The sequence below is a fragment of the Nocardia sp. NPDC050630 genome, from assembly GCF_044457245.1.
Taxonomy (GTDB): Bacteria; Actinomycetota; Actinomycetes; order Mycobacteriales; family Mycobacteriaceae; genus Nocardia.
This window is the reverse complement of record NZ_JBITGN010000021.1, coordinates 57,672-147,319: the sequence shown is the minus strand read 5'-3', so window position 1 is coordinate 147,319 and position 89,648 is coordinate 57,672. Positions and strand designations below refer to the sequence as shown.

The window sequence follows — 89,648 nt, the reverse complement described above, 5'->3', positions numbered from 1 at the left end:
GCGGCACTGCGGTTCGACGAGGGCTTCCCGGTGAACAAGAAGCGGGTCCATCGGCTCTGGCGTGAAGAAGGTCTGCAGGTCCGTGCGCATTCGCCACGGAAACGGGCCGGGCAATCCTCGGTGCCGGTGATCGACGCCGATGCTCGGAAGACGGTGTGGGCGTTGGACTTCCAGTTCGATTCGACCCTCGACGGACGGGCGGTGAAGATCGCGTCGATGGTCGACGAACACACCCGCGAGTCGCTACTGCACGTCGTGGAACGGTCGATCACCGCCGAGCGGCTGGTCGCCGAGCTGCAGCGAGTGTTCACTGCCACCGGCGGGCCACCGAAGGTACTACGCATGGACAACGGCCCGGAGATGATTTCGGCTGCGCTGCAACAGTTCTGCGTTGATCGCGTCGGGATCGTCTACATCCCACCCGGAACACCTTGGAACAACGGCTACATCGAGTCGTTCAACCGGCGGCTGCGGCATGAATGCCTCAATCGCAACCATTGGACCAGCCTGCTCGAAGCCCGGGTCGTGATCGGCGACTTCAAAACCGACCACAACCATCGGCACCGACACTCGGCACTGAGCTACCTGACACCGGCCGAGTACGCTGCCACCTGCAGCCACACCCATCACCCCGTGGTCTGCGAGATCAACTGAAACCGATCGACCCCGGACTCAAAGACCGGATGGTCGCATCATCGGGGACCGGCCACAGGCTTCTACAACAGCCGACTCATGATGATCGCGTCCCAGAGTTCACCGTTGCGCCGCCGGTAATGGGCGCGCAATGTGCCTTCGGTTTCGAAGCCGGCGCTGTGGTAGAGCCTGATCGCAGGGAGGTTGTGCGGCCAGACCTTCAGGGTCGCCTTGTGGGCGTGATGGTGTTTGCACCAGTCGAGGAGATGGTCGAGCAAGGTGCCGCCGACGCCGGCGCCTCGGTGGTCGGCCGCGATCATCATGGTGATCTCGGCGACGCCCGGTGTCGTGAAGTCGGCGGTTGCGACCGCTATGACACCGGCGGTGCGGTGGTCGCCGACGATGACACCAGCGTTATCCGCGGCGATCTGCTCGGACAGTCGGGCGGCGGCCTTGTCTTCGTCTACTGGAGGTTGCGCGCCGATCCACTTCCGTTCGGCCGCCACTGCGACGCGCAACCGGACCGATGACGGCACGTCCTCGACGCGGGCGGGCCGGATCACCACCTCCGCATTGGGTTTCTTGGTCTTCGTGCGCGTCGGCAACAAGCCGGTGATGACGTTCTTGCCGATCAGGGTGGCTTCGAGACTGCGCAGGATCAGTTCATTGCCGATGTTGGAGAGATGGATTCCGTCGGCAAGCCACGGGCTGGGGGTACCGTCGCGTTCGCGCAGTAGGGCGGCGGTGGTGACGAACGCGCCCCAGTAGTCCACGAACATCGCGCCGGCCTCGTGGGCTGCCTTCTGTGCGGCGAGGTTGTAGGCGAACAGGTCCTCGTTGATCGACACCGCGTCCAGGCCACATTCACCACCGACTGGAGGTGCGGCAAGGCAGATCACCCGCCGTGTCCGCGGCTGCAGGTGCTCGAGAATCGCTCGATAGTTTCGGGTGAACTCCTCGATATCGACAGCTTCATGATCGCGGCCTTGCGCGCGGCGCAGCACGTCGTTGGTTCCACACTCCAGCAGGGCCAAGTCCTGGTCGAGGTCTACCCCGACGACGTCGGCCAGCAGGTCCCTGCTGGTGGCACCACCGCGGCCGTGATTGTGGATCGTGAACGCCACGTCGGGAAGCTTCATTGCCAGAGCGGTTTCCAGGCGAGCCACGAACCCGGCGTTGTGACGACCGTCGACGGTCACTGTGCCGCCGGTGTCCGGAAGGTCTGCCAGGGCGGTCAACCGGGACGAGGCCGCGACCAAGTGCTCGGTGTGGCTTGTGCCCCAGCAGCGGAGCACCACAGGTTGGCCCGGTGGTGCGGACTGTGGTGGCCGCCGGTCGGCGTCGGGATCGAAGGCCATTGCGATCGCCGGTGAGCCGTTCATCACCGTCTGGTTTGGGGAGTCCGGGGTGATGTCGGCGTAGATCGTGTCGACGATGTCTTCAAGACTGTGGGCCGCGTCGATGCGTACCTCGTCCACGAACCCGAGGGGGTCCCACCCGTGGTACCAATGGCGCATATCGTCGCGGTCGAACTCGGCTGTCTTGGCACGCCGTCCGGAGTGACGCTGCACGGTGTCGGCGAAGGTGAGGTCGAAGGCGTAGAAGCATGCCCGCTCCGCCGTAGCGGCGAGCTGTTGGAGCATGGTGCCGTAGCGGCGTGCAGTGAGGATGCCCTCCACGACCACGGTGAGTCCGCGTTCGAGGCCGAGCGTGGCGATGTCGCGCAAGAGGTCGATGTTGTAGCCGCCGGTGACATCGGACTCGCGCAGGAACTCCCGTCGCACGACATCCTGACCGATCACCAGGCACCGCCCGCGGTCGAACCGTCGCTGCAACTGGCGGGCCGCGGTTGTCTTTCCGGAGCCGGAGTTCCCGCGAATGACCACGAGCCGACCGGTTTTCGTGGAAGTGTCTCTGATGCACGATTGCGGTGGGGTGCCCGCTGAACCGGCTGGTGTCCGCACCGTGAGGGCGGTCCGGATGCGGTCGGCCAGTGCTGCGAGCTCCGGCGGTGAGTACGCCAGAATGCCGTTCTCTGCCGCCACAGCGTGGAACTGCTGTTCCCGGCACGGCACCCCCGGCGGTAACGGCGCGATGTGCCAGTGAATGTGCGCGTTGCCGTCGTTGGACCCCATCGAGAACAGGTACAGGCGTTCAGGATTCATCGCTTCGGCGACACCCCTGGCCACTGTGTGGACAGCTGATTGCAGTCGAAGATATTCCTGCGGCGTCAGATCCCGGGCGACGTCCTCGACGTGTCGGCGGGGCACCACCAACACAGAGCCCGGTAGCGTCGGGTACTTGTTGAGGAAACCCACTTGTTCGCCATCGTCATAGACGGTCTCATGCTCGAAACCAGGTGTCCCGGCAAGGAACTCGCAGATGAAACACCCTCCGGTGCGCACCCGTGCCTCGTAGCCCACGATGTCCATCGGGACGCGTCGCCGCCGCATCTCGGCTGCGGTGTCGGTTGACGCTTCGGGTTTGGTGGCGATCAGGTGGAAGAACCGGGCGCCCTCGAGGTACGGGCGGCGGTCGGCCACAGCGTTCTCCAACCGCAGCAGCTTGTCGAAAAACGCGGGGTCGTGCTTGGCGTCGTCGTCGGCGATCAGGTCGCACACGGCACGGACCCCGTAACGCAGCGGCGGGTTCATCCCCGCGCCGAGGACGTATCCGACGACTTCGTCTGCTGTGCGGGAAGCGTATTCCAGACCGTAGGTGGCGGACTCGCGCTGTGTGGTGTTCAACAGGCGCAGCGCTTCGTCGAGATCGCTTCGGCGGACCGCGGCGGCCATTGGATCCGATGAGGGCTTCGGCGCCAGAATCGATATCAGCCCACCGGTGCGCAGCAGTCCCACCAGCCCCTCGATCACCGACGCAGGTTCGGCGAGGTACTGAACCACGTTGTGCAGCAGGACGATGTCATATTGCCGGTCGCGCAGATCCGATGCCGCCTGGCGTATGTCGCCGGCATGGCATTCGATTCGGTCTTCGACGCCGGCTTGGGCAGCGCGTGCGCGAGTGGCCTGCAACCACCGGCTCGAGGTGTCCACGACCGTAACGTGGTGGCCCGCGCGCGCGAGCCGCACCGCGTCGATGCCGTTGCCGCCGCCTGCGTCCAGGACTCGAACACGACGATCCGGCAAGTGCCGGGCCAGGTTAGCGAACACCTGCTCATACCGTAGTCGGCCCCACGGCGTCTCCTGATACGACGTGAAGTCATCCAAATGACGGTCGAACTCCGACAATGCCCCTGCCTCCCGCCTACAGTTGCCGCCCGTGGACGCGCCCCGGAATCGACACGTCCTGCATCGACTCCCTGCCGCCCCGAATCAGATCCAGTAGCGTCGGATCAGCGTCCCGTCACTCCACGGCTCAACCGATTCCAGTGTGCCGCCGCAAGATTCGATGATCCGGCGGCTTGCATCGTTGCCGTTGTCGCACGTGATGAACACACGCTCGATGCCCATCCGGTGCGCGAGGTCCAGACTCTGCTGCAGGATAGCGCGGCCGTGGCCCCGGCGTCGGTGTTCGGCGAGGACGGCGTAACCGATGTGTCCGCCTCTGAGCGCCAGGTAGTCGTTGAGCGTGTGCCGGATGTCGGCGCGGCCCACGATTTCGTCGTTGACGGTGGCGATCAGAAACGTGGCGGGAACGATGCCCTCCGGCAAGTTGCGGCCCCGACGGTAGTCCTCGAGCACGTCGAGGTACTGCTTCCAGTCCATCGCAGGTTCCAGACCGAGAGCGAAGTCGAAGCCGTCCTCGGCAGCCATCACCTGGTGGGCTGCGCGTACGACCTTCTCGTCGCCCATGCGAGGGGAGCGCAGAATCACGTTGCCGATGCTGAAACCGTTGATGGACATGGCTGAACGGTAAGTCCACACGATTGCGGAGTCGATCGCTTTTCCCTCTGGCACATCGAGGTTCACTGCCATAGTGGGCGGCCGGTCCGCGACGCCCACGCGGCGAGGCCCGCGCCGGCCACGAGACCGATGTTCTACCCAACCCCCGGAGAGGCCGCGAGAACACTTGGAGGATTGATCGGAGTGCTACTTCAGTTCGACGAACTCGCCGAAGCTGTGGAATACCATCAAAGCATCACCGTTGCCCGAAACGCGCGCCCGAGGTAAACGGGCTGCCCAATCCCTACAACCCCGGCCTGGCCGCCCGCTCCGCGTGGCCGCTGCGGAAGGGGTTGGCGGGATTGGGAATTCGGGGGTTGGATGCCGTCTACGACGTTGAACATGTTTCCAGCGGTTCGCATTTCACACTTCCGGCGATACTCGAGCGGGGCTTTCCGGGCGTTTGTCCTCCGCGAGTGCGTGTCCGCGCGGCTCATCCTGGGGCCAGGATTCCGAAACTCGACTATCTGGAACCGTGTGACCAGGCGGGCATGATCTGCGGCCGACCGCTGCAGCGGCCTACTGCTCCTCGTCGACGTGGTCGGGAACGTTTCGTTGGAGGCGTTCTGGTCGGTGATCGTCGGTATGCTGCGAGGACTGACCTGGTGGGTGGCCGATGGATCGCGAGCGGGGGTTGTTGAGCGGTGTCCGACATCGAGGGTAGTGACGTGTTGCGGTCGGAGATCGGGGCGTTCTATGCGGGTTTCGGGCAGCCCGAGGTGCTGCAAGAGGCGTTCAGGGAGGCACTGCTGGTGGTGCCGTTGATCGATGAGGACCGGGTGTATACCTCTCGGTTCGGTGGTGTGGATTGGGTTTGCGCGTTCACCAGCATCGAGGAGTATGCCCGCTACATGAGCGCCCGCGGTGTCGATCCGGACCAGGAGTACCGCTATCACACGCTGCTCGGCAGCCGCCTCGCCGAGTACGCGGCAAGCCGGGCCGAGCCGACCGGAGTTGCTGTCGATATGGCGGGTACAGCGCCGATGACGTTCCCGCCGAACGTTTCCGAGACATCGACTGCTGATGGGAACCGCTGATGGGTGAGCAACTGAATGTCGATCCGGCAGTGTTGCAGCAGGCCGCGGATGGGATCACCGGCGTCATCAGTGGACTGTCCGATCTCGGTGTCGGCGAGACCGGGGCGATGGGGCGAGGGTTTTCGTTGTTGACGTTGTCGCCGATACAGGCGGGTAAGTCCTCGGTGCAGAACGCGTTCGAGACGTTCACCGAGCGGTGGTCGTGGGGTGTGCGCGCGTTGGTGCAGGCAGGCAACGCGATCGCGCAAACGTTGGGGTTGGCGGCGGGCCGCTATCACATCATGGATGAGAAGTTCTCTGACACGTTCAAGGAGATCACCACCCATTTGATCGGGAACCCGCATCTGTCGAACGAGGAGATCGACAAAAGGTCGTGGGGAGAGACTCTGGCCGATAACCAGTACAACCAGATCCGCAACCGTGACTACAGCGCCGAGTCGTTCCAGAACGCGTTCAACCAGATCGGCACCAACATCGAGGTCATCCAGGCGGCGGGCCCGGACGCACTCGCTGGCGCAGTGCCCGGGGTGCACTGGAACACCGGCGCGGCGCAGCGGGCCGCTGAGATTCGTAATGGGCAAGGGGGGCAATAGCTTTGGGTATCGGGGATTTCGTCAACTCGGTTGGTGACGCGATCGAGCACGGTGTCGAATCGGTCACCCAGAACGCGGGCGAGCTCGCCGATTCGGGGTTGGACGCTGCCGCCACGCTGGCCCGCAACCTTGGCGCGGACGGGGTCGCCGAAGGGCTGGACGATCTCGGCGACAAGATCGCCGACCTGGCCGGCGGTGAAATCCACGAGCGTGAACTCGGACAAACCAAGGATCCGAAAGAACTGATCCGCGGTGACCCCTCAGCGATCCATGACGCCGCTGAAGCGTTGCAGAAGATGGGTGATTCGATCGGGCAGACCGGTGATGCCCTGCGCACCGTGAACACCGCGGACTGGACCGGGACCGCGGCCGAGGAGTTCCACACCGAGTTCGCCAAACAGCCCAAGCTGTGGTGGGAAGGCTCGGACGCGATGCACAAGGCGTCGAGCGTGCTGGGCAGTTGGTATTACGAGGTCACCGCCGCCCAAACCAAAGCCGCCGACGCAATCGCGCGATGGGATGCCGCCGATACCGAGGAAACCAGCAAGAAAACCCAGTGGAACGCGCTGTCCGATGAGCAGAAACGCAAAAACCCACTGGTCGACACGTGGACGTCGATACGCAACGAGGCCCGCGAGATCCTGCGCGGCGCCCGCGCCCAACGCGACAACGCCGCGACCTCAGCCGCAGCCGCATTGGCGGCCGCGACGGAGTCCGCGCCGACCGAGCCGCCGTTCACCGAACGCTGGACCGACAACCTCTCAGATCTATCGGGGTCGTTGGATCAGGCGAAACTGAACTTCACCTCCGGGTTGTTGACCAGTTTCTCCGGGATCGTGCAGTTCGTAGGTCAGGTCAGTCCGATGGACGCCTACAACCTCACTCATCCGGCCGAATACTTCTCGGGGATGTCGGATCTGGGCACTGGCCTGGTGGTGGCTGCCGCTGATCCCGGGGCGACGACGTCTGCGATCTTGTCCGGTGCCCGCAAGAACCCGTCGGAATTTTTGGGCTCGCTCACCGGGGATCTGATCACCACCGTCGGGACCGGTGGTGCGGGCGCGGCCAAACCCGCACTGTCGGCGTTGGACAAGGTCGGCGACGTCTCCAAAGTCACCAAAGCCACCCACACCGTGGCCAGCGCGGCAGAACACGCCCCACACCCCACGCCCAGCACGCCCCACACCCCGTCCTCGACTCCGCACGAAACTGGCACACCAACCAGCACGCACCCGACGACCGAAGCACCGTCCTCGGCCCCGACTGGGCACGAGCCAGGAACATCAACCGGAACCCAACCAACCGCGGCCGAGCCCGGCGCGCACCCGAACGCAACCACCGAGTCTCCAACACAGCCGGGAACGACCCCGGCCCAGCCTGAAACTGCCTCGCACACACCCGAACCGGATGCACCCCGGCCCGACAATTCAGCCCCGGGCCATTCCGAACCCGAGTCACCGCAAACGTCGCCGCATTCCGACACGAACCCGGCGCCACACGAGACGGATTCGCCCACAACCGATCATGGCGGCGATGCTCCACAGCAGTCCCACGACCCAAACCCGGGACACGACAACACCGGCCCGGACGGACACGGCGGGGACGACACAACCCCGGGCGGTCACGACGGGCCGAGCACCGATCATCAACAGCCCCGCCACGACCAATCGCACGAGGTTCCCACTCCGCAGGAGCGCGCGGAGGCAGACCATGGTGCAGGCGATACCGCACGCGAGAACGGTCCCGACAACAACCGCACCGAAAACGAGACGACTTGCGACAGAGACCCGGTCGACATCGCGACCGGTGAATTCCTGTTGCCGGAAACCGATCTCGATCTCCCCGGCGTCCTGGGGTTGGTGCTGCGACGAACTCACCGGTCGAAGTTCCGGTTCGGCCGCTGGTTCGGCCCGTCGTGGTCGGCGACTCTGGACCTACGCCTGGTTGTCGAGCACGAAGGCGTGAGTTTCATCGGCGAAGACGGCCTCATGCTGATGTATCCGCATGCCGAGGTCGGTGTGGCGGTCGAACCGGTGACCGGCGGGCAACGGTGGCCACTGACCCGCACCGAGGTCGGCGGCTACCGGCTCTGGGACCAACAACGGGAAATAATCTGGCATTTCGCACCCGAACCGATGTTGGGCGGCCTCGAATCACGGCTGGGGAACTATGCGGTATCGGCGATCACCGACCGCCACCGCAACCGGATCCGCTTTCATTACGGCGCAGACGGCGCTCCTGTCGAGATCTCCCATTCCGGTGGCTATCGGGTCCGCGTCGAGACCGCCGCGGGACGGGTTACCAGGCTCTCAGTGCTCGGCTCCGATCCTGAAGGAGGTGAAACCACCAGTCGGGTAAGAACATTCACCTATGAAGCGGGGGAGTTGGTCGCGGTCACCAACGCGGTGGGCGCCACCACCGTCTACACCTACGATGCCGAGCATCGGATGACATCGTGGACCGATTCGGCCAATAGCCGGATGGTCAACACCTACGACGAGGCAGGCCGGGTGATCGTGCAGCGCGGTACCGCAGGCGTGCTGAACTCCACCTTCGACTATCTCGACTTCCCTGACGGCACCGGTCGCGTCACAAACGTCACCGACTCGCTCGGTGCGGTGACCGGACATGGATTCGACAGAGACCTTCGGCTTCGGGACCTGGTCGATCCTATGGGCGGGCGCACGCACATCGACTACAACGTCGACCGCAAACCATTGAGAGTCGTTGCACCCGATGGTGCCACGACCCACTATCAATTCACCGGTGACGGTGACCTCGCCAAGGTGAGGCGACCCGATGGGCGATCGGTCGAGTTCGAATACACCTGGCGCAACCGGCCCACGGTGATCACCAACGCTGACGGTTCAGTACAACGGCGCGAGTGGGACAAACACGGCAACCTCGCCGCCGTTATCGACCAGGCCGGTGCACGCACCGAATACCGCTACCACCCCAACGGAGCCATCGCTGAGATCATCGAGGCCACCGGTGCGCGCACCGTCGTCGAGGCAGACGCGGCCGGGTTACCAACACAGATCACCAATCCCTACGGTGCGGTCACCCGCATCGAACGCGACAGCGTCGGCCGTCCGATCCGGATCACCGACCCGCTGGGAGCGGTGACCCGATACGGATGGGCCGCCGACGGAAAACCCCTGCGCCGCAATGACCCCGACGGCCACGCCGAAACCTGGACCTACGACGGTGAAGGCAACCTGCTCAACCACACCGACCGCGCCGGCGGGGTCACCCGGTTCACCTACGGCGCGTTCGGCCTGCTCGAATCCCGTACCGAGCCCGATGGTTCGGTCACCCGCTACGCATGGGACACCGAGCAGCGCATCAGCGCGGTCACCAACCCACTGGGACAGAGGTGGTCATACGAATACGACCGGGCAGGGCGTCTGGTCGCGGAAACCGACTACACCGGCGCCACCACCCGATACAGCCACGATCTCGCCGGTCGCGTCAGCTCCGTCACCGCGGCCACCGGCATCACTCGCCACCACACCCGCGACACCCTCGGCCGCGTCACCGAAATCGCCGCCGATAGCGGCGAATGGCTCCGCTACACCCACGACTCCCTCGGGCATGTCCTCACGGCCATCTCCGGTGGCGGTGAAACCCCCACGCACACCCTGCGATTCGACTACAGCCCTAACGGAAACCCCACCTCCCAGCAACTCGACGACCAGCCGGTGATGCGGCACGCCTACGACCTGTGCGGCCGCCGGATCCGCCGCATCACCCCCACCGGCGCGGCCACTACCTGGGACCACGACTTCACTGGCCGCGTGCGCCGGCTCAACACCGACGGCCACGACATCAGCTTCGCCCACGACCCCCTCGGCCGGGTCACCGGGTGGCGCATCGGCGAAATCGCCGTCAACCGCACCCTCACCAGCATCGGCCGTGTCTGCGACCAGGACGTCGTAGCCTTTCCGGGGTCATCACTAGACCTCGATCTCGCCACGGCGGGCCGCCCCAGCTCCCAGCGGGTCCGTCACGATGAATTCACCTACCGCCCCGACGGATACCTCACTAGCCACACCACCACGCGCGCCGACACACAGGTACGCAGCGACTACACCCTTGATGCGATCGGCCGAGTGACGGGTGTCACCAGAGGCGGAATGCTGGCGGAGCAATACAGCTACGACCCCTTGAGCAATATCACCGCATCGCCGATAGCGACCACGACCGCGGACCGAGTCGACATGACGAGATCGAGGGCCGCGCACCAGGATTCCGATTCCGACGGCCGCCGCGAATACCGCAACAACCTACTCATGCGTGACGGCCGCACACGCTATCACTACGACGAATCCGGGCGCCTGATCCGCAAAACCAGGACCCGCCTGTCCCGAAAGCCTGAGATCTGGCATTACCGCTACGACGCCTTCGACCAACTCACCGACGTCTGGACCCCGGACCGTCAATGGTGGCGATATACCTACGACGGCCTCGGTCGCCGCACCACCAAACAGCACGTTGCCACCGACGGCACCGTCCTCGAGCGCACCGACTACACCTGGGACGGCACCAACCTCATCGAACAAACAACCGCCGAAGCGACGACCACCTGGCAGTACCAACCCTATTCGTATACACCCATCACCCAAACCACCCGCCAAGAAACAGTCGATCGCGAGTTCTACGCGATCGTCACAGATCTCGTGGGCACCCCAATTGAACTGACCGACCCACAAACAGCACGCACCATCGCTACCGCGACCATGGATCTGTGGGGCAACACGGTGTGGCGTGGCGAGTCGGTGTCGCTTCTGCGGTTCCCTGGCCAGATCTACGATCCCGAAACCGGGCTGCACTACAACCTGCACCGAACCTACGACCCCACGACAGGCCGATTCCTCACCCGCGACCCACTCGGATTAGCCCCAGCACCGAACCCGAACATCTATCCACACAACCCGACATCGTGGATCGACCCCCTCGGCCTCACATGCAAACCGTACTGGCCCAAAGGGCAAGCATCCGACATCAGCTCAATACCAGGCAGTACCGGATGCGAAGACGTAGCCCTCGACATCCAGGAATCTCTCGGCGGAACGCGAATGCGACTCACCGACCAATACGGAGCCCCATCCCTCGGGCAATACCGAGGACAAGACACATTCTGGGGCCACCACGACGTCGTGGTCAAAGACGGACGCGTCTACGACGCTTGGACAGGCCCCGCAGGCGAGCCGATCGATGTGTACCGCAGCCACTTCCAATACGGCGACGATCTAGCCTTCACCCCACTCGGATAGAAAGGCCCTTGAGTTGGAATTCTCTGACCGCCTCCGCGACGTCCGACGACGCCCCGGCAATTACGGGCTCGACGGCTCCTATCGAGAGTTCGTCGCATTCGTCAACGGCGCCGACGCGGTAACGGACTGGACCCTCCTTGACGGATTCCGAGCATGGTTGGCACAAAAACTCGGTCAAGGATCAAACCTCGTGTGGTGGGAACTCGTACGCCAAATCTGCGCGCACGAGCAACACATCGGTCGCGACGACATCGAAGACGCTCACCTCACCAACCGAGCCCTCGAACTCATCGACGAATTCCTGAAATCCAAGTCAACCCAACCTGTCTGAAGTGCGTGACAGCGGGGCCCATTCGCCTACCCCACAGATCCGCGCTCGGCCTGCTGTTCGGGAGGTGGCGCGGCGTGGTATCGCTTACTAGGTTTCAGAACTCGTGCGAAGCCGTTCGCGCAGTGAGGGTTCGGAGAGTTGGTTGGTCACGGGCGACGGAGTTTGACGGTCAGGAAGAGCGGCACCCTGTGGGTCTTGTCATATCGATGTGAATCAACCAGTCGAGCTTGCTCTGTGGCCCGCGGCTCGACGAGCTCGTCGAGCACGAATCCGGTGCCGAGAAGTTCGCCGAGGAACATTTCCAGCGGCATCCGCCGGTAGCTAATGAAACCATTACCGAGAGGAAGCTCAACACGGTCATCGGCGAAGTACGAACCGCCGAAGTAGTTCCAGTCGGCGGTGGGGTGGGTCGTGGAGACTCGCAGGTAACCGCCCGGCCGCAGCACCCGCCAAATCTCGGCGAGCAGCTGTGCGCGCGCCTCTATGTGGTGATAGACCAGCGCCATCACCGCCAAGTCGAATGACTGGTCCTGCAAGAAAGTAAGCGGCTCCTCCAGGTCGTGCTGGTGCAAGATGGCACCCTCGCCCAAGCGCTCGCGTGCGGCGTGCAACAGGGTTTCGCTCCCGTCGATGCCGATTACTTGTGCGACACCCAGTTTCAACAATTCGGCGGCCAAATGACCTGCCCCACATCCGAGATCCAGAACCCGCAGGCTCTTGACGTCACCAGCCAGCCTCAGCATGGCTGGCCGATCGGTATGAGCGTTGTAGGCGTTGTCCGTTGCCAGAGTGGCGAACTGGTTGCCCATCTCACCGTGGTACGCGGTCTCAGCTCTCATCCGATCATCCTCGCAGCAGCCCTTACCGCGGCCCTGTTGGGTTTGCCGGTGAGCCAGTCGCAGGTGCGGTCGAACATCGCCCACACTTGGGCACCCCAGTGGCCCAACTACCAGTGGCCGCTTCTGCGTTTAGAGGACCTGATCGACATCGATGCCGCCCGGCCCGTGCCGAGTATCGGGGGTTGTTCTTCCGGGTGCACGACGACGAGTTCGGGACCCTGGGCTCGCGCTTTCCGGAAGAGCCGATCCCTTGGCCGCTTCCGCCGCTGGCGCTCGACATTTGGCGGTCAGACCATTCGGTCATAGACCGGCTGGCCACAACGCATCCTCGTAAGCGCCTCGACTCGACGTATCAGTTGGGTTGTGCGGAGCCCGCCTTGGTGGGGTTTGATCCGACTCGTCGTCGCCTTGGGGTGGGGGAGTCTTGTTGGTGGCTGCTTTGTGTCGGTGGGTGAGCTTATGGTGTCGCTATGACCGATGAAGGGGACGGTGGGGTGGACTGCTGGTCTGAGCTGTCAAGGCGGGAGCGGGGTTGGTTGGGGGTGTTGTGGGGGAAGTCTGCTGGTCGTGCGGGTGGCACGATGAATTTGCTGTTGTCGCACATGCTCGATACGGCTGCTGTGGCGGAGCTGATCTGGGACAGGTATCTGGCGGAGTCGATTCGGATACGGGTGGCTGCGCTGGCCGGGAGTTCGGATGCTGGGCGGCGGTTCTTTGTCTGGCTCTGCGGTGTTCACGACTTGGGTAAGGCCACCCCGGCGTTTCAGTGTCTCGATCGAGAGGGAGCCGCTGCTGTCCGTGGAGCTGGGTTGGGGTGGGACGAGTTTGCGGTCAGGGCTCACCGCTGGCGGCACGAGCTTGCTGGCGCGAAGGTGCTGAGGGGCCTTCTGGGCGATGCGGGATGGGCTGCTGAGCAGCGTGACTGGGTGTGGCCGATGGTTGCTGGGCACCATGGCAGGTTTCCCTCCTTGGGGGAGCTTCGGCCCCAATCTCGGAGCGAGTCGAGGCTTCGCGGGACCGGTGACTGGCCGCGTGCGCAGCAGGCTCTGCTCGGGTGTTTCACTCGCGCACTGGGGTTTGCGGATCTCGCGGCAGTTGAATTGAAGGTGGTGCCGTCTCGTGCGTTGCAGTTGCAGTTGAGTGGTTTCATCGTGATGGCCGACTGGATCGCTAGTGACGAGGAGCATTTTCCTGGCCGGGATCAGCTCGTTGCGGTCGGTGTCGAGGAGGCTCGATCACGGGCGGATGCTGCGTGGGAGAAGCTCGGGCTGGTGCGCGGCTGGGGTCGCATTCGTGAGCCGTCATCCGATGAGTTCGAGGCGCGGTTCGGCGCGTCGCCGCGCCCGTCGCAGCGGGTCGCGATCGAATGCGCTGCGCGGATGGCGAGGCCGGGGCTGATGATCGTGGAAGCGCCGATGGGGGAGGGTAAGACGAAGACGGCGTTGCTGTGTGCGGAGGTGCTGGCAGCGCGGTTCGGGTTCGACGGAGTGTTCGTGGGGATGCCGACGCAGGCCACGAGTGACCCGATGTTCACGAACGTGCGGGCGTGGGTGGCAGCGGTGGATAAGGAAGCTGCGGGCGGGGTGGCGTTGCTGCATGGTAAGCGCCGGTTCAACAAGGAGTGGCAGCGGCTCGTCGAGGCTGGCCAGCACGCGTATGCGGGGTTCGGGGGTGTGGGCGAGGACGAGTTCGATCTCGACGACCCTTATGACAGTAGTGATTTCGATCCGTGCACGAGTGAGAGGCCGCAGCGTACTGTGCCAGCGGAATGGTTCCTCGGGGCGAAGCGGGGTTTGCTGGCTCCGTTCGTTGTCGGCACGATCGACCAGCTGTTGCTGGCGGCGACGCGGACCAAGCATGTGATGTTGCGGATGGCGGGGTTGGCGGGCAAGGTCGTCATCCTCGATGAGGTCCACGCGGCCGATGTATACATGTCGGAGTTCCTTGTCGAGGGATTGCGCTGGCTCGGCCAGGCTGGTGTGCCGGTCATCCTTTTGTCGGCGACGTTGCCGCCGCAACAGCGTCGGCAACTGCTCGACGCGTATCTGGCAGGAGCACACGGTAACAACGAATTCGATTGTCCCTCGATCGCCGATGAACCCGGGTATCCCAGGGTGACGACCGCCTGGGCGGATAGTGACACGGCGCCGGTGATCGAGCAGATCGCGGCGCCGCCGTGGCGGACCGAGTCGCTGAGGGTGAAGGTTCGGATTGCCGCCGAAGATGATTCGGTCACCGAGCTGTTGAAGGATCGGCTCACCGGTGGTGGGTGTGTGTTGGTAATCCGCAACACCGTCGCTCGTGCGCAGCAGACCTACGAGGAACTGCACGAGGTGTTCGGTTCCGGTGTACGGCTGCTGCATGCGCAGATGCATATTCGCCAACGTGCCGAAGAAACCGACAGGTGCCTGGAGTTGCTGGGGCCGAAGAAGGGTGGGGCGCAGCGCCCGCTGACGATCGTGGTATCCACGCAGATCGCTGAGCAGTCGTTCGACGTAGACGCTGACCTGCTGATCACCGACCTGGTCTCGATGGATCTGCTACTGCAGCGAATCGGGCGTATGCACCGCCATGACGGCGTGCTCCGGCCGCCGGGTTTACGCGAGCCCGAGGTCGTGATCACCGGATTCACACCCGACGGGGATTGCGTGCCGAGCTTCGTCCAGGCCAGCGAAAAGATATACGGCCGCTACCCGTTGCTGCGTAGCGCCGCAGCGGTCCTGCGGGCCCGCGACGGGCACTGGAAGATCCCCGCACAGGTCCCCGAGCTCGTGGAAGCTGCCTACAACCCCGTATCGCCGGTTCCGCAGTTGTGGGCGGACGCGGTCGCCGAGGCATTTCAGGTGTGGTCCGACGAACAACAACAGCGTGTCGACACAGCTGCGCATTTCGTGCTGACCCGACTCGGCGAGCACGAGAATCCGACGCTGGAAGGCTTGCACCGCGGATCCGGCAGCTACGTCAGTGACGAGGACGTGCGCTTGCGTGACGGGGAGGAAGGTATCGAGGTGGTCCTCGTCCGGGGTGACGATCGCGGCTTCCGATCGGAGAACAAGCACCGGCTGGGGCCGAACGGAGAGGTCACCGACGAGGTCCTCGACGACGTGCTGGGTGGAACGCTGCGGCTACCACCGAAACTGCGCGAGGCCGCTCTGGAATCGCTACGGCCACTGGATGGCTGGCGAGATCATCCGTGGCTTCGCTACGGCAGAGCGCTCGTTCTCGACGGCGACGGCCGGGGCATCGTGGGCGATTGCCGGGTCCGCTATGGCGACTCGCTCGGGCTCGTCGTCGAGTGACCTGGTAGCACACACTAGGCACGCCACCAGGCCATCCCCGCAGGCACGGGGCCAACTCCGGTCCCAAACGACAGCCCGGGCCATACCCGCACGGCGAAACATGCTGGCGGGTCCGCTTCGAAAGTTTTGCATATGCCACAGAGCCTGCTGCGCTAGTCTCGCGCGGTGCTTTTAAACGACAGCCTTTAATCGATGGGATGAGGGTGTGGATGTAGGCGACTTGATACAGGCAGTTCCGTTGCTGCCCTGCAGGTTCGACGACGGTGCGATCCGATCGCTGCCGCTGAGGGAAGCGTTGATGCGCAGCCACCGCATCGTCGGGATCGATGTCGAGGTGCCGACCATGGTGCCGGCGGTGATGCGGCAGCTGCTGCTGCCGATCGTGCTGGACTCGCTGGGTTCACCGGCGTCGCGCAAGGAATGGGGGCAGCGATTCGGTCGCGGAGAATTCAGTCCTGCCGAGAGGGAGCGGCTCGAGCAGTACCTGGCCGATCGCGCCGATAGGTTCGACGTACTGCACCCGGTGCGGCCCTTCGGCCAGGTGGCCGATCTGCGCACGGAGAAGGGGGAGACCAAGGGGGCGGCGTTGCTGGTTGCGACCGCGCCGTCGGGCAACAACGTGCCGCTGTTCGCGACCCGGACCGAAGCCGATCCCTTGCGCCTTCCGCTCGCCGCGGCGGTGCGGTGGATGCTACATGCTCTGTGCTGGGACCCGGCGGCGATCAAGACCGGTGTTGTGGGTGACCCGAAGGCTAAGAATGGCAAGACATCTGGGAATCCTACTGGCGTTCTCGGTCAGCTGGGTGTGGTGATGCCGGTCGGGCGCACGCTCTACGACACACTCCTGTTGAACACGCCGATCGGCGCCCAGAAGCGGCTGGGAACCCCGCACTGGGCACAGGATCGAGATCCGCTTGGGCCGGAGTGGACGATTCGTAAACCGAACGGGCTGTTGGATCTGTGGACCTGGCAGTCACGGCGGATCCGGCTCTTCCCTGAGCGCAGCGAGTCCGGAGTTGTCGTCGAGCGGGTGATCCTGGCTGCGGGTGATCGTCTCAGTGTGGTTGACCCTGTATTGGAGACCCATACCGCGTGGCGAAAGGACAAGCCTGCCAAGGGAACCGCGGCCGCGCCGCTGCGGCCATTGCGGCACGTGGCGGGCAAGGCGGCCTGGCGTGGTTTGGATGCACTGCTGGCGTTGGAGTCCTCGTCGAACGATGCGTTCCAGACCAGTGAGTTGCTCGATCAGCTGGCCGGTCACGAAGACGACGGTGTCATCGAGGACAGCTATCCACTGCGGGTGGAGAGTTTCGGCATCGTCTACGGCAACCAGTCCGCGGTGATCGAGGACCTGATCCACGATGTGATCCCGCTGCCGGTGGCTTCGATGCGGGGTCAGGGTTCGGCCTACGAGATGATCGTCGAGGCGGCTGACCAGGCCGAGCGGCTGGTCAGCGCGATCAACAGGTTGTCCGCGGATCTGCGGCGAGCTGTCGGGGTGGATCCGATTGCGTGGGATAAAGGTATGCGGCCGGGCGAACAACTGCTGGTCGCGCTCGATCCACTCGTGCGGCGTCTGTTGGCCGGGGTGTCAGCTGATTCCAACGACGACGACAAGCTCGAGCGGGGATTGCAGGCGTGGGAACTCATGGCCTACGACGCTGTGCACCGATGTGCCGGACCACTGTTCGCGCTACCGCCGACAGCGTTCATGGGCCGCACCGTGACCTCGACGGGCAAGGAGCGCCACTACAGCCTGGGGCTGGCCGCGAACTCGTTCCACGACGCGGTGAACAAGATCCTGTCCAGGGCCGCGGCACTGCGCACACGCTCAAATGAAGAGGAATGACGGGATGGCGCAACGGTATTGGAACCAGTTCATCGACAAGGAATCCAAGGAGTGGAACGGCGAACTACCGCCGGGGGAGGATCTCGCGGCGTTGCGGGCCGGTCTCGGGCGTGAGGCATTGACGGTGCCGAAGATGTGGCAGTTCTACTCGGTCACCCCCGACACCGACGCCGATCTGGAACGCATCGGGGCCGCCAGCCCCCGCCAGAGCGCCGAGCACGCAGCGCTGACGTTGTTCGGTGTCCATCAACAGTCCCAGCGGAACCTGATGCATCGCCCCGGTGCTGGTTTGGGTACCGCGCTGCGCAAGCTGCGTCGCCACGACAGGTACAGCAGCGAGGCGGTCGACCGCCGAGTCGCGGCCCTTGTCGCTTCGACGTCGGTATCAACGATGGCCTACCGGGCGCGCGGACTGATCACCCAGCTGCGCGATATCGCAGAGCCTCTCGACTACGACCGGCTGATGAACGAGATCGAGCGTTGGTACTGGCCCGACGGGCGCCAACGGGTCCGCAAGGGCTGGGCGCAGGGCTATCAGCGGTGGGAGAAGCCAGCCGAACCCTCGAAAAGCTGATCCGGAAAACACACCTACTGCAATCTATTTCGAAAAGGACTGTCATGACTACGCGTGTTTTCGTCGACCTGCACATTCTGCAGACCGTGCCCCCGGCCAACCTCAACCGCGACGACCAGGGCAACCCGAAGGAAGCCGTCTACGGTGGCGTGCGCCGCTCCCGGGTCTCGTCGCAGGCATGGAAGCGCGCGGCGCGTATGCGATTCGCCGACCGTGTACCCGCTCAGAATCTCGGAACACGAACCCGGCGAGTCGCGGGGGAACTGGCCAAACGTCTGCAGGCACGGACAAGCCTGGATCAGGAGCAGTCCGCGCGGATCGCGACCGCCCTGCTGGCCCCGGTAGGCATCAGCGCGGGCAAGAAGGCCGGCGCGACAGCGTATCTGTTGTTCGTCGGCAACGGTCAGCTCGACGCCGCGATCGATCTCGTCGCCCACCGTGCCGATGAACTCGCCGGCTATGACGACGACGCGCTCGAGGAGGCGATGAAGGGGCTGCCCGTGGCCGAGCAGTTCCGCGAGAACCATCCCCTCGACGTCGCGCTGTTCGGGCGCATGGTCGCCGACATCCCCGCCCTCAACGTCGACGCGGCGGTCCAGGTCGCGCATGCGCTGTCCACCCACGCCGCGGAAGCCGAGTTCGACTACTTCACCGCCGTCGACGACACGAACGAAGACGACACTGGCGCGGGCATGATCGGCTCGATCGGATTCAATTCCGCCACCCTCTACCGGTACGCGACTATCGGGCTCGATCAGCTGCGGCACAATCTGGGCGAAACCGACGCGGTTCTGGAAGCGGTGGATGTGTTCATCGACAGCTTCGCCCGCTCGATGCCCACCGGCTACGGCAACGCCTTCGCCCACCGCACCCTGCCGTCATTGGTCGCGGCGGTGGTCCGTGAGGACCAGCCGGTCAACCTTGTCTCGGCCTTCGAGAAACCGATCTCCGCGCCGAAAGGCGGTATCGCCGAACGCTCCGCGCTCGCGCTGGCTGCAGAACACCGGCGCAGCGTGGCACTGTGGGGTGACAAACCCGCCCACACCGCCATCGCCCACGCCTTCGACACCGACACCGACAGCGAGCTCGCCGAGTCGTTCGGCACCTCGGTCACCGTCGCCGAACTCCGCCACGGACTTCGTGAGCATCTGCACGGGTATCTGACCCGATGACCGCCGCCACACCCATCACCTCGGTGCTGTTGCTGCGCCTGGCAGGACCCCTGCAGTCCTGGGGCGAAAACAGCAGATTCAACCGCCGCGAAACCCGTCCGGAGCCGACGAAATCCGGCGTCGTCGGCCTATTGGCCGCCGCACTAGGTCTCGAACGCGGCGCCGACCTGAACGCCCTGACCCGCCTCACGATGGGAGTTCGCACCGATCACCCGGGCACTCTGCTGCGTGACTTCCACACCGTCGCCGACTACCGAGGGGTCCCACTGAAACAGACCGGGGTCAACGCCAAAGGAACACAAAAACCCACCGGCCCCGCGAAATACACCCATATCACCTACCGCTACTACCTCCAGGACGCAGTGTTCCTGGTCGGCATGGCAGGCGAGCCGGACCTCGTCGCCGAGCTCGCGGCCGCCGTCGCCCGTCCGGCCTCCCCTCTGGCACTGGGGCGGCGCAGCTGCCCACCCACGCAACCGATCCTGGTCGGCAACGAATCAGCAGCACTGCTCGACGTACTCTCATCGCACCCGTGGCAGGCAACCGGCAACGGCCGCGCACACTACTTGCGAGGTGCAAAACCGGCGTTCGTCGATCTGCCGGTCACCGTCGACGACGACACCGGCAGCGACACCCGCAACGACGTGCCCGTCTCCTTCGGGCTGCGCGACAGGCAGTTCCGTGAACGCCGCATCCGCCACACCACCGTGCGGATCCCCACCGGCATCACCGACCCCGACCCCGCCCCCGACCGCAACACAACCGTCATCGGCCACGACCCCTTCTCCCTTCTGGACTGGTGAAACCGACATGACCTACCTCTCGCGCATCCGAATTAACCCACTGCGCGCGGAAAGCCGGAAGCTTCTGGCCAACCCGCGTGCCATGCGCAGCGTCGTCCTGCACGGTGTCCCCGGCGAAGCAGTCGAGCAACGGATTCTGTGGCGACTGGATTCGGACAACCCGCACCGGCCGTGGCTATATGCGCTCACGCGCACCAAACCCGACTGGACCCACCTGATCGAGGCAGCCGGATGGCCTGAAGCCGACGGCGAGCACGCCCATATCGCCGACTACCGCCCTCTGCTGGACAAACTCCGCACCGGGGACACCTACGCATTCAGAGTCAGCACCAGCCCTGTCCAGAACACCAGGACACCCGTGAAACTCACACCGGCCCAAGCCACCCGAAGGAAAGCCGACATCGCCCCGTCATCGACGACCGAATCCCACGGGCGTGGTCCACGATCGCTGCGCCTCGGGCACCGAACTGCCGCCGCGCAGTTGAACTGGTTCCTCAACCGGACTCAGAAATGGGGCTTCCAAATTCCCGCCACCGAGCTCGAACCTCAGGTGCCCGGGATCGAGCTCGGCGAGCCAGCAGCACCCGAGATCCGTATCAGCTCACGACACCGACTGAGCTTCGGGCGAAATACCGACGGCAATAAACACCCGGTCACGATCCACACCGCCACCTTCGAAGGCCACCTCGAGATCACCGATGCCGAACGGTTCACCACCACCCTGCTCGCCGGTATCGGTCCCTCCAAGGCCTACGGCTGCGGTCTCCTGACCCTGGCGCCACTTCCCGCAGCCTGACATGGCCGACATCTGGTGGAAAGCACACCCCCACGACCTGCATCGCCTCCAAGACCGCATCTCCACGGTATATGTGGAACGGTCTCACATCGACCGCGACGAGAACGCGGTTGTCGTGATCAACAAGAAGGAAACCGTCCGGGTCCCAGCATCTTTGGTCGCGGCCATGCTGCTAGGACCCGGGACACGCATCACCCATGCCGCGACAGCACTACTGGCCGATTCCGGCACCGCGATCTGCTGGATCGGTCAACAGGGTGTGCGCATGTACGCGGCAGGAATCGGACCCTCCCGAGGAGCCGGCCTGCTGATGCAGCAGGCACACCTGGTGACCCGCCCCAAAGAACGACTCAAAGTTGCCCGCAGCATGTACGGGATACGGTTTCCCGGCGAGGATGTCAGCGAGCTGACCATGCAACAACTACGCGGCCGAGAAGGCAGCCGAGTCCGCCGAATCTATCGCGAACACGCAGCCAGAACAGGAATCGCCTGGCACGGACGCAAATACGTCGCCGGTGACGCGCACGCCGCCGGTGACGACCTCAACCGTGTCCTCTCCGCTGCCAACGCCGCCCTCTACGGCATCTGCCACGCGGTGATCACCGGTCTGGGCGCAAGCCCCGGGCTAGGATTCGTCCATACAGGATCGGCGACGTCGTTTGTCCTCGACATCGCAGACCTCTACAAAGCCGACTACAGCATCCCGCTTGCGTTCGACCTCGTCGCCGACGGACTCACCGAGGAACGCGACGCCCGACTGGGCTTGCGTGATCTCATAGCCGAACGACGACTGCTGCCGCGGATCGTCGACGATATCCGCGGCCTGCTCAACATCGACCCGGCCGAAACCGAAACCAGCGGACCTCAACTGTGGGACGACAAGCTCGGCACTGTCCAGGGCGGAACCAGCTGGGCCGACCACGAATCCGACCTCATCCAACCCGGGTTTGGCGACCAACAGATCACCGTCATCGGCCCCGAATTCGACACCACGACCGGATGGTGAGCCTAATGACGGTCATCGTGCTGATCGCTGTCGCGCCCGGCTTACGCGGACACCTCACACGGTGGATGGTCGAAGTGAACGCCGGAGTGTTCGTCGGCAAACCAAGCCACCGAATACGGGAACGACTCTGGCAACTACTCGCAGACAGGGTCGGTGACGGCCAAGCCGTCATGATCGAACCCGCCAAGAACGAACAAGGCTGGGCGGTACGCACCGCTGGCCGAAACCGCTGGCGCCCAGTCGACTTCGACGGACTGCTCCTATCCGCTCGACCGAGAAGCACGGACCGGCCGCCGAACTGAACGAAAACGGCGCCACACGCCCCCAAGTCTGCAGGTCAGGAAGTGTCGGCCCCGCGCCTGCGGGGATGGTCCTGTTCGATCATCCGCCCGAGCCACATAACATCAGTCGGCCCCGCGCCTGCGGGGATGGTCCGGGGGTCACGGTGTTCACTGGCCTACCTCCTCGGTCGGCCCCGCGCCTGCGGGGATGGTCCGCTTTCGGCCCACGAGCGGTGCTTGCTGTGCGGGTCGGCCCCGCGCCTGCGGGGATGGTCCGGCGCTCAGCGTGCGGCGCCCGTGGGCCAACCTGTCGGCCCCGCGCCTGCGGGGATGGTCCGATCCGCGGCGGACTGGCCAAAATGCAGGCCGCGTCGGCCCCGCGCCTGCGGGGATGGTCCGTCCGCGAGGATGCCGAACGGGGTGCGGTTGCCGTCGGCCCCGCGCCTGCGGGGATGGTCCTTCACCATGAACCACAGCCGCGCAGTGTGCCCGGTCGGCCCCGCGCCTGCGGGGATGGTCCGCGCAAGCGCCAGTACGGTGAAGGTGCGATCTAGTCGGCCCCGCGCCTGCGGGGATGGTCCAGGTGGTCAGTTGGCGCTGACCGGGAGGGAGAAGTCGGCCCCGCGCCTGCGGGGATGGTCCCTACTTCGGGCACGACGACCCGGACGGCACCCGGTCGGCCCCGCGCCTGCGGGGATGGTCCGGCCATTGAGGTCACCCATGGCCGCAACGGCTGGGTCGGCCCCGCGCCTGCGGGGATGGTCCCAGCAGTCGCGGCAGCGGGCAGAGAACGAGCAAGTCGGCCCCGCGCCTGCGGGGATGGTCCTTCGGATGCGTCGGGATCCAGCAGCAGTCATTCGTCGGCCCCGCGCCTGCGGGGATGGTCCTTGGCGGTGGCCGAACTTCCCCGACACTGCGCTGTCGGCCCCGCGCCTGCGGGGATGGTCCCTCCGGCCAGTTCACGATCTTGGCGGCCTCATCGTCGGCCCCGCGCCTGCGGGGATGGTCCGGGCGTCATCATCAGGGCCATGGAGCGGCTGCTGTCGGCCCCGTGCCTGCGGGGATGGTCTTGGGTATACGCCGACGGGTTTGCCGCGGTCGTAGTCGGCCCCGCGCCTGCGGGGATGGTCCGTCCACTACCTCATCGGGAGCACGCCAAGACCAGTCGGCCCCGCGCCTGCGGGCTGTCCGGGGCGTGCCGCGGGTGCGGGATGGTCCTGCTGCCGGGGCCACTCCGGACCGCGCCAGCATTCATCAGTGTCTGCCACACATGCTGGCAGCAGATCAATATCGATGCGCGATCAGCGTCGCCGCCGCGTTCCGCTACACAGGTTGGCGCACTGCCCACCGGTGAGACTCATCATCACAATCATTTTGATGACGAGTCTCATAGCCACGATGCCCTCTGGTAGGCCATTGGGAACTGAACTCACATACCTCACACCGCCAAAACGCGGCTACCAGCACCACAGGGTTGACGACCCCAGATAAACCGGGTGTAGTCGTCATAGTCACCATCTCGTACGTGCTGTGCGGCAAGGGCGCGCTTGCGCGCACCATAGCGGCAGGCCTCGTCGGGATGCGCCCGCAGCCAATCCCGAACGAGGACAACGAATGCGGCGAACGGAGAATCTTTTCGGCGAATGTGCAGGATCGCCGCCTGCTCAGGCGAGTGGAACAGCCGCTTCTCGTACAGCTCGGTCCGAGCCGCGTCCTCGGGGCGAGAGATATCGCGAAACACCCCTGGAGAATCCGCCCGTGCACCGGCCGCGGGCACGAAACCGGCCTGCTTGAGCACGCCGGCGAGCTCGGCCAATGGCGGCAGTGTGGGGGTACGCACCTGCAAGTCCACGATAGGTTTGGCGGCTAAGCCGGGCACCGCGGTCGAACCGATGTGCTCGTAAACGAATCCATCGGAGTTGTCCAGCTCCGAAAGAGCTAAGCGCACGTCGTGCAATAGCCGCTCCGCACGAACCGGCCAAGATGCGTCGTAGGCCACGATCATCACGCGGCAAAACTACCCGCCCTGGCCACAGCAGACGTCGTCATCGGCATGACCATGACGATCCATGATGAACCTGGGTAAGTAGGGTGCGGGCGGCGGCTGGCGTCGGCACGAAACCTTGGCGGCGGTAGAAGGCGACAGCGGGGGCGTTGGTGTCGAGCATGTCGAGACTGAGCCAATCGACGTGGGCCTCAACCCAGCCACCGCCGCCAGCAGCGAGATCGGCAACCCACATACCCCTGGCTGTCGCGGACGGGAAGCAAGCTCCGGAATGTTCACTGCCACACCGTGTCCGGTCGACTCGACTCTGACCATGACTCGCCTGCCGATCAAATGCAGCGTCCGGGCACGGAAGCACAGGCGATGAACACCCTGATCACCGGAGCTGTCCGACCTGCCGCAGCACAGACACATCGCCTAAAGGTGAGGTGGCCGCCTGCACCGTGTACGTGCAGTCGATGGGGGTTTCCCAATCCAGATGTGTCGCAGCCAATGCCGCATCCATCGCGCGATCGCGGTCGTCAGCGGGAATAGCGCTCAGGTACGGATAACTGCCGTACAGCAGTGGCGCGGCATGACTGCCCAGAGTCTGTTCGCTATCCCAGGTGGCGATGGAGTCGAGACGGGTAACGATTCCGGCGCTGGCGAGCCACTCGGTGATGCGGGAGTCGTTGCCGGAGCTGACGATCCGGCCGCGGCGGTGGCCGAGACGGCGCAGCTGGGCGTGGAATTCTGCGGTGAACGCGGTCACATGGTCGGGCAGCCGGGTGGAGGAAAGGATGCGTACCAATGAACCACCGGGGCGCAGTAACCTGGCGGCTTCTGCGACGGCGAACAACGGTTCGTCGACAAAGCACAGCGCGGCGTGTTCGAACACCACGTCAGCGCACGCATCCGCCAAGTCCACGCTCATGCAGTCTTCGCCGCGAATCTGCACATGGTCGTGGTGGCGCATGTGCTGGCGCAGCTCGGTTCGCATGCCGAGCGCGGGCTCGATCGCTATGAGACTCCGGGTGTGCAGTGCGGCGATGCGGGTGATCGCGCCGGTGCCAGCGCCGAATTCGATAGCGTCACGGTCGGACAACCAGGTGTTGGCGATGGTGGTGATCGCGTCGACGAATTCCGGTGTGGCGAAGGGACGTTCGTGGTCGTAGCGGGCGGCCAGCGAGCCGGTGTAGAGCCAGCTGCCGTCGTCGTCGGAGAGGATCCGCCGCGCCTCGGCCGCGATCTCGTCGAGCCGGTGGTGGCGGCAGCCGCGGCCTGGGAAGGGCCGATCCTGGGTGAAGGCGGCCAGCCGTGCGACACACCATGCGGCGCCGATGCGTCCGAGTTCCCGGATGTCTGGTTCTGGAGTGGTCAGGGGTGCGAAGCGGTCAGGAATCTGCCGGTCAGCGGGCGCGGTGGTGTGCCGGATCGGCTGCCGCATCCACAGCGCCTCCATCACGGCTGTCAGGACTGCGGCAACGTTTCGCGGCGACTCGTGCCGGATCGTCGCGGTGGTGCCGGCGACCAGGTCGCACAGCAAACACCAGGTATCGGTGTCCACGTCGTTGAGCACGCTGCTCATGGTGTCAGTGGTCCACCAGGGGATGTAGTCGAAGTCTTCGTCGACGCGGGGCGTGCCCGCGTCCGCATCGGTGGGCCGGTCAGCGAAATGTATGCTCATGCCCGCACGCTCCGGCCGTAGGTCTCGACCTCCGCGATCGCGAACTTCAGACGAGCCACCATCTTGACGAGCTGTTTTTCTGGCACATTCAGCGCGGGCGTGAGCATGAGCGCGGGGCCTTTGCAGCCGATGATCAGGCCACCGGAGCTCACTCCCCCCTGGCGGGCCCGTGCGGCGATGGCCTGCGCCCGCTCGACGGAGTCGCATTCGGCGACCCCGACCACTCCGTAGGTACGCAGATCGACCACTCCCGCCGCGCGCAGGTAGCGCCACTCGGTGGACAGCCATTCGGCTGTGGCCGCCGCTTGAATGAGGCCATCGGTGCGGAGCAGGTCGATGGTGGCCAGCGCCGCCACGCAGCCCAAGCCGTGGCCGGAGGTGGTGTGCCCGTATCGCAGGGGCTCGTCGCCGAAGTGCTCGCGGATTCCCCGTCTCAGGCAGGTGGCTCCCATCGGGACCACGCCGTTGGTCATGCCCTTGCTGATGGCCAGGATGTCCGGCGGCTCGGGCATCTTATCGATCGCGAACGCTGTACCGCTTCGCCCGAATCCGGTGAACACCTCATCCACGATCATCAGGCAATCGAATACCCGCGTGACCGCCAGCAGTTCGGTCAAGAACCCCTCAGGCAGCACGACGCCGCCACCGACGTTGAGGAACGGCTCGACGATCACCGCCGCTACCCGATGCGGCCCGGCATTAGTGATCGCCGCGTCGAACGCGGCTGCCAATGCGAGCGCGGCATCGGGCTGGTCTGGATGGTGATGCGCGGCCAATTCCACATGTCGCACATGGGGTTTGGCCGCCCAGTCGGTGTGCAGGATAGGCAGCCCGGACAATCCGGCGGTGAGCGCGGTGCAACCGTGGTAGCCGCGTGCGAAGGCGATTATGGTGTCGCGCTGTGGTTGGCCGCGGTGGCGCCAGTAGTCCATGGCGATCCGGATCGAGGCCTCCACTGCTTCGGATCCGGAGTTGACGAACACGAAGTCGTCCATACCTGTGAACTCGGCAAGCGCGTCGATGAGCGCCTCGGCGGGCTGCTGCGTGGCCAAGGTCTCATCGATGTGTGCCAGCTGCCCCAGATGCGCGGTGACCACTTCGGTCACGCGCGGGTGCACGTGACCGAACGGTGTGTTGGCGGCACCGGCGACGCCGTCGAGGTGGCAGCGGCCGTCAGTGTCCCAGACTTCACAGCCGGAGCCACGGACGAGTTCATGCCGGTGAAGGTCCCGACTTGGGTGGGCAGTGCTGGTGGTGGTCCAGCCGTTCCAGCGTGCAGGCATTGTTGGAATCCCTTGTCTGTCTCGTTAGTTCAGTCGATCGTGCAGTTGCGCGACCAGCGGCGCGGCGGTGTGTTCGTAGGCCCATTCCTCCGGATTGATCGGGCGCGGCGGCCGGTCGGAGACGAGCACGGCGAGATAATCTGCGATCGCGTTGGAGTCGGCGGGATCGACCGCGACTGCCAATCCTTCTGCGCCCAGTTCGGTGGCGGTGGCCCCGAACGGATCCACTAGCAGCGTCAGCCTGTGCAGGCGCGAATCGCGCACACGTAGCCGTACACAGGTCTGGTTCTCGATCCCAGGGCGTGCTAGGCAGATCAGGCCTGCCGCGCTCTGCATGTAGCGGTCGCGATCATCGTGGCGCACCGGATCGGTATGCAGCACAACATGTTCGGTGATGCTGAGTTCTCGTGCGACTCGTGCGACTTCGTCGCGCACGACAGCGGTGTCGGGATGGGGCGCTGCATGCAGGAACCGCAATCCGACGTCGACACCAGTTGCGCGTGCCGTCGCGACCCCACGCACGGCGGCGACAGGGTCGGTGTATGTCCACAGCCCGCCCGTCCACAGCACCTCACGTCGTCGGCGACTCGCATCCACCGGCGTGCGTGACGCGGCGCGGACAGCGATGGTGCTGTAGCCGATCGGGATAGTGGTGATTCGGTGGTCCAGCCGCCGTGATCGATCCAAATCCTGCGCTGTCAACACACCGTAGGCGCACAAATTCGCGATCAGTGTCGTCCGCTCGACATGCGAGCGGGCGATGAACAGGTCAGTGTTGGTCAGCTGGAAACGGTAGGTATCGACCAGTTGCCGATAGGTGTTGGCGTCGAAGACACCGTTGCGGCGAAATCGCGGATACTCGAGTTGCTCGATCGGCGGCGCGTTCTCCGACACGATGACCTTGCCCGCAGTGCGGGCTTGCTCGATGTGGGCGGGATCGGGCATATCGAAGAAGAAGACGGCGTCGGAGTCGGTGAGCAGGCCCAGCCAGTCATCGGCGTCGGTGACCAGTTCAGCGTCGCCGACATCGACCGGTTCTTCATCGCCGGTGGCGTGGCTATAGATGTAGATGGGGAAATGCTCGGCCAGCGCGGCGGCGAGTTCGGCTGCTCGCAAACCGATTCCGCTGACAGTGGTCTGGCCGAGCGAGTAGTCCCCGGCATCGAGCAGCAGGGTCATCGCAGCGCCCCCGCCCTCATAGCAACCGCCAGCGCGACATCGGCTGGATCGTTGAGGTTCACGAAGTCCGGGCCCCACACCACCGGTGCGTTGATCAGGCACTCGGTGACGCCGTCGGTCAAGCCTTTGGCAACGGTGGTGAGCGCCGGCTTGGTCATGGCCAGAGCAGACCAGCATGCATTGAATCTGGTTGGATCCGAAGGTTTTTCGACCGCCGCTCTCACAATGTCGTCGGTGACGGTCAGGGCTCCCTCGCCACGCAACCGGTCGAGGTCGCTAGTGGCGGCCGCGACCACGGTGATCGGGTCGTCGCCGGTCTGGACGCGGCCGACGGCGCAGCTGAGCGACTGCACTGGATCGGACAGAAATATTTGATCGCCCAGGCACAGCAGCACTGCGTCGTCGCACCACGGTGCGGCAGCCAGCAGCCCCGTACCCAATCCGCGTTCCACGGTCGAGGGCGGCAGCGTGACGAACGCGGTGTCGTGGAGCGAGCGTTCGAGGTGGCGCATGAGCGCGAGCTTGTCGGCGGAGACCACGACAACGACTTTCAGCTTCGGCGAGGCGATTGCGTTGAGGGCGTCGATCAGCGGGTCGATCACCGCCACCCCCGGGCGGATGGTGTGCAATTCCTTCGGATACGCCGCTCCGAAGCGGGACCCGGTCCCTGCGGCGAGCACGACAACGGTCGTCACAGTCGCGTCCTTTCCAGTTCGTGGGTGCGAGACCACCACGGCCGCTGGCCGATTCGACGCCGCAATTCGCTGGCGCATGCAGTGCCGTGGCTGGTTTGACCGTCACGGGCCAACGCGATCACAGCAGCCAGGTCCCGCATGTCGGTGATGGTGGCGCCGAGCACGGTGGGTTCCGCGACGCCGAGCCGCCACATGCGCCCTGGGCAGCCCGGAAGATCGGATTGGACGTTCACCCGGATTCCCAAACGCGCCAGCCGATCCGACACCCCATCCGGATCCTCCAGTCGCACCCACACCTGGTGGGTGTCGGTGTAGCCGTCCTGCGCGCCAGCCACGTCGAACCCGTGATCGGCCAGTGCCGCACTCAGCGCTCGCGCGTTGTCGATCACTGCAGCCGCGTAGTGAGGTCCGTAGCTTTCGAATTCCAGTGCTGCGACGGAGGCCGCCAGCGCGGCACCGAAATGATGGGAGCTGACCAGCGTGAACTGTGCCTGCTTGAGCAGCGCATCGGTTTCGGCATCGCGAGTGACCAGCAGCCCGTGGTGCGGGCCGGGGAACGTCTTGTGCAGTGAACTGCTCACCGATCCCGCACCACAGTCCAGCGGATTGCGGTGCACGCCGCCGAGCACCAAACCCAGGGTATGGCTGCAATCGACGTGCAGCCGAGTCCTCGGATATCGGCCCATCAGCTCCGCCACCGCCCCCACATCCAGCACATGCCGGGAGTTCTGAAGGTCGCCGTAGACCAACGAAACACCGGTGTCGAGAGCGTGCTCGAGCTGGGCCAGGTCCATGCGCCCCTCGACACAGTCGATCGGTGTCCACTGGTAGCCGAATCGGGCGATCAGCGCACCGGTGGCGTAGTGGCCGCCGCAGGCCGGGGAGATCGACACCACCATCGACCCCGGTGCGCCGCCGAGCCCGGCCAGCGCGATCATCATCGCGCTGAGGCCCGAAATCGGGCGCAAGTTCACATACTCGGCGTGGGCAAGTCGTGAGAATGCTTGGCGACCTTCGTATTCCAGTTCGGCGACCAGCTCGCCGCCACGGAATTCCCACTGCCCTGGGGTACGCGTGTCGTTGAAGTGATAGCGGTTGCTGTAGTCGGTAGCCAGCATGGCGTGCGCGGTCGGGCTCATGCGAATCTCACTGGGCACCAGATTGATTGCCGTCCGGTTCAGCATCTCGATGGCGCGGACCCGAGCGCTGATCTCGGCTAAACAGTTCGCATCGCCGCCCGGCGCGGCGGGTTCGACAGGGCTGGTAATGCGCATCATGAGCCTCAGTCCTGGAAGTGGCAATGGCCGCCGAGCGCCTCGAGGTAGGCGTAACCGGCGACGGGATCGGGGGCGTGGATTTCGAAGACGGGTTCCGCCGCCGCGAGTGATCGGCCAGGCTCGGCCAGGATCCGCACCCCGCAGCTCGGGTCGATCGCTGCCAGCCTCTGGGCGGCTTCGCCGACCGGCCGGGCATCGATTCCGGTGTACATCGCCGCCCGCCGTGCGTGGAAGGTGACGATGGCGGGAGCGGTCGTCGTGTCCAGGTTGTTGTTTAACCAGTTCACATCTCCACGAAGCTGTTCGACGTATTCCTCGAACACCTCGTATGCGCGACCGGAACGCAGTACGACATCGATGCGATGGTGGGATGGCATACCCGAATCCGGCGTCGGAACCGCGCGCACGATCTGCTCGGCCAGCGCACACACGTGCTCGCGCAACACCGGCGACCCGCCGCCTCGCAATACGGCGACGGCTTCGCGCAGTTCCAGCAGCGGACCTGCTGCGGGGGCGAGTGGCTGCGAGGCATCGCAGATCGACATCAGCATCCGCCGGCCCGCCCGTTCACCGATCCCGCGCATCAGCTGGGCCAGCTCGAGCGCCTCGGCTTCGGTGGCAAGCACCGCGCCGGACCCGTACTTCACCTCGAGCGCGATCGTCGCGGCGCCGGTGGCGAGCTTTTTGCTCATGACGCTGGCCGCGATCAACGTCAGTACGTCGACGGTGCCGGTGCGTTTCCGGAGCGCGTAGGTACGGCCGTCGGCGGGCACCAGCTCCGGCGACTGGCCCGCAATGCAGAACCCCACCTTCTCGACACAGCCGACAAACTCGCGCACCGTCAGATCCAGGCACAGCCCAGGGATGCAGCGCAGTTTGTCCAACGTGCCGCCACAGTGCCGCAGCGCCGAGCCGGAGATCTTCGCAACCCGAATTCCAGTGGCGGCCAGAAGCGGTGCGAGCACGATACTTACGTCATCGCCAACACAGCCGGTGCTGTGCTTGTCGACCACGTCCGAAGCGTCATCCCACACCACCTGCTGCCCGGACGCCACATACGCCTGTGTCAGCTCCGAGGCCTCGGCGTCGCTGTGGCTGCTCATCGCCAACGTCGTCAGCATCGAGGCCACCACCGCATCCGGTGTCTCGGGTGCGAGCAATGCTTCGAATTGCTCTCGGGTGAACTCGATACGGCCGCTGCGGCGCTGTTCGAGAAGTATTGCCGCCGAATCCATTACGCCGCCACCTCTCGGGTGTACAGGCCGCGGATCAGTACACGCTCGCCGATCCCGGCGCTGAACGCGGTGCGGCCGTGAGCGACCCGCCCGTTGCACAGCACCAACCCCGTGCGCGATGGAATTGCGATGTTCAGCCGATACCGACTTCCGTACCGCGACATCCGGCGCAGTCGTTCCACCGCGGCCGCACGCGCCGCGCCACGGGAATCGGCCAGTTGCCAGATCTCGGTGCCGTCGTCAGTCCACCGCGTGCGCAACCCGCGCTCACCCAGCTCCGCGAACGCCGGGCCCGACCTTCTCGCCGGCGGCGTGAACGCCGTCGCCACCCGCGTCAGCGCGTCCTCGGACATCAACGCCTCTGCCTCTGCGGGGGCGATGCGCTGCAAGTGCTCGAACGCCTCTACCGCGCGGAAGATCGTGGTGTGCCCACCCAGGGGCGCGGCACGTTCGAACCACAACAGCGACGTTGCGATAACTCCGATCGCATCGAGGGTGCCGTCGGTGTGGAATCCCTGGCTTGAGCACGTGCCGAACGATGGGTGGCTGGGCGTCTCGGGTGTCGGTGAGATGGTGTTGAACCCATTGGCGTCGTAGCCGAATCGGTCCGGATCGGCGGCATAGATCGCGGGCACATAGGCGGTGCCGATATCGAGCAGCCGCGCCGTCTCGGCGAGGATAGACCGCCCAGATATGGTGGGATCCGCGATCGTGAACACCGCGAACCCGTTGCGCTGGCAGTCCTCTCGGATCCGAGCGACCGCCGCATCCGGATCCGCGTCGAGCGGCGGTCCGGCTGCGGCTGTGAGGTTGTCGGTGCTGGTGGCAGCGCGAGTGGTCATGATGGATCTCCGAGGGTGTCTTGTTCGCTCCAGCGCCGGATAGCGTCGGCGATTTCAGCCGCCGCGCGCAGTGGACTGATCGTGGTGGTATCGACAACGAGCTCGGCCGCATCCGCGAGCCAGTCATTGCGGGCGTCGATGTAGGCGGGGACATGCTGCAAGCGCCATCCGGCCGCACGATGTAGCACCTCGTCCTCACTGATCCGGCGCCGCAGTGTTTCGGGGCTTGCATCGATGAGCACGTGATGCAGCGAATGACCGAGTTCACCGATGCGGGTGGCGATCTCGGACCAGTACTTCTGGTTTAGCAGGGTCTGCACGATCACCAGGTCCTGTCCGGTCTCGGATACGATCTCGTCAGCGACGAACGGAACCAACCGTCGCCACGACGGAAAGTCCTGGAAATCAGTGAATTCGGAGTCCGGGTACTGTGCGCGCAGCATGAACCCGACGAACTCCGGATCGAACAAACGCCATCGCTGCGGGTCCGCCGCAACCAATTCCTTTGCGATAGTCGTCTTTCCGGCTCCGAAGCAGCCGTTAAGCCAAACCAGCACGTTTTTCCTCCTGGATCAGATGTTCATGGACAAAGGACGACAACGACGCCCACGCGGGCCAATGCTTGACCCGCATGCCGACGCTGTGGGCGCCGGGCAGGTTCACCGGCAAATCGTCGATGACGAGAACCCGGGCGGCAGGCACGCCCATGACGGTCGCCGCGTGCCGATACAGCGCTGGCGCGGGCTTGGTCATCCCGATATGCGCGGACACGAAAATGTGATCGAACGCGGACTCGACCCGAAACATCTCCAGATCGGCAATCAAGATGTCGGTGTTGTCACTGAGTAGCGCGACCGCAAACCGCTCCCGCAGCCGCGCCAGCAGCTCAGCTGCCCCGTCGACAACGCGGCCGCGGTCGGCAGTCCATACCCGCACCGCCTCGCGGCCGCGACCGTCGAACCGCTGCTCGAGGGCCTGTGCCACACAGTCGCGCCATTCAGCGTCGGTGTAGATGCCGAGCTTGGCGTACTCATAGGCGACGGTGCCATAAGCCGCCTCCGCCACCGCCCCGGCAGGCAGGCCCTCAGCCTGTTCCCCCGCACGTTCGCCTTCACCGTTCCAGTGATGCAAAACGCCGTCCCAGTCCAACAAGACAGCTTCGATGCTCTCGAAATCGGTCACGGACGCCTCGTCTCCACCCGCACCGTCGCATCGAAATCGGCGATCGCCGCTTTCAACCCGTCCAGCGTGTCAGCGTCGAACACCACGAACCCCGGCCGCGAATGCGAATCCCGAGCCTCGGGCAGAATGTCGCCCAACTCCGGGGCCGAGACCTCCGACACGCGATGCGCCGCCTCGAACTCCTCGAGTCCATGCACACCGGTAACCAAGCCAGCCGCAGCCTGTAGGAACCGGATCGCCGCGAATCGGTGTGCGGTCGCCGCGATCACGTGCTGGGTGTGGTCGAGGCAGTGCAGCCACGCGTCGGCGAGGTTGATCCCGTAGGCCAGCTCGATCAGCCACGGAATCCGGTCACCAGGGAACCGCAGCGCACACTCGATGGGGTATGCGCGTTCTCCGGTGAGCCGCCACTCCGAATGCAGCAGCCCATCGCGCACCTCAAGCGCCCGCACCAACCGCCGCGCACTAGCGGTGAGCAGCGCGCGCAGAGGACTCGGGACCACCGCGGGAACCTGATGTGCGGTCTCGGGGAACCATGGCAACTCACCCACTGTCTTAGCGGTGACGTTGACGAACACGATCTCCCCGGCCTGCACCAGCAGTTCCACACTGAACTCCGGACCGGGCAGATACTCCTCGACCAAATACATCCACTCGAGTTTTCGATCCAGCGGCTTATGGGTGCCTTCATCGGTGGCCACAGACTGTTCCCACGCCACCGAGATCTCGTCGGGGTCGCCGATATATCGCACCCCGAGTGAGCCATTGCGGTTGCGAGGCTTCAGCACGACAGCTCGACCTTCACAGGCGTCGACGAATTCCCCTACGTCGGCCGGGGTGTCGACCGCACGGAACGCCGGTGTCGGGAACCCTGCGCCACTGGCCAGTTCCCGGAATCTCAGCTTGTCCGTGCACGCCGCAACTGCTTTCGCGCCCGGGTAGCCCATGTCGAGCTTGTCGGCGATGGCCGCCGCGGCGCGGACCGCATGCTCTTTGCCCGGCAATACCGCATCGAATCCGACCTCAGCATGCCAGGCTACCCCCACGTCGACCGCTTCATCACTGAAAACGTAACGCGCGGTGCGGATCTCGGTGACAATCCGATGTTCGAACTCACCGGGATGTGCCTCCAGCACCGAAGGTTCCACCAGAAGAAACACCTGCGGTACATCGTTGCTGATACGCGCCAGCGCATCGATCAGGCCGGGGCTCTGCCCCAGCACCAGTACCCGCCGTGTCATCGCCGACCACCATCCGCGTCGGTGTATCGCGCACGCGGCGGCAGGATTCGATCACTCATTGGCACACTCCCTGGTTGATATCGCGAGTGAGAAGCCCTCTGCGCCAACGCAATTGGCTGTCGTACGCGGTGGGAGCCGAGCCAGTTCGCGGTTGCTGTTCGACCGACGTCTCGACGGTATGCTGACCAGGCAGGATGCTGAACTGACCGGGAGTACGAGTAGATTTCTTGCTGCCGATCACCGACACAGGACCGCCCATGGGCCCGCCCCGTGATACCCCGCCCTACAGTCAGGGTGTGCGTCTGGACGGGGCCGTATCCGGGTTCTTGCTCAAACTGCTGCGTGAGGCTGTCAGACTCACACAGACCGACTTCGCCGAACTGCTCGGCGTTGACCAAACCACCATCTACGGATGGAAGGTGCCGCTGCTTGCCTACCGTCATCGCCTGCCTAGCCGATGGACTTGTGAGTGCGAGCAATTCCCTGACAGTGCACATGCAACTGGTATCTCCAAGTGGTTCATCCATTGTGCTCAGCCGATCAGTCGGATATTGGCTGCTTTAACGCGATCCTTGTCATGCGCAGCAATGTCGAACCGAACCCGCTCAGAAGGACGTAGATACCGGAACCCGTCCTCATTTTTTCGGCTGGCCGGGATGTCTGAGAAATGAACATAGATATCGGCACCGTCGTCACGGGCGATGAATCCGAATCCTTTCTCCACGTTGAACCACTTTACGGTTCCCTCCCTGTCTAGCGTTTCCATTTTTTTCTGCTCTTCTTTCTTCTTCTACCGGTTCATGGATTTATGACACTGACGGGCAGTCGCGGGGCGGCCGCGCTGCGGTTGCCCGTGCAGCCGGTCGCTGATCCACGTGTCGGCGATCGCTTTGACGCGCGCCATATCAAGGTCCTGGATTGTTGTTCCGGCTGCGGTCAGAAGTCCGGTTTCGTTGCCGTATGCCAATCGGAGCAGACCGTTGGCGTTGATTACCCGGATCACGGCGTTTCCGCCCGGGAAGGTCTTTCGAAGCCAGCGCTCAATTTCAGGGCCTTGGAGGCACCAGCCGTCGGTAGCGTCGGCTTCAGTGATTCTGTCCCACTTCGGTTTCAAGATTTCAAACATTGCTCTCACTGTTGTTGTCGAATCCGAAGGGAATGCTTCTCGACGGCCGTCGAAAGTCGGCATTATGAATGTTTGCCGGATTGCGTGTTCGAGCTGACAGATCTAGATTCTGCACCAATAACTCCGGTAGGCCAATACGATGACTGCCGCCGCGGCGGCCGCGATCATGATCAGCTCGAGACCCGCCATTCCTCGACCTCGGATCCTTCAGTACTGCCGTGTTGTTTCGGAGGGTTCCCATTTCCCGCATTCGTTATCGATCTGGAACGCATCAGCGTCCGCGCGAACATTCCGGCTGTAATGCATCAAACCAGCGGCGGGGCTCTATGCTTCACTTTCGCGCGAAATGGGCCAGATGTAGGCCAAAATGAACCAGTTGTGGACCGCGAGGCATCATGACGTCACGCGAAGCTGAAACAGCACCCGATGCCGGAGCACGATCGGATCCCGTCATATCGGATCGGCGAATCTCGCCGACCTGACCGTAATTTCGCGATTCAGTATGGTATGGATGGCCTGGTACTGCGGTGCGACCGACAACGAGAACACTCGCTACGAAGTCAATCTCGTGTTTGACGCCAAACTGGAGCGCGAACTGTCCTTCCAGGAGGAGATCTCAAGTTCGAGCGGATGTCAACGGCGCAGCTCCCGTGAGACGACCTGCGCTTGAGGGCGCGGGAGGAATTCATCAGCACCACACCCGAATCGGACTAGCAAAGCAGGGTGGGCCGAGTTATATCACCCGGCGGCCCGCTGGAGGTCTTCCCTTTTGGCACCCGATGTGGGGACAACGCCGCGACGTAGGAAGATCAGCAGATGAGGATCGACAGCGCTTTATTGGAAGCGGCCCGGGGCGAGTTTGCGACCATGCTTGACCGGCTTCGGGTGCTTGTGAATTGCGAATCACCGTCCAACGCGCCAAACCAGCTGGAATCGTGCGCCACACTGCTGCATCCATGGCTGTCGACCGCGCTCGATCGGCCCGTTCAGCTGAAGCGCGTGGGCGAGAACGTGCACCTTGTGGCTGAGGCCAAGGAGCCGAAGGTGCTGTTGTTGGGCCATTTCGACACGGTCTGGCCAGTCGGGACAACCGAAGCATGGCCGTTCTCGGTCACTGACGGGATTGCCTCTGGCCCTGGCACCTTTGATATGAAGGCGGGGATCGTTCAGGCGATCTCGGCGATAGAACTCCTTTCCGACTCATCGCATGTCAGTCTTCTGCTGACCAGTGATGAGGAGGTCGGTTCGATCACGTCGCGGCAGTTGATCGAAGATCAGGCACGCAAGGCTGGTGCGGTGCTCGTCTGTGAGCCAAGCGCTGATGGTGGCGCGGTGAAGGTTGGGCGGAAGGGGATCGCCAATTACCGGGTCGAGGTCACCGGCAAGGCGGCCCATGCCGGGCTTGAGCCCGAACTCGGCGTGAACGCGGCCGTCGAACTGGCCCACCAGATCCTCAAAATTGCGGGTCTTGCCACCAGGGAAACCTCGGTGACACCGACCGTCCTCGCCGCAGGCACGACGGTGAATACGGTGCCCGAACACGCACAGTGCGAAGTAGATGCGCGATCCTGGACAACGGCTGACCTGGAACGTATCGACCACGCGATGAATGCCCTCACACCACGCCTGCCGAACGCCGTGGTGACCGTGTCCGGTGGTATCGACAGGCCCCCGTTCGAGGAGCCGATCGCGCGTTGGCTTTACGCCGAAGCGTCCTCTGCGGCGCGCGAACTCGGGTTGGCACCGTTGCAGGCGGTGCGGTCTGGTGGCGGTTCGGATGGCAACCTGACGGCGGCTATCGGTGTTCCCACCTTGGACGGGCTCGGTGCGGTCGGTGGGCACCCGCATGCCCGTAATGAACATGTGAACGTAAATGTGATGCCCGAGCGTGCCGCGCTGCTCGCCGCGCTGCTCGACCGGCTAGGGCAACGGTCGACTGCAGCATGACCGTTGCCCCACAATGGCAGGATGACGCGAGTTCTCATCTTGGGCGGGTCTTGGTTCCTTGGGCATGAGGTCGCCAGCCAGGCGGTCAGGCGCGGATGGGAGGTCACAACGTTCCGGCGTGGACACAGTGGCAGCGACGTCGAGGGAGCGACAGTTGTCCGCGGCGACCGCACCAAGCCTGACGACTTGTTGCGTTTGGCCGAGGCCGGTCCCTGGGATCTTGTCGTCGACACCTCCAGCTTCGTTCCACGCGAGACCTTGCAGATGGCACGCACCTTGGAGCCAGTGACCAATCGTTATGTGCTGGTTTCGACTGTGTCGGTGTATGAGGGTTGGCCCATCGAGCCGCTGAGCGAGGATTCAGTAGTACTCGACTGCCCCTCAGATGCCGGGCCGGACTACGGATACGACGGTGACCCGGGCCCCTCGACCTATGGGTTCGGCAAAGCCGGTTGCGAGCGAGCTGTGATCGAGACATTCGGCCGGGCTCGAACAGCTGTCTTGCGGCCCGGCGTCATCCTGGGCCCCAGAGAATACGTCGGCCGACTCGAGTGGTGGCTACGGCGCATGGACCGGGGCGGGCGTGTGCTGGCCCCCGGTCGGCCCGAGCGCGCGATTCAGCCGGTCGATGTGCGGGATGTGGCAGCCTTCGCGCTCACGCCGTCCCTGACCGGGGTCTTCAACCTCACAGCGTCAGGTCACGAGACGATGGATGACCTGCTGCGCGCTTGCCTGGGTGTCACCGGCGGCAAGGCGACACTTGAGTGGATCACCGACGAGCAATGGCTTGTGGCGCAAGGAATTCGGCAGTGGACCGAGCTCCCGTTGTGGAGAACATATAAGGGCGCTTGGGCGGTTGATTCCCATCGTGCGGTCGAGGCTGGGTTCATCAGCCGCCCTGTAGCAGACACTGTCGCGGATACCTGGACTTGGCTCACCAGTGGTGGAGCGGCTATCGAGCACGAACGTGCTGGAGAACTCGGGATCTCGCCACAGCGCGAGCAAACGCTGCTCGGGCTGTGGGATGCCGTGCAGCTCGATCATTGCGGTAGCGAGTAGAAGCAGCACGCTACGAGGGCGGTGGCAGTGCCCGCATCGCCGTAGTGCGGGACAGGGAGATCGAGGTGAAATCCTCGATGGCCCCACCGAGCTGGAGTGCTTCAGTGGCACCGCGGTATCGCGAGGTGCCCAGTACCCGGGCAAGAAGTTGGAGCCGTTGCGCGATGGCTTCGGTTCGGCGGGTGGGCGCGAGTGCGAACACTGGCTGTAGCGCGGCCGCCGCGCCTGCCAGATCTCCGCGAAGCGTGCGGGCCGCGCCGAGGTCGACATGCGCGCTCAGCTCGCCAGCTCCCCACCGTTGGTCAGCCGGGATACCGGCGAAGAGTTCGACCGCGGCGACGGCTTCGTGCTCGGCCTGGTCGCCATCGCCGAGCGCAACGTAGGCCGCACCCGCGCACAGACCGCGGCGAGCTCGATCGAAAGCCAGCTCGCCGGCGATCTCGTCGAGAAACGGGTCGTCGCCAGCACGGTCGAGTTCGGTTGTGGCAGCGTCCAATTGGTCGCGCACCTCGTCGCGGGCTCCGAGCAGTGCGAGGGCTCGGGCGTTGACACTATGCAATCGTGCGCTTGCTGTCCCGATCGGCGCTGTTTCGAGTGCACCAGCGGCGATCTTGGCAGCTCGTCGTGGGAAGCCGGACCAGAACGCCACGGTGACTTGCAGCGCTCGAGCCCACGCCTGCAAGGAGGGGTGGTCGATGACATTGCCGTAGGTGTGCGCGGCACGTGCCTGCTCCTCGGCCGCACCGAGCAACCCGAGATCCCAAGACACCGAGGACAAAAGCCCACACACCTGGCCCGCGAGCAGATATAGCTCGGCCTGCTGGAGCGGTTTGTGCGTCCGATCGAGCTGCACATAGATGGTGTCTCTCAACGCGACCAAGTCGGTCAGCATCTCCAGCGGCGGAGTGATGTAGTACGCCCGCGCTGCCACGCCTGCTGCTGCATGCAGGTGTTCCAACGCTGAGGGATCCAGCGCTGAAGCGGATTCGATTGCGTGGCTCACCGATTCGTGTGCTGCGTTCACCGCGAGCTCCTGTTCAGTGACTTGTCGAGACTGGGACAGGGGCGGACCGAGCAATTCGGCGATCGGTTCACCGAACCATGATTCGAGGACTCGCCGTGCCGCTGTGCGTGGATTACTGTCACCGCCCTGGAACCAGCGCTTCGCCGCAGAACGAGAGACCGCGACATCCTCGCCGATGGCCTCTGCTTTGCGGGCGAATTCACGGAGAAAGTCGGCCACACCGAGCCGACGTTGCATCGCGAGCTGTTCCAAGCGGGTACGCGGTTGCCTATCCACGATGCTCATGCTCATCTCCACCCACCGCCAACATATGTCCATTTCACCCTGTGCGGGGAGGGGCACGCACGAAATGGCCCATATGTGGGCCGAAAAAAACCAGTTGCGGACCCTTCATGGACCACACCGCCACGCGAAAGTGAAACAGCATCCGGCGCTGGAGCACAACGCGGTTCACAGCGTCGCAGAGCGAAGTAAACGAACCGATTCAGGGGACGTGGTCGCCGCCGCCGGGACTGCAAGCCGACGGGACGAGGAGGGAAGCATGGAATGGGCGTTGAACATGTAGTGCCGTCGCGCACGATGGTATTGCGGCCAGCTGGGCCTGATCGGTGCCAACGTGCCGACGCAATCGCAACGGAGCTGACAACCTGATGGGTTCCGCGCCACAAGTGGCCGTGGCACTGCGGTCAGTCGTGTCGAATTCGCATGTATCCGTTGGAGTCGATCCAGCGGCACCGCTGTCGGCGGATCAGTTTGTCGCTGCCATCGCCGGACATCTCGACCCAACGTCCCCGATGGTTGGGTGGGCTCGTGAACTGGGAGATCTACAGGCGATGTTGGTCCCAGGGCAGCTAGTTTCGCCGCGCCGTCCGACCGATGCCGACGAAGCCGCGGCCCGCGCCGAGATCGCGCGCGTGGTAGCCATGGTCGGCTCGTGGGCGATGTTCCGCTTTGAGCGTGATCCCCTTGCGCGCAAGGGAACTCATTCCTTTGGTGAAGTTGTCAGTCACGTCGCCAGGACGTACGCCCATGCGTGGTGGGCGGTCTTGCACACAGACCAGGACGAGCCGCAGCAGTTGCCGCACGAGGCGTGGTTTCACCTCGGCCAGGTCCGCGAAGGCTATGCCGACCTGGTCGAAGACCTCCGTGCGGCCACGTCCAGCTCTCGCTGGGATGGCGTGGCATCCACTCCAGATGATCCCAGTACACACAGCCCGCGTGAAATACGAAACAGCACTCAGGGATTCACGCCCCTCGACCTCGCCCCACAGTGATATGGAGCCCAACACCGTGATAGCTGTCTCGCAGCGGAAGCCGAAGCCGCTACACCCCAAGACATCTCGACCGACACGGGTGGTGCCCTTGGTCGACCGCCTAGGCCAACGGCCTTGGTGGTGCCGCGCCATCGTCGAGGTCGGGCTGCTGTGGTGGAGCCTGGCGCGAGGATGGCGTGACTGATGGCCAGGGCTCGTCATCGAGTGGCGTTGGTGGCCGCTGCCGCGGTGACATTGCTGGGGCTGACGCCCGGCGCCGCTGAGGCCGCGACCGACCCGGCGGACTGTACGGCGATGTCGTTCACGGTTCCGAACGGGACGATGGGGGCCACCTTATGTGTGCCGCACGCCGGCGCGGATACGGTGATGGTGTTGATTTCGGGTGCGGGGATCAATCAAAAATATTGGGACGCAACCTATCAGCCAGAAACCTATTCGTTCCGTCGGGCGATGAACGCCGGCGGATTGGCGACCCTGGCGGTGGACAGGCTCGGCACCGGCACCAGCAGTCGCCCTCCAAGCGCAGCGGTCACCTCGACCGGACAGGCCGCCGATATGCAGCAGATCATCACCGCACTGCGGACAGGTCTGGCGCCGACCACGCGGTTCACGAAGGTGATCCTGGGTGGAGTTTCCCTCGGCGCCGGAATTGCGGTGCTGGCAGCAATCGACGGCGATGTCGACGGGGTGCTGCTGACCGGCTATTCCCACAACGTCGATCCAATCGGCACGATGTCGGCCGCGATGACCTTCCGGCCCGCCGCCAGCGATCCGCTGCTCGCCGGGCTCGGCTATGACCTGGGATGGCTGACCACCGCGCCAGGAACCCTCGCCGATTCCTTCCTCCCGGCCGACACGGATCCGATCGTCCGCGCAGTCGGCGACACCATGGCCGATGCATTCGCGCTGCCGGAGATGCTCGACGGCATGCCGACCACCATGACCTCGATGACGACCCGGATTGCGGTCCCGGTCCTCGTTGTCAACGGTGCGCTGGATCGGCTGTGCGCTCCTCAGGTGTGCGCCGATTCGAGCACCTTGTTCGCCGCGGAAGCGCCCTTTTTCAAACCAGGGATGATGACGGCTCTCGTGCTACCCGGCGCCGGGCACGCAATCAACTTGGCCCCGAATGCACGCGACTACCAGGACGCGGTCCTGCGCTGGGCCGACGCTGCCTGACCTGTCTCCTTGGTATGTGGTCGACAGTTGGAGAGGTTTGCATTGCGGCAGACAACGATCAGAACAGCACACCCTGCACCGACCTCGGAAGCCGGAGCAATGGTGCCCGGCACGCGACCCCCAGCGGCCGAGGACTATCGTCCGTCCAGCTCCGAACTCCTGGCACCCTACCCAGTGCGACACACCAGTTGGTGGCGCTACAGCGATGGCGCTCGGAGTTCCCACCACCCGTCGACATTCCTGACACGCCTCCCCAGGTTGATGCCGAGCCGCCCAATTTCGCGCCAGCGGCTCAGCTGCAGACCGGCCCGCGAACACGGTCACGACCGACCACCTCGGCTGGATACCAGACGGTTCGACCACGACAAGGCTGACGCGGGCGGGAGGTCGCGGTGTTTGACGGCGTGCTGGTCGACGTCACGACAGATCGAGTGGGTACGCCGCCGCGCGGTGCAGCTCGACAAACCAAACCATGGATGGCAGATGGAGACGGAATCTTGAGTAGCGCAACGAATCTCGCGAACCCGCGGAAGCCATTCGGTGATCCGGGCCGGTCTACCGGCGCTGCGATGCCGACCGTGGTCGCTCTGGCAGTCACTCCGTCGGGTGTCGGGCTGGTGTATGCGACTTTTTCTGTGCAGGAACCTCGAGATCTCGGGGTGGATCAACGAGGGTTCACATTCGGCTACGAAGTCCTCAACGACGCAAGTTCGCAGACGAGCCTCACTGTCGAGCTCGACGGTCGGATTGCCGAGTGCAACCGCTATGCCGAGGTGATCACTGGTCACGATCTGGCAGCTACCCTCAAGCCGCTGTGTTCGACGGTCCAAGGCCAAGTTGAGTTGGTGAGCTTGGACAAATATGCACTGATGTGGGCGCATCGTCGTGAGCAGCGCACGAAGGACGACGTCTCCGCGCAGATGGTGGACACGGCGGTCGATCTGGATATCTCGGCGCCGGATCTGCGCACTACCTGCACGGCAACCAAGCTGTCGAGCTGGTATCTGGAACCGAGTCGCGATAGCTGGCGAGGTCCGATCACTGCAGCCTTGGCGTCGGCGCTGCTCACGGCCAGGTCGAAGGGTTGGTGCTCCTGGCAAAGGCTCGACCTGGATCCCCTGGTTACTGAGTCGCAACGCGAGCAGCGGTAGGCGCAGGATTCACGCCTTTCCTGCCCTGTACTCCCAGTGTTGCACTGCCCTCTCATGACCAGCAAAAGTTATCCGCCACAGATAAGCGGCCCCAGCACAAGCACCATCACATGAGCATTCCATAGCGAGTTGACCTGTCAGCGCCCGCTCGGCGTAGACGCCCCTGCCCTGAAACAGAAAGGCATCCGATGACCTACCGTCCGCGGCGGGAGTTCATATTTGTCAGCGATGCAGGGATGCCGCTGCCTCGAGTCGCCGAGTTGATCGCAGAGCTGACCAGCCAGTACGGCGGCGAGTACGTCCTGGTGCTCTCTCGTGCGGTCGATTCCGCCAGCCGCAACGATCAATCTAGTTACAAGACCGGATTGAACACCGCAATCAGTGTGCTCACCGACGGGGCCCGTGACAAGGAGACAGCCACGGACATTGTTATCGATCACCTGGGGCTATTCCTGGCCGCGTTCCGCGCCGACCTCCAGCGTGTCGAGCGGAACGACGCCTCGCCGGATTTTCCATCACGGGATGGCTCGTGACGACCCGCACATCTGATCTGCGGTGCCTCGTATGGGTGGTCGTATGTGCTTACTCGGCCTGGCGACAGGCTGGGACAGTTTTTGATGATCGTTCAAGGGAACGTCGGTGGGCCTGTAGCAAGGACGGAAGCTATGTAGTTCTCGGTGTCTTGGGCCTCCCATGGCTCGGTCAATGCGGGATTTTCGGCTGGTTCGGTGAGTGAGGGGGTGCTGAATCGGGCGGTGAGCCAGGAGGCCCAGATCTTGCGCTGCTGGTGATGACATGCGATGCGCTCGATGCGCGCGTGGTGGAGTGCGTGGGCGCTTGCGATGTCGTCCAGGCTCGTCGGGCCGGAGCGGAGTGTGCCGCGGGTGTGGGTGATGAGTCCAGCGGTGGCGAGGGTGGCGATGGTGTTGTAGCCGGTGCTGCGGCTCATGTGGGCGGCGGCGAGCGCATCGGAGGGCTTGATGATGCCTTGATGCACGATCACCTCATAGAGGCGTCTATGGTGGTTCCCCAGGATGCTCCATGCCGGGTGCACAGGTTCGACCCGCGCAAGTTTGGTTTGGGTGAGGCTCGGTTGTGGGCGGTGGCCGTCAACCCGCGCCGTGACCAGGGCATACCGGTCGGCGAGCAGACCCGCACCGCGACGGACGCGCAGCAGGGGAGCGCCCGGCACGTCACGGATATCCCGGAGAACCTGCCATACCGTGGTTTCAGGCATGGACCCAGCCATGAGCGACAGCGATCGACCGCCGAGTTCGACCACCGGTACGCCAGCGACGATCTCGCCACCGACAACGGACGCATATGCGAGGGCTTGCAGGACGGCTAGGACGTTTGCTCGCCGAGGGGAACCAGGCCACTGAGCATCGACCCATGCGATCGCAGTTGCGAGCCATCGGGTTTGAGTTTTCGCGCGAACGCGATCCTCCCCCCACCACCCCCCTGTGTGCTCTGACCTCTTGTGCGCAAGTGACAGGAATTTGGGGACGTTCGTCGATGCCCAGCGGCAGGCACTGCCCCAATCACGGCGTAGTGCCGCAGCGGCGCCGCGCCCGTAGCGGAGGTAGGCCCCCGCCAAGCCATTCCACGACCCGCCCGCAGCCGGAAACTGTGCCTGCACATCGGTGAGCGACATCCCTTGCAGTACTGCTGCGGCGAGCACGGATTGGCGCGCGGCAGAGCGGTCGAGACGGCCATTTCGCGCGCGCCACCGCTGATCCGGGGGCGCGACGCCGTGCACGGCGAACGCGGTCACCGTGGCTGGCATCGCGGTGCGTCGCCGGTATTCGGTGCGAAGTCGCGCATTATCGCCGGTGCCTTCCCACAGTGGCGCGGTCTGGCTCGCGCGCGATTGAGACACGCTCGGCGCGCTCGTCTGCACCGCGCGCGATGTGCATGCCGCGCGCGCAGTAGTGAAAGCTCGTGCACTACCGACCGTCGGTCTGATCCGTGCTCCGCCGAGAAGTTCGACCAGACGGCCGACGAAGCCCAGCTCGGAGCGCACAACGAGGGCGTCGGTGGCGGCATCGAGAGTGCCGTCGAGCTGCCGGAAACCGCCCTGTTTGCATCGTGATCCGGGTGGGGTGAGTGATCCGGTGAGGTCATTGCACATCGGGGTGATGTCGAGCGTTACCAGGCGCTCGGCCAACAGATGCACGATCGGCTCTACCTCGGCCTTGGTCAGGACGGTGCCGATCGGCAGCGGGACAATGACGTGGCGGCCGCCGCTGGTGGAGCGGTCGCTGATCGCACGTCCGCCGCATTCGCCGATCCAGACCAGGCATTGCCGCACATCTCCTTCGACCGCCTCGCGGCCGTGGTGTCGAGCGTCGAAATCCAGCCCCAGGAGCCGAGTTCGCCGATGCTGATACAGCGGCAGGGCCACCGGCTGTGCGGGCAGGCGTTTGGTCAGCGCGCGCGACCGGTCGCTGTAGCGACCCCGCGCGGGATCCCACGGTCTCATCGACCGTCTCGCAGCCAGCAGCGGCGCCAACCGCGCGAACGTAGCCCGCGCGACCGCTTCCGACGGCGGGAAAACATCAGCGGGAAAGGATGATTCGGGTAGCGGGGATTGCCGGTCGGTGAGCACGCCACATCCGCTGCGGTTGTCTCCGACCGAGCTTGATGGCATGCGCACGCATGAGCTACCCTTAGACCTGCTTAGCACTAACAGCCTTCGGGTTGTACGGCCCTCAGTTCCAGCTGGGGGCCATTTGTTTTGTTATGTCTTGTGCCTCAACGTGTTCGAAGCACAGGTGGGGGAATGCCGCTTTGTGGTTTTCGGGTTGGTACCTCCTCTCAGTTGATGGCTCGGATTGGACGTTGTTGGCGGCGTTCATGTTCGGTCGACCTTTGGCCGCACTGGTGCGAAATTCTGATGGACTAGCCGTGGTTCAGGCGGTTCATGTGGTGGCAGTGCTCTCCAGGACGGGGATTTCCAGACCCATCGATTTCGCGCAGAGGATGTGGCGGTCGATCGTGGATCGGTAGATCGACGCGGCGGTGATTCGTCTCATCTCGACCGCGATCGCATTGGCGTTCCAGCCTGCCTGTGCGAGCCGGAGTACAGCGACAAGATGATCTTCGGGCACCTTCGCACTCCGCTGCGCGATCATCTGGCGCGCGACGCGCTCACACGCGTCCAATGATCGCTCCCGCGGCGCGAACACCCCAGAGAGTGCGGGTATATCGCGTGCGTTTGAAGTACTAACGTTGGACGGCTGGTCACCAGTGCGACTGGACTTCCGATCCGCGGCTCCGGCCGCAGGGACCGAGAGTCCCTCGATCATCCTGGCGTATCGGGTGGCCAACCAGGTATGCAGCCACAAACCAACAACAACCATGACCGGGGCAGCGCTGTACAGCACCACCCCGAGCGCGTCTCCAGCCTGCAGATGGGGGCCAGCATTGAGTCCGACCGTGACCACAAGCAGGGACACCTCGAACGCGATGATTTTGGCGCGGTCGACTCGTTGACCGATCCGCGCAGCGGTAGTCGCCTGGTCCATGATCTGCAAGATCGGGATCGAGACCATCGCTTCGACGCCGAAGCTGACGATCCAGAAAGCTAGGCGGGGTCCGCCCGGCCCGAAGGTCCGCCCGTAATTGGTGCCTACATTGATCGCTGACCACACCAAGCCGACTGCCATTGCGCCATACATCCACCTTGACATCCACACCGCCTTGCGGTGCAGCATCGCGATCAGAGCGTCCGAACTCGTCGCGCGGCGTTGGGCGGCCACTGCCCGCTCATGCCACCGACGATCGGCAAGCTCTTGTTGCCTGATCCGCGCGGCCTGGACATGCTCGCGATACTCAGAGGTCAAGGCACGCTTCGCAAGTCGCTTGCGCTGACGCCTGCTCTGATCTCGCAACCACTCTTGCAAACGACGCTCTTTGTCGATCTCGCCGAACGAGAGCGCTTGCGCCAGAGCCGGATCGGCCTGCAAAGGCAACATGGCTCGAGCACGCTCGACCCTGCTCCCAAGCTCGGCGACCGGATCCTTGCCCGACAGATCTCTATCGAAGTCATCGGTGAAGGGGCGCCGCCGACGGATGGTTACCTTCACGCCGAACCCCCACACGCAACGGCAACGAACCTTCGAGCGGAAGAAGGCGACGAATCATCATCGGCATGGACCAGCACCATAAACGTTCCTCAGCACATTGGGACAAATTACGAACCCGGGAGGCACGCCATGTCATCCATGTGAAATGGCATGGGCGCGCGACGAACCAACGCATGCGACACACAACGACCGCAGGTGATTCACAGAACCCCGTCCGCGTCCAACGCAAGGCCTCGAAGCTGCCCATTCGCGCTGAGTGCCCAGCCGCAACCGGGCCGAGCTGCCCCTGATTATTGACCAACTGCTTCAGCTTGGCAAAGCCGATCCACCGTTGCGACGCGAAAGCCCCACGAACACAGCCCGATTCGCATCCAATGCCGTTATCACACGCGCCGATGACGAACCCGCCCGTGGCGGCCGCAGCAGGAAGAGACAGCAACACGCGCAATGCACCCACGCTCGGGTTGTCTTGACGCAAAACCGGTCACGGCCCCAACGGCCACGCCATCCCGCGCAGGTTGGTCCGGCACATCACGAGAGCGGGCCCACCATGGGGGACGTGCCAAAGTGTCAAGCCCCCGCGTCCCGGAGATTCACACATGGCGCTTGCGGAAGCTCTGATTCGCCAGGCTGTATAGGGATTGGCACCTCCTCGGCCGCAAGACGACACCGGTGGTGAGGGTTTGGCGCCGGCTATCGCTGGGCAGCCAGCGCCATAGGCTCGTATGCCGGAATAGCGATGATCAGTTCTGCCGATGGGGGAGCCGGCCGGGCGCAGTCAAGCAGCGTCAATCATCGGGTGCGACGCGGATCCGGAAGCGGCGACCCCAACGGGATCAGCCACGGCTGGGCTGTTGCCGATCATCATGGCGAACTCGGCAGCGGCGAACGAGTGCATCCACACGACAGCCGCGATCATCAGCGGTGCGATGCCGAACTCGATCGTCGCCTGACTGTCACCAGCTGCGATATGCGGCATGACATTCAGTGTGATACTCAGCAGCAACAACGTTGCCTCGATCGTGACAATCTTCGACTTGGCAATCACGTGTCCCTCTCGGGACGCCGTGGTTGCAAGGTGCATGATCGCGATGAGTGGCAGCGTGATGAGCGGCTCGACGAGGAATGCAAGCCAATATCGGGGGTCCGTGATGGCGGCCCCTGCCATCAGGTTGTCCTGCACGTTGACCGATCCCCACAGCACGCCCGTCACTACGACGCCATTCATAGCCCATGACACCCACTGTGAACTACGGAATAGTCGTCCTACCCGGGCAGCGGGGCTGGCGACACGCCGATGCGTGGCGATGGCGTCCGCATGCGCCTCAGCATCGGCAATTTCGAGACGCCGCCGTCGTTCCTGGTGGTGATGAGCGTCTTTGGCGGAGTTCAGGCGAGCGGTACGGGTCAGCGTGCGGATGTCTTCCTCGACGGCGCGCTCGGCGAGCAGTTCATCGTCGGATTTGGCGTCGATGAACGCTGCATCAGTCTGCTCAGCCAAGCGTTTCCGTGCCCGGTTCTGCTGCTCGTTGAAATCGAAGTCGACATCGAACAGAGCCGCGGCCTGGGCGCGCCGTTGGCGCGTGGGCATGGTGATAATGGTCATGTCGGGAAGCCCTTCTTCCTGGCATCAGCCCCTCGGCGGACGGTCTAGATCCGCTGAGGGGCGTTTTTGTGGCCACCGTCGAGAGGGTCTAGCTCCCTCGGGTGGGTTGTCGTCGGGATTCGAGCACCTGTCGAAGCGGTACGTCAACACTGTCAGTTTCAGTGGTGGACAAGAAATCCCACGTCGGAGCAGGGTCGGTAGTCGCTTTCTCTGGTTGATTGGCCACCTAGCAAACGACGGGCGGCCCGATCCGTCCGGGAGATTTTGGGGGAAATTCTGGGGAAGTTCGCCCCTCCGGGCGCCCCTCAACGCGATCGAACCCGACCGAATCGGCGACGATCAACAGGTCGATGCGATCGATTCTCGGCCCATGCGGTTTGACGGCCCGCCCCACGTTAGTGGGCGTTTTTGCTGGCTATGACAGACGACGGGGCGGACTGGTATGGGGCGTGAGTCAGCCCACCTCAGCTCATGCAACCACTTCATCATGGAAGAACGCCCCGACGAGGTCACCGAGGCGCTGCGCGCGTGGCTGCTGCGCCCGGCCACTTGATAGTCGAGCGACTAAAATTGTTGTCTACCTTTATCATTCGCGCGCGAATAGAATCGGAGGCCAGTGGTGCTCGCCGAAGCTATGAGGAGCACGTCATACGCTGAGATCGATTTTGGGGGAAAATCGGGAGAATCCGCATACCGCGTCACTGTTGTCAGACCAAGCATTGTTCGACGAACAGCGGCTTCGCGGAGGTGACCGGGTGTGCCGATAATCCGGCGCATCTCGTGCGGTGGCCACAGTCTGTCCAGGTTCGGCGCCGCAGTCCTGAATCCATCGATGTGGCGGTGCGTCATTTGCGTCAAGGTTGGATTCGGACTGTTGCGGTTGCGGATCAGTGCACGGCTGCGACCGCGGCGGCCGGTGTGGTCGCGATGGTCACGGTGCGGATACCGGGCACTGTGCGGGTGAGGGCGATGGTGATTCGCCGTTCGGATTCGTCGGCGAACCGGCCGGAGATGATGGCGTCGCCTTCATCGACGGTGACGTGCCAGCGCCGTGCTCCGGTGTATTGATCGAGGAGGTTTTGGGCATCGGCGGCGAGTGCGTCATCGGGGGTGAGCATGATGCGCAACGCGTCGCCGCGGCTGAACATGCCGATCACGCGGCCGTCGGCATCGACGACTGGCAGACTGCGTAGCCCGTGCGTTACCAGCCTGCCCATGACCTCTGCCAGTGCCGCGTTGTCGGGCACCGACACCGCGGGTGTGGTCATCACCGCACTGACCGGGTCATTGAGTTCGCCGGCTCGCAAGAGGTCACCGCTGGTGATTACTCCGATGAGGCGATCGTCCTGGTCGAGAACGGGCAATGCCGCGTAGCCCAGTTCGGCGAGCATCAGCGCCGCCTCGCGTGCCGTGTTGTTGTGCCGCACGGCGATGATCGGTCGTTGCATGACCTCGCGTACCCGCATGTTCTTCATTCCGTTCAACTCTATTCAGCTAGTTATCGGTTGGGCAGGAGAGGGCAGATCCTTCGCTGGACTGTTCTCGTGTTTTCCGGGGGCTCGGTCTGCCAGCCCGTAGGGGACCGCCTGTTGCAGCGTCACCGCCATGATCGCGCCGCTGGGTGTGTGGTAGATACGGCGTTCGCCCGGTCGCGCGCCGGTGATGGCGCTGCCCAGTGGCGATTGCGTGGAGTAGACCTCCATTTCGTTGTCTTCGGCTTCGCGTACTGCGAGCAGAAACGTCTCGACCTGTTCGGTGTCGTCGTAGCCGACGGTCAAGACCATGCCGGGCTCGGCGATACCGTCGTCGGGTGGGTTCTGACCGATGAGGGCGTTGCTGAGCAGGTGGTGGAGCCTGCGGATACGCTCCTGGCGCGCGGACTGCAGAGCCTGGTTGCGTGCGTAGTCGTCACCGTCCTCAGTGGGCACTTCGATGTGGCGTTGCGCGAGCAGTTCCTGCAATTCGGTCTCGAGCCGATCACGGGCTCGAGATGTCATCCAGACAGCTGCGGTGCTGGTCATGTGTTTGTGTCCCTCCTTATGAGACGGGGTTGGAGACTGTTGTCAGGGGCGGGCCGAGGCGGCGGTGCCGCCCCTGACAACGCGCAGGCCCTGAAGTCGGGCCGGGTCTGAGTCGCAGGGATCCACGGCATCGCGGTGCTCGTGCCGAATCGGATTGTCGCGCGGCACCTGAGGTCCGTGGCCGAGTCTCACGGCAATGCGGGCTATGGTCGGTTCTCGGGCCGATCGATGCTCACCATGTCGCTCCTGCCGCCTGCGGCGTTCTTGTCAACTCCATAGTGGCTGGCTGTCTCGGCAATCGGTTGCGCTGATCCCACAATCGAGGCGCCGAGATTTGTAGCGGTGGCACAGGACGGTCAGTCGTTGTCGGTGACGGCGAGTTCGATCATCATGGCGAGTCGTTTACGGGGGTCGTCCAACCCGAGGTCGGCCACCTCGGCCATCTTGCGCAGCCGGTTACGGACGGTGTTCTCGTGGACGCCCAGTTGCGCGCCCGCCCAGGCTGGGTCGCCCTGGGCCTGCAACCAGGCACGCAGCGTCGCCACATAATGAGTAGAGTTCGCGCGGTCGTGGCGTCGCAACGCCGACACCGGCCCCCGGGCGGGGATGCGTCCAGAAAGCCCGGCGGTGCGCAACCGCTGCAGCAGGATCTCGTCCCACGACTCGTCATAGGCGGGGGGCACCGCATCCGCTGAGCGGGCCTCGTGCAGCGCCAGGCATTCCTCGGCCTCTCGGCGCGCCAATGCCAATTCGGTTGCCCGGGCCACACCGCTGATCCCGGCCAGAACCGTCATCTGCGCGGGCAATGCCGCCTGTAGTTCGGTTATCCAGCGTCGTGCGGTCGCCGCCTGATCGGCGGGCAGCACGGTGTAGATGGTGTCGCCGACCAAGGCGCTGCGGCTCGAACGGGACCAGCCGAATCCGGTTGTCGCTCGCTCGAAAACCTGCAGCAGCGCGGCGTGCCGCTCATCGGCCAACCGCGTGCGCAGCGCGATCGCCCGCAAAGTCTCCGGCGCCAACCCCAGCCTGCTGGCCACCGTCGCCGAGTCTGCGGCGCCCTCCAGCAAACTGATCACCAGTTCGGATTCCACCTGACGTTCCAGGTCCGCGCTCGCCCGCGAACGCAACAGATGCAGGGCCACCGTGTGCGCGCCGTCGGCCAATGCGATCCGTCGAGCCCCGTGCATCGGTGCCGGGCACGACACCCATACCGAGCCAAGCAATTGCCGGCCCACGCGCACGGCCACGACCATCCGCCCCGTCAAACCATGTTCTGCCTGCGCGGGAACGAACAACGGTTCATCCGAGACCGCCAAATGTGCGAAGACACCGCGCGCGTCGAACAAGTCCCGCAACCACTGCGGCATTTCCCGGCTCAGGATCGTCTCGACCCGTGCGGGGTCGAGGTGCTGCTGCGGCTTCGAATACGCCAGCACCCGAGACCGGCGGTCCTCGATCGTCACCGCACCCCCGACCGCGTCGGCCAGACTGTCGGCCAAGGCGAACAAATCGGTCGGGCCGCGACCGGCCTCGGTCTCGCGTCCTTCCAGAACCAACCCGTAGACCGCCGCGGCCACCTCACTCCAGGCCACCGCGGGATCGACCACCATCACCGCCACGCCCTCGATCTCCGGCTCGTCCGCAGTCTGCGCACCCGCACGGATGAGCGCGACAACAGCCCGCGCCGACTCCGCCCAGTCCACCACCTCCGACACCGAGCGTGCCCCGATCCCCAGCAGCACATCACCCACTTCTGCGGTGTCCTGATCGGCCCCGTGGATCACCACACTGCGCAATGGGGTGGATCGGGGAACCGAACACAACCGCAGGCGGATCCCATAGCCACCCAGGACGTTCGCCAACCGGTCCAATGTCACCATGAGCTGCTCCTGTGTCGAGCTGAAGGTGCAGTGCGATCAGCGGCCGACAGAAGTTCGCGGACAACGACGTTCGGATTCGTCGAACGCTCCATCGGGATGAACACCAGCGCGTACCAGCGTCGGCGACCCGCGTCGCATCGACGAGAGGAGATTTCCCGGTGCCGCGCCCCGTGCTCGCTTGCGAGCCTAGTTCTGCACATCCTCACCAGGGGCGATTGCCGCACTCCCCGCCGGATCCGTTCCGGCCACGCACCCTCGAGCAGGTCTGCATAACTCGGGTCTACAGAAACAATTATCAACCTGACAATTATCAGCCTGCAGAAAACCGACTGCGCGCATGCTATTCCGCTACGTACACCAACACTGCGAACGGGATCAGTTTCGTCGACGGCGTCGACCCCGACGGTCGCCGAGTGCTGATCGCCTACCCGAGCCCTGAGCAGCTTCCACGCGAGGTTATCGACCATCGGTTCCGATGAATGGTTGATATCCCTGGCCGGTGTTATTCGAGTCTGCGGCGTAGGTCATCGGGATAGTCGCGATAGGCGGCGGCGACTTCGTCGAGGTAAACCAGGGTAGGGAAGTCGATGACGGGTTGGTGGTCGGCGAGGAATCGGGCGGTGTGTTCGACGATGCGTTGTTCGTCGGCGGGGTCGAAGCCGAGTTCGACCAGGACGTCGGCGTCGACGACGAATTGGGACTCTATGAAGTCGCCGTGGTCGTCGATGCGGACACGGTATTCGTGGTCGATCACGGGTTCCACACTGAGGTGTTCGGGCATGGGATCGCGCTCCATATCGGTGTCGGGTAGCGTGTCGCGGCTGTTGGGTTCGTCATGGGTGTTCCGCGAGGTCGGTCTGGTCAGCCGGGTCCATCACGGCGCGGTCGTGTGGCGCTCGGGCGATGCCGTGGCGGGCGAAGCAGTCGGGCATGGCGGTCACTGCAGCGACGCGGTCAGGGGGGGTCGACAATTCAGTGGTGAGGTGGTCCCAGCTGGCGTCGAACTTGGCGACTCCGTCGTCTTCCAGGCTGGTGACGATCTCGTCGTAGTCGATGCCGAGCACGGCTAGCTCGTCGAGCACCTGCCGGGCCTGCGGGTAGGTGCCGTGGATGCTGTCGCGGGGAATATCGCCATGGTCGGCGACCGCGTGCAGGGTGGTTTCGGGCATGGTGTTGACCACGCCGGGCGCGATGAGCTCGGTGACGTAGCGGGTGTCGTCGTAGCGGGGATCCTTCACCCCGGTCGATGCCCACAAGGGGCGTTGCGGGTGTGCTCCCGCGCGTGCCAGCGCCCGCCAGCGGTCGCTGTCGAGGTACTGCTCGTAGAGCTGATACGCCAGCCGCGCGTTGGCGATCGCGGCGGCGCCACGCAGGGCCGCGGCCTGATCGGTGCCGAGCTTGTCGAGCCGCTGGTCGACGGCGATGTCCACGCGGGATACGAAAAACGATGCCACCGAATGGATTCGCGCGATGTCACGGCCGTTCGCGTGGGCGAGTTCGAGCCCATCCAGGAACGCCTCGATCACTTGTCGGTAGCGGTGCAGCGAGAACATCAAGGTGACATTGATGTCGATGCCCTCGGCCAGGCAGGCGGTGATCGCGGGTAATCCCTGCTTGGCGGCGGGGATCTTGACGAACAGGTTGGGCCGGTCCACCAGCCACCACAGTGCATGGGCTTCGGCGACGGTGCGGTCGGTGTCGTGTGCCAGCCGTGGGTCGACCTCGATCGATACCCGCCCGTCGACCCCCTGGGTGGCGTCGTAGACCGGGCGCAAGACATCACACGCCCAGCGCACGTCGTAGGTGGTCAGCTCCCGTAATGCCGTGTCGAGATCGACACGGCGCAGCGCCAGGCGCCGTATCTGGTCGGGGTAGGTGTCACTGCCGGTGATGGCCTTGGCGAAGATGGCCGGGTTGGTCGTCACCCCGGTCACATGCTGGTCGCGCACCAGGCGAGCCAGGCTGTCGTCGGTCAGCCGCCCGCGGCTGAGGTCGTCGAGCCAGATCGACACTCCAGCTTGGGTCAATGCGGTCAACGGGTCGGACACAAGCTTCTCCTTCCAGGGGTTGTCGACTACGCCGGTGGCCAGATGCTCACCGGGGTGGCGGTCGCGTTCCACCTGGCCGTATGCGGGATACCCGGTTCCGGCGGCGCGACGCCGGTCCGCAATACCGCAGGCCGTGAACAGCCGCGCCTACGCGGTTGGTTCGCCAGGTAGCAAACAGTGGGCGTGCTGCCAGGCGGACTGGGATGGGGCGTGAGTCAGCCCCACTCCGAGCTCATGCAACCACGTCACCATGGAAGAACGCCCCGACGAGGTCACCGAGGCGTTGCGCGCGTGGCTGCTGCGGCCCGCGACTCAGATAGTGGCTAGCGGGTAGGGCGGGGTGCCGATACCGACGATCCGGAGGTTGCCCCAGGGGTCGCGCTCCTGGAGGCGACCCGCGGTCGGCTCGCCGCCGGGCAGTGTGAGGAGCACTTCGGCGCGTCCGGGATCGGGTAACTCGTAGCCATCACTCGGGGCGACGCGTCCGTACCAGTGGTAGCGGCCATCGATCGGCTCAACATGCCCACTGAGGGTGACCTCGACCGGAACCTCCGCGCCAGGGGCGTCGAGTAGCGCCGGACCCGAATAGTCGTGCGTCGGTTCACGATCCGCTGGCACAGTCAGGTCGTAGTGGCTGGGATCCGGTCGGCGCATAGCGCGCCGGTAGGAGATGCCGGATCCCGGCCAGGCGGCGGCCCGATTCACCCGGTGTCCGTCCAGGTACCAACTCCGGCGGCCGCCCGAATTCCACACGGTGCCAGCCTGTTTCGACCGCACGCGCCGATTGAACTCGTGCTGGGTCGCGGCGCGGACTTCGATCCGGCTGTTGGAGGTCGTGCGTAGCAACTCCAGGCATTGGCGGATGTAGCGAACCTGTGCCTTGATCATGGAGACGATGGACTGATCTCCACCGCCGGAATTCGGGCCCATGATGAGAAACAGATTCGGGAAGCCGTGCACGGCGACGCCGAGAAATCCTTCCATCCCAGTGCGCCAGGCCTTGTGGAGACTGAGCCGGTTCACGCCGACGATGTGCTGATCAGCGAACCGGTCGGAAATCTTGAACCCGGTCCCGTACACAATGGCATCGAATTCCCGCTCGATGCCATCGGTGGTGATGATCCCGGTCTCGGTTATCGAGGCGATCGGTGCGGTCACCAGCGCGACATTCTCGCGCTGCAGCATGTTGTTGGACGACTCATAACCCCCATAGCTGGCCCAGCGGTAGAGCCGATGCGCGCCTGGGAGATACCGGAACATCCAATGCTCCACCGGCGACAGCGTGCGATCCGGCTTCGGCGCCGTCCAGTGCGGTGTTCGCTGGAATACTGTCACCTGCTCAGCGTGCTCGGCGATCTGCGGCACGAATTGCACAGCACTGGCAGCGGTTCCGATGACCGCGACCCGCTTGTCGGTTGCCTCGAAGTCGTGATCCCATTGCGCCGAGCGAAAACTGTGTCCCCGGAACATATCTCGGCCCGAAAAGTCCGGGATGCTCGGTTCATGTAGCGGCCCCATTGCCATCACCACCATTCGCGGCTGGAAATGTCGCCCGTCCGAGGTCCGTACGTGCCAGCGGTCCGTTTCGTCATCGAAGTCGAGTGTGACGACTTCGGAGCGCAGCCGAATACGCGTGCGGATATCGAATTTGTCCACGGTGCGGCACAGATACTGCGGTGTCTCCGGCCGCTTGGCGAACATGCGAGTCCACCGGGTGTTCTCCCGCCAGGTTCCGCCGATCTCGTCGGCTTGCTCGAGCACGATGAAGTCGTCGAATCCGGCCTTGCGCAACTCGACGGACATTCCGATCCCACCGAAACCGGCCCCGACTATGACGATTTCGGGTTCGGTCGTGCTCTGCTGGGTGTGGCATGAGCGGTGGTTATGCATGCTGGCTCCTCCGGGCTCGACCGCTCATGCCAGCAGGCCCCGCCAGCGCCAGATTCGCTTGCCCATCGGTCCGATCAAACCGTGCTTATCCAGGAACGCACCGAGATTCGCGGCACCGGTACCGAGTGCCTTCTTGGCGTACGGGTTGTTCGTCGCTATCCGCCGCGCCGCGCGACCGTCCAGGCCTGCCCGGTTGTACATGTGCCGATTGGTCATCAGGTAGACGAACAGCGGTGCGGCCACCGCGACACATAAACGGGTGTAGGCCAATTCGGCCTGCGACATGGTCGGCACCCGCCGCGCCAGTGCGTCGCGAGCGAATCCGATGTGGCGTGCTTCCTCGGTGACATGGATCCGCATCGCGCGAGAAACCAAGGGCTGCAACTCCGGATCGTCGAGGGTGCGCCGCTGCAGCGCGTCGAAGATCTCCTCGCCGACGAGTGCGCCCACCCAGGTCATCGATCCGCGCAGAAATAGCGGGAGGGCTCCGATGGCGAGTCGGCCGGGCAGCCGCGGCCAATACGGACGCGCTTCGATCCGGTCGATGAGCTTGCCGAACATCATCATGTGGCGGCACTCGTCACCCATTTCAGTGAGGGTGTAGTGCGAATGCCGGGTGGTCGGATCATCGCGCATCAGTTCCCGTAGCAGCAGGCGGTTGAGCAGATTCTCGAACCAGATGCCGACGAAGAGCACGTTGGCCAATTCCTGGCGCGACAGTTCCCGGCGCTGCTGCGGGGTCATCGATTCCCACAGTGCGGTGCCGTAAAGCGAAACCACTTCGGGTGGCAGAAACAGTTTGTCCGGGTGGAGCGGAGCGTCCCAGTCGATATCGACCGCAGGTTCGTACGACTTCTTCGCCGAACCAGTCAGCAGTCGCTGTGCGAAAGATTCCTGCGGGATGACTACGGCCTCGTCGCCCATGTCGGCTCCAACTCTAGAATACCTGATACAAGCTGTAACACTCAGATTAGTGAGACAGAGTGTCACGGTCAATAGCCGAGTCCGGGTATCGTGAGCGGGTGAGCAGCACCAGCGGAAAGCGCGATCCCGCCGGGGCGGATGGTCGCAGCACCAGATGGCACGGCCACAAGGCACGCCGTCGCGCGGATGTCATCGATGCGGCGATCGCGGTCATCGAAGAGCAGGGCGTCGAGGTCTCCGTGCAGGTGATAGCGGACCGGCTGCGGCTGCCGCGTCCGGTGGTATATCGGCATTTCGAAGGTCGCGCCGATCTCGATGAGCAGATTCGTCAGGAGATCCTGAATTCACTGTTGACCGCCCTGATGCCGACCCTGCAGCCGGACGGCACCCTGCGCGATGCCGTACGGGGCGCGGTCGGTACCTATGTCGGTTGGGTCGAGCGTCATCCGAATCTGCACAGATTCCTGGGTGATGCCGCGCCGCAGGGGGATTCGTCACAGGCGCTGACCGGTGCGCGCAATCGCATCGGAGGTCGGCTCGCCGATATGTTCGCGATATCGTTGGCGCGCTTCGGCATAGATCCGAATCGTGCCCGCCCGATGGCCTTCGGCATCATCGGCTTCGTCGATGGATTCGTGAACAACTGGCGCTCCGCCGCCGCGACAACGCTGACCTGCGATCAGGTCGAGGGCATCCTGACCGAATCGGTGCTCGCGCTTGTCGAGGGGAATGCGCGCAGTCTCGGTGTTCCGCTGGAACGCGACACCCTCGTCAAAGATCTGCTCAGCCGCACTGAAACCGTACGCTCCCAATTGATCACCGCATCAACCACTCCGCACATCGGCGGGTGAGCAACGGCATGAAGACCCACGCCATCGCCGCGACTGCCTATCGGGGTTCCATACGCTCTCAACTCCAGACTAAATGGAATTCGATTGCGAGGGCGAGCAATTCGGCCATGTGATCGCCATCGGTGCGTGACAGGCGCATTGCTTCCTCGGGTGCGAAGGCGCGGACCTCGAGAATATTCTCCGCATCTTCGGGATTGGTCGGCTCGGATTCGATCACCACATCCGCCGTGCACCACAGCCACGCCTTGTGCGGGTGCGGCTGCCAAGGATAATGCGGCGCAGGGCGATCGGTGGTCGTGTGATGCGCGCCGAATGGCCGCACCGCCCCGACCGGGCGCGCCCCGGCCTCCTCCATGAGTTCGCGGCGCACGCAGGCGTCGATCGTTTCGCCCGCCTCCCTGGTGCCGCCGGGCACGATCCAGATATCGCGATCGTCGCGGCACAGCACGATTTCTGTGCCGACGAAGCAGATGACGTGGATATTGGTGACGAGTTCATCGGGTGGCAGATCGGTGGAGAACCGCACATCCAGACCGCCCCATTCCCAGCGGGTCGGCTTGTGTAGCAATGGATATCGATCGGCGAGCGTCACACCGACGACGCTAGTCCACCTACTCGGTCCCGGACTTGCCGATCTGGAAGTGGACGTGATCGATGTGGGCCGCGCGGCCGGTCGCGGCCGGGAGCGGATGGTCATCGGGATGGTCGGGATGCAGAATGAAACTCGGATCGCCGATACCGGAGATGGCAGTCGCGGGATCGGGACTATCCGAGCAGTCCTGCCATTCGCCCGCCGCGAAATCATAGACGCTGCGGAAGAAGTCGGCGACGAACAGATCGCCATCCGGATCGCCGAGCGGGCTCGCATCGGGTTCGTCGAGTCGGTAACGCACCCGGGGACCGGTGCCGGGCGGCCACGTTCCACCGGGCGTCACCGCGGTCTCGACGGTGCCCCAGTGCCCTGCCACGGTGATCCGGCGCGATACATCGCCGACCGGCATCGTGACCCCGGCGAAATCCACGGCGCGGCCCTGGCCGTGGCAGTCGTCGGAATGCGTTCCGCAGCCGTCGATTCCGAGGGTGTGCAGCTCGGTGACACCGAAATTCGCGGAAAGGAACCGGCAGAACCGCACCAGTGCCAGTGCATTTCGTGGATCGAGGTGTTGCGGTGGCGCCGGAGTGCCGCCGTGGCGGATAACCACCCCGGCGAGGCTGCCCGGTACCGGCTGGCCGGTCCGCGGGTCGAAACCTGCGAATCCGACCAGGGCCGGTGACGCGGGCCCGTCGAAGCGGATCAGGTCATCATTCGCGAGACGTTCGAGTTCGGCGAACGCGTGGTCCTTACTCATTGCTCGAGCCGGTTCCGACACTACGCACCTCCTGTGCATCTGAAATCGATACGTCGACGCAGTTCAGTGACATCGCGTCAGCATCCGGCATCGATGCGAAAAGAACACGAGTAGTTCCCTACTCGTGTTCCCGTCGTCGGCACTTGGCCGATGCTGGTCGCGTTCGCGGCTGTTTCGGGGGTTGAACTGCGCCGATGTACGCCAGCGCGGCGGTGACTCAGCGTTCGCGGGCCAGTGCGCGGTAGCTGCGATTCCACACCCACTCGACCGGGCCGCGTTCGAACCGGCGCAACCACAGGTGCGCGAGGGTCACGATGATCAGCGCGACCAGCAAATAGATACCGACCGTGAACGGCACCCGAGCGTCAGGGGAGACGCGCGACGCGAGTCCGAAACCCCACCCGTAGCACAGCACCGAAGCGACCAGATTCTGCAGGATGTAGCAGCTCAGCGCCATCCGCCCGACCTCGGTGAGTCGCCTGCCGATGAATCCGACCCGCGGACGACGCAGGTAGAACTCCGCGACCAGCGCGAGCAGACCGAAGGCGACGACCGGGGCCGTGCCGTACCTGGTCAACAAAACCAGATCACCGCCCTCGAGCACGCCGACCGCAAGATCGATCGGGGCGGCGACAGCGAATCCGATGATCATGAGCCGACGGCGGATCCGCGCCCCTTCCGGTCGGAACAGCCCGGCCCGGAACAACTGCGCACCCGCGAGGAACAGCGCGATCGACATCGGGAAGACGAAAATCGGTTCCAAGCGGAACATGCCCGCATTCTCGAGTCGGAAGAGCACAAGATCCCAGAACGATCCGTTCGCATAGGGATTCGGATCCAGCGGCTCCCGCGGCGTCGAATCCTGCTGGTTCGCAACGGCCATCGCGATGCCGATGAGCGTCAGCATGGCGAGATGGAATCCGGCCGCTATCGTCAGCCAACGACGTTGTGTTCGTTCACTTGCCGCGAGAATGAAGGCGACGACCAATCCGGTGACCGCATAACCCGTCAGCACATCGAATTCCGCGATGAACAGAAAATTCAGCACACCGTCGAGGAACAGCAGCCCCGCTCGCCACGGATAGCTGCCCGGCCACCGTCGATCCGCCCGCGCCGCCGACCCCTGCTGGATGGCCAGGCCGATGCCGAACATAATGGTGAGCAGCCCGAGGAATTTCCCCTGCGCCAGCTGCTGGAGCACCCGCTCCGACCACATCCAGCCGGTCGCCGGGTTGCCAACCTCGTCGATGTACCCGACCAGACCCTCGGGATGGGTGAGAATCCAGATATTGGTGCCGAGTGTGCCGAGGATCGCGATGCCGCGCAGCACGTCCAGCGCGACCAACCGCGTCGGAGTCTTCGACTGGGTGATGGTGCTTGGCTCATCCGACTTGCGGTACCGCCCCGCGATTTCGGCGATCGAATCGGTCATGGTCCGACTATCCCGGCCGCCATGGCCTGCCCGTATCCTCCGGAAGTACCACCGTCGGTATGACATCGATGTCATCCGAGATCGCCGATGCCGCCGGTCGCGACCGACGCCGGCCACGCGTCGCCTAGGCTCGAGGGTATGCAGCGCATCATCGGTATCGAGGTCGAATACGGTATCTCCACACCCACCGAGCCGTCGGCCAACCCGATTCTCACCTCCACGCAAGCGGTTCTCGCCTATGCCGCAGCGGAGGGGGTGCCGCGCGCGAAGCGCACGCGCTGGGACTACGAGGTGGAATCGCCGCTGCGCGACGCCCGCGGCTTCGACCTGAGCCGGATGAACGGCCCGGCCCCGGTGATCGACGCCGACGAGGTCGGCGCGGCCAATATGATCCTCACCAACGGCGCCCGGCTCTACGTCGACCACGCCCATCCGGAGTATTCCGCGCCCGAGGTCACCGATCCGCTGGATGCGGTCATCTGGGACAAAGCGGGCGAACGGGTCATGGAAGCGGCCGGGCGGCACGCGTCGAGCGTGCCAGGTGCGCCGCGGCTGCAGCTGTACAAGAACAACGTCGACGGCAAGGGCGCCTCCTACGGCACCCACGAGAACTACCTCATGAGCCGCGACACCCCGTTCAACCAGATCATCGTCGGGCTCACCCCCTTCTTCGTCTCGCGCCAGGTCATCTGCGGTTCCGGCCGGGTCGGCATCGGCCAGTCCGGTGATCACGCCGGATTCCAGCTGTCCCAGCGCGCCGACTACATCGAGGTCGAGGTCGGCCTGGAAACCACGCTCAAGCGCGGCATCATCAACACCCGCGACGAACCGCACGCCGATGCGGACAAATACCGCCGACTGCACGTCATCATCGGCGATGCCAACCTCGCCGAAATGTCGACCTACCTCAAGGTCGGCACCACCGCGCTGGTGCTGGACCTGATCGAGGCGGGTGAGGATCTGTCGGATCTGCAGCTGGCCCGCCCGGTCACCGCGGTCCACCAGATCAGCCATGATCCCACCCTGCGCGCCACGGTGGCGCTCACCGACGGTCGCGAACTCACCGGCCTGGCGCTGCAGCGCATCTACCTGGACCGGGTGGAGAAGTTCGTGGCCCGCAGCGGCAACGATGACGCGCGCGTCAAGGACATCCTGGAGAACTGGGCCAACGTGCTGGATCTGCTGGAGCGCGATCCGATGGAATGCGCCAACCTGCTGGACTGGCCCGCCAAGCTGCGCCTGCTCGAGGGAATGCGCAAGCGTGAGGGTCTGAGCTGGGCCGCGCCGAAGCTGCACCTGATGGACCTGCAGTACTCCGATGTCCGCCTGGACAAGGGCCTCTACAACCGCCTGGTCGCCCGCGGTTCGATGAAACGCCTGATCAACGAGCAGCAGGTGCTCGATGCGATGACCAAGCCGCCGACCGACACTCGTGCGTACTTCCGCGGCGAATGTCTGCGTCGATTCGGTGCCGATATCGCGGCGGCCAGCTGGGATTCTGTGATCTTCGACCTGGGCGGTGATTCACTCGTGCGCATCCCGACCCTGGAACCTCGTCGCGGCACCAGGGCCCACGTCGGCAAGCTGCTCGACGGTGTGAATACCGCCGCGGAGTTGGTCGAACAGCTGACCACCTAGCCCAAGTCGCGAATACGCCCAGGTAGCAACAGTTATCGCAACCACGACGGAGCGAGTCTTACGAGCGAGGAGTTCGCGGCCCGTCTCGCGTCCGAGCCGTCGAAGCGCATGCGACGAAGTCGCCAGTCTCGATGGCGCCGCTAGCGACTGCTTGCAGGTCGCTCGAAAGGGTCAGCCGCGAGACACCGGGGGGCCGCGAACCCGCCGCGCCGAAGGCGCGGCAAATCGAACACAGTCGCGAACACGCCGTGCCCGCGCGACCAATAACCGAGCACGTTGTCAGAATGGCTGGGTAGTGTTGATGTACGGGCACGGACATTGCTCATGATCAGGGTCGTGCTCAGAATGGAGCCCTGGTCATGATGAGGACAGAGGAGGTCGGCTGCCATGGCACAAGAGCAGACCAAGCGCGCCGGGGGCGGCGACGAGGACGAGGGTCCGGAGGGCGTTGACGCCTCCGGACAGGAGCGCCGCGAAAAACTGGCGGAGGATACCGACGACCTGCTCGACGAGATCGATGATGTGCTCGAGGAGAACGCGGAAGACTTCGTTCGCGCCTATGTGCAGAAGGGCGGCCAGTGACAGCAGGTGACCCCTTGCGTCTCCACCCGGGGCACGCCCTCTCGTCATTCACCGAGCACCTGCGCATGCACGCACCGGAACTATTGCCTGGCAACAGATTCGGTGTGATCGACGGTGCCACCCCGATCTCGGGTGACACTGCCTCCGGTGGCACCGCCGCGAAACAGCTGGCTCCGCACGGAACCACCATCGTGGCGGTCTCGTTCCGCGGTGGTGTGCTGATCGCCGGTGACCGGCGGGCCACCCAGGGAAACCTATTGGCCAGCAGGGATATCGAGAAGGTGTACATCACCGACACCTATTCGGCGGCCGGTATCGCGGGCACCGCGGGCATGGCCATCGAGATGGTGCGATTGTTCGCCGTCGAGTTGGAGTACTACGAGAAGATCGAGGGTGTCTCGCTGACCTTCGACGGCAAGGCCAACAAGCTGTCGAAGATGGTGCGCGACAACCTCCCTGCCGCACTGCAGGGTCTGGCGGTGGTCCCGGTGCTGGTCGGCTATGACCAGCACGCCACCGATTTGGACAAGGCCGGTCGCATCGTGTCCTACGACGTGGTCGGCGGGCGCAGCGAGGAACGGTTCGGTTACACCGCGGTCGGTTCGGGCTCGATGTTCGCGAAGTCATCGTTGAAGAAGCTGTACGCCAAGGGAATCGATGAGGACCGCGCATTGCGGATCGCCGTCGAATCGCTCTTCGACGCGGCCGACGACGATACCGCCACCGGTGGACCGGATCTGGTGCGCGGTATCTACCCGACGGCGATCGTCATCAACGACGAGGGCGCTGACGAGGTGACCGAATCACGGTTGGAGGAGATCACGCGGGCGATCGTCGCCGATCGCGAGGCCGCGGAAGAGGGGAGTGCCTCAGCATGACACTGCCGTATTACGCATCGGCCGAACAGATCATGCGCGACAAGACCGAGCTCGCGCGCAAGGGCATCGCCCGCGGTCGCAGTGTGATCGTGCTGACCTATGACAAGGGTGTGCTGTTCGTCGCGGAGAATCCGTCCGCGACGCTGCACAAGGTGAGCGAGCTGTACGACCGTGTCGGGTTCGCGGCCGTCGGCAAGTACAACGAATTCGAGGCACTGCGCCGCGGCGGCATCCTGCAGGCCGATCTGAAGGGCTACCAGTACGACCGCCGCGATGTCAGCGGTCGCGGCCTGGCCAATGCCTACGCGCAGACCCTCGGCACGATCTTCACCGATCAGCTCAAGCCCTATGAGGTGGAGATCTGCGTGGCCGAGGTCGGCTATCCGGAACAGTCACCGGAATCGGTGCTGTACCGGATCACCTTCGACGGCTCGATAGTGGATGAGCGCGAATACGTGGTGATGGGCGGCACGACCGAGCCGATCATGACCGCGTTGAAGAGCTCCTACCAGCCCGGACTAGACCTGGCCGGTGCCGTTGATGTAGCCGTCAAGGCACTGAAGGCCGGGGTGCCCGAGGGGGCCGCAGACAAGGACAAGCGGGTGCTCGGGGTGGGTTCGCTCGAGGTCGCCACGCTCGAACAGGCGCGACCGCGGCGGGCGTTCCGCCGGGTGGCGGGCGTGGCCCTGGACCAGCTGCTCAACGGCGGTAAGTCGGCGACCAAGGCCGAGACGACGCCCGCCGAGGCGGAGTCCGAGGATGCTCCCGACGCGGAGTAGTCCACCATGGTAGTTCGGCTGCTAAGGCCCTCCCGTTTTTCGGGAGGGCCTTCGTGTGGGCCGGTAGTTTTCCGCCGAACATTTCGCTCACATGCGAAATCGTTGTGAAGACGTATGCACCGCGGTTGTCCGCAGCCCCACGCGAGTACATGACATGGCTGTAATGTCGATAGTGTGCAGCGACGAATCATGGGGATCGAGACCGAATTCGGTGTGACGTGCACCTTCCACGGACACCGTCGGCTCAGCCCTGACGAGGTGGCCCGGTATTTGTTCCGCCGGGTAGTTTCCTGGGGTCGTAGCTCTAACGTGTTCCTCCGCAACGGTGCTCGGCTCTACCTCGATGTCGGGTCGCATCCGGAGTACGCCACCGCAGAGTGCGACAACTTGGCGCAGCTGGTCACTCATGACCGGGCTGGTGAGCGCGTGCTGGAGGAGTTGCTGATCGACGCCGAACAGCGCCTCGCGGAGGAAGGCATCGGCGGCGATATCTACCTGTTCAAGAACAACACCGACTCCGCGGGCAACTCTTACGGGTGCCACGAGAACTTCCTCGTGGTGCGGGCCGGTGAGTTCTCCCGGATCTCGGATGTGCTGCTGCCGTTCCTGGTCACCCGTCAGCTGATCTGCGGTGCGGGAAAGGTGCTGCAGACGCCGAAGGCGGCCACGTTCTGCCTGTCCCAGCGTGCCGAGCACATCTGGGAGGGCGTCTCCTCGGCGACCACCCGCTCGCGCCCGATCATCAACACCCGCGACGAGCCGCATGCCGATGCCGAGAAGTACCGGCGTCTACACGTGATCGTCGGCGACTCGAATATGTCCGAGACCACCACCATGCTCAAGGTCGGCACGGCGGCGCTGGTGTTGGAGATGATCGAAGCGGGCGTCTCGTTCCGCGATTTCGCCCTGGACAACCCGATCCGCGCCATCCGCGAGGTCAGCCACGACCTGACCGGGCGTCGTCCGGTCCGGCTCGCCGGTGGACGCCAGGCCAGTGCGCTCGACATCCAGCGCGAGTACTACGCCCGCGCCGTCGAGCACCTGCGCAACCGCGACCGCGACCCCAATATCGACCAGGTCGTCGACCTGTGGGGCCGCACCCTGGACGCGGTCGAGGCGCAGGACTTCGCCAAGGTCGACACCGAGGTCGACTGGGTGATCAAGCGCAAGCTCTTCCAGCGCTACCAGGATCGCTACGGCATGGAGCTGTCCGATCCCAAGATCGCTCAACTCGATCTGGCCTACCACGACATCAAGCGCGGCCGCGGCGTCTTCGACCTGCTGCAGCGCAAGGGTCTGGCCAAGCGTGTCACCGAGGACGAGGCCGTCGACACCGCCGTGGACACCCCGCCGCAGACCACCCGCGCCAAACTCCGCGGCGATTTCATCACCGCCGCCCAGGAGGCGGGCCGAGACTTCACTGTCGACTGGGTGCACCTCAAGCTCAACGACCAAGCCCAGCGCACGGTCCTGTGCAAAGACCCGTTCCGCTCCGTCGATGAGCGAGTGGATCGGCTGATCGCCTCGATGTAAGCATTTCGTCCGTCCGAGGGTGAGCAGCAATCGAAGCGAGCGCGTCGCCGTCGCCTGTGTCCTCGCAGATCCAGTGAGCGCGTCGCATAGGTTGCGGCTTCTGCGAGGGATGCCGAAGGTCTGTGTGGACGAAGGCAGAACTGCTTTCCGTGAGCGCTCGGCGGCGAGGCAGTCGATGGGCAGGCCGCGCCTGTGTCCTCGCAGACTTGGCGGGCACCTCGCACAGGTTGTGATTTCTGCGCGGAGGCTGAAAGGTCTGTGAGGACGACGGTGAGTGTGGGCTGACGTTCAGTTCTCGGCGAGATAGCGCTCGACGGTCTCGACCTTCGAGGTCATGGCGTTGGTGACACCAGGGCGGATATCTGCCTTCAGGACCAGGCTGCAGCGGGGTGCGGCCGCGAGTACGGCATCCGTGGCGTCCTTGACCACGGCCATGACCTCGTCCCATTCGCCCTCGATCGTTGTGAACATGGCGTCGGTGCGATTGGGCAGGCCACTGGCTCGCACGATGCGGACGGCTTCGGCGACGGCTCGGCCGACGTCGACACCCTCACCAAGCGGTGTCACGGAGAACGCGATGATCATGACTCCATGATGGCGGTGCACCAACCGGAATGCGGTGAATCGCGCGCCGACGCGCGGGCGCGCCGGGGGGCCGATTACCCTGTGTCGAGTGGCGATATCCAAGGTCGAGCGGCTGATGAATCTGGTCATCGCGCTGTTGTCGACCCGGCAATTCCTGACCGCGGAGCGGATTCGGGACAGCGTCGCGGGGTACGAGGATTCGGCCAGCGACGAGGCGTTCAGTCGAATGTTCGAGCGCGATAAGAACGAGCTGCGTGACCTGGGGATTCCCTTGGAGGTCGGACAGGTCAGCCGGTTTTCGACGGTGGAGGGCTATCGGATCAACCGAGACGCCTACGAACTACCCGATATCGATCTGACCAGCGAGGAAGCGGCGGCGGTCGCGGTCGCGGTGCAGATGTGGGAGTCGCCGGAGCTGGCGGCCGCGGCCGAGGGCGCGCTGTTGAAGTTGCGCGCGGCCGGAATCCACGTCGAAACCGATGCCGCGGTGGCCTCGGTGCCTGCGGTCCCGGCCCGCACCCGCGGCTCCGATGCGGTGCTCGGCAAGCTGCTCGCGGCGATCGACGCGGGTCAGGCGGTGCGGTTCGAACATCGGGGTGCGATCAACGAGCCGTATGTCATGCGTGATGTGGAGCCCTGGGGTGTGGTCACACACAATGGCCGCTGGTATCTGGTCGGACACGACCGGAATCGGGACGCGGTCCGCAGCTTCCGGCTATCGCGCATCGGCGACGATGTGACCGCATACGGCCCACCCAATTCGGTCGGTAAACCCGAGGGTGTGGACCTGCGGGAGATCGTCGGCACTGTCACGGGCAGCGCACCGGTGACCGGCACCGCGACGGTGTGGGTGGCCGAAGGCCACGGCCGCGAGATCCGCCGCCTCGGGCCCGTGCTGGAGGAACGCACGATCGGTGAACGCCGTGGCATGGTTGTCGAATTGCCCATCCGATCCCGAGATTGGTTGGCGCGCTTGATCACCGGACTCGGTCCCGATGCCGTGGTGCTCGCACCGGAGGAACTGCGCGCGGATGTGGTGGCGCGGTTGCGTTCGGTCTTCGACCATACGGAGGTCACGGCATGAGCGAGCGCAGCGAGCGACCAATAGGCACATCCGAGCGCAGTCGGCTTTCGGTTCGGCTCTCTCGGCTGCTCAATATGATTCCGTACTTCATCGCGAACCCAGGAATTAGTGCCGCCGAGGCCGCCGCCGATCTCGGCGTGACTACCAAGCAGCTGATGAGCGATCTCAACCAGTTGTGGATGTGTGGCTTACCCGGTTACGGGCCGGGCGATCTGATCGATCTGTCGTTCTCCGAGGAGAGCATCGAGGTCACCTTCTCGGCGGGCATCGACCGGCCACTGCGGCTGACCTCCACCGAGGCGACGGCCTTGCTGGTGGCGCTGCGCTCGATCGTGGATATGCCGGGCATGGTCGATCCGACCGCGGCACATGCCGCGATCGCCAAACTGGAATCGGCCATCGTCGGCGGCAAGGCTGTCGACGACGCCCGCGAGCATCTGCCCACCGAGGCACCGGCGGTTTCGACGGTGCGTTCCGCGCTGGCCCGCCAGCGCGCGCTGCGGTTGGTCTACTACTCGGCGAGTCGCGATGTCGTATCCGAGCGTGTCGTCGATCCCATTCGCATTGTCCTGGTGGACAACAACAGTTACCTGCAGGCCTGGTGCCGCCAGGCCGAAGGTGTGCGCCTGTTCCGTTTCGATCGGATCGAGGTGGCCACCGAACTCGACGAGCCCGCTCGACCGCCGAGCCACGCGACCGAGGAGGCCGCCGCACTCGACCTGTTCCAAGACGATCCCGCGGTTCCGTTGGCGCGCTTGCGTATTCGTGGCGATTACGGTTGGGTGCTCGATCAATACCCGATGCATCGGATGGCGGTGCACCCGGACGGCAGCATCGAGGCGACCATGCGGTTCGCCACGATGGACTGGATGGCGCGGCTGCTGCTCGGCTTCGGTTCCGGCGTCACGGTGCTCGGCCCACCCGAATTGATCACCGCGGTGCGCGCACGCTCGAACGCCGCACTGGCCGCCTACGAAGCGGCCGGTTTGCTGGAGACCAGATGAATCGCACGGAGGCTGGAACGGCGTGAGTGAGGTGATGGCACCCGCCCGGGTGCTGGTCCTGGGGGCCGGGAGCATCGGCTCCTTTGTCGGCGGAAAGCTGGCGGCCGCCGGCGCCGACGTCACTTTCGTCGGTCGGCAGCGGGTGCTGGACGAGATCAGCGCGTCCGGGCTGCGGCTCACCGACCTCGACGGCGGTGACGTCGAGGTAGCAGGAGATGCGGTGCGGGTGTCGACCACGCCGGAGGATGTCGGATCCGCCGAGCTGGTGCTGGTGACGGTGAAGTCGGCCGCGACCGCGGCGGCCGTGCGCGATCTCGATGGCAAGATACGTCCCGGCACCGTGGTGCTGAGCCTGCAGAACGGGATCGGCAACGACAAGGTGATCCGCGAAATCCTGCCTACCTGCGTGGTGCTGGCGGGCATGGTGATGTTCAACGTCGTGCATCATCGCGATGGGCGCTTTCACCGCGGTACCGAGGGCGGACTCGCGGTGCAGGACGATCCGGCCCTGGCGCAGTTCACCGAGGTCTTCGCGCTGGCCGGTCTGGCACTGCGGCGGTATCCGGACCTGCTGCCGGTGCAATGGGCGAAGCTGCTGCTCAACCTCAATAATCCGATCAATGCGCTATCCGGTCTGCCATTGCGCGAGGAACTGTCCGACCGCGACTTCCGGCGCTGCCTGGCACTCACCCAGCGCGAGGCGCTGGCCGCGATGAACAGAGCGCGAATTCGCCCCGCCCGGCTGACGCCGCTGCCGCCGGAATGGATGGCCCGGCTGCTGACCGTTCCGGACGGAATCTTCCGCCGGGTCGCCGCGACGGTGCTGGCGATCGATCCGCAGGCGCGCTCGTCCATGGCCGATGACCTCGCCCTCGGTCGAAAGACCGAAATCTCCTGGTTGTGCGGGGAGATCGTCGGTCTCGGTGCGATGGTGGGACTGCCGACACCGGTCAATCAGCGACTCATCGAGCTGATCGTGGCCGCCGAAAACGGCGATGGCCGCGACTGGACCGGACCGGAACTGTTGGAGCAACTGCGAACGGCCGCGCGGCGATCTTGAACGCCTCGGGCCGCGAACTTGGTGTCGTATAGGTGCGGTTGAACGCAGACGGACGCGGGCGTTCTCGCATGTCATAGTCCGGTAGCATCGGAGCTACCACATTCTTTGGAGGTTTAATCATGGGCAGTCTGAGCATCTGGCACTGGCTGATCATCGCCGCGGTCTTCGTGATGTTCTTCGGCGCGAAGCGTATGCCCGATGCCGCCCGCAGCCTGGGCCGCTCGCTGCGCATCTTCAAGAGCGAAGTCAGCCAGATGCAGAGCGAGAGCAACGCGCAGGCAAGTACGGCACCGGCCCAGCAACCGGCCGCCGAACTTCCGCAGGCTTCGGCTGTCCAGCCGACGGTCGCGCAGCCGCAGGCCGAGCCCCAGGCCCAGCCGAAGTCGCTCTGAGCTCAGCTTTTGCCGTCGGGGTGAGTAGCGAACTCGCTCCGAGCGCAGTGCTGTTGCCCGCCGACCGCCGCGGGCACCGTCGACCTCAGGGGCCAACACACCACCATGCGAATCCCGTTCGATCCCCGGCGCAGTAAGCGCAGGACGAATCCCGACGGCACCATGTCGTTGGTCGAGCATCTGCAGGAGCTGCGCCGTCGGCTGCTGGTCTCGATCGCCGCGGTCGTCGTCACCACGCTGTTCGGCTTCTTCTGGTACGCGCACACGGTCTTCGGTATCGAAAGCCTGGGTTCACTGCTCACAGGACCGTACTGTTCGCTACCCGCCTCGTCGCGGGCCGTGCTCACCACCGACGGCGCTTGCCGCCTGCTCGCGACCGCGCCCTTCGAACAGTTCATGCTGCGACTGAAGGTCGGCATGACTGCGGGCGTGGTATTGGCCGCCCCGGTGTGGCTGTCTCAGATCTGGGCCTTCATCACGCCCGGTTTGTACGCGAAGGAGCGCAAGTACGCGGTCGGATTCGTCACCTCCGGCAGCGCGCTGTTCGTGACCGGCGCCGTACTCGCGTATTGGGTCGTCGCGCATGCGTTGAGCTTCCTGCTGAACATCGGCAACAACGCGCAGATCACCGCGCTGAGCGGTTCGCAATACTTCAGCTTCATCATCCAGCTGCTCGTCATCTTCGGTGTCAGCTTCGAAATCCCGCTGCTGGTCGTCGGATTGAATCTGGTCGGGGTGCTGCACTACGACAAGCTCGCCAAGTGGCGGCGCGGAATTGTCTTCGGGCTCTTCGTCTTCGCCGCGATCGTGACCCCGCAGGATCCGTTCTCCATGCTGGCATTGGCGCTGGCCCTGACGGTGCTGTTCGAGGTCGCCATCCAGTTCTCCCGGATCAACGACAAGCGGCGCGCGCGTCGAGAGGCCGAGGAATTGGCGGCACTCTCGGATGAGGACGCCTCCACGATCTCCGGCCCCGAGCCGATCAACCCGGCCGATTCGATCATGGAGCCCCCGGAGAAATCGGCGCGACCCGTGTCGGACTACTCCGATACCCTCTGAGCGTGACGTATCACCAGTCGCAGGCGGGCGAGCTGGCAAAGTTCTCCGCCGAGCTGACTTTCGGGTTGGATCCCTTCCAGCGCAATGCTTGCAAAGCCCTCGAGGGCGGGCACAGCGTGCTGGTCTGTGCTCCCACCGGCGCGGGTAAGACCGTCGTCGGCGAATTCGCGGTGCACCTGGCATTGGCGGCGGGCGGAAAGTGTTTCTACACCACGCCGATCAAGGCGCTGTCGAACCAGAAGTTCGCCGATCTGACCGAGCGGCACGGACGCGACCAGGTCGGCCTGCTCACCGGTGACCAGTCGATCAACCCGGACGCGCCGGTGGTCGTGATGACCACCGAGGTGCTGCGCAATATGCTCTACGCCTCCTCGGACGCGCTGCGCGGACTGTCGTATGTGGTGATGGACGAGGTGCACTACCTCGCCGACCGCTTCCGCGGCGCGGTGTGGGAGGAGGTCATCCTGCATCTGTCACCGGATGTGCGGCTGGTCAGCCTGTCCGCGACGGTCAGCAATGCCGAGGAATTCGGCGCGTGGATGGAGACCGTGCGCGGCGATACGGCGGTGGTCGTCGACGAGACGCGCCCGGTGCCACTGTGGCAGCACGTTATGGTCGGGCGGCGGATGTTCGATCTGTTCGATACCAATTCCAGCGATCAGAAGGTGCTCGTCGACGAGGATCTGGTGCGCTATATCCGCCACCGCGAGGCGGCGGACCGGATGAACGGGTGGGGTGGCGGACCGCGCGGTCGCGGTGGCAACCGCAACTTCCGGCCGTTGCCCCGGCCGGAGGTGCTGGCCAAACTCGATGAGGAAGGGCTGCTGCCCGCGATCACCTTCATCTTCAGCCGGGCCGGATGCGATGGCGCACTTGCCCAATGCCTGCGTTCTCGACTGGACCTCAGCCGTGCGGACGAGGCCGAAGAGATCGACGCGATCATCGAGAAGCACACCGGGGATCTGCCCAAAGGTGATCTCGAGGTGCTCGGCTACTGGGAGTGGCGCGAGGCGCTGCGCCGGGGCTTGGCCGCGCATCACGCGGGTATGTTGCCCGCCTTCCGGCATACCGTCGAGGAACTGTTCGTGCGCGGCTTGGTGCGGGCCGTATTCGCCACGGAGACATTGGCATTGGGCATCAATATGCCCGCGCGGACGGTAGTGCTCGAACGGCTGGTCAAATACAACGGTGAGTCGCACGCGGAGCTGACGCCGGGGGAGTACACACAGCTCACTGGTCGGGCCGGACGGCGCGGAATCGATGTCGAGGGCCATGCGGTGGTGCTGTGGCAGCCCGAGGTCGACACCAGTGCGGTCGCCGGTCTGGCATCCACCCGAACCTATCCGCTGCGCAGTTCGTTCCGGCCGGGCTACAACATGTCGATCAATCTGATCGATCGGATGGGCGCGGACGAGTCGCGGGCGCTGCTGGAGCGGTCCTTCGCGCAGTTCCAGGCCGACCGATCGGTAGTGGGATTGGTGCGCGGGATCGAGCGCAACGAGGGGCAGCTGCGCAAGCTGCGCGATCAACTCGGCGGCGAGGACGGCGGCTTCCTGGAATACATTTCCCTGCGCGAGCGGATCAAGCAGCGCGAACGTCAGATCGAACAGCAAGGTCGGGCCGATCGGCGCGGGGCCGCGGTCGACGCGCTGGTGTCCCTGCGGCGCGGTGATGTGGTGGCCATTCCGTCCGGGCGGCGGGCAGGGCTCGCGGTGATTCTGGAGCCTGATGTCACGCCGGGGGATCCGCGTCCGCTGGTGCTGACCGAGGACAAATGGGCGGGGCGGGTGTCGGTCGCTGATTTCCCGGTACCCGCCAAGACCCTCGGCCATATGCGGCTGCCGCGCAAGATCGATCACCGCACGGCACGGACTAGGCGCGATCTGGCCTCGGCATTGCGCAGCACCGGTATCTCCGCGCCGGGTCGGTCGCGGCGTGGCGATCGTTCGAAGGCGGGCGAGGACCGCGAGCTATCGACTTTGCGGCGCAGTCTGCGTTCGCATCCGGCGCACACCCGGCCCGATCGCGAACAGATGAGCCGGGTCGGCGAGCGCTACAACCGGCTGCTGCGCGAGACCGAGACGATGCGCCAGAAGGTTGCCGCAACTACCAATTCGTTGGCACGCACCTTCGATCGGATCCTCGGCCTGCTCCAGGAGCGTGGGTTCGTGGACGCGGGCGAGGTGACTGCCGACGGTCGTCGGCTGGCCAGGATCTACGCCGAAAGCGATCTGCTGGTCGCCGAATGTCTGCGACAGGGGCTGTGGCGCGGGCTGGGGCCGGCCGAATTGGCGGCGGTGGTTTCGATTCTGGTGTACGAATCCCGCCAGGAGGGCGGCTATCTCGGTGCCAGCGGCCCAACCGAACCGGTTCGCCGTGCGGTCGGCGCGACCGTCGGCGTGTGGAGCGAGTTGCGCTCGGATGAGGCACGGCACAAGCTGCCGCCCACCCGTGAACCGGATCTCGGTTTCGTGACAGGTGTTTACAAATGGGCGCGCGGCGATGGGTTGGCCGAGTCGTTGCTGGCCAGCGGTGATCAGAACGCGCCGCTGTCGGCTGGCGATTTCGTGCGGTGGTGCCGACAGGTGATCGATCTGCTCGATCAGATCCAGGGAACCGCCGACGATATCGAGGTCGCGGGGACCGCGGCCAAGGCCGTGCGCGCGATCCGACGGGGTGTCGTAGCCGTGGACGCCGCGTAGCCGATTCGATTGTGATTTGATTTCTTTCGCGTACCGACCGTGGCGGAGGAGTCGGACAGGAACGCACCTCATACCGGGTCGGTCCTGTTGTGCGACGAGTCTCACGCGGGGGGCTACCGTGTGTATAACGATGCGAGTGGAGGCAACCAGATGAGCGGCCCGTACGGACCGAACGACGCCCCTGGTCCCGGGGAGGGACGCAACGATCCCACCCAGCAGTGGGGCGGACAGCAGGCACCCGGTGCAGCCGGACCGACCCAGCAGTGGGGTGGTACCCCGCAGTCGCAGCCGACCCAGCAGTGGGGCGATCCGAACGCGCAGCAGCCGTGGGGTCAGCCGAATCCGCAGAGCCAGCCCAGTCAGCCGCAGTGGGGTCAGCCCAACCCGCAGAGTCAGCCGAGCCAGCCGCAGTGGGGTCAGCCCCAGCCCAGTCAGCCGAGTCAGCCGCAGTGGGGACAGCAGCCGACCCCCCAGCAGGACTGGTCGGCACAGCAGGGACAACAGCCCTGGCAGCAGGGCCAGCAGCAACCGTGGCAGCAGCAGACCCCGCAGCCGAGCAGCGGCGGCAAGAGCAAGGGCCTGTTCATCGGCCTCGGTGTGCTCGCGGTTGCCGTCATCGGCGCCATCGTCGTGCTGGTACTCGTGCTGACCGGCAAGGACGAGCTCGACCAGGCCGCCGTGCAGGACGGCGTCAAGAAGGTGCTCTCGGATTCCTACGGGATCCAGGACGTCGCCGATGTCTCCTGCCCCTCCGGCCAGCAGGTCAAGGTCGACGCGACCTTCACCTGTGACCTGAAGGTCAGCGGTGAGCAGAAGAAGGTCACAGTCAAGATCACCAAGGACGACGGCACCTACGAGGTCGGCCGCCCGAACTGAGGGTTCATCGGTCGAGGTTGGCGAGCGGGTGTCGGTGGGGCGGCCCCGCTGCTCGTCGTAGGTGGCGAGTACATAGATGTGGCCACGATCCCGTCTTCTGCTCTGGGTAGGCCAAGACGCATTCGGGGTACAAGCTGCGCTCGGCAGGCCGAGATGCGCTCGGGTTGGCCAAGTTTGCGTCCGGGGTAGGCCCAGCTTGTGCTCGAGGGTGGGCCCGACTGCCGAGTGGAGCAGACAATGCCGAGTACCTCGTCCCGGCTCTTGCCGATTGCGCGGCCGTAGGGCTCGACATGGACAGGCAGTACTGGCGCACAGGTTGTGAGTACCTCGCCCACACTGCACAACCTCTGCGAGGCCACTACCGGGTATGTGAGGTCCCGTACCTGTGCGTGGCCCGCGGTTATGCCGTATACGCCGCGGCCAGTGCCGTGATGAGGCGGGTGATGGGGCTCTCCGCGTTGTAGGCGGCGGCCAGTTCGCGGAGGCGCTCCGGGTCGACGGGGGTCCTGGGGAGAGTATCGGGGCAGGAGAGTTCCACATCGGCGTCGCAGACCACGCGGGTGACCGGGGCGGCGGCCTTCAGGTATGTCTCGGCGGCGCGGAGTTTGGCGCGAATGCCCTGCGCCAGATCGGCGGCGGGGTCGTCGACGGCCGCGGTGAGCGCGTCGAGGGATCCGAAGCGGGAGATGAGCATCGCAGCGGACTTCTCACCGATACCGGCGACGCCGGGCAGTCCATCGGAAGAGTCGCCGCGCAGGGTCGCCATATCCGCATAAGCCGGGCCCGCGTTCTCCAGCGGCACACCGTATTTGGCGGACACCTCGGCCGGGCCGAACAATTCGGCCTTGGCGAGGCCGCGACCGGCAGAGAGCACGCGCACCGGCGGCGCCGGATCGTCGCGGACGAGTTGGAGCAGGTCACGGTCGCCGCTGACGACCACCACCGGATCGGTGCGCTCGCGGGTGGCCAGCGTGCCGAGCACGTCGTCGGCCTCGAGTCCGACCGCGCCGCCGGTAGCGAGGCCCGCCGCGGCGAGCACATCGAGAATCATCTCGACCTGCGGGGTCAGGGTATCGGGCACGTCCTCGGCGCCGAGTGCGGCATCGGCGGCGGTGTCGAGGCGGTGGGTCTTATAGGTCGGCACCAGCGCCACCCGGAATGCGGGGCGCCATTCCAGGTCCAGGCAGACGACCAACCGGCTCGGCGTGTGCTTGGTGATGAGCGAGGCGACCATATCGGTGAAGCCGCGCAGCGCGTTCACCGGTCGGCCGTCGGACGCGGTGATCTTCTCCGGAATCGCGTGGAACGCGCGGAACCACAGGCTCGCGCCATCGAGCAACAGCAGGGGCCCGCCGGAAGTCGCAGTGTTCACGCCGCTGAGGCTACCTGTCCGCAATGACAACCTCGGGTGATCGGTATTCGTATTCGGGTGAATGTCGGGGACGGGTAACGTCGGGCGGTATGAGCTCGCACACGGAGTCCCGATTCGCGGCGGATGTCTACGGTGATCGACTCGAACGGGCGGTGCAATTGATGCGCGCCGCTCATCTGGACGCATTATTGATCACGCCGGGCCCGGACCTGCGCTATCTCATCGGCTCGGCGGCAGAGTCCTTCGAGCGACTGACCTGTCTGGTGATCACATCGGATGGTGCCACCCCGTCGGTTGTTATTCCGAAGCTCGAGTTGGCTTCGCTGGAAGGTTCGGCGGCGGGTGAACTCGGTCTGCAGGTATTGGACTGGGTCGACGGCGTCGATCCGTATCAGCTCGTGAAGTCGTCTCTGCATGTCGGCTCCCGGGTCGCGGTCACCGATGTCATGCCCGCGTTGCATCTGCTGCCGTTGGCCGAATCCGTCAGTGGACTGCCCACTTCGGCCACGCCGGTGCTGCGGGAACTGCGCATGATCAAGGACCAGGCCGAAATCGAGGCGCTGCGTCGCGCGGGTGCGGCCATCGACCGGGTGCATGCGCGGATGGGGGAATTCCTGCAGGTCGGGCGCACCGAGGCCGAGGTCGGCGCGGATATCGCGGCGGCCATTGTCGAGGAGGGACATACCGAGGCTGCGTTCGTCATCGTCGGTAGCGGAGCACACGGTGCCGACCCGCACCACGGCGTCTCCGATCGTCGCATCGAAGCCGGAGATGTGGTGGTGATCGATATCGGCGGTCCGGTCGACCCCGGCTACTACTCGGACTCGACCCGGACCTACGTCCTCGGAGCACCCAACCCCACAGTGGCCACGCAATTCGGGGAACTGGAGCGCGCCCAAGCTGCCGCGGTCTCCGCCGTCCGTCCAGGTGTCACCGCCGAATCGGTCGACGCCGCGGCCCGAAACTTGTTGGCCGAAGCCGGTTTAGGCCCCGCCTTCGTCCACCGCACCGGCCACGGCATCGGTCTCTCGGTCCATGAGGAGCCCTATATCGTCGAAGGCAACAGTCTGGTGCTGGAACCCGGCATGGCCTTCAGCATCGAACCCGGGATCTATTTCCGCGGCGATTGGGGCGCACGCATCGAGGACATCGTCGTGGTGACCGAGGACGGCTGCGAGTCGATGAACCAGCGGCCGCATGGGTTGACGGTGCTCTGAAGTGGGCGGGGTGCAGCGTGTTACTTGTGGCGAGCATGTAGAAGTTCCGCCGACTCGATAAGTTCGCGCCTGCTCGGCGACGGCGCCGAGAATCGGCGAAGTAGCCTGGGGCGCAATGACTTCGGGTCCCAGATATGGTTGCCGTTGGGTTCAGACCGAAGTGTCCGCGAGGGTGCTGCTGGAGAGTACGCGCTGGACTTGGATGGCGATCACGACGCGGGTCGGGTTCTCTCGGGGGACTCGGTAGCGGCCCGCATAACGGTCGACGGCTTCCGCGACGTCGGCCGGATCGTCGAGCACTGTGGCCGGACCTTCCAAGGTAATCCAACGGATACCGTCCACCTGGCTCACTGCCGCGTAACCGGAGCGCCGCACATTGCGCACCTTCACCGAGCCGTCGTTGGTGATCACTCGTGCGATCCCGGCTTCCGCATCCCAGGTGAAACCCACGGCGACCACATGCGGCGTGCCGTCGGCGCGCAGGGTGGTCAAGGTCGCGAGGTGGCGCTCGGTGACGAATTCGAGTGCGGCAGTGGACAGCTGTGCGGTGCTGGTCGGCATCCCCTGACCGTAGCGGTATGGGGGCCACGCGGCACCGGCACCTACCGAGTGGACACATTTCGGCACGAACTGGTCAGTTCGATGTTCGGTGCGCGCTCGGATATTCTGACGCCGAGATCGACGATCGAGGGGTTCAGGATGCAGAGCACGAATGTCCAGTTGGCCGCTCGATGGTGGCAGTGGGCCATGTCGATTCCGATCGCCAAGAATCCGGTCTGCGACGAGACCGGAGCGTGCGCGGCCGAAAGTCAGCCCGGCGATGTCTGGTTCCTCGCCGGAACTTTCGGCGGCAAGGTCAGCCGAAGCTGCTCTGTGCCATTCGGTCGGCCGATCTTCTTTCCCGTCTTCAATATGTTCCAGAAGGTCGAAAGGTCCTTCTTCCCATTCGGCAGTCGGCCGCCGGTGGCTCCGACGGCGAGCGGTCACGCTGAGCTCAATGGCGTCGAATTGCCGCTGCTGGAAGTGACCAACCGCGCCGCATTCCGGGTCAACGCGGCAGCTGGCGGCCCGTTCCCGGTGACCGGCCGTTTCAAGGCGACGGCCTGGGGACTGTGGTGCAGGCTGGACGACTTGCTCCGTGGTGACTACATCCTCACCTTCGGTGGAGAATACGAGCCGGGCGGCTTCTGGGTCGAGGCCTCCTATCAGCTCGAGATCGTCTGACCTGGCCGATCGGGATATCGGGGCGGGGTGCGAGACTGGCGGCATGGGATCGCGTGGAATTGCCGAGGGGTCGGTGCTGGTACTCGGGGGCCGCAGTGAAATCGGGCTCACGGTGGCGCGGCGGCTGGCTCCAGGGCGAGTGGTGATACTGGCGGCGCGGCGCAGTGCAGAGTTGACGCAGGAGGGCGCGGCGGTGGCGGCGGCCGGGGCGACGGCAGTGCATACCGTCGAGTTCGATGCGGACGATACGGCGAGTCATCCCGCGCTGCTGGAGAAGATCGCGGCCGAATACGGGCGCATCGGGGTAGCGGTGGTCGCATTCGGCGTACTCGGGGATCAGGCGCGGGCCGAACGCGATCCCGCACATGCGATCGCGGTGGTGCATACCGACTATGTCGCACAGATCAGCGTGCTCACCATTCTGGCGAATCTGCTTCGCGCACAGGGCAGCGGACAGCTCGTCGTATTCAGCTCGTTCGCGGGTGCACGTGTGCGTCGGGCCAATTACGTCTACGGTTCGGCGAAGGCGGGTCTGGACGGATTCGCCAGCGGGCTCGCGGATGCGTTGCACGGCAGCGGTGTTCACCTGCTGCTGCTGCGCTGTGGGTTCGTGATCGGCCGGATGACCGACGGCATGGACCCGGCGCCGCTGTCCAGCACCCCCGACCAGGTGGCCGACGCGGTCGTGCGCGGTCTGCGCCGCCGTGCCGGTCGGGTCTGGGTTCCCGGCATCCTGCGTCCGGTCATCTTCGCTATCCGTCTACTGCCCCAACCCATCTGGCGTCGGATGCCGCGGTGACGGCAGAGTGGAGCGGATCGCCGATCACAGTGGTCGGTATCGGCGCCGACGGGTGGAGCGGGCTCGGTGAGGCTGCGCGCAAAGCGGTCTCGGATGCCGAGGTGGTATTCGGTTCGGTGCGGCAACTCGAACTGATTCCGCGGGACGTCATGGTGACGCGGCGGGCGTGGCCTTCACCCTTGGTCCCCGCACTGCGCGGTCTGTTCGCCGATCACACCGATCGGCGGATATGTGTGCTGGCCAGCGGGGACCCGATGTTCTACGGCATCGGGGTGACATTGGCGCGGCTGCTCGGGGCGGACCACCTGCGGGTATATCCGCAGGCATCATCGGCATCGTTGGCATGTGCGCGGCTGGGCTGGGCGTTGGCGGAAACTCCGGTGGTGAGCGCGGTGGGACGGCCGATGGAGACCGTATTGCCCGAGTTGGCGGACGGGCGTCGGGTGTTGGTGCTGAGCGCGGACGAGCGCACACCGGGACAGGTCGCGGAGCTGTTACGGAACAATGGTTTCGGGGGGTCGACGTTGACCGTGCTCGAGCAGTTGGGCGGCCCGCACGAACGGGTCGTGCGCGATCGCGCGGCAGGGTGGGAGCTTGCTTGCGGTGATCCGCTCAATATCGTCGCCATCGACTGCGTCGCCGATCCGAAACACCTGCGTGCGACGCGGGTACCCGGCCTGCCGGACGAGCTCTTCGGCGGTGACGGTCAACTCACCAAATCCGAGGTCAGAGCGTTGACACTGGCCGCGCTGGCGCCCGCGCCCGGGGAATTGCTGTGGGATGTCGGCGGGGGTTCGGGCAGTATCGCGATCGAATGGTGCCGCACCCATCCTGGCTGTCGAGCGGTGAGCTTCGAGCGACTCGAACACCGGCGGCGGCAGATCGCCGACAACGCCGCCGCCCTTGGTGTTCCATACATCGATGTGTTTGGAGATATACGCACCGACATCGGAAAATCTACCGAATCTTGTCCTCCGGACGCAATATTTATCGGTGGCGGGCTCACGCAAGATGGCGTACTCGAGACATGCTGGTCGGGTCTACGCCAGGGTGGTCGATTGGTGGCGAATGCCGTGACGGCGGAATCCGAAGCACTGCTACTGACTTGGGCCGCCGCGCACGGCGGTGAACTGCGGAAGTTTCAGATTTACCGAGCCGAAGCCCTCGGCAAGTTCACCACCTGGCGGCCGCAACTGCCCGTCACCCAATGGGCCGTTGTGAAACGCGGATCGGTCTGAAAATATCGCTTCGCGGGTGAGGCCGGCGGTAGGGTCGGTGCCCGAGATCCGGACGCTATCGCCGGATCCCTGTCCTGTTGGGGAGATTTATGAAGTACAAGAAGTTCGCCGCCACCGCGTTGATGACCGTGGCCGCCACCGGTATCGCGGCGGGTACCTCCGGCGCCGCTCCCGCCGCACCCGCGCCGGCCGTGCAGAACCAGGCCGCGCCAGCAGTGCAGGGCGAGGACCATGGTGTGAACTACGCGGTGCAGCTGGTCGACAAGTCGATTGTCGCGGCCGTCACCGGCGGCGCTTTCAGTCTCGATGCCGATCAGAACTACGTCACTGTGAAGAACACCGAAGGTGCCGTCGTCACCTCGATTCCGCTGAAGGCGCAGGTCGGCGCGCAGTTGATCCCGATCGCGGCCACCATCGACCCCGCAGGGCAGAAGCTGACGCTGACACCGCAGCTCGAGCCGACCGCGGCGATCAGTGCCGAGGCCATCTCCTCGCAGGAGTGGTTCTTCAGCGAACTGCAGCGCGCCTCGCTCGGTGCGGTGATCGGCGCGATCATCGGATTCTTCTTCTTCGGCATCGGTCTGCCGGTGGGTGCGCTGATCGGCCTGCTCATCGCGGGCGGTCCGAACCTGATCAATGCGGGCATCGCCTACTTCAGCGGGCAGCCCTGAAAACTCTGATTCTGGGCGGTACCCGGGAAGCCAGGGTAATCGCCCACATCGCTTCCGGCGAACGAGGATTCGATATCGTCTCCTCGCTCGCCGGTCGTGTTCGCGACCCATTGCTGCCGGAGGGGCCGGTTCGGATCGGCGGCTTCGGTGGTGTCGTCGGAATGCGGAAGTGGTTGGCGAATAATGAGATCGCGGTCGTCATCGATGCCACACATCCGTTCGCGGGCACGATCAGTGCGAACGCGCATAGTGCCGCAACGGATCTCGGCCTGCCGATACTGCATGTGCGGCGGCCGGGGTGGTCCGAACAGCCCGGTGATCGGTGGATCCGGGTGCCCGACCTCGACGCGGCGGTGCGGGAGGTCGCCGAGCTGGGCGAGCGCGTCTTCCTGACGATCGGCCGCCAAGGTGTCGCGGCCTTCGCGGGCCTGACGAAGCAGTGGTTTCTGATCCGTGCCATTGATCCACCCACCGGGGCGCTGCCGCCGCACCACGAATTGCTGCTCGCGCGTGGGCCTTTCGCACCGGCGGATGAGCAGCGTTTGCTGACGCAACACCGGATCGATGTGCTGGTCACCAAGGACAGTGGCGGCGATCAGACCGCCGCCAAGCTCGATGCCGCTCGCTGCGCGGACCTTCCCGTGGTCGTCGTCGACCGTCCCGCGCTGCCGCCCGGTGCGGTGGTCGTGGAATCCGTGGACGCGGCGTGGAAGTGGTTGCGGGATATCGCATCCCGCTGATTCAGCGGCCGAGTATGTCGGGCAGACGGTCGAACCAGGCGAGGACTGTGCGCTCGTAGCCGATGCCGAATTCGAGAGTGGCGCGTTGATAGGGAGACATGTCGGTGTGGTTGTCGTTGAGGTAGCGGTCGAGGCGTTGCTGGTGAATGTCCTTGTTGGTGGCGATGATTCGATCGAGGTGATCGGGATCGACGTGCTTGCCGAAGGACAGGGTCAGTAGCAGTGGCACCCGAATGGTTTCCGCGCCCGGGTCGCGGGCGATCCATTCGAGGAATGCTTCGCGACCGGCGTCGGTGATCTGATAGGGGGTGCGGTCGCGCGCCCCGGTCTCACCCTTATCGACGAGTCCGGCCGCGTCCATGGCGGCCAGTTCCCGGTAGACCTGGCTTTGGGTAATGGTCCAGAAGTCGCCGATCCGGTCCTGGGCCTGCGCCACCAGATCCCAACCCGACATGGGACCGTCGTGCAGAAATCCGAGCAGCGAGGCCGCCGTGGAATTCAGCGTTTTGCGTTGCGTCGAGGTGTTCGCCAACGGACTGCTCCCTTCGATCTCAACGTTCCATAGTGGAATGTTATACGACTTCACTGGCGATCGGTGGAGGGCTGCCGCGGGATGTCGCTAAGATACAACTTGTGTCTAAGACGTATTCATCTGCTGAACTCGCCTATCGCGAGGTCAAGGAACGCATCCTGACCGGCGCACTGCCGGGCGGTGAGCTGATCAGTGAGGGCGAGATCGCCGCCGATCTCGGTATGTCGCGGACCCCGGTGCGGGAAGCATTCCTGCGACTCGAGGTGGAGGGGTGGATGCGGCTGTATCCCAAGCGGGGCGCGCTGGTGGTGCCGATTCCGCCCGCCGAGGCCGAACACGTCGTCCATGCTCGCTATGTCGTGGAGACCGGGGCGGTCCATGCGGTGGTAGCGCAGCAGCGTTCCGCGCTGATCGCCGAACTGCACGCCTCGTTGGACCGCCAGCGCGAGGTGGCCGCTGCCGCGGACTTCGAGCGCTTCGCGGTGGCGGACACCGACTTTCACCGCACCTACGTCGTCGCTGCGGACAATCCGTTGCTCACCGGGTTCTACGACTCGCTGCGGGAGCGGCAGCGTCGCATGAACAGCGCCGCACTGCACCGTGGTTCGACCGATACCGCCCGCATTATCGAACAGCACATGCGGCTGGCCGATCTGATCGAAATCGGCGATGCGGCCGGATTCGCCATCGCGCTCGTCGAGCATATGTCCGGCGTGCACCAGCTGGAAATGCGAGGCCTATAGTGGCCACGCTGCTCGCGGTCGACACCGGGTCGCCGGGAATTCGGCAGAGCGCGCGGCATTGGCGGGGTGTCGCGGTCGCGATGTTCGCGATTGCCTGGGGCGGAAACGAATTCACGCCCCTGCTGGTCCTGTACAAGGGCAACGGGCTGCCGGTCACCACGGTCGACCTGCTGCTGTTCGACTATGTCCTCGGCATCGTGCCCGCCTTGCTGATCGGCGGACCGCTCTCGGACCGCTACGGCCGTCGCATGTTGCTTCGCCCGGCGCCGTTGATCGGCGCGACCGGTTCGCTACTGCTGGCCTTCGGATCGGCATCGGTGCCGATGCTCTCGGTCGGACGGGTGCTGTGCGGCGTGGCGCTCGGGTTGGCGATGGCGGTGGGAAGTAGTTGGCTGAAGGAACTTTCGCACCCGCCGTTCGGGCCGGAGCTACCCGCCGGGACGGGGGCGCGACGTTCGGCGATGAGCCTGACCGGTGGGTTCGCCATCGGTGCCGGTGTGGCGGGTGTGCTCGCGCAATGGGTGCCGCTGCCGAATACGTTGGCGTATCTGATCAATGTGATGCTGTGTCTGATAGCAGCCATCTGGGTGGCCAGAGTGCCGGAAACGTTATCGCCGCAGCCGAACTCGGGACGACTGATCGATGATCTGAAAGTTCCCGCAGCCGCGCATCGCAGGTTCCGGTGTGTTGTGCTACCGGTCGCGCTGTGGTTGTTCACTTCTGCCGCAACGGCTTACGCGGTGCTGCCCGCTCTGATGGCGCCGAAGGTGCACAGTGCACCGATCGCCTTTTCGGCGTTGATCACGGTGATCACGTTGGGCTGTGGTTTTGCGATCCAGTCGCTGGCACGACGAGTCGATCGACCGGGCACCGCCCGTGCGGCTGTTGTGGCGCTGGTGTCGGTTGTGTGTGGAATGGTCTCGGCCGCATGGACATCAGGTGCATTGGCCCTCGTGCTCACCATCGTCACCGCTGTCGTGCTCGGTGCCGGATATGGAATCGGGCTGGTCGCTGGACTGCAGGAGATCGAGCGCATTGCCCGTCCCGACGACCTGGCCGGACTGACCGCGGTGTTCTACGCGGCGAGCTACCTTGGCTTCGGCATTCCCGCGCTTCTGGCATTCCTACACGAGTCATTCGGCCTGGGATACCCGGCAATGTTCGCCGCCGCCGCTGTGGGAGCGGCGGGGTGCCTAGCGCTCGTCGTTCGGAATTACCGCAGCTGAGATCCGTCGGGGATGCCGATCGACATCCCCGACAATGCTGCCGTTCGGCCCGGACATGTAGCCGTCGATGGTGGTCTGGACCTGGAGCTTCAGTTTGCGCATTCGAATTGCCTTTCCGGTTGTCGCGGTCCGTCCGGCCCGCTGTTGATCATGCCTTCAGCGTGGCCGAACCCGTGTCGAAATTTGCACGGTTTCCTGCAGAATCGGAATCAGCGTTGGTAGCGGCGCGAGGTGTAGACCCTGGTGCCCTGGTCGGACTCGATGACGGCAGTGGTGGAGGCGCCGATGATCAGCAGTGTGCGCATATCGACCTCGGCCGGATCCAATTCGGCGAGGGTGACCACACGGACGGATTCGGTGGGTCCGCCGACATCGCGAGCGAGCACCACCGGCGTATCGGGCTTGCGATGTTCGAGCAGCACCTCACGCATCGCGGCGACCTGCCAGGTGCGTTGACTGGAGGCCGGGTTGTAGATCGCGATCGCCATATCGGCCGCGGCTACCGCCGAAAGTCGTTGCGCGACAACCTCCCACGGCTTGAGCCGATCCGAGAGCGAAATCATCGCGTAATCATGGCCGAGCGGCGCGCCGACCCGGCTGGCCACGGCATTGGCCGCGGTGAGCCCGGGCAGTACTCGCACCGGCACCCCTTGCCACTGCGGATCGGCGGATTCCTCGAGTACCGCGGCCGCCATCGCGAAGACCCCGGGGTCACCCGAGGAGACGACAACGACCTTGGCCCCGTGCTTCGCGAGATCCAATGCCATGGCGGCACGTTCGGATTCCACCCGGTTGTCGCTGGCGTGCCTGCGCTGCCCGGGCCGTGACGGCACTCGATTGATGTAGGTCGTGTAGCCGACCAGATCGGTGGCCTCGGCGAGTGCTCGTTCGACTTCGGGCGTGGTCCAGTCGGGTGAGCCGGGGCCGAGCCCGACGACTACGACTTCGCCGGGGCCGCCGGCGTCTCTGGGATCCACGCGGGCTAGCTCGGCGTAGGCCTGTTGTACCGAGCGGTGCGGATCCGGTTCTGGATTCGCGAGGCGCACGTCTGCCGCGGATTCCGCGCTGATTCCGATTGATCCGGCGTTCGTGACCGGGATGGCCGCCGTGTCGGCGGAGGAATGCTGATTTCGCACCGGATTCGGAAGAGACAGTGGAGACGTCTGCTGCGGTACGGGGACGACGGTGCGGTCCGCCGCGGATTCGTTGCTGGCGTCGATGGTTCGGTTCGACCAGGCGTTCGCGATCGGGGTGGCCGTCGTGCCGACGGCAGGCTGTCGAACTTGCACCGAATTCGCCAGGGGCAGTGCGGTTGTCGGTTGGGGGCCGGGAACGAGGGTGATCGAGAAGTACGGCACGTCCGCGTCGTCGACCTCATCGGCGGCGAGCACACGCTCGCGGGCGCTGCTCGCGCGTTCGATGTAGTACGCATCGGCGAGGCGGCCGGAGTCCGAGAGTGCTCGGCGCACACCAGGATAGGTGCGGCCGAGTTTCATGATGGCGGCGGCGTCGGTGTCGCGGAGGCGGCGGGTGAGTTCGTCGGTGGGCATGGTGCCCGGCAGGACGGTCAGCACCTGCTCTCCTTCGACGAGCGGGGTGCCGAGGGCCGCCGAGGCCGCGCTCACCGAGGTGATGCCGGGGATGATCTCGGCTTCGAACCGGTCGGCCAATCGACGGTGCATGTGCATGTACGAGCTGTAGAACAGCGGATCGCCCGCGGCGAGCAGCGCAACGGACCGGCCTACCGCCAGGTGCGTGGCCAGGCGTTCGGCGGCCTGCTCATAGAACTCGTCGATGGCGCCCTGATAGCCGCCGGGGTGGTCGGTCGTCTCGGTGGTGACCGGGTAGATCAGGTGTTCTTCGATTTGGCCAGTGCGCATGTACGGCGCGGCGATGCCGCGCGAGATGCTGCGGCCGTGGCGTGCGCTGTGGAAGGCGATGACATCGGCTTCGGCGATCACCCGCGCCGCCTTCACTGTCACCAGCTCCGGATCTCCGGGGCCGAGTCCGACGCCCCACAACTTGCCGCTGCTCATTCCTGTTCGCTCGCAATCGCATTCAGTGCCGACGCGGTAATGGCGCTGCCACCGCGCCGCCCACGCACCGTCAGATATTCGATCCCGCCGAATTCGATCAGCGCGTCCTTGGATTCGGCAGCCCCGACGAAGCCGACCGGTATGCCCAGGATGGCAGCGGGTCGCGGCGCACCCGCTTCGATCATGTCGAGCAGATGGAACAGCGCCGTCGGTGCGTTCCCGATGGCGACTACCGCGCCCTCGAGGCGATCACGCCACAACTCCAGCGCCGCGGCCGACCGCGTATTGCCCATTGCCGCAGCCAGTTCCGGCACCCGCGAATCGCCGAGGGTACAGATCACATCATTGTCGGCAGGCAACCGCTTGCGCGTCACACCGGACGCGACCATCTGCGCATCACAAAGAATAGGAGCCCCCGCGCGCAGCCCGCTTCGCGCCGCCGCCACCACACCAGGCGAAAACGCCACGTCCCCCGCCAGATCCACCTGCCCGCACCCATGAATCATCCGCACCACAACCTGCGCCACATCCGGCGGAAACCCACTCAGATCCGCCTCCGCCCGAATCATCGCAAACGATCGCCGATAGATCTCGGCCCCATCAGTGACGTAAACAGCGGACATGCCCCCCACCATATGAGCCCTTCCTCCTCACCCCCGCTGCGGGTCGAGAATGCGATGGTGGCGGAAACGTCGAGAGGGCCTGCGTGGATGCGTGCTCGGCGGATCAGGTGCGGGGACGTTCGAGGATTCGGGACATGACTATGGAGCTGCGAGTGCGGCCTACTCGGGTGTTTTCGCGGATGCGTTCTACGGTGGATTCGATTTCGGCCATGTCGGTCGCCATGACGTGGACGAGGGCGTCGGCTTCGCCTGCGATGGTCCAGACGCCGACTACCTGGGGGATCGGTTCGAGGCTGCGGCGCAGTTCGGCGGGAGTGATGTTGTCGCGGTAGTAGACCTCGACGTAGGCCTCGGTGGTCCAACCGAGTGCGGCCGGGTTGACCAGTGCGGTGAAGCCGGTGATCTGGCGGCTGGCGACCATCTTGTCGACGCGGCGCTTCACCGCGGGCGCGGACAATCCGACCTTCGCGCCGATCTCCTGGAACGAGGCGCGCGCCGACTTGAGCAGATGCGCCAGGATCTGCCGGTCGATGTTATCCACGCCACACCCACTTCCGATCGGCGCAATGATTCGATGGATTCTGCCGGTCATGCGCAATGAATCGTTGTTTCTGGCGCAATACTAGGCGAATTACCTTCGTGTCAGTGGAATGCTCCGCGCCTACCTCCGGGAGACACGTTGACCTCTGTAGCCACCCTCCGTTTCGAGCCCGTGCGGCAGCCATCGCCACGTCAGTTCGTGATGTGCCGTCCGGATCATTTCGATGTCTGCTACTCGATCAATCCGTGGATGAATCCGCAGCAACCCGTCGATCGTGCGCTGGCGCTGTCACAGTGGGAGACACTGCGCGCGACATTCGAGCATTACGGCCATCGCATCGATGTGGTACCCGGGGAGCCCGGTCTGCCCGATATGGTTTTCGCCGCGAATAGCGGGCTGATCGTGGGTGATCGGGCGATGTCGGCGCGGTTCACCCATGCCGAGCGGGCCGCGGAAGGTCCCGCGTATCACCGCTGGTTCGCGCAGCTGGGGCTGGTGGAGTTGATCGGGGCGCAGGAAATCAATGAGGGCGAAGGTGACTTCCTGCTGGTTGGTGAGCGCATGCTGGCCGCGACCGGATTCCGGAGTTCGATTGCGGCACACCGTGAGGTCCAGCGGTACTTCGATCTGCCGGTGGTTTCGCTCGAACTGGTCGATCCGCGCTTCTAT

At 64.8% G+C, this 89,648-nt stretch carries 79 protein-coding genes, 1 pseudogene and 1 CRISPR repeat array (1 of these 81 only partly in view); of the genes and pseudogenes, 43 read left to right on the top strand and 37 right to left on the bottom strand.

Annotated elements, in window-relative coordinates:
• A partial coding sequence (locus tag ACIBG0_RS35160) for an integrase core domain-containing protein (protein WP_397038663.1) occupies positions 1–654 on the top strand: 654 nt, incomplete at its 5' end.
• A gap of 62 nt (positions 655–716) precedes the next feature.
• On the opposite strand, the gene ACIBG0_RS35155 is transcribed toward ACIBG0_RS35160, so the two are convergent.
• Together ACIBG0_RS35155 and ACIBG0_RS35150 are read right to left on the bottom strand one after the other, a co-directional pair.
• The gene (locus tag ACIBG0_RS35155) at positions 717–3,803 is read right to left on the bottom strand and encodes a GNAT family N-acetyltransferase (RefSeq protein WP_397038661.1); all 3,087 of its coding nucleotides are present in this window, start codon (positions 3,801–3,803) and stop codon (positions 717–719) included.
• 162 nt (positions 3,804–3,965) lie between these two features.
• Positions 3,966–4,496, bottom strand: a complete 531-nt coding sequence (locus ACIBG0_RS35150) for a GNAT family N-acetyltransferase (protein ID WP_397038659.1) — start codon at positions 4,494–4,496, stop codon at positions 3,966–3,968.
• Positions 4,497–5,179: 683 nt separating this feature from the next.
• On the opposite strand from ACIBG0_RS35150, the gene ACIBG0_RS35145 reads away from it, so the two are divergent.
• The 4 genes from ACIBG0_RS35145 to ACIBG0_RS35130 are packed head-to-tail and all read left to right on the top strand — an operon-like array spanning position 5,180 to position 11,772.
• Entirely contained in the window at positions 5,180–5,572 is a 393-nt protein-coding gene (locus tag ACIBG0_RS35145; RefSeq protein WP_397038657.1) for a hypothetical protein, read from the top strand.
• On the top strand, positions 5,572–6,165 hold the full coding sequence (locus ACIBG0_RS35140) for a type VII secretion target (RefSeq protein WP_397038656.1): 594 nt from the start codon (positions 5,572–5,574) through the stop codon (positions 6,163–6,165). The genes ACIBG0_RS35145 and ACIBG0_RS35140 overlap by 1 nt, the downstream gene beginning before the upstream one ends.
• Positions 6,166–6,167: 2 nt before the next feature.
• A complete protein-coding gene (locus ACIBG0_RS35135; RefSeq protein WP_397038655.1) occupies positions 6,168–11,441 on the top strand; it encodes a putative T7SS-secreted protein in 5,274 nt (1,757 codons plus the stop codon).
• 13 nt (positions 11,442–11,454) lie between these two features.
• Positions 11,455–11,772, top strand: a complete 318-nt coding sequence (locus tag ACIBG0_RS35130; RefSeq protein WP_397038653.1) for a hypothetical protein — start codon at positions 11,455–11,457, stop codon at positions 11,770–11,772.
• 146 nt (positions 11,773–11,918) lie between these two features.
• On the opposite strand, the gene ACIBG0_RS35125 is transcribed toward ACIBG0_RS35130, so the two are convergent.
• Positions 11,919–12,611: a class I SAM-dependent methyltransferase gene (locus ACIBG0_RS35125; RefSeq protein ID WP_397038652.1), complete on the bottom strand. Its 693-nt coding sequence runs from the start codon at positions 12,609–12,611 to the stop codon at positions 11,919–11,921.
• 470 nt (positions 12,612–13,081) lie between these two features.
• On the opposite strand from ACIBG0_RS35125, the gene cas3 reads away from it, so the two are divergent.
• The 8 genes from cas3 to cas2e all read left to right on the top strand — a co-directional run bounded on the left by cas3 (position 13,082) and on the right by cas2e (position 22,412).
• Positions 13,082–15,910 carry a CRISPR-associated helicase Cas3' gene (cas3, locus tag ACIBG0_RS35120; protein ID WP_397038651.1) on the top strand — a complete coding sequence of 943 codons (2,829 nt, stop codon included), beginning with the start codon at positions 13,082–13,084 and terminating at the stop codon, positions 15,908–15,910.
• A 205-nt stretch (positions 15,911–16,115) separates the two neighbouring features.
• Positions 16,116–17,759, top strand: a complete 1,644-nt coding sequence (gene casA, locus ACIBG0_RS35115; protein WP_397038648.1) for a type I-E CRISPR-associated protein Cse1/CasA — start codon at positions 16,116–16,118, stop codon at positions 17,757–17,759.
• Positions 17,760–17,763: 4 nt separating this feature from the next.
• Complete coding sequence (gene casB, locus ACIBG0_RS35110; protein WP_397038646.1) at positions 17,764–18,333, top strand: type I-E CRISPR-associated protein Cse2/CasB; 570 nt, start codon at positions 17,764–17,766, stop codon at positions 18,331–18,333.
• 44 nt (positions 18,334–18,377) lie between these two features.
• Complete coding sequence (cas7e, locus tag ACIBG0_RS35105) at positions 18,378–19,505, top strand: type I-E CRISPR-associated protein Cas7/Cse4/CasC (protein ID WP_397038644.1); 1,128 nt, start codon at positions 18,378–18,380, stop codon at positions 19,503–19,505.
• On the top strand, positions 19,502–20,308 hold the full coding sequence (cas5e, locus tag ACIBG0_RS35100; RefSeq protein WP_397038642.1) for a type I-E CRISPR-associated protein Cas5/CasD: 807 nt from the start codon (positions 19,502–19,504) through the stop codon (positions 20,306–20,308). The genes cas7e and cas5e overlap by 4 nt, the downstream gene beginning before the upstream one ends.
• A gap of 7 nt (positions 20,309–20,315) precedes the next feature.
• Entirely contained in the window at positions 20,316–21,104 is a 789-nt protein-coding gene (cas6e, locus tag ACIBG0_RS35095; protein WP_397038641.1) for a type I-E CRISPR-associated protein Cas6/Cse3/CasE, read from the top strand.
• Between the two features lies 1 nt (position 21,105).
• Positions 21,106–22,110, top strand: a complete 1,005-nt coding sequence (gene cas1e, locus ACIBG0_RS35090; RefSeq protein ID WP_397038639.1) for a type I-E CRISPR-associated endonuclease Cas1e — start codon at positions 21,106–21,108, stop codon at positions 22,108–22,110.
• The gene (gene cas2e / locus ACIBG0_RS35085) at positions 22,104–22,412 is read left to right on the top strand and encodes a type I-E CRISPR-associated endoribonuclease Cas2e (protein ID WP_397038637.1); all 309 of its coding nucleotides are present in this window, start codon (positions 22,104–22,106) and stop codon (positions 22,410–22,412) included. The genes cas1e and cas2e overlap by 7 nt, the downstream gene beginning before the upstream one ends.
• A 44-nt stretch (positions 22,413–22,456) precedes the next feature.
• Positions 22,457–23,583: direct repeats of the CRISPR family, unit length 28 nt; unit sequence GTCGGCCCCGCGCCTGCGGGGATGGTCC.
• A gap of 246 nt (positions 23,584–23,829) precedes the next feature.
• Here cas2e and ACIBG0_RS35080 read toward each other — a convergent pair.
• The 11 genes from ACIBG0_RS35080 to ACIBG0_RS35030 all read right to left on the bottom strand — a co-directional run bounded on the left by ACIBG0_RS35080 (position 23,830) and on the right by ACIBG0_RS35030 (position 34,996).
• A complete protein-coding gene (locus ACIBG0_RS35080) occupies positions 23,830–24,396 on the bottom strand; it encodes a GrpB family protein (RefSeq protein ID WP_397038677.1) in 567 nt (188 codons plus the stop codon).
• A gap of 376 nt (positions 24,397–24,772) precedes the next feature.
• Positions 24,773–26,062 carry a class I SAM-dependent methyltransferase gene (locus tag ACIBG0_RS35075; protein WP_397038635.1) on the bottom strand — a complete coding sequence of 430 codons (1,290 nt, stop codon included), beginning with the start codon at positions 26,060–26,062 and terminating at the stop codon, positions 24,773–24,775.
• The gene (locus tag ACIBG0_RS35070) at positions 26,059–27,345 is read right to left on the bottom strand and encodes an aminotransferase class III-fold pyridoxal phosphate-dependent enzyme (protein WP_397038633.1); all 1,287 of its coding nucleotides are present in this window, start codon (positions 27,343–27,345) and stop codon (positions 26,059–26,061) included. Before ACIBG0_RS35070 ends, ACIBG0_RS35075 begins: the two co-directional genes overlap by 4 nt.
• A gap of 24 nt (positions 27,346–27,369) precedes the next feature.
• Positions 27,370–28,524 (bottom strand): hypothetical protein, encoded by a 1,155-nt coding sequence (locus ACIBG0_RS35065; RefSeq protein ID WP_397038631.1) that lies wholly within the window; start codon positions 28,522–28,524, stop codon positions 27,370–27,372.
• Complete coding sequence (locus ACIBG0_RS35060; protein WP_397038629.1) at positions 28,521–29,219, bottom strand: NTP transferase domain-containing protein; 699 nt, start codon at positions 29,217–29,219, stop codon at positions 28,521–28,523. Before ACIBG0_RS35060 ends, ACIBG0_RS35065 begins: the two co-directional genes overlap by 4 nt.
• Positions 29,216–30,496, bottom strand: coding sequence for a hypothetical protein (locus tag ACIBG0_RS35055; protein ID WP_397038627.1), 1,281 nt, complete (start codon positions 30,494–30,496; stop codon positions 29,216–29,218). The genes ACIBG0_RS35060 and ACIBG0_RS35055 overlap by 4 nt, the downstream gene beginning before the upstream one ends.
• Before the next feature lie 5 nt (positions 30,497–30,501).
• Positions 30,502–31,731: a thymidine phosphorylase gene (locus ACIBG0_RS35050; protein ID WP_397038625.1), complete on the bottom strand. Its 1,230-nt coding sequence runs from the start codon at positions 31,729–31,731 to the stop codon at positions 30,502–30,504.
• Complete coding sequence (locus ACIBG0_RS35045) at positions 31,731–32,573, bottom strand: TauD/TfdA family dioxygenase (RefSeq protein ID WP_397038624.1); 843 nt, start codon at positions 32,571–32,573, stop codon at positions 31,731–31,733. The genes ACIBG0_RS35050 and ACIBG0_RS35045 overlap by 1 nt, the downstream gene beginning before the upstream one ends.
• The gene (locus ACIBG0_RS35040; protein WP_397038622.1) at positions 32,570–33,130 is read right to left on the bottom strand and encodes an AAA family ATPase; all 561 of its coding nucleotides are present in this window, start codon (positions 33,128–33,130) and stop codon (positions 32,570–32,572) included. The genes ACIBG0_RS35045 and ACIBG0_RS35040 overlap by 4 nt, the downstream gene beginning before the upstream one ends.
• A complete protein-coding gene (locus ACIBG0_RS35035) occupies positions 33,114–33,755 on the bottom strand; it encodes an HAD-IA family hydrolase (RefSeq protein WP_397038620.1) in 642 nt (213 codons plus the stop codon). Before ACIBG0_RS35035 ends, ACIBG0_RS35040 begins: the two co-directional genes overlap by 17 nt.
• Complete coding sequence (locus ACIBG0_RS35030; protein WP_397038619.1) at positions 33,752–34,996, bottom strand: ATP-grasp domain-containing protein; 1,245 nt, start codon at positions 34,994–34,996, stop codon at positions 33,752–33,754. The genes ACIBG0_RS35035 and ACIBG0_RS35030 overlap by 4 nt, the downstream gene beginning before the upstream one ends.
• A gap of 257 nt (positions 34,997–35,253) precedes the next feature.
• On the opposite strand from ACIBG0_RS35030, the pseudogene ACIBG0_RS35025 reads away from it, so the two are divergent.
• Positions 35,254–35,400 (top strand): annotated as a pseudogene (locus ACIBG0_RS35025) (hypothetical protein); the annotation flags it as partial.
• Between the two features lie 128 nt (positions 35,401–35,528).
• On the opposite strand, the gene ACIBG0_RS35020 reads toward ACIBG0_RS35025, so the two are convergent.
• Both ACIBG0_RS35020 and ACIBG0_RS35015 read right to left on the bottom strand, forming a co-directional pair.
• Complete coding sequence (locus tag ACIBG0_RS35020; RefSeq protein ID WP_397038617.1) at positions 35,529–35,762, bottom strand: cold-shock protein; 234 nt, start codon at positions 35,760–35,762, stop codon at positions 35,529–35,531.
• A gap of 24 nt (positions 35,763–35,786) precedes the next feature.
• A complete protein-coding gene (locus ACIBG0_RS35015) occupies positions 35,787–36,122 on the bottom strand; it encodes a hypothetical protein (RefSeq protein WP_397038615.1) in 336 nt (111 codons plus the stop codon).
• A gap of 816 nt (positions 36,123–36,938) precedes the next feature.
• Here ACIBG0_RS35015 and ACIBG0_RS35010 point away from each other — a divergent pair.
• The gene (locus ACIBG0_RS35010) at positions 36,939–38,069 is read left to right on the top strand and encodes a M20 family metallopeptidase (RefSeq protein WP_397038613.1); all 1,131 of its coding nucleotides are present in this window, start codon (positions 36,939–36,941) and stop codon (positions 38,067–38,069) included.
• 21 nt (positions 38,070–38,090) lie between these two features.
• Positions 38,091–39,128, top strand: coding sequence for an NAD-dependent epimerase/dehydratase family protein (locus ACIBG0_RS35005; RefSeq protein ID WP_397038612.1), 1,038 nt, complete (start codon positions 38,091–38,093; stop codon positions 39,126–39,128).
• 10 nt (positions 39,129–39,138) lie between these two features.
• Here ACIBG0_RS35005 and ACIBG0_RS35000 read toward each other — a convergent pair whose 3' ends face one another.
• Complete coding sequence (locus ACIBG0_RS35000) at positions 39,139–40,437, bottom strand: hypothetical protein (RefSeq protein ID WP_397038610.1); 1,299 nt, start codon at positions 40,435–40,437, stop codon at positions 39,139–39,141.
• Between the two features lie 383 nt (positions 40,438–40,820).
• Between ACIBG0_RS35000 and ACIBG0_RS34995 the strand changes: the two genes are divergently transcribed.
• The 4 genes from ACIBG0_RS34995 (at position 40,821) to ACIBG0_RS34980 (ending at position 44,289) form a co-directional block, all read left to right on the top strand.
• Entirely contained in the window at positions 40,821–41,426 is a 606-nt protein-coding gene (locus tag ACIBG0_RS34995; protein WP_397038608.1) for a hypothetical protein, read from the top strand.
• A gap of 183 nt (positions 41,427–41,609) precedes the next feature.
• Positions 41,610–42,605: an alpha/beta hydrolase gene (locus ACIBG0_RS34990; RefSeq protein WP_397038606.1), complete on the top strand. Its 996-nt coding sequence runs from the start codon at positions 41,610–41,612 to the stop codon at positions 42,603–42,605.
• 497 nt (positions 42,606–43,102) lie between these two features.
• Complete coding sequence (locus ACIBG0_RS34985) at positions 43,103–43,756, top strand: hypothetical protein (protein WP_397038605.1); 654 nt, start codon at positions 43,103–43,105, stop codon at positions 43,754–43,756.
• A gap of 188 nt (positions 43,757–43,944) precedes the next feature.
• Positions 43,945–44,289, top strand: coding sequence for a hypothetical protein (locus tag ACIBG0_RS34980; protein ID WP_397038603.1), 345 nt, complete (start codon positions 43,945–43,947; stop codon positions 44,287–44,289).
• A gap of 92 nt (positions 44,290–44,381) precedes the next feature.
• Here ACIBG0_RS34980 and ACIBG0_RS34975 read toward each other — a convergent pair whose 3' ends face one another.
• Both ACIBG0_RS34975 and ACIBG0_RS34970 read right to left on the bottom strand, forming a co-directional pair.
• Positions 44,382–46,238 (bottom strand): hypothetical protein, encoded by a 1,857-nt coding sequence (locus tag ACIBG0_RS34975; protein ID WP_397038602.1) that lies wholly within the window; start codon positions 46,236–46,238, stop codon positions 44,382–44,384.
• A 439-nt stretch (positions 46,239–46,677) separates the two neighbouring features.
• Positions 46,678–47,448, bottom strand: coding sequence for a hypothetical protein (locus ACIBG0_RS34970; protein WP_397038600.1), 771 nt, complete (start codon positions 47,446–47,448; stop codon positions 46,678–46,680).
• Between the two features lie 78 nt (positions 47,449–47,526).
• Here ACIBG0_RS34970 and ACIBG0_RS34965 point away from each other — a divergent pair, with 78 nt between their 5' ends.
• Entirely contained in the window at positions 47,527–47,988 is a 462-nt protein-coding gene (locus ACIBG0_RS34965; RefSeq protein ID WP_397038598.1) for a hypothetical protein, read from the top strand.
• A gap of 634 nt (positions 47,989–48,622) precedes the next feature.
• Here ACIBG0_RS34965 and ACIBG0_RS34960 read toward each other — a convergent pair.
• The 8 genes from ACIBG0_RS34960 to ACIBG0_RS34925 form a co-directional block, all read right to left on the bottom strand.
• Positions 48,623–49,450, bottom strand: a complete 828-nt coding sequence (locus ACIBG0_RS34960) for a hypothetical protein (RefSeq protein ID WP_397038596.1) — start codon at positions 49,448–49,450, stop codon at positions 48,623–48,625.
• 887 nt (positions 49,451–50,337) lie between these two features.
• Complete coding sequence (locus ACIBG0_RS34955; protein ID WP_397038594.1) at positions 50,338–50,925, bottom strand: CBS domain-containing protein; 588 nt, start codon at positions 50,923–50,925, stop codon at positions 50,338–50,340.
• Positions 50,926–50,940: 15 nt separating this feature from the next.
• Positions 50,941–51,471 carry a GreA/GreB family elongation factor gene (locus ACIBG0_RS34950; protein ID WP_397038592.1) on the bottom strand — a complete coding sequence of 177 codons (531 nt, stop codon included), beginning with the start codon at positions 51,469–51,471 and terminating at the stop codon, positions 50,941–50,943.
• Between the two features lie 356 nt (positions 51,472–51,827).
• On the bottom strand, positions 51,828–53,351 hold the full coding sequence (locus ACIBG0_RS34945) for a PucR family transcriptional regulator (RefSeq protein ID WP_397038591.1): 1,524 nt from the start codon (positions 53,349–53,351) through the stop codon (positions 51,828–51,830).
• Between the two features lie 502 nt (positions 53,352–53,853).
• Positions 53,854–54,132, bottom strand: a complete 279-nt coding sequence (locus ACIBG0_RS34940) for a hypothetical protein (RefSeq protein ID WP_397038589.1) — start codon at positions 54,130–54,132, stop codon at positions 53,854–53,856.
• 52 nt (positions 54,133–54,184) lie between these two features.
• On the bottom strand, positions 54,185–55,399 hold the full coding sequence (gene tal, locus ACIBG0_RS34935; RefSeq protein ID WP_397038588.1) for a transaldolase: 1,215 nt from the start codon (positions 55,397–55,399) through the stop codon (positions 54,185–54,187).
• Between the two features lie 312 nt (positions 55,400–55,711).
• Positions 55,712–57,289 carry a DUF4873 domain-containing protein gene (locus ACIBG0_RS34930; protein WP_397038587.1) on the bottom strand — a complete coding sequence of 526 codons (1,578 nt, stop codon included), beginning with the start codon at positions 57,287–57,289 and terminating at the stop codon, positions 55,712–55,714.
• A 24-nt stretch (positions 57,290–57,313) separates the two neighbouring features.
• Positions 57,314–58,213: a diiron oxygenase gene (locus ACIBG0_RS34925; RefSeq protein WP_397038585.1), complete on the bottom strand. Its 900-nt coding sequence runs from the start codon at positions 58,211–58,213 to the stop codon at positions 57,314–57,316.
• Between the two features lie 98 nt (positions 58,214–58,311).
• Between ACIBG0_RS34925 and ACIBG0_RS34920 the strand changes: the two genes are divergently transcribed.
• Entirely contained in the window at positions 58,312–59,064 is a 753-nt protein-coding gene (locus ACIBG0_RS34920) for a TetR/AcrR family transcriptional regulator (RefSeq protein WP_397038584.1), read from the top strand.
• Positions 59,065–59,122: 58 nt separating this feature from the next.
• Here ACIBG0_RS34920 and ACIBG0_RS34915 read toward each other — a convergent pair whose 3' ends face one another.
• From ACIBG0_RS34915 to ACIBG0_RS34905, 3 genes are all read right to left on the bottom strand, one after another.
• Entirely contained in the window at positions 59,123–59,656 is a 534-nt protein-coding gene (locus ACIBG0_RS34915) for an NUDIX hydrolase (protein ID WP_397038582.1), read from the bottom strand.
• A gap of 19 nt (positions 59,657–59,675) precedes the next feature.
• Positions 59,676–60,413 (bottom strand): hypothetical protein, encoded by a 738-nt coding sequence (locus tag ACIBG0_RS34910; protein ID WP_397038581.1) that lies wholly within the window; start codon positions 60,411–60,413, stop codon positions 59,676–59,678.
• A gap of 217 nt (positions 60,414–60,630) precedes the next feature.
• Positions 60,631–61,845: a DUF418 domain-containing protein gene (locus tag ACIBG0_RS34905; RefSeq protein ID WP_397038579.1), complete on the bottom strand. Its 1,215-nt coding sequence runs from the start codon at positions 61,843–61,845 to the stop codon at positions 60,631–60,633.
• 138 nt (positions 61,846–61,983) lie between these two features.
• Between ACIBG0_RS34905 and dop the strand changes: the two genes are divergently transcribed.
• From dop to pafA, 5 genes are all read left to right on the top strand, one after another.
• Positions 61,984–63,483: a depupylase/deamidase Dop gene (gene dop, locus ACIBG0_RS34900; protein WP_397038578.1), complete on the top strand. Its 1,500-nt coding sequence runs from the start codon at positions 61,984–61,986 to the stop codon at positions 63,481–63,483.
• Positions 63,484–63,870: 387 nt separating this feature from the next.
• Positions 63,871–64,065 (top strand): ubiquitin-like protein Pup, encoded by a 195-nt coding sequence (locus ACIBG0_RS34895; RefSeq protein WP_397038576.1) that lies wholly within the window; start codon positions 63,871–63,873, stop codon positions 64,063–64,065.
• Positions 64,062–64,943 carry a proteasome subunit beta gene (gene prcB, locus ACIBG0_RS34890; RefSeq protein WP_397038575.1) on the top strand — a complete coding sequence of 294 codons (882 nt, stop codon included), beginning with the start codon at positions 64,062–64,064 and terminating at the stop codon, positions 64,941–64,943. The genes ACIBG0_RS34895 and prcB overlap by 4 nt, the downstream gene beginning before the upstream one ends.
• On the top strand, positions 64,940–65,722 hold the full coding sequence (gene prcA / locus ACIBG0_RS34885; protein ID WP_397038573.1) for a proteasome subunit alpha: 783 nt from the start codon (positions 64,940–64,942) through the stop codon (positions 65,720–65,722). The genes prcB and prcA overlap by 4 nt, the downstream gene beginning before the upstream one ends.
• A 174-nt stretch (positions 65,723–65,896) precedes the next feature.
• On the top strand, positions 65,897–67,255 hold the full coding sequence (gene pafA, locus ACIBG0_RS34880) for a Pup--protein ligase (RefSeq protein ID WP_397038572.1): 1,359 nt from the start codon (positions 65,897–65,899) through the stop codon (positions 67,253–67,255).
• A gap of 288 nt (positions 67,256–67,543) precedes the next feature.
• Here the strand turns inward: pafA and ACIBG0_RS34875 are convergent, their stop codons facing one another.
• The gene (locus ACIBG0_RS34875; protein WP_397038570.1) at positions 67,544–67,840 is read right to left on the bottom strand and encodes an MTH1187 family thiamine-binding protein; all 297 of its coding nucleotides are present in this window, start codon (positions 67,838–67,840) and stop codon (positions 67,544–67,546) included.
• A gap of 88 nt (positions 67,841–67,928) precedes the next feature.
• On the opposite strand from ACIBG0_RS34875, the gene ACIBG0_RS34870 reads away from it, so the two are divergent.
• The 7 genes from ACIBG0_RS34870 (at position 67,929) to ACIBG0_RS34840 (ending at position 76,017) form a co-directional block, all read left to right on the top strand.
• A complete protein-coding gene (locus tag ACIBG0_RS34870; RefSeq protein WP_397038568.1) occupies positions 67,929–68,924 on the top strand; it encodes a helix-turn-helix transcriptional regulator in 996 nt (331 codons plus the stop codon).
• Positions 68,921–69,928, top strand: a complete 1,008-nt coding sequence (locus ACIBG0_RS34865) for a helix-turn-helix transcriptional regulator (protein ID WP_397038566.1) — start codon at positions 68,921–68,923, stop codon at positions 69,926–69,928. Before ACIBG0_RS34870 ends, ACIBG0_RS34865 begins: the two co-directional genes overlap by 4 nt.
• 34 nt (positions 69,929–69,962) lie before the next feature.
• The gene (locus ACIBG0_RS34860; protein WP_397038676.1) at positions 69,963–70,988 is read left to right on the top strand and encodes a 2-dehydropantoate 2-reductase; all 1,026 of its coding nucleotides are present in this window, start codon (positions 69,963–69,965) and stop codon (positions 70,986–70,988) included.
• A 119-nt stretch (positions 70,989–71,107) separates the two neighbouring features.
• Positions 71,108–71,380 (top strand): Sec-independent protein translocase subunit TatA, encoded by a 273-nt coding sequence (gene tatA, locus ACIBG0_RS34855; RefSeq protein ID WP_397038565.1) that lies wholly within the window; start codon positions 71,108–71,110, stop codon positions 71,378–71,380.
• Positions 71,381–71,485: 105 nt separating this feature from the next.
• A complete protein-coding gene (gene tatC / locus ACIBG0_RS34850) occupies positions 71,486–72,439 on the top strand; it encodes a twin-arginine translocase subunit TatC (RefSeq protein WP_397038563.1) in 954 nt (317 codons plus the stop codon).
• The gene (locus ACIBG0_RS34845) at positions 72,436–75,141 is read left to right on the top strand and encodes a DEAD/DEAH box helicase (protein WP_397038674.1); all 2,706 of its coding nucleotides are present in this window, start codon (positions 72,436–72,438) and stop codon (positions 75,139–75,141) included. The genes tatC and ACIBG0_RS34845 overlap by 4 nt, the downstream gene beginning before the upstream one ends.
• 150 nt (positions 75,142–75,291) lie before the next feature.
• Positions 75,292–76,017 (top strand): DUF4333 domain-containing protein, encoded by a 726-nt coding sequence (locus ACIBG0_RS34840; protein ID WP_397038562.1) that lies wholly within the window; start codon positions 75,292–75,294, stop codon positions 76,015–76,017.
• 400 nt (positions 76,018–76,417) lie between these two features.
• On the opposite strand, the gene ACIBG0_RS34835 is transcribed toward ACIBG0_RS34840, so the two are convergent.
• Complete coding sequence (locus ACIBG0_RS34835) at positions 76,418–77,389, bottom strand: 5'-3' exonuclease H3TH domain-containing protein (protein ID WP_397038560.1); 972 nt, start codon at positions 77,387–77,389, stop codon at positions 76,418–76,420.
• An 89-nt stretch (positions 77,390–77,478) separates the two neighbouring features.
• On the opposite strand from ACIBG0_RS34835, the gene ACIBG0_RS34830 reads away from it, so the two are divergent.
• Complete coding sequence (locus ACIBG0_RS34830; protein ID WP_397038558.1) at positions 77,479–78,606, top strand: M24 family metallopeptidase; 1,128 nt, start codon at positions 77,479–77,481, stop codon at positions 78,604–78,606.
• Between the two features lie 150 nt (positions 78,607–78,756).
• Here the strand turns inward: ACIBG0_RS34830 and ACIBG0_RS34825 are convergent, their stop codons facing one another.
• Positions 78,757–79,167, bottom strand: coding sequence for a PPOX class F420-dependent oxidoreductase (locus tag ACIBG0_RS34825; RefSeq protein ID WP_397038557.1), 411 nt, complete (start codon positions 79,165–79,167; stop codon positions 78,757–78,759).
• Positions 79,168–79,305: 138 nt separating this feature from the next.
• On the opposite strand from ACIBG0_RS34825, the gene ACIBG0_RS34820 reads away from it, so the two are divergent.
• From ACIBG0_RS34820 to ACIBG0_RS34800, 5 genes are all read left to right on the top strand, one after another.
• Entirely contained in the window at positions 79,306–79,830 is a 525-nt protein-coding gene (locus ACIBG0_RS34820; protein WP_397038555.1) for a hypothetical protein, read from the top strand.
• A 43-nt stretch (positions 79,831–79,873) separates the two neighbouring features.
• The gene (locus tag ACIBG0_RS34815) at positions 79,874–80,629 is read left to right on the top strand and encodes an SDR family NAD(P)-dependent oxidoreductase (RefSeq protein WP_397038554.1); all 756 of its coding nucleotides are present in this window, start codon (positions 79,874–79,876) and stop codon (positions 80,627–80,629) included.
• The gene (gene cbiE / locus ACIBG0_RS34810) at positions 80,608–81,867 is read left to right on the top strand and encodes a precorrin-6y C5,15-methyltransferase (decarboxylating) subunit CbiE (protein ID WP_397038672.1); all 1,260 of its coding nucleotides are present in this window, start codon (positions 80,608–80,610) and stop codon (positions 81,865–81,867) included. Before ACIBG0_RS34815 ends, cbiE begins: the two co-directional genes overlap by 22 nt.
• An 89-nt stretch (positions 81,868–81,956) precedes the next feature.
• Positions 81,957–82,538, top strand: coding sequence for a hypothetical protein (locus tag ACIBG0_RS34805; RefSeq protein WP_397038552.1), 582 nt, complete (start codon positions 81,957–81,959; stop codon positions 82,536–82,538).
• Positions 82,535–83,278 (top strand): cobalt-precorrin-6A reductase, encoded by a 744-nt coding sequence (locus ACIBG0_RS34800; protein ID WP_397038670.1) that lies wholly within the window; start codon positions 82,535–82,537, stop codon positions 83,276–83,278. Before ACIBG0_RS34805 ends, ACIBG0_RS34800 begins: the two co-directional genes overlap by 4 nt.
• A 1-nt stretch (position 83,279) precedes the next feature.
• Here the strand turns inward: ACIBG0_RS34800 and ACIBG0_RS34795 are convergent, their stop codons facing one another.
• Entirely contained in the window at positions 83,280–83,810 is a 531-nt protein-coding gene (locus ACIBG0_RS34795; protein WP_397038550.1) for a PadR family transcriptional regulator, read from the bottom strand.
• A gap of 101 nt (positions 83,811–83,911) precedes the next feature.
• On the opposite strand from ACIBG0_RS34795, the gene ACIBG0_RS34790 reads away from it, so the two are divergent.
• On the top strand, positions 83,912–84,553 hold the full coding sequence (locus tag ACIBG0_RS34790; protein WP_397038548.1) for a GntR family transcriptional regulator: 642 nt from the start codon (positions 83,912–83,914) through the stop codon (positions 84,551–84,553).
• An 80-nt stretch (positions 84,554–84,633) separates the two neighbouring features.
• Positions 84,634–85,779: an MFS transporter gene (locus tag ACIBG0_RS34785; protein WP_397038668.1), complete on the top strand. Its 1,146-nt coding sequence runs from the start codon at positions 84,634–84,636 to the stop codon at positions 85,777–85,779.
• Between the two features lie 209 nt (positions 85,780–85,988).
• Here the strand turns inward: ACIBG0_RS34785 and cobJ are convergent, their stop codons facing one another.
• From cobJ to ACIBG0_RS34770, 3 genes are all read right to left on the bottom strand, one after another.
• The gene (gene cobJ, locus ACIBG0_RS34780; RefSeq protein WP_397038546.1) at positions 85,989–87,815 is read right to left on the bottom strand and encodes a precorrin-3B C(17)-methyltransferase; all 1,827 of its coding nucleotides are present in this window, start codon (positions 87,813–87,815) and stop codon (positions 85,989–85,991) included.
• On the bottom strand, positions 87,812–88,438 hold the full coding sequence (locus ACIBG0_RS34775; protein ID WP_397038544.1) for a precorrin-8X methylmutase: 627 nt from the start codon (positions 88,436–88,438) through the stop codon (positions 87,812–87,814). Before ACIBG0_RS34775 ends, cobJ begins: the two co-directional genes overlap by 4 nt.
• A 103-nt stretch (positions 88,439–88,541) precedes the next feature.
• Entirely contained in the window at positions 88,542–88,979 is a 438-nt protein-coding gene (locus tag ACIBG0_RS34770; RefSeq protein ID WP_397038543.1) for an Lrp/AsnC family transcriptional regulator, read from the bottom strand.
• Positions 88,980–89,117: 138 nt separating this feature from the next.
• Between ACIBG0_RS34770 and ddaH the strand changes: the two genes are divergently transcribed.
• Positions 89,118–89,648: the 5' portion of a dimethylargininase gene (ddaH, locus tag ACIBG0_RS34765; protein ID WP_397038542.1), read on the top strand. The gene runs 342 nt beyond the window's last position; only the first 531 of its 873 coding nucleotides appear in the window; it begins with the start codon at positions 89,118–89,120; its stop codon lies beyond the right edge, outside the window.

Excerpts from the sequence above, each read along its gene's own strand:
- ACIBG0_RS34820 (WP_397038555.1), top strand. The coding sequence starts at position 79,306 with ATGCAGAGCACGAATGTCCAGTTGGCCGCTCGATGGTGGCAGTGGGCC.
- ACIBG0_RS34905 (WP_397038579.1), bottom strand. The coding sequence starts at position 61,845 with ATGACCGATTCGATCGCCGAAATCGCGGGGCGGTACCGCAAGTCGGAT.
- ACIBG0_RS34990 (WP_397038606.1), top strand. The coding sequence starts at position 41,610 with ATGGCCAGGGCTCGTCATCGAGTGGCGTTGGTGGCCGCTGCCGCGGTG.
- ACIBG0_RS34785 (WP_397038668.1), top strand. The coding sequence starts at position 84,634 with ATGTTCGCGATTGCCTGGGGCGGAAACGAATTCACGCCCCTGCTGGTC.
- tatC (WP_397038563.1), top strand. The coding sequence starts at position 71,486 with ATGCGAATCCCGTTCGATCCCCGGCGCAGTAAGCGCAGGACGAATCCC.
- ACIBG0_RS34940 (WP_397038589.1), bottom strand. The coding sequence starts at position 54,132 with ATGCCCGAACACCTCAGTGTGGAACCCGTGATCGACCACGAATACCGT.
- ACIBG0_RS34860 (WP_397038676.1), top strand. The coding sequence starts at position 69,963 with ATGGCACCCGCCCGGGTGCTGGTCCTGGGGGCCGGGAGCATCGGCTCC.
- ACIBG0_RS34960 (WP_397038596.1), bottom strand. The coding sequence starts at position 49,450 with ATGACCATTATCACCATGCCCACGCGCCAACGGCGCGCCCAGGCCGCG.
- cas1e (WP_397038639.1), top strand. The coding sequence starts at position 21,106 with ATGGCCGACATCTGGTGGAAAGCACACCCCCACGACCTGCATCGCCTC.
- ACIBG0_RS34930 (WP_397038587.1), bottom strand. The coding sequence starts at position 57,289 with ATGCATAACCACCGCTCATGCCACACCCAGCAGAGCACGACCGAACCC.
- cas7e (WP_397038644.1), top strand. The coding sequence starts at position 18,378 with ATGACTACGCGTGTTTTCGTCGACCTGCACATTCTGCAGACCGTGCCC.
- ACIBG0_RS34805 (WP_397038552.1), top strand. The coding sequence starts at position 81,957 with ATGAAGTACAAGAAGTTCGCCGCCACCGCGTTGATGACCGTGGCCGCC.
- ACIBG0_RS35000 (WP_397038610.1), bottom strand. The coding sequence starts at position 40,437 with ATGAGCATCGTGGATAGGCAACCGCGTACCCGCTTGGAACAGCTCGCG.
- ACIBG0_RS35015 (WP_397038615.1), bottom strand. The coding sequence starts at position 36,122 with ATGTTTGAAATCTTGAAACCGAAGTGGGACAGAATCACTGAAGCCGAC.
- ACIBG0_RS35020 (WP_397038617.1), bottom strand. The coding sequence starts at position 35,762 with ATGGAAACGCTAGACAGGGAGGGAACCGTAAAGTGGTTCAACGTGGAG.
- casB (WP_397038646.1), top strand. The coding sequence starts at position 17,764 with ATGGCGCAACGGTATTGGAACCAGTTCATCGACAAGGAATCCAAGGAG.
- ACIBG0_RS35140 (WP_397038656.1), top strand. The coding sequence starts at position 5,572 with ATGGGTGAGCAACTGAATGTCGATCCGGCAGTGTTGCAGCAGGCCGCG.
- ACIBG0_RS34865 (WP_397038566.1), top strand. The coding sequence starts at position 68,921 with ATGAGCGAGCGCAGCGAGCGACCAATAGGCACATCCGAGCGCAGTCGG.
- cas3 (WP_397038651.1), top strand. The coding sequence starts at position 13,082 with ATGACCGATGAAGGGGACGGTGGGGTGGACTGCTGGTCTGAGCTGTCA.
- ACIBG0_RS35050 (WP_397038625.1), bottom strand. The coding sequence starts at position 31,731 with ATGGATTCGGCGGCAATACTTCTCGAACAGCGCCGCAGCGGCCGTATC.
- ACIBG0_RS35125 (WP_397038652.1), bottom strand. The coding sequence starts at position 12,611 with ATGAGAGCTGAGACCGCGTACCACGGTGAGATGGGCAACCAGTTCGCC.
- dop (WP_397038578.1), top strand. The coding sequence starts at position 61,984 with ATGCAGCGCATCATCGGTATCGAGGTCGAATACGGTATCTCCACACCC.
- ACIBG0_RS35030 (WP_397038619.1), bottom strand. The coding sequence starts at position 34,996 with ATGACACGGCGGGTACTGGTGCTGGGGCAGAGCCCCGGCCTGATCGAT.
- ACIBG0_RS34875 (WP_397038570.1), bottom strand. The coding sequence starts at position 67,840 with ATGATCATCGCGTTCTCCGTGACACCGCTTGGTGAGGGTGTCGACGTC.
- ACIBG0_RS35070 (WP_397038633.1), bottom strand. The coding sequence starts at position 27,345 with ATGCCTGCACGCTGGAACGGCTGGACCACCACCAGCACTGCCCACCCA.
- ACIBG0_RS34975 (WP_397038602.1), bottom strand. The coding sequence starts at position 46,238 with ATGAGACCGTGGGATCCCGCGCGGGGTCGCTACAGCGACCGGTCGCGC.
- ACIBG0_RS35080 (WP_397038677.1), bottom strand. The coding sequence starts at position 24,396 with ATGATCGTGGCCTACGACGCATCTTGGCCGGTTCGTGCGGAGCGGCTA.
- cas2e (WP_397038637.1), top strand. The coding sequence starts at position 22,104 with ATGGTGAGCCTAATGACGGTCATCGTGCTGATCGCTGTCGCGCCCGGC.
- ACIBG0_RS35005 (WP_397038612.1), top strand. The coding sequence starts at position 38,091 with ATGACGCGAGTTCTCATCTTGGGCGGGTCTTGGTTCCTTGGGCATGAG.
- ACIBG0_RS34825 (WP_397038557.1), bottom strand. The coding sequence starts at position 79,167 with ATGCCGACCAGCACCGCACAGCTGTCCACTGCCGCACTCGAATTCGTC.
- ACIBG0_RS34815 (WP_397038554.1), top strand. The coding sequence starts at position 79,874 with ATGGGATCGCGTGGAATTGCCGAGGGGTCGGTGCTGGTACTCGGGGGC.
- ACIBG0_RS35055 (WP_397038627.1), bottom strand. The coding sequence starts at position 30,496 with ATGATGCGCATTACCAGCCCTGTCGAACCCGCCGCGCCGGGCGGCGAT.
- ACIBG0_RS34980 (WP_397038603.1), top strand. The coding sequence starts at position 43,945 with ATGACCTACCGTCCGCGGCGGGAGTTCATATTTGTCAGCGATGCAGGG.
- ACIBG0_RS35075 (WP_397038635.1), bottom strand. The coding sequence starts at position 26,062 with ATGAGCATACATTTCGCTGACCGGCCCACCGATGCGGACGCGGGCACG.
- ACIBG0_RS34950 (WP_397038592.1), bottom strand. The coding sequence starts at position 51,471 with ATGACCAGCACCGCAGCTGTCTGGATGACATCTCGAGCCCGTGATCGG.
- ACIBG0_RS34945 (WP_397038591.1), bottom strand. The coding sequence starts at position 53,351 with ATGGTGACATTGGACCGGTTGGCGAACGTCCTGGGTGGCTATGGGATC.
- ACIBG0_RS34925 (WP_397038585.1), bottom strand. The coding sequence starts at position 58,213 with ATGGGCGACGAGGCCGTAGTCATCCCGCAGGAATCTTTCGCACAGCGA.
- ACIBG0_RS34955 (WP_397038594.1), bottom strand. The coding sequence starts at position 50,925 with ATGAAGAACATGCGGGTACGCGAGGTCATGCAACGACCGATCATCGCC.
- ACIBG0_RS35065 (WP_397038631.1), bottom strand. The coding sequence starts at position 28,524 with ATGACCCTGCTGCTCGATGCCGGGGACTACTCGCTCGGCCAGACCACT.
- cas6e (WP_397038641.1), top strand. The coding sequence starts at position 20,316 with ATGACCTACCTCTCGCGCATCCGAATTAACCCACTGCGCGCGGAAAGC.
- ACIBG0_RS35010 (WP_397038613.1), top strand. The coding sequence starts at position 36,939 with ATGAGGATCGACAGCGCTTTATTGGAAGCGGCCCGGGGCGAGTTTGCG.
- ACIBG0_RS34910 (WP_397038581.1), bottom strand. The coding sequence starts at position 60,413 with ATGAGTAAGGACCACGCGTTCGCCGAACTCGAACGTCTCGCGAATGAT.
- ACIBG0_RS35150 (WP_397038659.1), bottom strand. The coding sequence starts at position 4,496 with ATGTCCATCAACGGTTTCAGCATCGGCAACGTGATTCTGCGCTCCCCT.
- tatA (WP_397038565.1), top strand. The coding sequence starts at position 71,108 with ATGGGCAGTCTGAGCATCTGGCACTGGCTGATCATCGCCGCGGTCTTC.
- ACIBG0_RS34970 (WP_397038600.1), bottom strand. The coding sequence starts at position 47,448 with ATGTCAAGGTGGATGTATGGCGCAATGGCAGTCGGCTTGGTGTGGTCA.
- ACIBG0_RS34895 (WP_397038576.1), top strand. The coding sequence starts at position 63,871 with ATGGCACAAGAGCAGACCAAGCGCGCCGGGGGCGGCGACGAGGACGAG.
- cas5e (WP_397038642.1), top strand. The coding sequence starts at position 19,502 with ATGACCGCCGCCACACCCATCACCTCGGTGCTGTTGCTGCGCCTGGCA.
- ACIBG0_RS34840 (WP_397038562.1), top strand. The coding sequence starts at position 75,292 with ATGAGCGGCCCGTACGGACCGAACGACGCCCCTGGTCCCGGGGAGGGA.
- ACIBG0_RS34775 (WP_397038544.1), bottom strand. The coding sequence starts at position 88,438 with ATGTCCGCTGTTTACGTCACTGATGGGGCCGAGATCTATCGGCGATCG.
- ACIBG0_RS34965 (WP_397038598.1), top strand. The coding sequence starts at position 47,527 with ATGCCACCGACGATCGGCAAGCTCTTGTTGCCTGATCCGCGCGGCCTG.
- prcA (WP_397038573.1), top strand. The coding sequence starts at position 64,940 with ATGACACTGCCGTATTACGCATCGGCCGAACAGATCATGCGCGACAAG.
- ACIBG0_RS35045 (WP_397038624.1), bottom strand. The coding sequence starts at position 32,573 with ATGACCACTCGCGCTGCCACCAGCACCGACAACCTCACAGCCGCAGCC.
- ACIBG0_RS34830 (WP_397038558.1), top strand. The coding sequence starts at position 77,479 with ATGAGCTCGCACACGGAGTCCCGATTCGCGGCGGATGTCTACGGTGAT.
- cobJ (WP_397038546.1), bottom strand. The coding sequence starts at position 87,815 with ATGAGCAGCGGCAAGTTGTGGGGCGTCGGACTCGGCCCCGGAGATCCG.